The organism is Gryllotalpicola kribbensis (genome assembly GCF_039538245.1).
GTDB classification, from domain to species: domain Bacteria; phylum Actinomycetota; class Actinomycetes; order Actinomycetales; family Microbacteriaceae; genus Gryllotalpicola; species Gryllotalpicola kribbensis.
Map to the genome: position 1 here is coordinate 279801 of NZ_BAABBX010000015.1, position 111123 is coordinate 390923.

Consider the following 111123-nt stretch of genomic DNA (forward strand, 5'->3'; position numbering starts at 1 on the left):
GGAATCGACGCGGCGGTGCGCACCTCGATGACACCGTCGCCTGCGCCGTCGTACAGGAAGAGCGGTTGCCGGAAGTCGAGCTCGGAGACGCGCGTCACGGCAGCTCGAAGGACTTGTCGTACAGAATGCTCAGGCCTTTGCCGCCGCCGTTCTCGTACTGGCCGGGGAAGATGTACTCGGAGGAGCCGCCCGGGCCGCCCTCGAGCGGCAGGGCGTGGCGGCTCAGCACCATCTTGCTCGGGTCGTCGACGCGTACGACGACCATGCGATCGGCCGAGTTGCCCGGCGGCAGTCCGAAGGCCGCACGCGGGTTCTCGAGCATGAACGGTGCGTCTCGCGTGAACGAGGCGCCGCTGATCGTCGAGCCGCCCGGCTGACTGCTGTAGAGGCGGTAGAGGATGTCCCCCTCGTTCAGCTCCGGCACGTCCTGAGCGTACAGTCGCATGACCTCGTCGAACTCGGACGGCTTCATCGCCGCGAGCTGCTCAGGGGTGACGTCGAGGACGTTCGTGCCGGGGCTCTTGGGCGCGTCGCGCGAGATCTGATTGATCTTCGCCGCGGCCTGCTCGTACTTGTTCGCGTTCTCGGCGACGGTGGTCGCGGTCTCGGTGACGGCGACGCCTTCCTTGCCTGCGGTGGCGAGCACGCGCAGCGCGCCGCCGATGCCGATGCACGCGAGCGCCGCGCCGATGATGCTGACGATCGCCGTCGTCCAGCTGCGGTCGCCGGTCGCGGCGAGCACGGTGTTCCCGATCGCGTTGACGACGGCCGCGACCGCGGTGACGACGAGCAGCGCCGCCGCGAGCACCTGCCCGACGACCGGAATCCAGGCGACGCAGAGCGCGAGCACGCCCGCGATGCTCGCCACGATCCCGGCGATGTCCGTGATCTTCTCGAGCAGGTCTTTGCCCCAGTTGTCCCACCAGGAATCCTTGAGCCCGTCATGGCTCGTGATCTCGTGGATCTGCGAGATCGCGCGCTCAGCCGCGGCGTCGCGCGTCGCGACGGCCTCGTCGATCTGGCTGCGCGCGCCGCTCAGGGTCGCGTTCGCATCGTCGGCGTCGTCACCTGCGCGCTTCGCGAGATTCGTGTACTGCAGGGCAGAGGCCGGGTCGGTCTCGTTCTGTGCGAGGTGCAGGTAGTACTGCTGGTTCGAGTTCGCCGAGTCGGATGCCTGGCGCGCCGAGCTCGCCCGATACAGCGCCGCCGCCGAGTCGTCCTGCGCGTTGCGCAGCACGGGCGCGTACGCCGTCAGAGCTTGACCGGCGGCCCGATAGCGCGCCTCGGCCTTGCCGATGTTCGAGGCGACCTCGCCGGTCTTCTCGAGAAGCTTGTCGACCGCCTGCGAGATCTGGCCGTCGAGTTCGATCCCGTCGAGCTTCCGCTTCGCCCCGACAATCGCCTCGGCCACGGCGAGGTAGTCGGCGCCGCCCGCAGCGACCACGTCGGGGTCGCCCGGAACCGGATCGCCGTCGTAGCCGATCTCGCGCCACTGCGCGGCCGCGGGCCTCACTGCCCGCTCACCGCATCGCCGAGTGCCTGGTCGGTCTGGCCGAAGCCCTCGCCGATCTCGGTCGCGAACTTCGCGAGCGTCTGGATGTCGCCCGTCATGGCCTTCCGCTTGTCGTCCCACTGGTGGGCGAAATCGCGCACGGCGTCGGCGAGGCCGCTGTGCCCGACGGCGTCGGCGATGCGGTCGCTGTTCGTGTTCGCGTCGGCGAACTCGGTCGCGACGCGCCCGAGCTCGCTCCCCAGCTCGGCATACATCCCGACATCGACGCGCAGGTCAGGCATCGGCTCCCCCTTGTGTTCCCCTGTGCACAGAGATTATCGGGCACTCGCGGAGCGAACGATGGGGAGCGCTCCCCACACGAGACTCAGTAGAGCAGGAACTGCTTCGAGGTCTTCGACTCGATGCCGTCGACAGAGACCTTGAGGTGGTAGGACGCGCCGCCCGCCGGAACCGCCGGGCGCTTGCCGCCGCAGGTCGACTTCGACGAGCGGGTGCGATCCCACGCGATCGGCTGCGTGGTCAGGGTCTTGCCCGGCTCGAGCTTGATGTCGGTGTGCACGGGGTTCGTCTGGCAGTCGGTCGACGTCCAGTACGGCTCGGAGCCGCTCGTGATCGTGAAGACCATGGTGGCCGTGCCCGCGTCGATCGTGCACATCGCCTGCCCCGTGTTCGTCAGCGAGAGCGAGAGCAGCGGCTGGGCGGTGGCGGCGTAGCGCGAGGCATCCGTGATCGCCTCGACATCGACGTTCGCGGGTGCGCACGGCTGCCCGGCGGTCGGCTTGGGCGTCGCGGTCGCGACGGGCTTGGCGCTCGACTTGGGGCCGGGGAGCGCGCTCTGCGAGCCCGACGGCGCCGGTGTCCCGTTCGCCACGGTGCCCGCGGCGCCGCCGTCGCCGGCCGTCGCGGGACCCCCGGAGCCCGGGCGGAAGATGAGCAGCAGAACGCCCGCGATGATCGCGAGCAGGATCAGGAGCACCATGAGGCGTCGACGCCGGTAGACGGCGGCTGATCTGCGGCCGACGGGGTGGTGGGGCGTCGACATGTGCGCAGGCTATCCCGACCGTGCTACTGTCCCTGGCATGCACACGCGCCTCGCCCAGAACTGGTGGCTCGCCTCTTAGGCGAGCCGACGCGTGACCACACGACGACCGCCTCTCGGGGCGGTCGTTTCGCGTAGCGGGGCGAAGGTCCCGACCGGCGGCAGACCACGAGGACTGCCATGGACCACCCCCTGCTCTCACGCATCGCCGCGTCAGACGGCGAACTCCCCTTCGCGCTGCTGCGCCGCCACGGCGGCCCCGACGTCGAGGTGCTCACCGGCGAGGTCGTCGACGTCGACCGGCTCGCCGACATCCCCCTCGACGGGCGCGCGGTGCTCTCGGCCGTGCCGTTCCGGCAGGTGCGCGAGCGCGGGTTCGCCGCGCACGACGACGGCGCGCCGCTGCGCAGCCTGATCGTCAGCGAGAGCGAGCGGATGCCCCTGCTCGACGTGCTCGCCGCGCTGCCCGCCGTGCCCGCGCCCGCGGAGGCGCAGGGGTTCGACGTGCCCGATGAGGAGTACGCGCGCATCGTGCGCCGCGTGATCGACGACGAGATCGGGCGGGGCGAGGGCGCCAACTTCGTCGTCAAGCGATCGTTCGTGGGGCATACGGATGCCCCGGCCGTACCCGCCCTGCTGTCGTGGTTCCGCGCCCTGCTCACCGACGAGTCGGGTGCGTACTGGACGTTCGCCGTGCACCTGCCCGGCGGCCGCGCGCTGTCGATGGTCGGGGCGACCCCCGAGCGCCACCTCTCGGTGCGCGACGGCGTCGCGATGATGAACCCGATCAGCGGCACCTACCGGCACCCCGCGGGCGGCCCCACCCGCGCCGGCGTGCTCGACTTCCTCGCCGACGTGAAGGAGAGCGAGGAGCTCTTCATGGTCGTCGATGAGGAGATGAAGATGATGAGCGCGGTATGCCCCGCGGGCGGCCGCATCCTCGGGCCCTATCTGAAGCAGATGTCGCGCCTCACCCACACCGAGTACCTGCTCGAGGGCCGCACCTCGCTCGACGTTCGCGAGGCACTGCGGCGCACGATGTTCGCGCCGACCGTCACGGGCTCGCCGCTGCAGAACGCCTGCACCGTGATCGCACGACACGAGCCGAAGGGGCGCGGCTACTACGCGGGCGTGCTCGCGCTCTTCGAGCCGAGCGCCGCGCTGGTCGACTCGGCGCAGCCTGCCGCGCTGGTCGACTCGGCGCAGCCGCGCGCCGCGCTGGTCGACTCGGCGCAGCCTGCCGCGCTGGTCGACTCGGCGCAGCCGAATGGAGACCGGCACAGCTACGCCCTCGACGCGCCGATCCTGATCCGCACCGCATACCTCGGCGAGGGCGGCCGCATCGAGGTTCCGGCCGGGGCGACGCTCGTGCGGCACTCGACCCCGGAGGGCGAAGTCGCCGAGACGGCCGCGAAGGCGTCAGGGGTGCTCGCGGCGCTCGGGCTGCTTCCGCCTGCGGGCCCCGGCCTCCATTCGGCTGCGCCGAGTCGGCCCGCGGGGCAGGCAGCGCCGAGTCGACCCGCGGGGCAGGCAGCGCCGCGTCGACCCGCGGGGCAGGAAGGGCCCGCGGATCTCGCGTCGCTCCCCGGCGTCGCCGAAGCGCTCGCTGCGCGCAATGAGCGGCTCGCGTCGTTCTGGGTGCGACCGCAGGGGGCGGATGCCGCGGCGTCGCCGCTTGCGGGGAAATCCGCACTCGTCATCGACAACGAGGACCAGTTCACGACCATGCTCGCCCATCAGCTGCGCCACCTCGGCCTCGAGGTGCGGCTCGCGCACTGGGCCGCGGTCGAGCGCGTCGATGAGGACGATCTCGTCGTGTTCGGCCCAGGGCCGGGCGACCCGCGCGACCTCTCCGAACGCAGGATCGCCCGGCTGCGCGCGCTGATGCTCGAGCGCGTGCGGGCCGCGGCCCCGCTGCTCGCGGTCTGCCTCAGCCACCAGGTGCTCGCGGGGCTCGCGGGCTACGACCTCGCCCCGCTGCCCGCACCGCGCCAGGGCGTGCGCCTCGACGTCGACGTCTTCGGCGAGCCCGCCGCCATCGGCTTCTACAACACCTTCGGCGCCCGGGCGGCGGCCACCGCCTCGCACGCAGAGGTCAGGCTCGAGGCATCCGTCGACCCTGACGGCATTGTGACGGCGCTGCGCGGGCCGGGCATCGCCTCGATCCAGGGCCATCTCGAATCCGTGCTGTCGGGCGACGGCTTCGCGACCCTGCGCCGGCTGACCGAGCACGCGCTGGCCTCCCGCAGCGACCTGTTCCCGTTCCGGACGGATGCGCCTGCGGCTGCGGGCACCGACGTCCGGAACGGGAACAGCTTGCCGGGGAGCCGGGTGCCGGGGAACCGGGTGCCGGCGCCTAGAGGTGCTTGATCATGCGGGTGTTGCCGAGGGTGTTCTGCTTGACGCGGGCGAGGTCGAGGAACTCCGCGACGCCGTCATCGGTCGAGCGCAGCAGCTCGGCGAACACCGCCGGGTCGACCGTCTCTGAGCCCATGTCGGCGAAGCCGTGGCGGCCGAAGAACTCCGTCTCGAAGGTGAGGCAGAACAGGCGCGAGAGACCGAGATCACGGGCGTCCGCCTCGAGGCGATCGAGGATCGCGTGCCCCACGCCGCGCCCCCGCCACTCGGACGCCGCGGCGAGCGTGCGCACCTCGCCGAGGTCCTCCCACATGACGTGCAGCGCGCCCACGCCGATCAGATGGCCGTTATCGTCTTCGGCGACGCGGAACTCCTGCACGGCTTCGAACAGCGTCACGAGCTCTTTGCCGAGCAGGATGCGCTGGTCGACCAGCGGTGAGATGAGGTCGCGGATGCCCCGCACGTCGCTCGTGCGCGCGCGGCGCACGCTGAATCCAGTCACGCCTCAACCGTAGCGGCGCGCCGCGGCAGGCTTCCCCGTCGCGGCGCGCAGCGCCGAGGCTCAGTGCGCCTCTTCGGTCTCGCGCGAGCCGGTCAGGTAGAGCGCGCCCCAGCCGGTGATGATGCCGACGACCACGCCGATGACGATGAAGGTGACGCTCTCGCCGTGGAAGAACGAGGCGACCAGTGAGGGGGTCCAGACGCCCGCGGGCAGAACCTTGGTGACCAGTGCGGCGATCAGGGTGCCGACGACGGCGGTGCCGACGCTGGTGCCGAGCTCCTGACCGGTGTCGCTGAGCGCGGTGCCGATCGACGTGCGGTTCTCGGGCATCGCGGCCACGAGCGCCACGCCGCAGACGGTCATGATGCTGCGCAGACCGAGGGTGAGCGTCACCATGAAGATCGCGACCGCGAGGTAGCCGTGCGAGACGCCCCAGGCGAGGCCGAACAGCGAGCCGGCGAGCAGGGCCGCCGAGATGAGGGTCGTGACCCGGTGCCCGAACCGCTTCACGAGCCACTCGGTGAGCGGCGCCGCGGCGACCATCGTCGCGATCATGGGCAGGTTGGCGAGGCCGGCGCGCACGGGGCTCCACCCGTAGGCGTACTGGAAGTGCAGGATGAGGGCGAACATGACGGCCGCCATCGCGACCGCGGCGCCGATCTCGGCGATGAACGCGCCGCGGATCGTGCCGTTGACGAACAGGCGCAGGTCGAGCATCGGCGACGGCGTGCGCAGCTCGTGCCAGACGAATGCGGCGAGCGCCGCCAGCGCGCCGATCACGGAAGCGATCGTGGCGGCCGACAGCCAGCCGTACTGCACACCGCTCGTCCCGACGAAGCAGGCGAGGCCGATCGTCACGATGCTGAGGATCGCGCCGGGCAGGTCGAGCTTGTCGGTGGTCAGGTCCTCGCGGCGGTCTGCGGCGACACCGATGCGCACGCCGACCACGGCGATGAGGGCGATCGGGGCGTTCACCACGAGCAGCCACTGCCAGCTGAGGTGCGCGAGCGCCGTGCCGCCGAGCACCGGGCCGAGGATGAATCCGCCCATTCCGACGACGATCATGAGGGTCATCGCGCGCATCCGCTCGGCCTCGCCTTCGAACAGGCGGAAGACGAGCGAGTTGGTGATGGGCGCCATGGCGGCCGCGGCGACGCCGAGCGCGGCCCGCAGCGCGATCAGCTCGCCCGTGGAGTGCACCCAGATCACCAGCAGGCTGAGCAGGCCGAAGACGGCGAGCCCGATCAGCAGCACGCGTCGGCGCCCGAACCGGTCGGCGATCGAGCCGGCGGTCAGCAGCAGGCCGCCGAAGGTGAGCGAGTAGGCGCCGGTGACCCACTGCAGAGCGGTGGTGCTGCCGCCGAGATCACGCCCGATGGTCGGCAGCGCGATGCTCAGCAGCGTGTTGTCGACCATCTCGACGAAGAAGGCGAGGCAGAGTGCCGCGAGCGGAATCCAGGCCGCGCGCAGGGAGGGGTAGCTCCGGGTGGGTGCGATGGTCGTGGTGGTCATGGCAACCAGTGGACCAGGCCCGACTTTCACGGGACTGTCGTGCCGCTTTCACGCCGCTCACGCGGCGTGCCGCCCGCGGTCGCCCACCCGCGGTCGCGCTGCTCGGATCCGCCCGACGCTGCCCGGATCCGAGCAGCGCGAAGCGGATCCGAGCAGCGCAATGGGTGCGTGCACGACGAAGGGCCCCTCCTGCCGAAGCAGGAAGGGCCCGTCGAACCGGACAGCTAGTCCGAGGTGATCGCGAGGTCAGGGGTGACACCGCCGGCGACGTGCGAGCCGCCGCCTGCGATGCTGCCGACCTTCTCACCGCGCGGCGCGATGCCGAAGGTGAAATCGCCCGACTCGAAGTCGACCAGCACGTGGTCGCCCGCGTTGAGCTCGCCCGCGAGGATCTTCTCGGAGAGCCGGTCCTCGACCTCGCGCTGCACGGCGCGGCGCAGCGGCCGGGCGCCGAGCGACGGGTCGAAGCCGATCTCAATGAGGCGGTCCTTCGCGGCATCCGTGATCTCGACGGTCAGGTCGCGATCGAGCATGCGCGTGCCGAGGCGCTTGATGAACAGGTCGACGATCTGGCGCAGCTCGGGCTTGGTCAGCTGCGGGAACACGATGATGTCGTCGACACGGTTCAGGAACTCGGGCTTGAAGTTCTTCTTCAGCTCCTCCATCACCTTGCCGCGCATACGGTCGTACTCGCTGGACTGGCCGGTGTCGCCCTCGGCCTGGAAGCCGACGGGACCGCCCGAGATCGCTGCGGTGCCGAGGTTGGTCGTCATGATGATGACCGTGTTCTTGAAGTCGACCACACGGCCCTGGCCGTCGGTCAGGCGGCCCTCTTCAAGGATCTGCAGCAGCGAGTTGAAGATGTCGGGGTGCGCCTTCTCGATCTCGTCGAAGAGCACGACCGAGAACGGCTTGCGGCGCACCTTCTCGGTGAGCTGGCCGCCCTCTTCGAAGCCGACGAACCCGGGAGGGGCGCCGAACAGCCGCGAGACGGTGTGCTTCTCGCCGTACTCGGACATGTCGAGCGAGATCATCGCCGACTCGTCGTCGAAGAGGAACTCGGCGAGCGCCTTGGCGAGCTCGGTCTTACCGACGCCCGTGGGGCCGGCGAAGATGAACGAGCCCGACGGGCGGTGCGGGTCCTTGAGGCCGGCGCGCGTGCGGCGGATCGTCTTGGCAAGGGCCGAGATGGCCTCTTCCTGGCCGATGACGCGCTCGTGCAGCGCCTTCTCCATGAAGACAAGGCGCGAGGACTCCTCTTCCGTGAGCTTGAAGACGGGGATGCCCGTCGCCTGCGCGAGCACCTCGGCGATCAGGCCCTCGTCGACCTCTGCGGTCGTCTTGACGTCGCCCGACTTCCACTGCTTCTCGAGGCGCAGCCGCTCGCCGAGGAGGTTCTTCTCCTCGTCGCGCAGCGAGGCGGCCTTCTCGAAGTCCTGGTCCTCGATGGCGGCTTCCTTCTTCTCACGAACGCCGGCGATCTTCTCGTCGAACTCGCGCAGCTCAGGCGGAGCCGACAGGATCGACAGGCGCAGGCGGGCGCCGGCCTCGTCGATCAGGTCGATCGCCTTGTCGGGAAGGAAGCGGTCACTGATGTAGCGGTCGCTCAGGTTCGCCGCGGCGACGATCGCGCCATCGGTGATGGACACCTTGTGGTGCGCCTCGTAGCGGTCACGCAGCCCCTTCAGGATGTTGATCGCGTGGGGCAGCGACGGCTCGGCGACCTGGATCGGCTGGAAGCGGCGCTCGAGCGCGGCATCCTTCTCGAAGTGCTTGCGGTACTCGTCGAGCGTGGTCGCGCCGATCGTCTGCAGCTCGCCGCGGGCGAGCAGCGGCTTGAGGATCGACGCTGCGTCGATCGCGCCCTCTGCGGCACCCGCGCCGACGAGCGTGTGGATCTCGTCGATGAAGGTGATGATGTCGCCGCGGGTGCGGATCTCCTTCGTGACCTTCTTCAGGCGCTCTTCGAAGTCACCGCGGTAGCGGGAACCGGCGATGAGCGACCCGAGGTCGAGCGTGTAGAGCTGCTTGTCCTTCAGCGTCTCGGGAACGTCGCCGCGCACGATCGCCTGGGCGAGACCCTCGACGACGGCGGTCTTGCCGACGCCGGGCTCGCCGATCAGCACGGGGTTGTTCTTCGAGCGGCGCGACAGGATCTGCATCACGCGCTCGATCTCCTTCTCGCGCCCGATCACCGGGTCGAGCTTGCCCTCGCGCGCGGCCTGCGTCAGGTTGCGGCCGAACTGGTCGAGGATCTGCGAGCCGGCCTGCGCCTGCTGCTGCTCGTTCGCACCGCCGACCTGCACCTGCTCCTTGCCCTGATAGCCGGACAGGAGCTGGATGACCTGCTGGCGCACCCGGTTCAGGTCTGCCCCGAGCTTCACGAGGACCTGGGCTGCGACACCCTCGCCCTCGCGGATCAGGCCGAGCAGGATGTGCTCGGTGCCGATGTAGTTATGGCCGAGCTGCAGCGCCTCGCGCAGAGACAGCTCAAGCACCTTCTTCGCACGCGGGGTGAAGGGGATGTGGCCGGTCGGCTGCTGCTGACCCTGGCCGATGATGTCCTGCACCTGCTCGCGCACCGCGTCAAGGGAGATACCAAGGGACTCGAGGGCCTTGGCGGCGACGCCCTCGCCCTCGTGGATCAGCCCGAGCAGGATGTGCTCGGTGCCGATGTAGTTGTGGTTGAGCATCTTGGCCTCTTCTTGAGCCAAGACGACGACCCGGCGGGCCCGGTCCGTGAACCTCTCGAACATTAGTCACCTCTCGTCACGACTGGGCTGGCAGCCGCGTTACATCGAGAGTAACCAGGGGGTCAGGGGATGCATGCCCCTGTTCGCCCCAGGCGTGATCGGGTCTCCATTCGGCTTCGCCGAGTCGACCAGCGGGAGCTACTTCTTCTTCTTGATCGGCGCGAGGTAGAAGTGCGTCTGCTGGGCCGTGAACTGGATCGTCACCTCGCGGTCGAGGTTCGGCGGGGTCTGGAAGACGGTCGTGAACGGCATGTAGCCGTCGGGGCAGTCGCCCGCCGCCTTCTTCAGCTTCATGGTGATCTGATCGGGCGCCGTGACCTTGTAGCCGGTCGCGTACGGCGGGCAGTCGGCCGAGCCGTACAGGGTGACGGCGAACTCGTCGCCCGCCTTGTCCATCCACACCGCCCAGGGCGCGCCGCCGGCGCTCGACGCCGGCGCGGTGACGCCTTTCGGCTCGCCCTTGTAGTGCTCGACCGGGTCGGGCGAGACGGATGCCTGCTGCGCGCAGCCCGCGAGCAGAAGACCCGCCGCGGCGAGCGCGGCGAATCCCTTCATCAAGCGGGGGCGGGGGCTGCGCATGCGCAACATCGTAGAGGGGCGCAGGTGTCCGAACGCCGTAGGCTCGCACGCGTGAGCAACCTCGAGCTCGACCCGACCGAGTTGCTCGGCGACTGCCGTGCGGCCGGGGAATCCGCAGCGCCCATGGTGGTGCTCCAGCCGCGTGAGGTGCCGCTCGGCGGCCCGCGCGCGATGACCGTGCACCGCACGCTGCCGCAGCGCCGCCGCTCGACGATCGGCGCCTGGTGCTTCCTCGACCACTACGGCCCCGACGATGTGTCGGCCACCGGGGGCATGTCGGTGCCGCCGCACCCGCACATCGGCCTTCAGACCGTGTCGTGGCTGTTCCGCGGCGAGATCCGGCACCGCGACTCGGTCGGGTCGGACGCCCTCGTGCGGCCCGGCGAGCTGAACCTCATGACGGCCGGCCATGGCATCTCGCACACGGAGTACTCGACGCCCCAGACGGCCGTGCTGCACGGCGTGCAGCTGTGGCTGATGCTGCCGGATGCCGCGCGCGACCGCGCCCCGTCGTTCGAGCACACCGAGCCCGAGCCGTTCGAGCTGAGCACGGATGCCGGCGCAGCGGTGCGCACCCACGTGTTCATCGGCGCGCTGCGCGACCACCCGGAGCACGCCGCCCAGGCCGGCGTGCACTCGCCTCTTCTCGGCGCGCAGCTCGAGCTGCCGTGCGGCGCGGAGCTCGATCTGGGCCTCGACCCCGCCTTCGAGCACGGAGTCCTGGTCGACCAGGGGCGCGTCGAACTCGACGGGGCTCCGCTCGCGGAGCGCGAGCTCGGCTATCTCGAGCCGGGCCGCACCCGGGTCCGCATCTATGCGACCGCCGCGACGCGCCTGCTGCTGCTCGGCGGTGAACCGCTCGGCGAGCCGATCGTGATGTGGTGGAACTTCGTGGGTCGCAGCCACGACGACATCGTGCGCGCCCGCGAGGACTGGCAGCAGCAGGCCATCGACGGGCCGCGGTCGCCAGGCGGCCGGTTCGGCTTCGTGCCCGAGTCGCGCGGGGAGGGGCCGCTGCCGGCTCCCGTGCTGCCGACCGTGCGCCTCACGCCGCGAAGACAGTAGGCCGTTGCCGTGCTCACGGGTCGGCCGCCCTCCCCGGGCCGCAGGAGCCTCCCGCTAGCCTGGTGCGCATGCGCAGAGTCCTCGTCACCGGTGGCGCCGGCTTCATCGGCTCGAACTTCGTCCACTACCTGATCGAGAACACCGACGACCACGTCACCGTTCTGGACAAGCTGACCTACGCCGGGAACCTCGCGAGCCTCGCGGGTCTGCCCGAGAGCCGGTTCCGCTTCGTCAAGGGCGACATCGCCGATGCCTCCGTCGTGGATCCGCTGGTCGAGGCATCCGATGTCGTCGTCCACTACGCGGCCGAGAGCCACAACGACAACTCGCTGCACGACCCGCGCCCGTTCGTCGACACGAACCTGGTCGGCACGTTCACGCTGCTCGAGGCGGTGCGCAAGCACGGGGTGCGCTACCACCACATCTCGACCGACGAGGTCTACGGCGATCTCGAGCTCGACGACCCGCAGCGCTTCACCGAGCAGACGCCCTACAACCCGAGCTCGCCCTACTCGTCGACCAAGGCCGGCAGCGACCTGCTCGTGCGCGCCTGGGTGCGCAGCTTCGGCGTGCAGGCGACCATCTCGAACTGCTCGAACAACTACGGGCCCTATCAGCACGTCGAGAAGTTCATTCCGCGCCAGATCACCAATGTGCTCACCGGCGAGCGGCCCAAGCTCTACGGCGCGGGCCTCAACGTGCGCGACTGGATCCACGCGAACGACCACTCGAGCGCCGTGCTGACCATCGTCGAGAAGGGCGTGATCGGCGAGACCTATCTCATCGGCGCCGACGGCGAGAAGGACAACAAGTCGGTGGTCGAGCTGATCCTGAAGCTCACCGGGCAGCCGACGGATGCCTACGACCACGTCGTCGACCGCGCAGGGCACGACCTGCGCTACGCGATCGACTCGACCAAGCTGCGCACCGAGCTCGGGTGGCGGCCCGAGTTCCAGGACTTCGAGGCGGGGCTCGCCGCGACCATCGACTGGTACCGGGCCAATGAGGCGTGGTGGATGCCGCAGAAGGCCGCGACCGAGGCGAAGTACGTCGCACAGGGCCAGTGACGCCGGGCGGCGCCTGTCACGCGACGGTAACTCGCCCTTGATCGACCCTAGATAGACTCCCCAGCGATGCCCCCGAAGCCGCTCGCGCTGCACGAGACCCCGATTCCCGGCCTGCTCGTGCTCGATCTGCCGGTGCTCGGCGACAACCGCGGCTGGTTCAAAGAGAACTGGCAGCGCGAGAAGATGCTCGCCGTCGGCCTGCCCGATTTCGGGCCCGTGCAGAACAACGTCTCGTTCAACGACGAGGTGGGCGTCACCCGCGGCATCCACGCGGAGCCGTGGGACAAGTTCGTCTCGGTCGTGCACGGGCGGGTGTTCGCTGCGTGGGTCGACCTGCGCGAGGGGCCGAGCTTCGGCTCGGTCTTCACGATCGAGATCGACCCGTCGGTCGCCGTGTTCGTCCCGCGAGGCGTCGGCAACTCGTATCAGACGCTCGAGCCCGGCACCGTCTACTCGTACCTCGTGAACGACCACTGGTCGCCGGATGCCGGCGCGAAGTACACCTTCGTCAACCTCGCCGACGAGACGGTCGCGATCGACTGGCCGATCCCGCTCGATGAGGCCGTGCTGAGCGACAAGGACAAGGCGCACCCGCGCCTCGCGGAGGTGCGGCCGATGCCGCCGCGCAAGACCCTCGTGCTCGGCGCGAACGGGCAGCTGGGGCGGGCGCTGCGCGAGGTCTACCCGGGCGCCGAGTTCGCCGACCGCGCCGCGCTCGACCTCGCCTCCCCCGGCGTCGAGACGGCCAGGCCGTGGCGCGACTACGGCCTCATCGTGAACGCCGCGGCATACACGCGCGTCGACGAGGCCGAGACGGATGCCGGGCGCCGCGCCGCCTGGGCGGCGAACGCCACCGGCGTCGCGGCGCTCGCCCGCGTCGCCACGGCGAACGGCATCACGCTCGTGCACGTGTCGACCGATTACGTCTTCGACGGCACTGCCGACGGCCACCCCGAAGACGAGCCGTTCAGCCCCCTCGGCGTCTACGGCCAGAGCAAGGCGGCGGGCGACGCGATCGTCGCCACCGTGCCGCGCCACTACGTCGTGCGCACCAGCTGGGTGATCGGCGACGGGCCCAACTTCGTGCGCACCATGAAGGGCCTCGCCGGGCGCGGCGTCGACCCCGCCGTCGTCGACGACCAGGTCGGGCGGCTCAGCTTCACGAGCGACCTTGCGGCCGGCATCCGGCACCTCGTCGACTCGGGGGCCGCCTACGGCACCTACAACCTGACCGGTTCGGGGGCGCCGCTAAGCTGGGCCGCGGTCGCCCGGCGCGTGTTCGCGGCCGTCGGCGCCGAGCCGGCGCGCGTGCGAGCGGTCACGACCGACGAGTACTTCTCCGGCAAATCGGCGGCTCCGCGACCGCTCAACAGCGTGCTGCCCCTCGACAAGATCGAGGCGACCGGCTTCACCCCGCGCGACCATCTCGTCGCCCTCGACGACTACCTGTCCCACGACTGACACCGCCCCACGACTGAAAGAGAGAAGCATCGTGCGCATCACGGTCATCGGCTGCGGCTACCTCGGCGCCGTCCACGCCGCCTGCATGGCGGAACTCGGCCACGAAGTGCTCGGCATCGACGTCGACCAGGCCAAGATCGAGGCGCTGTCGGCCGGTCGCGCGCCGTTCTTCGAGCCCGGTCTGCCTGAGCTGCTGGCTTCCGCGAGCGCGACGGGGCGGCTCAAGTTCACGACCGACTTCTCTCAGGCGGCCGGCTACGACGCGCATTTCATCGCCGTCGGCACGCCGCAGAAGAAGGGCGAGTACGCGGCCGACATGACCTATGTCGACGCCGCGGCGACCTCGCTCGCGCAGTACCTCAAGCCCGGCGACCTCGTGATCGGCAAGTCGACCGTCCCGGTCGGTACCGCCCGCCGCCTGGCCGAGATCGTGAAGGCCGCGCAGCCCGAGGCCGAGCTCGCCTGGAACCCCGAGTTCCTGCGCGAGGGCTTCGCCGTCGAAGACACGCTGCGCCCCGACCGCCTCGTCTACGGCGTGCCCGACGGCGAGGCAGGCGAGAAGGCCAAGGCGGTGCTCGACGAGATCTACGCCGTCGCCCTCGGCAACGACACCCCGCTCGTCGTGACCGGCTACGAGACCGCCGAGCTGGTCAAGGTCTCGGCCAACGCGTTCCTCGCCACCAAGATCTCGTTCATCAACGCGATCGCCGAGGTCGCCGATGTGACGGGCGCCGATGTCACCAAGATCGCCGACGCGATCGGCTACGACGCGCGCATCGGCCGCCGGTTCCTGAACGCGGGCCTCGGCTTCGGTGGCGGATGCCTGCCGAAGGACATCCGCGCCTTCCAGGCGCGCGCGGGCGAGCTCGGCGCCGACCAGGCGCTGACCTTCCTCAAGGAGGTCGACGCCATCAACATCCGCCGCCGCGTCCGCGCCGTCGACCTCACGCGCGAGCTGCTCGACGGCTCGCTGCGCGGCAAGAAGGTCGCGGTGCTCGGCCTCGCGTTCAAGCCGGACTCCGACGACATCCGCGACTCGCCGGCGCTCGACGTCGCCGCGCAGCTGCGCGCACAGGGTGCGCGCGTCGTCGCGTTCGACCCCGAGGCCGTGCCCAACGCGCAGCGCCAGCACCCCGAGCTCGACTTCGCCTCGTCGGCGGAAGAGGCTGCGGCCGACGCCGACGCCGTGGTCGTGCTGACCGAGTGGAAGCAGTTCCGCGAGCTCGACCCGGTCGCCTTCGGCGAGAGCGTCGGCGCGAAGAACATCCTCGACGGCCGCAACTGCCTCGACCCCGAGAAGTGGCGCGCCGCGGGCTGGCACTACCGGGCGCTCGGCCGGCCGTAGGGAGGGACGCGATGCGCGGAGTCATCCTCGCCGGCGGCTCGGGTTCGCGCCTGTGGCCGATCACCAAGGGCATCTCGAAGCAGCTGATGCCGATCTACGACAAGCCGATGATCTACTACCCGCTGTCGACGCTCATGATGGCGGGCATCAACGAGATCCTGATCATCACGACGCCCGAGTACAACTCGCAGTTCCGCGCCCTGCTCGGCGACGGCTCGCAGCTCGGCATCCGCATCGAGTACGCCGTGCAGCCCTCACCCGACGGCCTGGCGCAGGCCTTCATCATCGGCGAGGAGTTCATCGGCGACGAATCCGTCGCGCTCGTTCTCGGCGACAACATCTTCCACGGGGCCGGCCTTGGCACGGCGTTGCGCCAGCACACCGAGATCGACGGCGGCCTGATCTTCGCCTACGAGGTGAGCGACCCGCGCCGCTACGGCGTCGTCGAGTTCGACTCCGAGTTCCGCGCGCTGTCGATCGAAGAGAAGCCGACCGAGCCGAAGTCGAACTACGTCGTGCCCGGTCTCTATTTCTACGACAACGACGTCATCGAGATCGCGAAGTCGATCGAGCCGAGCCCGCGCGGCGAGCTCGAGATCTCGACCGTCAACGAGCGCTACCTCGCGGCGGGCAAGCTGCAGGTGCAGGTGCTGCGCCGCGGCACCGCATGGCTCGACACCGGCACCTTCGAGTCGATGATGCAGGCATCCGAGTACGTGAAGGTGATCGAGGATCGCCAGGGATTCAAGGTCGGATGCATCGAGGAGATCGCCTGGCGCGCCGGGTGGATCGACCTCGACCAGCTCGAGGAGCTGGCGCAGCCGCTGCGCAAGAGCGGCTACGGGCAGTACATCCAGCGCCTCGTCGACACGGCGCGGCGGTAGACGGGGGTACGGTCGCAGCATGCCGGAGACGCCGCACCTCGCCGTTCTGATCGACGCCGACAACGTGGCGCCCCGGCACATCGGCGCGCTGCTCGCCGAGGTGAGCAAGTACGGCGACGCCTCGGTGCGCCGCATGTACGGCGACTGGACCGGCCAGCAGCTCAAGGGCTGGAAGGACGCCGTCAACGAGCACGCCATCCAGCCCGTGCAGCAGTTCGCCTACACCGCGGGCAAGAACGCGACAGACAGTGCGCTCATCATCGACGCGATGGACCTGCTCTACACGGGGCGGTTCGACGGGTTCTGCCTCGTCTCGTCGGACAGCGACTTCACGCGGCTCGCCTCGCGGCTGCGCGAGTCCGGTGCGACGGTCTACGGCTTCGGCGAGCGCAAGACGCCGCAGGCCTTCGTGAACGCCTGCAACCGCTTCGTCTACCTCGACGTGGTCGAGTCTGCGGTGGCTGCGGCGGCGGCCGACTCGGCGAGCGATGCCGACGGCGCGGCCAAGACCGGCGGCCGGTCGAAGCACGGGGCGGCGCCTTCGGCACCCAAGCCCGCGGCGCAGAACGCGCTGCGGGGCGACGCGCGGCTGATGACCCTGTTGCGCACGGGCATCCGCGATGCATCCGATGACGAGGGCTGGGCCAATCTCGGGGCCGTGGGAAATCTCATTCGCAACCAGGCGCCCGACTTCGACTCGCGCAACTGGGGCTTCGCGAAGCTCGCCGACCTCGTGGCCGCGATCGGCCTGTTCACGGTCGAGCGGGTCGCGTCGCCGAACGGCGGCTCGGTCATCCACATCAAAGACGAGCGCCCGTAGCCCCGGGCCTCCTCTCTCCTCGGTGCCTCCTCTCTCCTCGGTGCCTCCTCTCTTACCCGAGCTCCGGTTCCCCCGAAGTGTGAGTTCGGGTCCCCTACGCCGCGCTCAAGCCGCCCAAACTCACACTTCGGGGGAAAGGAGGCGAGGGGGGAGAGAGGAGGAGATGCCGAGGAACTACAGCTAGTTGTACTGACCTGGATCGTTGTTGACGTAGGAGAGGCCTCCGGGGTCGAGTTGGAGCTGTCTAGTTCCCCGGCTCGAACCCACGGAGGTCTCTCGTGTCTCACGCTAATGCCCGGCTGACTCCGGCCGGCCGCCTGATCATGGTCCAGCGCATTCAGTCCGGCCGCCCGGCCGCGCATGTGGCTGCGGAGATGGGCATCTCGCGCCAGACCGCCTCGCGGTGGTGGCGCCGCTTCCAGCAGCAGGGGCTGTTGGGCTTGCAGGACCGTTCCAGCGTCGCGCACAGCCGCCCGCACCGCACCGGCCCGTGTCAGGAGACGCGGGTGCGGATCATGCGTGAGCTGACCCGTCGGGGTCCGGTGTTCATCGGCCGCAAGCTCGGCATGCACGCCTCGACCATCGGCCGGGTCCTGAACCGGCACGGCACCGCGCTGCTGCGCGAACTGGACCCGGTCACGGGCAAGCCGATCCGCGCGCGGCGCTCGTCGGCCAGGCGCTATGAGCACGAGCGGCCGGGGTCGCTGATCCACATCGACGTGAAGAAGCTCGGTCGCATCCCTCACGGCGGCGGCTGGCGGGCACACGGCCGCAGCGAGAAGGTGCGCGGCCGCGGCATCGGCTACGACTACATCCACGCCGCGATCGACGACCACTCCCGTGTGGCCTACGCCGAGATCCACCCCGACGAGCGGGGCGAGACCTGCGCCGGATTCGCCCGCCGCGCGATCGCCTTCTACGCGAAGCTGGGCGTGAGGGTTCAGCGGGTGATCACCGACAACGCCTTCGCGTACCGGCACTCCAACGCATTCAAGAGCGCGCTGGCAGACAACGGCATCACCCAGAAGTTCATCAAGCCGCACTGCCCGTGGACAAACGGCAAAGTCGAGCGCCTCAACCGCACCCTGGCCACCGAATGGGCCTACAGCCGCCCCTTCGCCTCCAACGAGGACCGCGCCGCAGCCTTGCCCGCCTGGCTGGACTACTACAACCTAGACAGAGCCCACCTCGGCATCGGAGGAAAAACACCCATCGACCGCGTCAACAACGGTCGAGGTCAGTACAGCTAGCGCGGGATCCGCAGCCCCGTGAAGTGTGCCGCGAAGGCCAACACGTCGGCCGCCTCGGCAGCGACCATCGCGAGCGGCTTGCCCGCGCCGTGGCCGGCCTGCGTCTCGATGCGCGTCACGATCGGGGCATCCGTGATCGCCGCCTGCTGCGCCGCCTGCAGAGTGGCGGTGAACTTGTGGCTGTGCGCCGGCACCACGCGATCATCGTGGTCGCCCGTCAGCACGAGCGTCGGCGGGTAGGCGACCGGGCGCACGTTGTGCAGCGGCGAATAGGCGAGCTCGACCTCGAAGTCGTGCGGGTCTTCAGGGTCGCCGTAGTCGCTCGTCCACGCGGCACCGGCCGTGAACTTGTGGAAGCGCAGGATGTCGAGCACGCCGACCCCGGGGATCGCGGCGGCCGCCAGATCGGGCCGCTGCGTCATGACCGCGCCGATCAGCAGCCCGCCGTTGCTGCGGCCGTGGATCGCGAGCTGCTCGTGCGTCGTCACCCCCGTCTCGACGAGGTGGTCGCCGACGGCGATGAAGTCGTCGAAGACGTTCTGCTTGCGGTCCTTCTTCCCCGCCTCGGCCCACGCCTTCCCGAACTCGCCACCGCCGCGCAGGTTCGCGGCGACGAGCACGCCACCGGCCGCCAGCCAGCCGGCGAACAGGGCGCGGTAGTCCGCCTCGATCGGGATGTCGAAGCCGCCGTACCCCCACAGGAGAGTCGGGCTCGGGGCATCCGGGGCGTTCTCGGGCGTGATCAGGAAGTACGGCACCTGCGTGCCGTCCGCGCTGGTGGCTCGCGCACGCTCGATGCGCACGTCGGGGAACGCGAGCTGCTCGCCGCTCGCGGGTGCGGGCACGAGCGCATCGAGCGGCTGGAGCGCGCCCGCCCCTGCGCTGCCGCGGTAGGCGCGGGTCGGTGCGGTCGGGGTCGAGAGGCCGACGAACCACTCGTCGGAATCCTGGTCGCTCCACCAGCCGACGATGGAGCCGCCCGGCAGCTCGACCCGACCGAGCTCGGCGCCGTCGAGCGCATAGCGCGTCAGCACGGGCTGCACGTCGACGAGTCGCCCGACGATGAGCTCGCCCCCGGCGGCCGCGGCGAATTGCAGGGCGTCGGATGCCTCGGGCACGACCTCCTCGAGGGCGAGTGCTCCCGTCCGCTCGAACTCGGCGAGGTCGAATGCGACGACGCGGCCGTTGTCGGCGCCGTTGTCGGTCTGGATCACGACGCGGTCGCCATCGTTGCGTACGTAGAAGTACTGCGCGTCGGGCTCGTCGAAGACGCGCAGCGGCTCGCCGACGACGCTGCGCCCGTCGGCGCCGGCCGTGATGCGAGCGAACCACAGGCGGTTCTCGCGGTCGGTTCCGCTGCCGAGCGCGATGACGGCGAGCCTCTGGTCGCTGCTCACCTGCGCCCAGACGAAGGCCTGCTTGTACTCGGCACGGATGTCGACGACGGTGAGGTCGTCGTGCTCGGGCGTGCCCAGGCGGTGCAGCTTGAGCAGGCCGGTCTTCACGTGACCCGCCTGATCGCCTGTCGCGCGCCCCTCGTGCGGCACCGCTTCATAGAGGAAGGACGCACCGTCGGGCAGCCAGGTCGCTGCGCCGAACTTGGTCTGGATCGGCGCCTCGACGCGCTCACCCGTTCCGAGGTCGACGGTCGTGATGTCGACCCAGTCGCTGCCACCCTCGCTGACGTTGTAGCTCAGGTGGCGACCATCGTGGCTGACGGTGAAACCGCGCAGGCTCGTGGTGCCGTCTTCCGACCACTCGTTCGGGTCGAGCACCACTCGGCCGCCGGCGAGCAGCTCGTCAAGGGTCTCGGCCACGAACACCTGGTCCTGGTTCCGCGAGCCGTCGTTGCGGGTCACGAAGTAGTGGCCGCCGTGCTTGCTCGGCGTGCCGGCCCGAGGGCGCGAAACGACGCGCGTCATCAGCTCGGCGAAATATGCCCGCTCGGGAATGTTCGCGAACACGCGCTCCGTGAAGGCGTTCTGCCGGGTCACCCAGTCGCGCGTCTCGGGAGAGTCGGGGTCTTCGAGCCACCGGTAGGGGTCGGCGATCTCGTGCCCGTGCAGGCTCTCGACGGTGTCGCTGCGGCGCGACGCCGGGTATTCCTCAGGAGTGTTGCTCGAGGCATCCGTCATGCCTTCAACCTAGCCGCGCGCTGTTGCGGCCTTATTGCAGCGCGCTCGTGAGCCGGGCGAGATTGTCGGCGATGGTGGAGCGGATGGGCTGCTTCGCCCATTCCTCGCGGGTGAGCTGGCGGCTGTTCTCACGGTAGCTCTGCTCGATCTCGCGCAGCTCGCTGACGAAGTGCCTGCCGCGCACCATGAGCGAGATCTCGCTGTTGAGCTGGAACGAGCGGATGTCCATGTTGCTGGACCCCACGACGGCGACTTCGTCGTCGATCGTGAAGTGCTTGGCGTGCAGGATCGTGGGTGCGCGATACATCCAGATCACGACACCGGCCTCGAGGAGCTGCTCGTAGTACGAGCGCTGTGCGTGATACACGAGCCACTGGTCGGCTACCTCTGACACGAAGAGCTCGACCCGCACACCGCGCTGCAGGGCGGTGAGCAGGGCGTTGAGCATCGACTCGTCTGGCACGAAATAGGGGCTCGTGATGATGATCTGCTCCTGCGCGTAATAGAGCAGCGCGAGGAAGAGGCGCAGGTTGTTCTCGTGGGGGAACCCCGGGCCGCTCGGCACGAGCTGGCAGTCGATCTGCTCGCGCGGCGGCGCGATGAAGGTCGGCTCGACGAGGCGGGCCTCGCGGGCGAGCAGCTCGTCGGTCTCGACGTACCAGTCGGTGATGAAGATGGCGTTGAGGCCCGAGACGATGGGGCCGTCGAGGCGTGCGACGAGCTCCTTCCACTGCAGGCCGCGGCGGCGGTTGCTCGCCTTGTCGTAGCCCGGGTCGATGATGTTCTGCGAGCCCATGAAGCCCACCTGGCCGTCGATGACGACGAGCTTGCGGTGGTTGCGCAGATCGGGGCGCTGGTAGCGGCCCCTGAAGATCTGGATCGGCAGCATGAGCTGCCAGCGCGCGCCCATCGCGTTCAGCCGCTTGATCGTCGAGCGATAGCCGCGCGTGCGCAGGCTGGCGATGTGGTCGAGCAGCACGCGCACCGTGACGCCGCGCTGAACGGCCCGCTCGAGGGCGTCGAAGAAGGGCGCCGTCGTCGGGTCGAGGGTGAGGATGTAGAACTCGACGTGCACATAGCGCTCGGCGGCGTCGATCGCTGCGATCATCTCGTCGAAGCTGCGCTGGTAGTCGGTGATGAGCGTCGCGGAGTTCCCGCCGACGAGGGGCATCGCACCGAGGCTTCTGTTGAGGTGCACCACCTGCTCGAGCCAGCCCGGCCAGGGGTGGTCGCGGCGCACGCGCTCCATGCCCTCGGTCTGGTCGAGGATGAACTGGTTGATCTGCTGCTGCTTCGCGCGGCGGTGCTTCGGCAGCTTGTACGAGCCGATCAGCAGGAAGACCAGAAGGCCGATATACGGCAGGAAGTTGATCGCCAGCAGCCAGGCCGTCGCGCTCGTGGGGCGGCGATTGCGCGGCACGACGATGATCGCGACGACGCGGAAGATGAAGTCGACGACGAGACCGAAGATGATGATCGCCGAGGTCCAAAATCCTGCGTTCATCAGGCTCCTCGGGCTAGATCATCGCTAGCTCGCTAGGCGGCGCGCTAGTTCTCGCTAGTTCTTCGAGGGCAAGCCTCTCTTGGCGCGCTCCTCAGCCTCAATCTTGGCGTACACCTTGCGCTCTGTGCGGTCGGCGCGCACGATCGCGGCCATCACCCACCAGAACACGAGCCCGACCAGCACTGTGGGTGCCAGCGCCCAGACGATTCCTTGCCACGCGTTCATGTTGAGAGTCACTTTATCTGCGCCTTCGTGTGGGGCGGCTGTGACGGTCTTGCGCTGGTCTTCCCCTGCACAGGGGCGCATTGCGCGGGTTGTACACATATTTGAATGTTCGGCGTTGAATGTCGGGGGCAGGTCGTAGCGTGATGTCATGACCCCGATCGCAGAACGTGTGCACGAGCTGGCCGCCGCGGCCGACTCCGCACTGCCGTGCGCGAGCGAGGTGGCGCGATTGTCGGGTCCCGACGAGCTGGCGCTTCTGGGTGAACTGTCGGCACTGCGGCGCCGGGTCGATGCGTCCATTGCACTCGTGGCCTCCGACATCGAACGGAAATCGGCCCACGAGCTGGGCGCCGACTCCCTCGCGCGCAAGGCCGGGGTCCGCTCGGGCGCCGAGCTCGTGCAGAAGGCCACCGGGTCCTCCCTCGGCGATGCGAAGAAAGCGGTGCGTGTCGGGGTGATGCTCGAGACCGCCGAGGCCGTCGCGCCCGTCGCCGCTTCCGACATCGGCTCCGAGCCGCGCTCGATCGACGTGCTCTCCGCACTCGGCGGCGACTGGTCGGCGCCCATCGCGGTGGCCACCAGGAACGGGTGGCTGAGCGCTGAGATCGGCGACCGGATCCTCGGCGGCCTCGGCAAGCCCCGCGACGACGCTTCCACCCCCGCCTACCGGGCCGCGGTGCTGCGACTGATCGCCGACTGCTGGGAGGGCGAGCTCACCCCCGAAGACGCCGCACGAACGGCGAAGGCCCTACGCGCCGTGCTCGACCGGGACTGGGCGCAGCAGAACGCGACCCGCCTGTACGAGCGGCGGTCCCTGAAGCGGTCGGTGCGCGGCGACGGCATGGTGAAGTACGACCTCCTGGTCGACCCGCTCACCGACGCCCAGATCTGGACGCCGATCTTCCGCCACCTCTCCCCGCGCCTGGGCGGCCCGAGGTTCATGACCGACGAGGAACGCGCCCGCGCCGAAGAACTCCAGCAGGACGCCCGCAGCAACGAACAACTCCTGGCCGACGCTTTCACCGCGTTCCTCATCGCCGGGGTCACCGCCTCAGGCGTCTTCGGGAAATACACCCCCACGGTCACCATCGCCGTCACCACCGGCGACCTGAAGAACGCGATCACCGCCGACCGTGCCCGCCAGACCTCGGCCCCACCCGGTGACGGGCCACCTCCGGCCGGCATCGCGTGGCTGGACGGGAAACCCGAACCCCTCACCGGGGCACAACTCATCACCGCGCTGTGCGACGGGAGCATCGCCGGCGTGCTGCTTGATGAAACAGGCCAGGCCCTCGACGCCACCAAGGCCGAACGAACCTTCTCCACCCGGCAAAGACGCGCCATGGCGATCCGCGACGGCGGGTGCCTCATGCCCGGCTGCCCCCTGCCGCCCGACGCAACCGAAGCGCATCACGTCAATCCGTGGGGCGAGAGCCCCCAGAACCACACGACCGAGACGAAAGACGGCATCAGCCTCTGCCGATTCCACCACCTCAACCTGCACAACATGGGCGGCCGCATCGAACGACGCGTGTCCACCTACTGGCTCCACTGGCCCGGAAAGGAGCCGACCCGGCTCGTGCCCAAACATGCACTCATCGCGCAACTGCGCACCGAAGGAGAACTCACATGATCACCGGCCCTGGCGAGCGTGTCAGAGGCGACGGATAGCGTGAGCATCATGCGAGTCCTGCACACCTCCGACTGGCACGTCGGGCGCACGTTCCACGGGCATTCGACCCTCGACGCGCTCGGCACGGTGCTCGACGCGCTCGTCGACGTCGTCCGCGAACGCGAGGTTGATGTGGTCGCGGTGGCGGGCGATGTGTTCGACTCGGCGACACCGTCGGCCGACGCGTTCCGCGTGCTCGGGGCGGCTCTGCGCGGCATCCGCTCGGCCGGCGCCGAGCTCGTCATCACGAGCGGCAATCACGACTCGCCCGCTCGGCTCGGCTTCCAGTCCGAGTTCGCGGCCTTCGGCGGCGTGCACATCATCACGCAGCCGGCTGCGCATGCGACCCCCGTGACGATCGCCGGGCGCGACGGGGTGTCGGTCGACTTCTACGGCATTCCCTATCTCGAGCCCGCCCTGATCAGGCACCTGTGGCCCGACGAGACGCTGCGCACTCAGGCCGATGCTCTCCGGTTCGCGATGGGGAACGTGCGAGCTGCGGCGCAGGAATCCGATCACCGCTCGGTCGTGCTGTCGCACTGCTTCGCAGCGGGCGGGGCAGCAGAGTCGAGCGACGCCGAACGCGATCTCAGCGCGGGCGGTCTCGATGTCGTTCCGCTGTCAGCGTTCGACGGGGTCGACTACGCGGCGCTCGGGCACATCCACGGCCGCGCGACGCTGGCCGATCATGTGCGCTACTCGGGCGCTCCGCTGCACTACTCCTTCAGCGAGGCGGGGAAGCCGCGCGGGGCATGGCTGGTCGAGCTTTCCGCGAGCGGGTCCGCGGTCGTCGAGTGGGTCGGTCTGCCCGTCCCCCGCGCGCTCGCGGTGCTGACCGGCACGCTCGACGAGTTGCTGGCAGACCCTGCGCTCGAGCGTCACGAAGACGAGTGGGTCAGTGCCGTGCTCACCGACAACACGCGCCCGCTCGACGCCATGCGCAAGCTGCAGCGGCGATTCCCGCACTGCGCGAATCTGGTGCACCGGCCCGCGAACGTCGCCGTCGACGAGGCCGCCGGCTACCGCGAGCGCGTCCGCAAGGACGTGCCCGACGCCGAGCTGATCGGCTCGTTCCTGAGTTTTGTGCGCAACGGCGAAGGGCCGAGTGCCGCCGAGGCCGAGCTCATCGCCGAGCTCGTCGATGAGCGCACGCGTGCGGGGGCGGCCCGATGAGGATCCATCGCGTCACTATGGCGGGGTTTGGGCCCTATCTTGCTCCGCAGACGGTCGATTTCGACGCATTCGCCGATGACGGCATCTTCCTGATCGGCGGCAAAACCGGCGCGGGGAAGTCCACCATTCTCGATGCGATCTGCTTCGCGCTCTACGGCAGTGTTCCGCGCTACGAGGGGCAGGCCACAGTCGCGACGAAGCTGCGCAGCGATCATTGCGCCCCCGATGACGTCAGCTACGTCGAGCTCGAGTTCAGCGCGGGCGGCGAGCGGTACCGACTGCGGCGCTCGCCCGAGTACGAACGCCCCAAGTCGCGCGGCGACGGCTTCACCACCCAGAAGGCCGAGGCGCAGCTCTTCCGGCGCGACGGCGACGACTGGGTCGGGCTCGAGGCGCAGCTGCGCACCGTGGGGGTGAAGGTCGCCGAGATCGTGCAACTCTCGCAGGACCAGTTCCTGCAGGTGATCCTGCTCGCGCAGAACCGCTTCCAAGAGTTCCTGCTCGCCAAGAGCGAGGAACGCCAGTCGCTCTTGCGCACCCTGTTCGGAACGCGGCGCTTCGACGATTACGACGAAGCGCTGCAAGCCCGCCGGAAGGCGCTCGAGGCCGAGGTCGGCGGCGCCCGCACCGAGATCGCGCATCTCGCGCGACAGCTCGAGGGGGTGCTGCCCGTCGAGGGGGTGCTGCCCGACGAGGCTGTCGAGACCGACATCCCGGCCGAGCCCGGTGAGGTCGTCGAGTGGATGGGCACGCGCGTCGATACCCACCGAGATCGGGTTGCGGCGGCCGACGACGTGGCGAAGCAGGCGGATGCCGCCTGGCGCGCCGCCCAGTCGGAGCACGATCGCCTTGCCGAGCTGCGCAGGCTACAGCAGCGACGGGAAGAGGCCGAGGCGCGGCGACGCGAGCTGCTCGAGAGCGCCGCAGAGCTCGACGCGCGGGCCAGCCGCGCGCTGGCCGACGCGAAGGGGCATCTCGGCGAGCTCCCCGCCCTGACCGAGGGCACCGACACCGAGCAGTTCCTGCACGCGGCCGGTGCCGGTCTCGCTGAGCTGAGCGGGTCGCTCGCAGCCGCTATCGAGGCCGAGAAGAAGACGCCCAATCTCGAGCGCGCCATCACCGCCGCGGAGGCGAGGTGCGAAGAGGCCGATGCCGCGGTCGAGGCAGCGAAGGGGCACGCCGCCGAGTGGAAGGCGCAGCTCGACGCCCTCACGCCCGAGATCGAGGCCGCTGCCGAGGCCGCTGCCGACCAGGGCGCCGCCCAGCAGCTCGCGGACTCGATCGCCCCCGTGCTCGACGCGCTCGCGGCGGCCGAGGCCGTGAAGCAGGACGTCACGCGAGCCGAGCGTCGCGAGCTCGAGAGCGGCCAGGCGCGCACCGCGGCCTCGAGCGCGCTCGACACCCTGCGCGCCCGCCGACTCGACGGCCATGCCGCCGAGCTGGCCGAGTCGCTCGCCGACGGCGACCCGTGCCCGGTGTGCGGGTCGACGCACCACCCGGCGAAGGCGAGCTGGAGCGGGGAGGCCGTGACGGAAGCGGACATCGCATCCGCAGAGACCGCGCTGGCGATCGCCGAGGCGGAAGCCGCGCAGCGCTCGCGCGAGGCCGGGGACGCCCGCGCCAAGCTGGCCGAGTTGCAGGGTGCTGCCGCGGGCCACACGACCGAGTCGGCTCAGCGGACGAAAGCGGAGGCGGTCACCCGGCTCGAGAAGGCCAAGACGGCGGCGGCGCACGCCGCTCAGCTGCGCGGTCGGCGCGACGCGGTGGCGAAGAAGCTCGAGGGCCACGACGCCGAGCTCGACAGGCTGCGCGCCGCATGCGACGCCGCCAATACGCAGCGAGCCACAGCCCGGGCCGCGCTGGCCGAGGCGAGGCGGACCATCGAGTCGGCGCTGAGCGGCTACCCGACCGTCGCCGCGCGCGCCGCGGCTGTCGGCGTCAGCGCGCGCGAGGTGCGCGAGGCGCTGCACCAGCGGCAGCGGCACGCGACCGAGATGGCCGCCGTCGAGGCGGCGCTGGGCGACGAGGCGGTCCGCAACGCGCCGCGCGAGGCGGTCGAGCTGGACGCTGCGAGGGAGGCGTTGGGGCAGGCATCCCTCGCCCGCGACGGGGCACTCAGAACGCACACGACGCTCGCCGCCCATCTCGCGACCGCGAGCGGGCTCTTGGCCGATGCGCGGGCGGCGCACGAGAAGTCCGCGGCGCTGACCGAGCGCTTCGAGGTCGTCCAGCGGCTCGCGAACACCGTGCACGGGCAGGCCCCGAACACCAAGGCCATGCGCCTCGAGAGCTTCGTGCTCGCGGCTGAGCTCGAAGAGATCGTGCAGGCCGCGAACGCGCGGCTCGCGCAGATGTCGGGCGGGCGGTATCTGCTCGAGCACTCCGACGAGCGAGCGGCGCGCGGGGCGCAGTCCGGGCTGGGGCTGGCGATCCTCGATCAGCACACGGGGGTGGCGCGCCCGACGCAGTCGCTGTCAGGCGGCGAGACGTTCCTCGCGAGCCTCGCGCTCGCGCTCGGGCTCGCCGAGGTCGTCACGGGCCGGGCCGGCGGCATCACCCTGGACACGCTGTTCATCGACGAGGGCTTCGGCTCGCTCGACTCCGAGACCCTCGAGATCGCGATGGGAACGCTCGACTCGCTGCGCGCCGGCGGCCGCACGATCGGGCTGATCAGCCATGTCGAGGCGATGAAAGAGCAGATCCCGGCGAAGCTGCAGGTCGACGTCGCCGATGGGGGCTGGAGCGTGATCACGCAGCCGTGACCGGCGGTACGAGGGCCGCCGGCGCCGTCGAGCCGCGGGCCACGAACACCGGCGCCTCGGCGATCACGTCGGTCGGTGACTCCCCGTCGAGCACCTCGAGCAGCATCCGGCCGGCGAGCATGCCCCGCGTGTGGACATCGTGGCTCATCGCCGAGATCGGCGGGGTCGTCAGTCGGCAGAACTGCGAGTCGTCCCACGCCAGGATCGACAGCGCGTTCGGCACAACAACGCCGAGCCCCTGCGCGGCCTCAAGGCCTGCGATCGCCATCACATCGTTGTCGTAGATGATCGCGGTCGGCGGCGCGGGTGCTGCGAGCAGTCGCCGTGTGGCATCCGCCCCGCTCTCGCCCGAGTAGTCGCCCACTTCGAGGGACGCGGCGACGCCCAGCGACGCCGCCGCGTCGAGATAGCCGCGCGTGCGGTCCTGCGTGTGCATGAACGCCGTCGGGCCTGTGACACGGGCGATGCGGCTGTGCCCGAGTGACGCGAGCCGGCTGACCGCGTCGACCATCGGCGCATAGCCGTCATTGCGCACGGCGACGAGCCCGCTGCCCGGCTCCGGTTCGCCGAGGATGATGCCCGGCAGGCCGAGCGACACGATGAGCGCGGGCCGCGGGTCTGCGGGCACCAAGTCGACGAGTACGACCGCCCCCACCGCACCGTTGGCCGCCCACCGCCGGTAGCTCTCGAGCTCGCGCGGCATACCGTCGACGACCTGCATCAGCACCTGCAGCCCGCGGGTCGCGAGGACCTCTTCGAGCCCGCCGATCAGCTCGCCGTAGAACGGCTCGGCCGCCAGCTGCCGCGGCGACCGGCGCAGCACGATACCGACCGCCCGCGCGGTAGAGCTGTTCGTCATCATGTCGATCGTGCGGCTAGTTCTCCCCGCGCGCAAGCAACCCGTTCGCGGTGCGCAGCACGAGCGGCGTCGTGAACGCTGCGGGGTCGACGTTCGCGCTCGAGGCGATCTCGAAGCGCGCCGACTCGCCCGCGAGCAAGGTGACCAGACCGCGGTCGACGCGGGCCGCCGCGTCGACGCGGTCGACCTGCAGGAACACATCGCGCACGTACGAGCGCGCGGCCACGGTCACCGCGTACCCGCCCTCGGTGCGCTCTGCCCGCACGTCCAGAGCTTCAGCGTCGGCGGCGAGCGCTTGGCCGACCACCTCCGCGGCATTCCAGATCGCGGGCGCGAAGCCGGATGCCTCGTCTGCGGTGCGCGCGACGATGATCTCCGCAGCCGGGTCGCCGACCGCCGCGACGCCGGCGGACAGCTCGTAGCTCGCCGTCCCCCGCGCCGGAACGCTGATCGTGACCCGCTCGGCCGCGAGCTCGGCGCCGGCGAAGTCCTGACGCGCGACGAGGAACTCGCCGGACCAGCTGTCGCCTGTGTCGTTCACGAGCACCAGCGCGAGCACGTCCTTCGCCGGCGCGTAACCCTCGAAGGCATCGGCCAGAGCCTGCGCCGACGAGCGCGGCTGGATCGTGGCGAAGCGCGGGGCATACACATCGCGCAGCGCATACCAGAGCGGCTTGCGGTGCTCGTCGAAGTCGACGGCCGCCCAGGACACCACCGGCCAGTTGTCATTCAGCTGCCACAGGACCGTGCCCGTGTTGTGCGGGGTGAGCGACCGGAAGTGCGCGACGCCGAACGCGATCGCGTGAGCCTGGTTGAGCTGCGTGGTCCAGTGCCAGTCGTCGATGGATGCCGGCTCGGGCAGGTGCCCCCGCGCTCCGCGGTCGAGCTTCTCGTTCCCCCGCTCGGCCTTCTGGTGCACCAGCATCTCGTGGCCGAACGGGTCGAGCGGCTCGTCGTGCACGACCCGCGCCAGGGTCGACCATGCAGGCGGCCCCTGGAAGCCGAACTCCGACACGAAGCGGGGCGTGTAGTCGCGATACACCGAGTAGTCGCGGCGGTTCCAGACATCCCAGATGTGCATGGTGCCGTGGCGCTCGTCGTTGGGGTGCAGGTACTCGCCGAAGCTGTAGGGCGACGCAGGCGAGTAGAACCGCGTCGGGTCGAGCTCGGCGAGCAGCCGCGGGAACAGCTCGCGGTAGTAGCCCTCGCCCCAGGTGCGTTCGCCGAGCGCCGCCGCCCACCCCCAGTCGACGTAGCCCCAGATGTTCTCGTTGTTGCCGTTCCAGATGATGAGCGAGGGATGCCCGGAGAGGCGGGTGATCTGCTCGCGCGCCTCGGCCTCGACCTCGGCGGCGAGGTGCTCCTCTTCCGCATAGGCGGCGCAGGCGAACAGGAAGTCCTGCCAGACGAGAAGGCCGAGCTCGTCGGCCCGGTCGTAGAACGCGTCGGACTCGTAGATGCCGCCGCCCCAGATGCGGATCAGGTTGATGTTGGCGTCGACCGCATCCGCGAGTCGGCGCGCATACCGGTCGGCGTCGACCTCGGTGAGGAAGGCGTGGTCGGGAATCCAGTTCACGCCACGCACCAGCACGAGCTCGTCGTTGACGTAGACCTCGAACGGGCGGCCAGCGTCGTCGGGCGCGGTGTTCACGCGGACATTCCGGAACCCGACGCGGCCCACCCACTGCGCCTCGCCCGCCGAGACCGTCACGTCGTAGAGGGGCTGCTCCCCGTGGCCGATCGGCCACCACCGCTGCACGTCGGGCACCCGCGCCTCGACGACCGCGCCCGCAGCATCCCTCGTCACGTACTCGACCGCCGTCGCACCGTGACCCGCGCCTGCGACCTTCACCGTGACGGCGAGCCCGGAATCGTCGCGCGAGCCGCGCCCGTCCCACTCGAGCGCGACATGCGCCGTCAGCACACCCGCGCCCGAGTCGTCGACCGCGACGAGCGGGCGCACCGCGTCGATGCGCACGCCCGACCACGAGTCAATGCCGATCGGCTGCCAGATGCCGACGCCGGCGACGTCGATGCCCCAGTCCCAGCCGAAATGCGAGGCGGTCTTGCGCAGCTGGTTGAACTCGTGATGGTTCACCCGCGGCAGCGCGCCGAACCTCTCGGCACGGGTGCTCGCCTCGGGCACGGGCGCGGCGAAGTCGATCACGAGCTCGTTCGCGCCCTCGCGCAGCAGCTCGGCGACCGGCCAGCGGTAGGAGCGGTGCTGGTTCTCCGTGCGCGCGACGACCTCGCCGTTGAGGCGCACGGTCGCGACCGTGTCGAGCCCGTAGGCCACCAGGTCATGCCGCGTCGACCCGTCGTCGTGCCACTCGAAGCTCGTCGAGTAGCGCCACGAGGTGTCGCCGATCCACTGCTGCGCCGCCTCGCTGTCGCCGTCGAACGGGTCGGCGATGAGACCCGCGCGCAGCAGGTCGGTGTGGATCACGCCGGGCACCGCGGCGGGCAGCGAGCCGGCCGGGAATCCGGCGGGCAGCGGCCCGTCGAGTGGCGCTGCGACCCAGTCTGCGGCGATCGGCGTGAAGGTTGCGGGTGTATACGTCATGGTCGGCTTTCGTCGTGGTGCCGGCTCGGGCTCAGGCGCCCGCGCCCGAGATCTGCTTGAGGCGCAGCTCGGGGTTGGGGGCCGCGGCTGCGAGCCTCTTCGTGTATTCGTGCTGAGGGGCGAGGATCACGTCGTCCGACGGCCCGCGCTCGACGATCTCGCCCTTGTACATCACGAGGATCTCGTCGCTGAAATGCCGGGCGGTCGCCAGGTCGTGAGTGATGTAGAGCACGCCCAGATTGTCCTCGCGCTGCAGTTGCGCCAAGAGGTTCAGCACCCCGAGGCGGATCGACACGTCGAGCATCGAGACCGGCTCGTCGGCGATCAGCATGGTCGGCTGGGGCGCGAGGGCGCGCGCGATGGCGACACGCTGTCGCTGGCCGCCGGAAAGCTCGTGCGGGTGCTTCGCCGCGACCTCGTCGGCCGGGGTGAGCCGCACCCGCTCGAGCAGCCGGCGCACCTGCGCGTCGATCTCCGCCTTGGTCTTCGCCCGGCCGTGGATCTTGAGCGGCCGCGCGAGGTGGTGCGCGATCGAGTGATACGGGTTGAGCGACGCGAACGGGTCCTGGAAGACCATCTGCACGTGGTTGCGGTAGTCCCGCAGGCCCGCGCCGTGCCGCTTGATCGGATGCCCGTCCAGCAGGATCTCGCCCGAGGTCGGCGCCTCGAGCTGCAGCAGCAGCTTCGCGATCGTCGACTTCCCCGAGCCCGACTGCCCCACGAGCGCGACGGTCTTGCCCGACTCGATCGTGAAGCTCACGTCGTTCACGGCGAGAAGCTTGCTTGAGCGGCCGCGCTCACCGCGAATCCGATACTCCTTGGTGACATTCCGGAACTCGAGCGTGCTCATGCGGGGGCTCCTTCGTTCGCCGCGTCCTCGTCGGCGTCGGCTTGCTTCGTCTCTTCGAGCCGGTCGTCGGCGACACCCGTGCGGATGAAGTCGCCGCGCTCACCGGTGAGTGAGGGGAAGGACGCGAGCAGCCGTTTGGTGTAGTCGTTTCGGGGGTTGGTGTAGAGCTCGTATGCGTCGTTCAGCTCGACGATCTCGCCCGCCTTCATGACGGCGATGCGGTCGCTGATCTCGAGCAGCAGCGGCAGGTCGTGGGTGATGAAGATGACCGCGAAGCCCAGCTCGGCGCGCAGCCGGGTGATCTCGTCGAGGATCTCGCGCTGCACGACGACGTCCAGTGCGGTCGTCGGCTCGTCCATGATCATCACCTGCGGGTCGAGCGCCATCGCCATGGCGATCATGACGCGCTGCCGCATGCCGCCCGACAGCTCGTGCGGGAACGACTTGAGGCGCGAGCGGTCGACGCCCACGCGCTCGAGCAGGTCCCCGCACTTCTGCACCCGCTCGGCCCGGGACAGCTCCGGGCGGTGCGTGGTGAACACGTCCTCGAGCTGCGCCTGGATCGAGATCACCGGGTTCAGCGAGTTCATCGCCCCCTGGAAGACCATCGAGATCTTGTCCCAGCGGAACTGCCGCAGCTCATCGCCCGACAGCGTCGACAGGTCGGCGGACCAGCCCTCTCGCGAGTGGAAGGTCGCGCTGCCGCTTGTGATGAGGGCAGGGGGCTTGAGCAGTCGCGTGATGCCGTAGGCCAGCGTGGACTTGCCGCAGCCGGATTCCCCGGCGAGGCCCAGGATCTCGCCCCGGCCGAGCGTCAGGCTGACGTTCTTGACCGCGTGAGTCGTGACCTGGCCCGCATAGTCGACGCTGAAGTCGTCGATCGTGATGACGGGGTCAGCGAGGTGCCGCGGAGTCGTGGCCTCCGCCTCCGGCGTAGCCGTGCTCATTTCAGGTTCTCCGCTTCCAGCTGCTTGATCTGCGCGGGGCTGAGTCCCCACTTCTTGCGCTGCGAACGCGTCGAGTTGCGCAGCTTGGGGTTGATGATCTCGTCGATCGAGAAGTTGATCAGCGACAGTGCGCAGCCGAACAGGGCGATCACGAGCCCCGGCGGGATGAACCACCACCAGGCGCCCTGCGTCAGGGCGAGCGCCTGATTCGCCTGGAACAGGATCGTGCCGAGCGTGAAGGTGCCGCTTGCGCCGAGGCCGAGGAACGACAGGCCCGCCTCGCCGAGGATCGCGAAGATGATCGCGAACACGAACTGGCTCGCCATCACGGGGATCAGGTTCGGCAGGATCTCGACGACGAGGATGCGCCAGGTCCGCTCGCCCGACACGCGCGACGCCGAGACGTAGTCCCGGTTGCGCAGCGAGAGCGTCACGGCGCGCAGCACGCGGGCCGAGCCCGCCCAGCTCGTGATCGCGAGCACGACGGCGACGAGGAAGAGGCCGCGGCTGTTCTGCGGCACGTAGTTGCCGATGACGATCACGAGCGGGAGGCCGGGGATGACCAGCACGACGTTCGTGAACAGCGCGAAGCCCTCGTCGACGGCACCGCCGATGTACGCGCCGAGGACACCGAACAGCGCCGAGAGCACGGTGGCCATGACGCCCACGGAGAAGCCAATGATGAGAGAGCCGCGGGTGCCCCAGGCGATCTGAGACCACACGTCCTGACCGGTCTGGGTGGTGCCGAGCAGGTGGCCGCGCGTTCCGGGGTGAGCGAACGCCAGGGTGCTGATCGCGTCAGGGTCGCCGACCACGAGTGGGCCGACGATCGCCCAGAGCACGATGACGGCTCCGATCACGAGGCCCACGATCAGCTTGGGTGACATGGTCGGCAGCAGCGCGGCGAGGCTGCTCCGCTTGGCCGAGGGGGCGACCGCGGGCTCGAGGTCGTCGAGGGCGACAGTGGATGCCATGAGTGACGGTCCTTCCGGTCAGCGGGCGCGGGTGCGCGGGTCGATGAGGCCGTACAGCACGTCGACCACGAGGTTCGCGGCGAGCACCGACAGTGAGATGACGAGGAACACGCCCTGCATCAGGGCGTAGTCGTTGTTGGAGACGGCGCTGAAGAGCAGCTGCCCGATGCCCGGGTAGCTGAACACCTGCTCGGTGACGATCGAGCCGGCGACGACGAAGCCGAGCGAGATCGCGAAGCCGGAGAGTGAGGGCAGCACCGCGTTCCGCGCCGCGTAGGTCATGCGCACACGGCTCGGCTTGAGGCCCTTCGCCTCGGCCGTGACGATGTAGTCCTCAGACAGCGTGGAGACCATCATGTTGCGCATGCCGAGCATCCACCCGCCGATCGACGAGAGCACGATCGTGAGGGCCGGCAGGAAGCCGTAGTAGAGCGCGCTGCCGACGAATTGGAGGCTGAACCCGGGCATCAGGCCCGAGTTGACGTCGTAGCCGCCCGCGAACGGGAACCACTGCACCACTCGGCTGAGCAACAGGAGCAGGATGAGCGCGAGCCAGAAGTACGGCACGGCCTGGAACATCGTCGTCACCGGGATCAGGTTGTCGAGCCACGAGCCGCGCTTCCAGCCGGCGAAGGTGCCGAGCCCGATACCGATGATGAAGGAGATGACGGTCGCGAGGCCGACGAGCGCGATCGTCCACGGGAGCGCCTGGCCGATGACGGTGCTCACCTTCTCGGGGTAGGCGACGAGAGAGACCCCGAGGTCGCCGTGGGCGAGATTGGCGAGATAGGCGCCGTACTGCTGCCACCACGGGCCGCTGCCGCCGCCGAGCGCGACCTCGATCGCGTGGCGCGTCTGCGGCGTCACGGTCTGGCCGGCCGCGCCCATCTTGGAGATGATGACGTCGACCGGATTCCCCGGCATCAGTCGAGGAATGACGAAGTTGATCGTGATGGCCGCCCAGATCGCGACGACGTAGAACCCCACTTTTTGCAGGTAGAACCGCATGCTTCTCTGCCTTTCGGTGCCGGGGTGGGACGGCCTGCGACGACCGCCCCACCCCGCGTTCCCGATCTCGGGTTACTTGCCGACCGGCCGGATCGTCTTCAGGACGATGCCGACGCCCCAGTTGCCGCCCCACGGAAGCGGGAAGGCGTACTGGTTGTCCTGGCTCGGCCAACCCGTGGCGTGCGAGTTGTTGTACTCGGCGAGCGCCGAGTTGACGTAGACGGGCACGTACGGCATGTCCTTGACGATCGCGTCCTGGATCGTCTTGTACGCCGCCTGCTCCTTGCCCTCGTCGTTGGTGCTCGCGAGCGACGAGATCGCGGCGTCGACCGCGGGGTTCGAGTAGCGCGAGACGTTGGTGGTCGCGGAGCCGCCGACCTTCGCCGTCGCCGCGGTGCTCAGGTACTGGTTGTACTGGAAGTACGGGTTCGACGACGGCCCCATGTTGATCGAGTTGACCGACAGCTGGTACTTGCCGGAGACCTCGGCCTGAGTCCAGGCGTTCTGCGCCACCTGGTTCACGGCGAGCTTGATGCCGGCCTTCTTGAACTGGCCCTGCAGCAGCGTGCAGATCGTGTCGTAGTCGGTCCAGCCGGACACCACGTTGACGCTGAGGTCGAGCTCCTTGCCGTCCTTCTCGTAGTAGCCCTTCGAGCCGAGGGTCCAGCCGGCGGCCTCGAGCAGGCTCTTCGCCTTTGCGACGTCAGCCGACTGCGGCGTCTTCAGGTAGTCGGGGCTCGTGATCTGGTCCTTGTTGACCGTGTTGAGGATCAGCGAGGGCGACGCCGGCGCGCTGAAACCGGCCGCGGCCTGGTTGCTCAGCTGGGTCCGGTCCATCGCGTAGTACAGCGCCTGGCGCACGGCCGGGTCGGTCTGGGGACCGGTGCAGCCGAGGTCGGGGTTCGAGCACGTGAAGAGCGCGGTCGTCGCCTGCGGGCTGTTCGAGTACGACAGGTTCTTGTGCTGGCTCATGATGCTCTTCAGCGTCGGCAGGAACGAGCCCATGTAGTCGACCTGGCCCTGCTGCAGGGCCGAGGTCGCGGCATCCGCGTTCGACAGGGAGATGTAGCGCACCTGGCTCACCTTGGGCGCGCTGTCGCCCGTGCCCCAGTAGTTCGGGTTCTTCACGAGCAGGAAGCTCTGCGGCGTGAAGCTCTTGAGCATGTACGGCCCGGTGCCCACGGGGTTCGTGTTGGTCGTCTTGGTCGGGTCCGAGATGTTCTTCCAGATGCGCTCGGGGACGATCGGCTCGTTGCCGAGGATCTGCGGCTCGAGCGTGAAGGCCGTCTTGGGGAAGTCGATGACGACGGTGCTGTCGTCGGTCTTCTTGGCGACCCACTTCTGGCCGGAGGTGTTGAGGGCCGGATTGTTCGATACGAGGTTCAGCGTGTAGACGACGTCATCGGCCGTCTCGGGCTTCCCGTCGGACCACTTGACGCCCTGGCGCACCTTCACGGTGAGCTCGGTGCCGTCGTCGTTCCACGTGAACGACGTGCCGAGCAGCGGCACCGGATTCCCCGCCTTCGCCTTGTTGTAGTAGAAGAGCGGCTCGTAGATGACGCCGTTGGTGGGCTGCAGGCCGGAGCCCGTGGGGCTCAGCGGGTTGAAGTTCTCGGTGAAGTTGCCGACCTGGCCCGAGAACACCGTGACGGTGCTGCCGGCGCCGGACGTGGACGTGCTGCTGCTCGAGCCGGAGCAGCCCGAGAGCGCAAGAGCGGCGGATGCCGCGAGCGCGGCGGCGCCGAGAAGGAGCCGCTTCCTGGTGGTTGTCATCGTTGACCCTTCAGTGGAGATGGAGGCAGGTGGTGCTTCCAGCACTCGCCGCGAGGATCAGCGTCGACCTCGCCGTCGCGGTGCGTTCCCACTTTTTTAGATGACTTTATAAAGCGCGTCAAGTTACTAGGATCGGAGTGCGCGTCACAATGAGGTAACGCACCGAATTGCTGGAGAGGAGACCGCATGGCTCGCGGCCGCGTCTCCCTGTCGACGGGAACCAGCAAGGGGCTCGTCCTCGACCTGATCCGCACGCTCGGCCCGATCAGCCGCACCGACCTCGCCGCCGAGACCGGGCTGACCGCAGCGACGATGTCGACCGTCGTGCGCCAGCTGCTCGATGAGGGCCTCATCCACGAAGCGGGTCTCGGTCGCCCCAATGGCGGTCGGCCGGTCGTGTTGCTCGAGGTCGACACGTCGGCGCGCTACGCCGTCGGGGTGCAGCTCGGCGGGGAATCCATCACCTACGTCGTCGTGAACCTGCGCGGGGCGGTGGTCGGCCGCCTGCGCGCCCCCGGCGTCGGCGCCAGCGAGCCGGGCGCGATGATCACGGCGCTCGTCGAGCAGATCCACCTCATCCTGCTCGGGCTCGGCATCGACGAGCAGCTCGTCGTCGGCATCGGCGTCGTCGCACCTGGGCCCGTCGACGTCGCACGCGGAATGGTCTTCGGACCCGCGCACATGGAGGCGTGGCAGAACGTGCCACTGCGCGACCTCATCGCCGAGGCCACCGGGCTGCCCGTCGTGTTCGACAACGACGCGACCGCCGCGGCGCTCGGCGACTTCTGGGGGGGAGCGACCGAGGGCGCACGGGCGCACGCGACCGTCTACATGGGGCTCGGCCTCGGCGCCGGCGTACTCATCGACGGCACCGTGTTCCGGGGCGCGAGCTCGAACACCGCCGAGCTCGGGCACATCACAGTCGGCGCGGATGCGTCGGGCCGCCGCCTCATCGCCGAAGACGTCGCCGATCCGACCGCGGTCGTGCGCGCGGCGCGGGAGCACCCCGATGAGGTCGCCCGCCTCGCGCTCTCCGGCGACGACTTCGCCCAGTTCACCGCCCTCGCGAAGGCCTCGACGAGGGGCGACGAGTTCGCGACCGGCCTGCTCGAGGCATCCGCGCGTCATCTCGCCACCGCCGTGACGTCGCTCGCGAACCTGTTCGACCTCGACTCGATCACGCTCGCGGGGCCCGCGTTCGCGATCGCCGGATCGATCTACCTGCGCGTGATCGACTCTCAGGTCAACGCGGAGTTCTTCGCGCGCTCGCGGCACGGCATCCGGGTGCGCCTGTCGCCGCAGATGCAGGATGCCGCGGCTGTCGGCGCCGCGACGCTGGTGCTGCAATCCGAGCTCGCGCCCCGCACGATGGGCCTCGCCGGGCCCTCCGACTAGGCCCGACCGCGCAGACCTCGCAGGCCGGCACGCAGCTCGCCGACGAGGATCTCAGGCTGCTCGAGGGCGGCGAAGTTCCCGAGGCGCGCGCGACCCAGCTCTAAAGCCCCAGCCGGAATCCCCCGTCGCTCGACATCACCTCGCCGACCACCCAGCGGCCCTCCGGCCCGACGAGCCACGCGATCAGCCGAGCGACGTCGTCGGGTGCCCCGAAGCGCTTCAGCGGCATCGCCGCCCGCAGCTCGCCGAGCACCTCGGGGCGGTCGGTGGTCTCGGGGTCGAGGTACCCCGTGTTGGTCGGCCCCGGGTTCACCGTGTTGAGCAGCACGCCGCGCCCGAGCAGCTCTGCCGCCGCCGTCTGCGTCGCGCCGGCGAGCGCCGCCTTCGAGGCGGCATACGCCATCTCGGCACGCATCGGCCCGAACAGCTGGCCGCTCGTGAACCAGATCACGCGAGCCGTGTTCTCCTCCGTGCCGTCCCACGCGAACAGCTCGGCGAAGCGCTTCGTGAGCAGGAACGACGCGCGCGCGTTCACCGCCCAGTGCGCGTCGAGCTGCTCCGCCGTCGCCTTGAGCAGGGAGCCGTCGTCGCCCGACCGCGCGTGATTGCAGACGAGGATGTCGAGCCGGCCGGTCACGGCGGCGGCCTGCTCGATGAGCGGTGCCGCCGCTGAGGCATCCGCGAGATCTGCATGGAAGTCCGCCACGTGCGCACCGTCGATGAGCGCCGATCGGATGCCTGCCCGCACCGCCTCGACATCCGCACCGCCCCACGGCTGCTCCGCGTCGTGCGGGGCGTAGTGATGCACCATGACACTCGCCCCCGCCTGCGCGAGCCGCAGCGCGACGGCATAGCCGATGCCTTTGGGCCGCGAGACCCCGGTGACAAGCGCCGTGCGCCCAGCGAGCGGATAGTTCATGGGTCCATGCTGGTACTCGGCTAGAGAGGAACACCACCACGCCGCCGATTCCCGTCTTCCTGACCACGTTCTCGTTCGACCCCGTCGCCGCTCTCGCGATCGCGATCGGCGCGGCGCTGTACACGTGGGGGCTCGTCGTGCTCGCGCACCGCCGCGAGCGCTGGCCCGCGTGGCGCGCCTGGTGCTTCTACCTGCTCGGGCTCGGATCGTACGCGTGGATCCAGTTCGGGTTCCTCGGCACCTGGTCGCACGACCTGCGCTGGGCGTTCACGACGCGCATCGCCCTGCTGATCTTCCTCGTGCCGATGATGGTCGCGCTCGGCATGCCGATCACGCTGATGCGGCGCACCTTTCGGCCCGGTGCCCGCGCCGCCCTCGAGGCGGCGCTGCGCTCATGGCCCGTTCGGCTCATGGGCAACGCGATCTTCGCGCCGCTCGTGCCGCTCGTCGGCTTCCTGTTCTTCCTGACGCCGCTCGCCGGGCCGCTGCGTCTCGACCCGGGGTGGGCGGCCGCGATCACCCTACTCGTGCCGTTCATCGGGCTGCTCATCACGCTGCCGATCACCGAGGACACCGAGCACCGCTCGAGCACCTTCATCATCTACGAGTTCCTGCTGGCGATCGTCGAGCTGCTGCTCGACTCGATCCCCGGCATCCTGCTGCGCCTCAACGGCAACGTGCTCGACGGGGTCGCGGCCGCGACGCACACGGTCGCAGGCGCCGCGCTGCCGCACTGGTTCCCGAACCCGCTGCACGACCAGCATCTCTCGGGCGACTTCCTGTGGTTCCTCGCCGAGGTGGCCGACCTGCCGGTGATCATCGCGCTGTTCACGCGCTGGTCGCGGGTCGACCGCCGCGACGCGAAGCAGGTCGACGAGCTCTCTGATGAGGAGTACGAGGCTGCGGTGCGCGCGCACCTCGGGCAGCGCGGCTAGCCGTTCGCCCCCTCGGAGCGCACCTCGCCGAGCGCGAGTAGTTCCCGTTCCGGACAGCCGCGCCCGCGGCACCGGGCGCGCACGTCCGGAACGGGAACTAGTTGCCGCGGGGCGGCCGCCCTACTTCACCAGCGGGAACAGGATCGTCTCTCGGATGCCGAGACCGGTCAGCGCCATCAGCAGGCGGTCGACCCCCATGCCCATGCCGCCCGACGGCGGCATCCCGAACTCGAGCGCACGCAGGAAGTCCTCGTCGACCCGCATCGCCTCGTCGTCGCCCGCCGCGGCCAGCGCCGCCTGCGCGACGAAGCGCTCGCGCTGGATCACGGGGTCGACGAGCTCGGAATAGCCGGTCGCGAGCTCGAAACCGCGCACGTACAGGTCCCACTTCTCGACGACGCCGGGAATCGAGCGGTGCTGGCGGGTCAGTGGCGAGGTGTCGAGGGGGAAGTCCATCACGAACGTCGGGCGGGTGAGGCCGCCCTTCACGAAGTGCTCCCACAGCTCTTCGATGTACTTGCCGTGGATCGGGTGAGCGATCGAGAGCCCTTCGCGCGCTGCAAGAGCCTCGAGCTCGGCCAGAGGCGTCTCGGGGGTGAACGCCGTGCCCGCCGCCTCGTTCAGCGAGTCGTACATCGAGATGCGGTCCCACTCGCCGCCGAGGTCGAACTCGGTGCCGTCGGCCCAGGTCACCACGTGCGAGCCGTTGGTGGCCAGCGCGGCGTCCTGAATGAGCTGCTGGGTGAGGTCGGCGATCGAGTTGTAGTCGCCGTATGCCTGGTAGGCCTCGATCATCTCGAACTCGGGCGAGTGCGTGGAGTCCGCGCCCTCATTGCGGAAGTTGCGCGCGATCTCGTAGACGCGATCGATGCCGCCAACGACCGCGCGCTTGAGGTAGAGCTCGGGCGCGATCGAGAGGTAGAGATCGGTGTCGAACGCGTTCGAGTGCGTGACGAAGGGGCGAGCGGATGCCCCGCCGTGCATGGTCTGCAGCTTCGGGGTGCTGACTTCCAGGAATCCGTTCTTCGCGAACGTGGCGCGCACCGACGCAGTCGCCTTCGCACGCGTCACGACGGTGCGGCGCGCCTGCTCGCGCTGGATCAGGTCGAGGTAGCGCGAGCGCACGCGCGTCTCCTCAGACAGCTCCTTGTACATGTTCGGCAGCGGCAGGATCGCCTTCGCCGCGATCTGCCACTCGTCGACCATGATCGACAGCTCGCCGCGGCGCGACGAGATGACCTCGCCGTGCACGAACACGTGGTCGCCGAGGTCGACGAGCTCCTTCCAGCGCTGCAGGCTCTCTTCGCCGACCGACGCGAGCGACACCATCGCCTGCAGACGCGAGCCGTCGCCCGACTGCAGCACCGCGAAGCACAGCTTGCCGGTGTTGCGCTGATTCACGACGCGGCCCGCGAGGCCGACGACCTGACCGGAGGTCTCGTCGGCGGCGAGCGAGCCCCACTGCGCGCGCACCTCGGGAATGGTCGTCGTGACGGGCAGGCTCACCGGGTACGCGCCGCCGCCAAGGTCGGGGCTCTCGGCCTGCAGCCGCTCGCGCTTGGCCAGGCGCACGGCCTTCTGCTCGTTGATCTCCTCGGGCGTCGGCTCGGGGGTCTCGTCGATCGGCTGGTCGCGGTCGGCCATGGCGGTTCCTGTCAGAAGTGGAGGGGTGCGTTGTCGATCAGGCGCGTGGCGCCCACGCGAGCGGCGACCAGAATGAGACCGTCGCCCGTCGCGTCGTCCTCCAGCGGCAAGAACGTCGCCGGATCGACGATGACCAGGTAGTCAAGCCTAACGTCCGGCTGCTGGTCGAAACGTGCGAGGCCGGCCGCGCGGGCTGCCGCGACGCTCTCGCCGCGATCGGATGCCTCGCGGGCGGCACGCAGCGCAGCGGAGAGCGTGAGCGCCAGCACTCGCTCGCTCTCCGACAGGTAGCGGTTCCGGCTCGAGAGGGCGAGACCGTCGAGCTCGCGCACGATCGGCACCGCCTCGATGCGCACCGGCAGGTTCAGGTCGGCGACCATCTGCTTCACGAGGAACGCCTGCTGGGCGTCCTTCTGCCCGAACAGCGCGACGTCGGGCTGCGCGATGTTCAGCAGCTTGCTGACCACGGTCAGCATGCCGTCGAAGTGCCCGGGGCGCGAAGCGCCCTCGTAGCGCTCGGCGACGGGGCCGGCGTGCACGGTCGTCTGCGAGGCGCCGCCCGGGTACATCTCGGCGACCGTCGGCGCGAACACCGCATCGGCGCTGCCGGCGAGCGCCGCGAGGTCCGCATCGAGGGTGCGGGGGTAGCGCTCGAAGTCCTCGCTCGGCCCGAACTGCAGCGGGTTGACGAAGATCGAGACGATCACGACGTCGGCGAGCTCGCGGCCGCGCGCGACGAGCGCCAGGTGCCCGTCGTGCAGGGCGCCCATGGTCGGCACGAGCGCGATGCGCTTCCCGGCCGCGCGGGCGGAGCGCACCAGCTCGCGAGTCGCCGCGATCGTCTCGAGCACGGTCGGCGTCTCGGTGGTGGTCATTCGTTCCCTTCGATCTCGGAGAGGTCCAGCGGCGGCGCCATCCCCGCCTTCCGCAGCGCTTCGTCGACCGTCGAGCGCACCAGCGAACTGAGGTATGCACCGGGCTGCTCGAAGCCGAGCTCGGCCAGCATCCCGGTCGCCTGCTCGACGATGCGCCTGCTGAAGCTCGCGGCCGTCGCGATCGCCTCGCCGTATGCCGCGCGGTCTTCTTCTGCGACGAGCACCGGCTCGCCGCCCATCTCGACGACGAGAGCCTGCCCGATCGGCTGCACGGGCGCCGGCGCCGTCACGGCGAAGTACGTCTCGGCCATCCGCGCCAGGTCGAGGCGCGTGCCGGTGAAGGCCATCGCCGGGTGGATCGCGAGCGGAATCGCCCCCGAGGCGAGCGCGGGGCGCAGCACCCCGACGCCGAGCCCCGGTGCCGTGTGCACGACGAGCTGGCCGGGCTGCCAGGCGCCGACGGCGGCAAGGCCCTCGACGAGGCCGGGCAGCTGGTCGTCCGGCACCGCGAGCAGCACGAGCTCGCTGCGCTCGAGCAGCTCGGGCGTCTCGAGCAGGGGCACCCCCGGCAGCATGTCCTGCGCGCGCTCGCGGCTGGCCGCGCTGACGGCGTTCACGCCGACGATCGCGTGCCCCGCACCGGCGAGCGCGGCCCCGAGCACCGGGCCGACGCGGCCCGCGCCGACGATGCCGACGCCGAGCCTTCCTGAGCGGCTCTGGCTGCCGGATGCCTGCACGTGCTTCGCCCCTAACTCCTCGCGTCGCGACTCGCCAACATTACGGCACTGCGCGCCAACTGCTCGAACAGCTCGGCCCCCGCCGCGGTGCCGATCACCGACAGCCGCGGGCGGATGCGCACGTCGACGACGTGCACTGCGAGGCCGACGAGACCCAGCATCCGCCTCACCGGTCCCTGCCTGATGCCCACGCTCTGCACGCGCGCCAGCGGCACGAACGCGAGGGTGCGCGAGATGAAGCCGGCGCGCAGCGCGAGCGTGTCGCCGACGTATGCGTAGCCGACGCGCCGCCACGACAGCGGGTGCAGCCAGGCGGCCGCGCGCGGCGCCTGCGAGAACAGCCGCGCGGTGCGGCGATAGCGCGCGGTCGCGTCGACGAGGGCGAGCAGATCGGCGCGATCGGATGCCGGCAGCAGCAGCGGCAGCACGCGGCCGACGTCCTCGAGCGAGCCCACGGGGAGCACCGTCGAGGCGTTCTCGGCCTGCCCGCGCTGCCGAGCCCGCCCGGCGCGCGCGATGCGGATCGCCCACCAGCCGAACGGCCGCCACAGCAGCGGCTGCACGATCTCGACGGCGTGGATGCGCCCCGTCGGGATGGTCTCGCTGCTCGTCGAGAGCAGCCCGTAGCCCACCCGCACCCCGTCGGCGCTGCCCGAGATCGTGTAGCGCGCGAGCCGGCCGAAGCGGCGCGAGTAGCCCGTGAACATGCCGAAGACCGAGGGGATGACCGCCACCAGCAGGAAGTAGTTGCCGCGCAAGACCTCGACCACGAGCCACACCACGATCGCGATCAGCACGATCGTGAAGGGGCTCAGGATGAGCGATCCGATGAGCCGGCCGGGGTGCACCTTGACGACGGAGGCGGGGGCGAAGTCGGGGTGCAGATCGGCCGGCGACAGGATGAACTCGCCCACGAACTGCGCCGCCACACCCGCCCCCGCCGGTCGACTCGCCGCCCCCGCCGGTCGACTCGCCGCCCCCGCCGGTCGACTCGCCGCCCCCGCTGGTCGACTCGGCGAAGCCGAATGGAGACCAGCCCCCGCCGCCGCCCGTTTGCTCCCCGCGAGCCCCAGGATCTCGCGCCTGAGCTCCTCCGCCGCACTCGACCCCAGATACTGCAGGCTGAGGTTCGCGTCATGCCCGGCGACGACGATCTCGAGCCGGGCCGCGCCGAACACCCGCGCGAAGAGCGTGCGGTGCACGTTCACGCCCTGAATGCGGTCCAGCCGCGCCTGGCGGTTCTGACGGTTCACGACGCCGGAGCGCAGCTCGACGGCATCCGCCGTGACTCTGAACTCGGTCATCCGCCAGGTGACCCGGTACCAGACGATGATCAGCGCGACGAGCAGCAGGACGCCGAGTGCGGCCCAGAGCGTCCAGCCGTGCCGGACGATCGCGTCGACGGGGTCCCCGTCGCGCGTGCGGTCGGGCACGCGGGCGATCCAGTCGACGAGCCGCTCGCGCAGGTTGGCGAACACGATCGCGACGATCGCGACGAAGACCGCACCGCCGCGCAGCAGCGGGGTGGCGGGGTGCATGCGGTGCCACTGGCCGTCCGCGAGCGGGTTCACGGGTGCCGACTCACAATCCCGCGCGCCGCGTCTCGGCGAGCGCGATGAGCCGGTCACGCAGCTCGTCTGCCGCCTCGGCGGGAAGGCCGGGGATCGCGACGTTGCTCGACGCGCTCGCGGTGACGAAGCGCAGATCGGAGAGGCCGAGGGCGCGGCTGATCGGCCCGCGGGTCACGTCGATGAGCTGCATGCGGCCGTACGGCACCGCGACGAAGCGCAGCCACGCGATGCCGCGCCGCACGACGAGATCGTCGTCGCGCATGCGGTAGCCGATCGCGCGCGCACGCCGCGGGGCGAAGAACAGCTGCAGGGCGAAGCCGACCGCCCAGGCGGCGGCCAGAAGCCAGCCCCACCATGCCCAGTCCACCGCGAACCAGACGAACGCGATGATCGCTCCCGTGACGGCGGCCGCCACGAGCGAGCCGACGATCACGATCCACACGTACCTCGGCGAGACGCGTTGCCAGTCCCCGTCGATCTCGAGCCGCTGTGCCACGGGATCATCGTATTGCTCAGAGCTTTTCACCAATGATCTGCCCCATTCGGTGTAGCTCAGGCCCAAGCATCCGCTCGGGCCCCGCCATAGTGTGGATCACATGACGATCGCTTCCGCTTCGCTCACCCGTCCCGTGCTCGCCGATGCGCTCGTGCGCCGCGGTGCGCTCGCCAACGCGCTGCTCGTCGTCGGGGGCGCCGCCTTCACGGCGCTGCTCGCGCAGGTGCAGATCCCGCTGTGGCCCGTCCCGATCACCGGCCAGACCCTTGCCGTCGTGCTCGTCGGCGCGACCCTCGGCACGTGGCGCGGCGCCGCGTCGATGGCCCTCTATCTCGTCGCGGGCGTCGCCGGTGCCCCGATCTTCACCGGCTGGTCGCACGGCCTCGGGGCCGGCGTGCTTCCGAGCTTCGGCTTCGTGATCGGGTTCATTCCGGCCGCCGCCCTCGTCGGCTGGCTCTCCGAGCGCCGCTGGGACCGCCGCCCGCTGCTCTCGATCGCCGGCTTCGGCCTGGCATCCCTCGTGCCGTTCGTCTTCGGTGTTCCGTGGCTCGGCGCGGCGCTCGCGCATTTCGGCCTGCCGCACGACGTGGCCGCCGTGCTGAGCGCGGGCGTCACCCCGTTCATTCTGGGCGGCATCATCAAGTGGGCCATCGCCGCCGCCTCCCTGCCGCTCGCGTGGAAGGCACTGGCCGCCCTGCGCAAGTAGCCGCGGCCCGCGGCGCGCGCCTCGTCGCCTACGCGTGCGAATGCGTCGCGCCCGGCTCGGGGCCGCGGTCGGGGTCGCCCTCGGTGTCGGAGTCGTCGGGCGGCAGCGTGCAGAACCACTCGGCGAGCAGGCCGCCGGTGAGCAGCAGCGCGCCGCCGACGACGGCCGAGACCGTGAGCAGGATGCTCGAGGTGTCGGCGACCACCGTGCGGGTCAGCATGAACAGCAGCAGCCCGAGCGGCAGGCCCGTCACGAGCGCGCCCATGATCGAGCAGGCCTTGGCGAGCACCGCGGTGCGCGCCGCTCGGAACGGGTCGAGCCGCAGCGTCGTCTTGCCGCGGATCGCGCGACGGATCGGCAGCGCGAGCACCACCACGACGATCGCGATCACCGCGAGGGTCACGCTGAGCGTCACGGGCGGCACGATGAGCGCGCGGCCGGATGCCGCGAGCGCGGCGTCCGTCAGAAGACCGACCACCACGCCGATCAGGCCGATGATCACGACGGTTGTGGGGTGCGTTCGCCTCACAGCTCGACCCCCTGTGCGGGCACGGTGTCGTCCCCGACCGCGGCGAGCAGCGTCGCGACCCGGCCGGCGCCCGGAAGCTCGGCCTCCGGGTCGACGGCGAGCCACGGCGCCAGCACGAAGGCGCGCTCGGCCGCCCGCGGGTGCGGCAGGGTGAGCTCGGGGTCCGCCGACTCGAGCCCGTCGAAGTCGACGATGTCGATGTCGAGCGTGCGGTCGCCCCAGCGCTCGGCCCGCACCCGGCCGTGCTCGCCCTCGATGCGGTGCGCCTCGGCGAGCAGCTCGCGGGGCGTGAGCAGCGTGTCGACGAGCACGACGGCGTTGAGGTAGCGCGGCGCGCTCTCGTCGGCGCCGCCCGGCTTGACGGCGACGGATTCCACGACGGGGGACACCGCCCGCAGCTCGACGCCCGGCGTCGCCCCCAGCGCCGCGACCGCGTCGTGCAGCAGCTCGCCCCGGTCGCCGAGGTTGCTGCCGAGCGCGAGGACCGCGGGGCGCAGCCGCCGCGCGGTATCGAGGCGGTCGCGGTCGGGAATCCGCATCATGCGCTCACCCCCTGATCAGCCGAGCCGGCGCGCTCGAACCGCGCCGCCCACGCGCGGTCGCGCTCGACCGTGACGGCGACGTCGCCGAACGGAACCGGAATCGGCGCATCGGGCTTGTGCACCGTGGCGCGCACGCGGTCGACAGCGGGGAACGCGAGCGCGACGCGGGCCACGCGCTCGGCGACGGTCTCGATGAGGTCGACCGGGTCGGCGGCGACGGCGGCGTGCACGGCCTCGGCAAGCTCGCCGTAGTGCACGGTCGCCGCCAGCTCGTCGCCGCGCGCCGCGGGCGCGAGATCGAGCCAGACCGTCAGGTCGATGACGAAGGTCTGCCCGTTCTCGCGCTCGAAATCGAAGACGCCGTGGTTCGCCCGCACGGCGAGTCCGGTCAGGGTGATCGAATCAGCCATCAGGAGAAAGCCTTCCATTGCTCGACCACATCGAGCGCGAGGCGCGTAGAGGCGGCGTCGTGAACGCGCACGCCCCACACGCCGTCGCGCGCGGCGAGCGCGCTGATCACGGCGGTCGGCAGATCGCGGTCGGCGACCGGCGCGTCGTCGGGCAGCAGTGCGCCGAGGAAGCGCTTGCGGCTGGCGCCGATGAGCACGGGGAATCCGAGCTCCTCGAGCAGGTCGAGCCTGGCGAGGATCCGCCAGTTGTGCTCATGGTTCTTCGCGAAGCCGAGACCCGGGTCGACGACGATGCGCGAGCCGTGGATGCCCGCGTCGAGCGCCCGGTCGACCTGTGCCCTCACCTCGTCGCGCACGTCGGTCGCGGCATCCGCGTAGCTCGCGAGCGCGTTCATGTTCGCGCTGTGACCGCGCCAGTGGCTCAGGATGTAGCCGCAGCCGAGCTCGGCGGCGGTGCCCAGCATCTCGGGGTCGGCCTGGCCGCCCGAGACGTCGTTGATCCACGAGGCGCCCGCCTCGATCGCGGCGCGCGCGGTCGCGGAATTCATGGTGTCGATCGAGGTGCGGATGCCTCGGGCCGTGAGTTCCCTGATCACGGGAAGCACCCGGCCGAGCTCTTCGTCGACCGGCACGCGGGGTGCGCCCGGGCGGGTCGACTCGCCGCCCACGTCGATGAGGTCGGCGCCGTCCGCGGTGAGGGCGGCGGCGTGCTCGACCGCGGCCTCGACCGAGGTCCACTTGCCGCCGTCGCTGAACGAATCGGGCGTGACGTTGAGCACGCCCATGACGAGCGTCACTCCCCCGCCCCCGATGCGGCGGGTCCGCTCGGCAACACGTCCGCGGGTCGACTCGGCAAAACATCCGCGGGTCCGCTCGGCAACACGTCCGCGGGTCGACTCGGCGAAGCCGAATGGAGACCCCCGATCAGCGTGATGACCTCGGCGCGGCGCACGGGGTCGTCGAGCTCGCCGCGGCTCGCGACGGTCACGGTCGAGGAGTGCACCTGCCGCGCACCGCGGGTCGTGACGCACTGGTGCTGCGCATCGAGCACGACGACGACGCCGCGAGGGTCGAGGCCCTCGACGAGACTGTCGGCGATCTGCTCGGTGAGCCGTTCCTGCAGCTGGGGGCGCGCCGCGAGCACGTTGACGAGCTGCGGCAGCCGCCCGAGGCCGACGACCTTCTGCGCGGGCAGGTACGCGAGGTGGGCACGGCCGAGGAACGGCAGCAGGTGGTGCTCGCACACCGAGCGGAACTCGAGGTCGCGCACGATGACGAGCTCGGGCTCGACGTCGCCGACGGGGATCGTCTCGCGCAACGGCTCGAGCGGGTCGGCGCCGAGGCCGGCGAAGAACTCGGCATAGGCATCCGCGACCCGGGCGGGCGTCTCGCTCAGCCCGGGTCGCGCGGTGTCCTCGCCGATCGCAGCGAGCAGCTCGGTGACGGCCGCCTCGACGCGCGCACGGTCAATGCCGCTCACGCCGCTGCCTTACGCGGTCGCGGGGCGCGGGTTGATTCCGGGGCTGCGGCGGGGCCGCGAGCTGCTGTCGATTCCGCCGTCGGTCACACCCGGGTCGATGGGAGCCTTGGGGGTCGGCATCTCGATCGGGGGGATGTTCGGCAGCGGCCGGTTCGGGCTCGACACCCACTGCGGGCGCTCGGGCAGCTTCTTCACGTCGGCGAAGATCTCGGCGATCTGGTTGTGGTCGAGGGTCTCTTTCTCGAGGAGCTCGGCGGCCAGCCGGTCGAGGATCTCGCGGTTCTCGTTGAGCACCTGGTACGCCTCGTCGTGTGCCTTCTCGATGAGGGCGCGCACCTCGGCATCGACCTTCTGCGCGATGTTCTCTGAGTAGTCGCGCTGGTGGCCCATGTCGCGGCCGAGGAACATCTCGCCGGAGGACTGGCCGAGCTTCACCGAGCCGATGTCGGCGCTCATGCCGTAGTCGGTGACCATCTGGCGGGCGATGCCCGTGGCCTTCTCGATGTCGTTCGCGGCACCCGACGTGGGGTCGTGGAAGACGATCTCCTCAGCGACGCGGCCGCCCATGGCGTAGGCGAGCTGGTCGAGCAGCTCCTCGCGGGTCACCGAGTACTTGTCTTCGAGGGGCAGCACCATCGTGTAGCCCAGCGCCCGGCCGCGCGGCAGGATCGTGATCTTCGTCACCGGGTCGGTGTGGCGCATCGCGGCGGCGGCGAGGGCGTGGCCGCCCTCGTGGTACGCCGTGATGAGCTTCTCCTTGTCCTTCATGACGCGGGTGCGGCGCTGCGGGCCGGCGACGACGCGGTCGATCGCCTCGTCGAGGGCGCGGTTGTCGATCAGCTGCGCGTTCGAGCGGGCGGTGAGCAGCGCGGCCTCGTTCAGCACGTTGGCGAGGTCGGCACCGGTGAAGCCGGGCGTCTTGCGGGCAACGACCTCGAGGTCGACCGACTTCGCGAGCGGCTTGCCGCGGCCGTGCACCTCAAGGATGCGCTTGCGGCCGAGAAGGTCGGGCGCGTCCACGCCGATCTGGCGGTCGAAGCGGCCGGGGCGCAGCAGAGCGGGGTCGAGGATGTCGGGGCGGTTGGTCGCCGCGATGAGGATGACGTTCGTCTTGACGTCGAAGCCGTCCATCTCGACGAGCAGCTGGTTCAGCGTCTGTTCGCGCTCGTCGTGGCCACCGCCGAGGCCCGCGCCGCGGTGGCGGCCGACGGCGTCGATCTCGTCGACGAAGATGATCGACGGCGCGTTCTGCTTGGCCTGGTCGAACAGGTCGCGCACGCGGCTCGCGCCGACACCGACGAACATCTCGACGAAGTCGGAACCCGAGATGGAGTAGAACGGCACGCCCGCCTCGCCCGCGACGGCGCGGGCCAGCAGGGTCTTGCCGGTTCCAGGGGGGCCGTAGAGCAGGACGCCCTTGGGGATGCGGGCGCCGACGGCCTGGAACTTGGCCGGCTCCTTGAGGAAGTCCTTGATCTCCTGCAGCTCTTCGATGGCCTCGTCGGCGCCGGCGACGTCGTCGAAGGTGACCTTCGGGCTCTCCTTCGAGACGAGCTTCGCGCGGCTCTTGCCGAACTGCATGACCTTGTTTCCGCCGCCCTGCATGCCCGCGAGCATGAACCAGAACAGCGCGCCGATGGCGAGCACGGGAATCAGGAAGCCGAGCACCGAGCCCCAGATGCTGGGCTGCGGAACCTTGTCGTCGAAGCCCTTCGAGAGGTCGGCGTTGTCGACAGCCTTCACCACGTCGGCACCACGCTGGTTCACGTAATAGAACTGCACGTGGTCGCCGTTGTCGCCGTCGGGCTGGTTCAGAACGAGGTCGACGCGCTGATTGCCGTCGATGATCTGCGCCGACTGGACCTTGCCGTCGGCAAGCAGCTCAAGGCCCTTCTGCGTGGTGATCTCCTTGAAACCGGACATGGTGAAAACACTCATGCCGATCCACACGATGATGCCCGCGAGAACGATATAAGGAATCGGCCCACGGAAGAGCTTCTTGAGATTCATGGTGCTACGAGGTTACGCCCTGACATCTGGGCGGCACCTCCCTGTTCGCCGCAGGCGTTCTATGTGTCACCGCAGTGCGACTCGGCGAAGCCGAATGGAGCCAGATGAGTGCTGCGTCATGCGGTCGTCGAGGTTCCGAGTCGACCCGACGTAGTAGCTCCCGTCGGAGCATCTGAGCATATAGACGAACGGCATGCGTCCACAGTGACCGAGCACGGCGGATGCCTGGCCCGCGGCTTCCCCGATCGGTGGAGTACTGACGCCACGAACAGCCTGTGCTGTCGAAGAATCTCGGGTCTCCATTCGGCTTCGCCGAGTCGACCAGCGCGAGCCCCGAGCAGCCGATCAGGGACCTCAGCTGTAGACGTGCGGGGCGAGGATTCCGATCGAGCGCAGGTTGCGATAGCGCTCGGCGTAGTCGAGGCCGTAGCCGACGACGAACTCGTTGGGGATGTCGAAACCGAGGTACTTCGCGTCGATGTCGACCTTGGCCGCTGTCGGCTTGCGCAGCAGCGCGCAGATCTCGAGCGACGCAGGGTTGCGCGACTGCAGGTTGTGGCGCAGCCAGTCGAGGGTGAGGCCCGAGTCGATGATGTCCTCGACGATGAGCACGTTGCGGCCGGCGAGATCGATGTCGAGGTCCTTCACGATGCGCACGACACCGCTCGAGTGGGTGCTCGCGCCGTAGGACGACACCGCCATGAAGTCGATCTCGACGTCTCGGTGGAGCTCGCGGGCGAGATCGGCCATCACCATGACCGCGCCCTTGAGCACGGCGATGAGCAGCAGGTCGCGCCCCTCGTAGTCCGCCTCGATCTGGCGGGCGAGCTCACGAAGCTTGTCCTTGATCTCGGCTTCTGAGTAGAGGACTCGGGACAGGTCGGATTCGACGTCTTCCGGCAGCATGCGAAAAGCCTATTTGCTGTTCGAGGGCGCCGGATGCCTCAGCGAGTCGACCGCAGCACGAGCAGCCGCCCCTCGCGCGCGGCGGTGAAGCCGGGAAGGTCGAGCGGCTGCTGCCCGCGCCAGTCGGTCACGAGCCGCAGCACCGCCTGCACGTGCACGCGGGTGAGCGCCACCCCGAACTCGGACTGCGCGACGAACCGCACGATCCGCCCGCGCAGCGCCGGCGGGTTCGCCTCGAGCGCGCTGACCGCGATGCCGATGCCCGCCTCGACGTGCTCGACGATGTCTTCGATGACCTCGTCGATCATCTGCTGGAACGCGTCGTTGTCCTCACGCAGCTGCTCGGCGGTCCGCGCGAGAGCCTCGGCGACGCCCGGCCCGAGCTCGCTCTCGAGCACGGGCAGCACGCGCTCGCGCACGCGCACGCGCGCATAAGAGAGGTCGAGGTTGTGCGGATCGTCCCACGGGGTCAGGCGCGAGTCCGCGCAGAACGCGCGCGTCGCCGCCCGACGGATGCCGAGCAGCGGCCGCCGATACAGCCCCGCCTCGGCCGCCATTCCCTGCAGGCTGCCCGCGCCTGAACCGCGCGCGAGCCCGAGAAGCACCGTTTCGGCCTGGTCGTCGAGCGTGTGCGCGAGCAGCACCGCGGCGGCGTGATGATCGGATGCCGCAGCCTGGAGCGCCGCGTAGCGTGCCGCGCGCGCCGCCGCCTCGGGCCCCGCCGGGCTGCCCTGCTCGACCGACACCCGCGTCACGACCACGGGGTCGAGGCCGAGCCCGCGCGCCTGCTCGCCTGCGCGCGCGGCGACCTCGGCTGAGGACTCCTGCAGCCCGTGGTCGACGATGACGGCGCCGGCCCGCAGGCCCGCCCGCGGCGCCTCGAATGCGGTGGCTGCTGCGAGCGCGAGCGAGTCGGCGCCCCCGCTCAGCGCGACGAGCACCAGCGAGGCATCCGCAAGCCCCGAGAACGAGCCGCGCACCGCGCGGCGCACGTCCGCGATGGCGGGCGTGAGGCGCGGCCGGCGCGCGTCGGCGTCTGTGGGCACTGACTAAAGTTAGCGGCATGACCAACAGCTACGACGCCGTCATCGAGATTCCGCGCGGCAGCCGCAACAAGTACGAGGTCGATCACGAGACCGGCCGGGTCTACCTCGACCGCGTGCTCTTCACGAACTTCACGTACCCGACCGACTACGGCTTCTTCGAGAACACGCTCGGCGAAGACGGCGACCCGCTCGACGTGCTCGTGCTGCTCGACTACCCGCTGTTCCCGGGCGTCGGGGTCAAGGTGCGCCCGGTGGGCGTGCTGCACATGAGCGACGAGGCGGGCGGCGACGACAAGGTCATCGCCGTGCAGTACAAGGACCCGCGCTGGAGCCACATCCAGGACGTCGACGACATTCCCGAGTACACGAAGAAGGAGATCCAGCACTTCTTCGAGCACTACAAGGACCTCGAGCCGGGCAAGTGGGTCAAGGTCGACGAGTGGGGCTCGGCGGCCGATGCCGAGAAGCTCGTCGAAGAGGCCATCGAGCGCCTGAAGACGCAGGGCGACTGAGCCCGCTCACGAACCCCCGGTGGAGGAATCCCCGGGGGTTCGTCGTATGTCAGCGCCCCATCGACGGGCGCGCGACGACCGAGATCGGTGCGCCCCAGACGGGCTGCTGCTTGACGTTCTCGCCGGCCTGCGGGGCGGCGATCATCATGCCGTTACCGATATAGAGCCCCACGTGGTACAGGTCGTACGGCGCGGTTCCCCAGAAGATGAGGTCGCCGGGCTGGGCCTGGCTGCGCGGCACGAGCTGGCCGAGGGCGGCGGCCTGCCGGTACTGCATGCCCACGCCGTGCCCGCCGATGTAGACGCCCGCGCTCGAGTAGGCCATCATCGTGAGCCCCGAGCAGTCGAACGAGTTCGGGCCGGCGCCGCCGAAGACGTACGGCTTGCCGATCTGCGCGCGCGCGTATGCGATCGCCTGGTTCACGATGGCGGCATTGGGTGCGCCGCTCCCCGTCTGGGGAGCGGGGGCGGATGACCCGCCCGACGATCCGCCGGAAGAAGACCCCGAGCCGCCCGAGCTTCCGCCCGAGTTCTGGGCCGGGGCGGCGGGGGCGGCCGGCGCCGCGGGCTTCGGCTTCGCCGCGGCCGCCGCCGCAGCCGCCGCTGCGGCCTTGCGCTGCCGTTCGGCGGCCGCCTCTGCCGCCTTCTGCTGGGCGATCGCCTGCTGGCCGGCGACGTACTGCGCGGCGACCGCGGTCGACGTGTTCTGCAGCGACGCGAGCTGGGCCGTGAGCTCGGTCTGCTTCTGCTGCTGGGTGCTGACCGCGGCCTGAGCCGCGGCCGCGGCATCCTGCGCCGTCTTCAGCGCCTGCTGCGCGTCATCCGCCGCCCTCTTCTTCGCCTTCTGGGCCGCCTTCGCCTGGGCCGCGAGCGACTGCGCCGTGTTGCGGTCGGCGACGGCCTGGTCGTAGACCTTCCGCGACTGGGCCGTGAGCTGGCTCATCGTGCCGAGCTGGTAGAGCAGCTTGTCGGCGGCGCCGGCGTCGCCGCCCTCGAGCAGCAGGCCGATCGAACCGTCGGTGCCGGCCGTGCGCATCAGGTGCGAGGCGAGCAGGCCCGCGCGCACCGTCGAGGTCTCGGCCGCCTTCTGCGCGGCGTCGGCCTTCGACTGCAGCTCCGCGGCTTTCTGCGTCGCGTCCTCGAGGTCGGCCTGCGCCTGGTTGTAGGCCTCGACCGCTTCCTCAGAGCGGATGCCGGCGTCAGTCGCCTGGCTCTGCAGGTGCGCCACGAGGGAGTTGATCTTGTCGACCATCGCCTTCTGAGCGTTCACGCTCGCCTTGGCGTGCTGCACGTCGTCCCAGCTGGGGTATTCGACGGCGTCAGCCGGCGAGGGGTGCGCGACGATGCCGACGCCCGCGGTGAGCACGCCGAGCGCCGCCGCGCTGATCGTGATCGCGGGCCGGCGGAAGCTCGAGCCGTCGTGTTCGGTCATATCGCTGCTCCGTGCTGGGCCATCCAGGGCACCGGGTTGATCTGCACGCCGTTCTGGCGCACCTCGAAGTGCAGGTGGGGGCCGGTCGAGTGGCCCGTCGAGCCCACGTGCCCGATCACCTGGCCGGCGGTCACGTGCTGCCCGACCGAGACGACGATGCCGCCGTCGATGTTGTGGCCGTAGGCGGTGGAGATACCGTCGCCGTCGTCGATCAGGATGAAGTTGCCGTAGCCGCCGTTCCAGCCCGCGAAGACGACCGTGCCGGAGTGCGCCGCGTGGATCGGGGTGTTGAACGCGGCGGCGATGTCGTCGCCCTCGTGCCAGGTGGTGCAGCCGGCGCAGGGCGCGGGGCGCGCGCCGAAGGGCGAGGCGATCGGGCCGACGACCGGGACGGCCCAGCCCTGGGCGTTCGCCTGGCTGGCGGCGGCTGCGGCCGCGCGGGCGCGCGCCTCGGCCGCGGCCTTGGCGGCGGCGGCGCGGACCGCCACGCCCTTCTGATAGCTCGCGACCGTCTTGCTCGTCTTGTCTTTCAGCGCGGCGAGCATCGCGTTCAGTTCATCGCTGTGCGCCTGCTGCGTCTCGACCGCCTGCTGCGCGGCGATCTGGGCCTGCTGCGCGGCGGCGAGCGCGGCCTGCGCCTGCTGCTGCAGCCGGGTGCGCTCGTCGAGCGCCGCCTTCGCCTGGTCTGCGGCGGCACGGGCGGTGTTCTTCGCCTGCTGCGCCTGCGCCCACACGTCTGAGGTCGACTCGGTCAGCTTCGTCATGGTGCCGAGGTTGTCGAGCAGCGCCGACGGGTCGGTGCCGCTGCCCTTCGAGCTGGCGAACAGCAGCGACGAGGTCAGATCATTGCCGCCTGAGCGATAGAGCTGAGCGGCCACCCGGCCGGCCCGGGTGCTCGCGGTGTCAGCATCGGCGGTCAGCTTGTCGGACTCCGCCTTGAGGCTCTGATACTTCTGATCGGCCGCGAACAGCGCGTCCTGCGCGTCGGCGACCTTCTCACCCGCGGTCTTCGCGGCCTGCTGCGCCTGGGCGGACTTCGTCTTGAGCCCCTTCAGCAGCGTCGAGACCTGGTTCACCTTCGCCTGCGCGGCGGCCTGGTTCCCCTTCGCGTGCTGCACGTCGGCCCAGGTCGGGTACTGGTCGGCCTGGGCGGGGGCGGGCGCGTTGATCGCACCCGCGATGACGAGGGCGAGGGATGCCGCGAGCACGCCGACCACCCGCAGAAGACCGCCCCGCCTGCGTCGGGCCGGGTCGGTCACCGCTGCACCGGAAGGCGCGATCAGCCGCATCGCCATGCGTCTCCTTAGGGGGTCGGGGTGAGCATGTCGCCATTGAACGTAACCGCGGCGCAGGCATCCGCCTCGGGTAACACGCCCGAGTGTCGCGAACCGGCCGTGCCGATTTGGCCGATGCTGAACGCTCACGTATGCTTGGTCCTCGGTAGTCATGCGGTGGCAGCCGCAGACGGCCCCATCGTTTAGTGGCCTAGGACGCCGCCCTTTCACGGCGGTAGCACGGGTTCGAATCCCGTTGGGGTCACCATGATTGCCGGACAAATGAATATGGCCCTGTAGCGCAGTTGGTTAGCGTGCCGCCCTGTCACGGCGGAGGTCGCGGGTTCAAGTCCCGTCAGGGTCGCGGAGTGCAAAAGCCCTATCGAGAGGTAGGGCTTTTCTTCCAGAAGCGGCTGATTCGTTCATCGGCCGATTCGGCTCTGTAGCTCAGTTGGTAGAGCGCACGACTGAAAATCGTGAGGTCACGGGATCGACGCCCGTCGGAGCCACCAATATTTGCCCTGATCAGAGGATCTATCCGAGGCGCGTGTTCGGCGCGACGTTGGCCTCATGACGATCGCGGGCCATTTCTCGCGTCGACTCACGACCTGGATATCGCCCACGTTTTCAGGGAGCGACCTTCTGCCGCATGATCGTGAGGTCAAGAGGAATGCTGACGCTTCACTCCACGCAGGGTTCTGAGAGCAGATCTCCGCACTGAGCAAATCAGCGTCCGTGCGGAGGGAGCTACCGGCGGGAGGCGCCCATGATCCTCAAGCGGCTGCGGAGAACCAGAGCGACCGTCGGCAGTCTCTTGTTCCCGACGACGTGCGTGGAGATGCCAAGGACGACCTCGATGGTCCCGATGGGCTCCGCAATGTTCGCGCGTACACTCGCAGCACAGGGTCACCGTGGCTCTCGATGGAGGCCAGACCGATGGGCGACAAGTCCGCTCGAAAAAGCAGCAGCAAGACTCCTGCGTCGAAGACGCTGAAGGAGAAGCGGCTCGATAAGGCCGATAAGAAGGCCCGCGTGCTTCGCGCCGAGAATGTAGATGCGCTGGGGAGCGCTAAGAAGCGCTGATCGGCAGCACTGAGCCCGGCTCTCGCATCGAAGTATCTGCCTGAGCCGGGCTGTTCTCTGCCGGAAAGTGGTCGCATGATCCGCAGGCGTGCGCCGAACATGTGTCCTCGCCAAGTCCTACGCCCATTTCATGTGAGCGCACACATCCGGTCTCCATAGAGTCGGCAGTCCGCGTAGACGTCGCGCCAGCGGGTTCAGCTCGCGCAGTGGCGGCCGGTTTACGCGTTGACGCCCACAATGACGGGGGCGGTTCATGGTGGGAATCCCGCCCGCTCATGCAGCGAGCGGGATTCCTTCTGACAGGAGGCACGATGGATACACCGAAGCCAGCGCCCAAGCCAAGACCGCCGCCGCGTCCGGCAGACCCGCAGGCGCCGCCCGCGACGCAGCCTTAGAGCGGACGGATGTTCGCCGCCTGCGGGCCTTTCTGTCCGGGTTCGGTGTCGAATTCGACCTTCTGGCCTTCCTCGAGGTTGCGATATCCACTGCTGCTGATGGCGGAGAAGTGGGCGAAGACGTCGGCGGTGCCGTCGTCGGGGGCGATGAAGCCGTAGCCCTTGTCGGAGTTGAACCATTTGACGGTGCCGGTGGCCATGTCGTCGTCTTTCTTTCGTGTTTTCGGACCGCGAGTGCGATCCGGGATGTCGCGGCGGTGATGATGCCGCGAACGAGTGAGCAGGTGCCGTGGAGACGGCGCCTCTGGGCGTAGCGCCTCCTGCGCAGCGGTCAGTGTTGGGAACACTCCGAGAGGTAGGGCGTGCGCGTCGCGCAGTTCGAAGCCGCCGAGGACGGTTGTGGCGTAGCCGGCGAACTCCTGGCCGAGGGTGGCCACGTGGACGTCGTCGTCGGCTTGGCGCCAATCGAGCGTGGCGGTAGAAAGCCTGACGGAAGAGGATGCGGAGAGCAGTGAAGGGATAGGGAAGTCGTTTCGTGACCGCGACTGAACCTGCGTCGGTCCGTTATCGCGGAAAGATCAGGGGCGACTGATGCGCCGGTATTGGATGACAACGGTGCGGACGGCAAGATGCCTCAGGCGCGGGTCGCGTCAATGAATTCGGCAACGATGGAATGTCGTACTGCCGATGCAGCCTCAGTGTACGGCACGCAGACGAGAGCCGGCGCCCGACGTGTCCTCGAAGCGTCGACACACGGTCTCGACGTCTCAGTTCTTCTGTCTCCGGCACGCCGTGGCTGTGATCGTGACGTAGCCTTCGCAGATGATGCCCGCGCCTTCTCCAATGCCAGCGAGAGCGCCGCGGGTGGCGGTGGTCTACAACCCGACGAAGGTCGATGTCGGGCGACTGCGTCTTCTTCTCGGAGAAGCGGAATCCACTGCCGGGTTCGAGGCTGCTTCATGGTTCGAGACCGCCTCGAGCGACGAGGGAAGGCAGGCGGTGGCCGACGCTGAGGCGACTCGTCCCTCTTTTGTTCTCGTCGTCGGGGGTGATGGCACGGTTCGCACGGTTGCCGAGCAGTTGGCGGGCAGCGGGATCTCGCTCGCGGTTGCGGCCGCAGGGACCGGCAATCTTCTCGTGCGGGCGCTCGGCCTGCCGGTGGACGACCTGCCGGCCGCGGTGAAGTCCGCGTTCGGCGGCGGTGTACACGAGATCGACGTCGGGCATGCCACTTTGCAGCACGCGAACGGTACCGTCACGTCCCACGCGTTCCTGGTGATGGCGGGTATCGGTTTGGACGCGCGCATGGCAGCTGGAACCAATCCCCGGCTGAAGAAGCATCTGGGCTGGCTCGCCTATGCCGATCCGATTGGACGGTCCGTGATCGCCAACGCGGATCTCGCCATCCACTACCGCCTCGATGGCGGGCGGCGCCATTCCACCCGCGCGCACACCGTCATCGTCGGCAACTGCGGCACCCTCACTGGCGGCATCCTGCTCATCCCATCCTGCTCATCCCGGATGCCCGCCCGGACGACGGCATCCTGGATACCGTCATCCTTCGGCCCCGCCGAAAAGGCGCGTGGCTGCAGATCGGCATCCGTCTCGCGCTGTCCCGCTTCCTGCACCGCACCACGACGGGCAGACTGCTTCGCCAACTTGTCCGGCAGCCGTTCGCATTGCGTTACGGCCGCGCGCGCCGGATCGATGTCGCGTTCAACACCCCCCAAGAGGTCGAGCTCGATGGTGACAGCTTCGACGCGATCACCTCCGCGAGCATCACCATCAGGCCCGGAGCCCTGCAGCTCATCAGCTGAGAGCCGGCCGCACTGCGGCTCTCGAGTCCTACTCCTGTTTCATGTGAGCCCCCACAGCCGCCCGGCGTAGCGTCACGCCTGTCACCCCGAGCGCACGTCGAGATGGAGAGCCGCTCTCCCACAGCGGCGGCTGCCAGGGTGCTGTCGTCCAGCGAATGACCGCGGGCGGTCCATGGGGGCATCCCGTCCGTCCACATTTCGGGCGGGGTGCTCGACGAACGGAGACGCCCGATGAAGACCACCGCCATCCGCTCGCAGATCGCCGTCCCATTCGGGCACTCCCGCGAATTCGACATCGCAGGACGGATCGTGACGGTCACCCGTACGGAGAACGGGCTCTACCTCGTCATCGAAGATGGTCGGTCAGCGGTCGTCCATCCGCAGCCCAACGGACGTTATGTCGTCACCGGACCTCATGAGGCCGACGTTCGCTCAGAGCCCGTCGACTACGAGACGGCCATCGACATCTCTCTCGCTCGGCTCCGCTGACGACCGCGACGAGACGCTCACGGTCTGCACGACGGCCTGGTCCAGATCGGCCCCGACATGCTTGAGCGCGCGAACGACCGTGTCTAAGGCGGCGGTATGAGCTTGTTCCTCATCGCCGCTCTCGCCGAGCGCGTCGATGAGGACTTTGTTCTTGCCACGCTCGGGACCAGTGGTCTGCCGGATGACGGAGGTGTATCCGAACGTGAGACCGGCATGTTCGCGCGGGCCGAAACGGTTGATCGCTTTGCCGAAACCGGCAAGAGAACCCGCCGAGACGGTCACAAAGGAAGTGCTGCGGAAGCGGGTTGTCATCGTGCGACTCTACGGCACCGTTGCAGCAGCGGCAGGAGCAAAAACAGTCGACGCTGCGAGAGCCTCGAGAGGCTATGGTCAAACGATGAATGACGAGCCGGGCTCGGAAGGTTCTGCGCCGGATCCGGATGAGGCCAGGCTCAAGCGGGCCTTGCGAGATGTGGACCTGCATCCGCAGCGAATGTTGCACCCTGCCGGCATCCGTGACGAGGCGCTCGGAGAGGCGCTGGACACTCTGCAGGAACTCGCGCACAGCGACGACCCGCTCTCGCGCACCAACGCGCGGGACTCGATCCACGATCGCGGCCTCGACCTGCTCCTCATCGACGAGGGCACCCTCTAGACCGAGCTCATGGCCTGTGAGCGAGCACATGTTGTGCGCGTAGCTTCCGAAGATGATGCAGACAACCCGGCCGCCGACATCGTCGCAGCCAGCCGCCCCGGAGGCATTGGGCCTCAGCCACATTCTCACCAGCCTCCTTCCCCCCACCGTCCATACGAGCGATGGGCCCGAGCGCTATATCGTCTCAGCCGTGTTCAACCGCCGGCCTTCAGCCGGGGAGATCACGGGAATCAACGGAGCAGCCGCGCGCTCCTGGCTTGACAGGGCACAGTTCCCGGAGATCAGCCTCAAGGTCAGCGACCGCAGACTGGAGATCGCAAACACCAGCCTGGAACAGCTCGCGAGCGGTCTGGCAGCTACCATCGCGGGCCTCCTCGCCCACCTCAGCGCCGAAGACGCCACGCAGGCTCATTCGGCCGCCGGCGATCTCGCAGACCACGAGCAGTCAGAACAGCGCCGACTGGCGGCAATCAACGCACTGATCGCGGAGATCCCGCTCTCGGCCTCCGTTCCCTCGGACGAACAGCCCCAGCTCGGCCTCGCGCGGATCGCGACCGGCCTACTGCCTTCCGCGCTCGGAACCGACTCGGCTTTTCCGCGCTACACCGTGTCCGTCGAGTTCACCCGGGCGCCCACTCCGCGGGAGATCGAGATGATCACCGGGACGTCGCTGCGTCAGCAGATGAGCGTTGCGGGATACCCCGAGGCCGTCCTGACGATCCGCGATCGCCGGCTTGAGATACACGGCACAAGCCTCGAAGAGCTTCGGGCCGGGCTTGCCGATGTCATCAGCTCGGCGCTCATCGGCATCAGCAGCGAGGCCGCGACCCGGGACGTCGAAGCCGCCGCGGACGCCGCGCGGCAGGCGGAGCAAGAGAGCAATCGACAGCAGTACGTCACGACTGCAGCCGCCGCCGTCAGATTCGTCGCACCTCGGGATTGATCCCGCACGGTCAGCCGCAAAGCCCGTGACAGGTCGCGCCGCTTCCTGGCAGTTGTCCTGGCTCCGAGCCCGCTCCATCCCTCAGGCCGTAGCGTGTGGAGCGGGTCAAGGCATCAGGTCAATGGCCGCAAACAGGGGAGGCCGCCATGGCCACCGCAGGCATCACGACCGGCAACAACGACTCTTTCGCATCGACGAAGGTCGGGCCTCTTCGGCGGCCGGTGCACGACACCGCTGGGGCTGATCGGCGGCCTCGGCAGAGCACGGACTTCGCTGACTTGTCCGAGCAGATCCGCGCCGCCGGGCTGCTGCGGCGGCGGCGCGTCTACTACTGGGCCAAGTTCTGGCTGATCACGATCGCGCTGGCCGCACTGGTCATGCTGTTCATTCGCGTCGGCGACACCTGGTGGCAGATGCCGCTCGCCGCGGTCTTCGCCGTCGCGTTCACCCAAGCCGCGTTCCTCGGCCACGATGCCGCGCACCGTCAGATATTCCAGTCCGGGCAGTGGAACAACTGGGCCAGCCTCGTCGTCGGCAACCTGTTCGTCGGCATGAGCGTCGGCTGGTGGAACAACAAGCACAACCGCCACCACGCCAACCCGAACCGGATCGGCTACGACCCCGACCTCGACATCCCCGTCGTCGTCCCGAGCTCTCTCACACAGCTGCGCGAGCGCAGCCGTCTCGCCCGGTGGACACTGAACCATCAGAGCGTCGGATTCTTCCCCTTCCTGTTCTTCCAGGGCCTGATCCTGCACATCCAAAGCTTCCAGCGGGTCTTCGGACGCGGCACCGTCGCGCACCGCCCGGTGGAGATCGGGCTCATCCTGCTGCGACTCGGCGGCTTCGTCGGCCTCGCGTTCCTCGTGCTCTCACCCGGACGCGCCGGCACGTTCCTCGGCATCGAGTTCGCCGTGTTCGGCTTCTACCTCGGCGCCGTGTTCGCCATCAACCACATGGGCATGCCCCTCGTGCCCAAGAACCAGAAACTCGACTTCTTCCGCCGCCAAGTCCTCACCGGCCGCAACATCCGCGGAGGACAGCTCACCTCATTCACCATGGGCGGCCTCAACTACCAGATCGAACACCACCTCTTCCCCTCCATGGCCCGCCCCCAGCTGCGCCACGCCGCCCCACTCGTCCAGGCGTTCTGCCAGGAACGCGACGTCGCGTACACCGAGACCGGTGTACGCGAAGCCTTCCGCAGCGTCACCGACTACATCGACAACGTCGGCCTCGGACACCAAGACCCCTTCGAATGCCCCATGATCACCGCACGACAAACCACGACCCTCATCAGCTGATCTAGTCGGCACCGTGTGTGCTCGAAGGAGCCTCGCTGCCATTCGCGGAGGACGATTCGGCGCGCGTGTCCGGCCGGGACATGTTGCCCGCTGACATGCGAAACTCTGTTCAAGCCGGTTTGCTGTGGCGGGGCTCGAAAGGGGAAACCATGGGGGTGCTCGTCTATGCAGGTTCCGAGAGCTACGAGATCGAGGATCGTGCTCTGGCGCATGTGAAGATCGCGATCACTTCGAAGCTGCGACGGAACGAAAGCTTCCTGCTGAACTGGAGCGTGCCCGCCTCTGCCGGCTCCGGAAGAGTCAGCATCTGGCTCTCGCCGGCGATTCCGCTGCAATTCCGGTTCTCCGGCAGCAAGCCGCTGGAACTGAGCCGCATCTGGCTGGAAGCACTGGAGCGGTCCTCGACTGGAATCCGAGGAATGCTCCTGATGAACGAAGAAGAGGCAGCGCACTACCTTCAGGCTGCTGGAGGCGCCACCGCTCCCTGATCCACCTGAGGTGAGATCCAGCCGGCTGCTGCGCTGACAACCAACGAATGCACCTCTTGGGATGCATGTCAACCGCCCGTAACTGCCGATGCGAGGTCGGCCGCCCGGGTACCAAGGAGGAGACGCGACAGGGGATGGCATGCACACACTAACGGTGACACTTGGCCTGACGGCCTTCACGCTCAAGCCAGGCACGAGCGTGCGCAAGCTCGAGAAACGGATCGTCTCCGCACTACGCCGTGGCGCTGGAGTCATCCGCCTCCCCCTCGCAGGCGGCGGAAACGTCGACGCCATTGTGAGCCGCGGACTCATGGTCACCGTCAACCGCCAAGAGACACCGCAACCGGAGGCAGGTGCAGCGCAGGAGGCATGGGCCGCTGAAGCCGCGCTCGACCTGGACGAATGGGGAACCACCAGTTGACGCAGAGCGGTGAACTGCTATCGGCGCTTGCCTCTCGGTGACTCACATATCGGCCAATCCATGGGCCGACCGCCTGCAAAGAAACTTGGGCCATTAACGGGCCATTAGCCGTCCGAGAAGCAACTGAGACGAACTACCACCAACGAGAGAAACTCCTGATCAAGTCGTTTCCGCGCTCATCAATACAGCGTGGAACCGACGGGGGACTCACTGAAAATCGTGAGGTCACGGGATCGACGCCCGTCGGAGCCACCACCTCGGACAACCACAAGTCCGTCCTCAGTCGCGTGGCACACCGGTTCTTCGGCATTGATGTCGTTGAGGCGCGGTGGAGCCACCGCCGACGCGATGTGCGCGCTTACGCTGGATACATGCCGATCACTACGCCGCCGAGCCTCACCTTGCGCGAGGTCATCAACGCGCGGCGCAGCGAACTCGAGGCTCTGTTGGCCAAATACCACGCGAAGAATCCCAAACTCTTCGGCTCGGTCGCCCGCGGGGACGCCCACGAGGGCAGCGACATAGACATCCTTGTTGAGATGGATCCTGCTGACGGCAATCTTTTGATGAGGGCTTCCGGCCTCATGGAAGAGACGCGCCAGCTCTATGCGCGCGACGACATCGACATCTTCCCTGCCCAGCTGCTCAAGCGTCCGATCTCCGACTCGGCACTTGCCGAAGCGGTGGACTTGTGAGCCGCACTACACCCGAGCGGATCGCCGACATCCTCGATGCGATCGCAAGGTGCCAGCGCTACGCCGGTTCGCTCGGCAGCAGCGATCGGACCCTCGTCGACATGGCCGAGGACGCCATCGAGCGCAATCTGCAGGTCATCGGCGAAGCCTCGAACGCACTGCCCGCTGACGTCACCGAGGCGCATCCCGAGATTCCATGGCCCCAGATCCGCGGCTTCCGGAACATCCTCGTGCACGAGTACTTCGGTGTTGACGTCGCAACAGTCCGCGAGGTCATCGACACGCATCTGCCGCGGCTCGCCGCAGCGCTGCGGCAATACAGCGTCAAGTAGACAGGGCCTGATAACGGCGGGCGCCCCTGGTCACGAGGGCTGCCTCAGCACGTAGCCCTGTTGTCTCGAATCCCTTCCTGTCCTCCTGGTGTCAGCGCTCACCTCGGGCGGCGCCTGGGTGCATCACGCTTGCCCGGTGCAATTGAACTGCCTCCCCCGGCATTTACCTCAGGCTCCGTGCCTGGTCGGCCGACGCGATGGTCGACGACGTCGAGGTCGCGGACGGACTCGTGCGAGCGCTCGGCGCGACGCGTCTCGAGGGCAGCGGCCACGTCTACGCCGACCCGGTCGGGCATCCGTTCTGCCTCATCCCCCGCCCCGCCTGGGCGCCGCCGATCGGCTGCGGCGACAAGACATGAAGGCCACCGCGTCGCAGCGGATCGCGATAGATTCTCAGTGTTACGTTGCGCTGTGCGCTTCACGACAACAGCCGAGGATGACGCGAGGTGACGGTGCACTCCGAGCCAGAGGCGACGCGCCCTGAGTTCACGCCCGGTGCGCCGTTCGTGGCCGCTCCCGCGCCACCGGCCGGTTCGCTTCCCCGGCCTCGGCTCTGGGAACTGCTCTCTGCGCGGACCCGCCTCACCGTCGTGCGCGCCCCGACGGGGTTCGGGAAGACGGTGCTGCTGCGGCAGTGGGTGCACCGCCTGGGGCACGACTCGGAGCGGCTGGTCTGGATCGACGGAGCAGACGCGGGCGGGCGCCATCGCCTCGCACAGGGCGCGGTTGACGACACGGTTCTGGTCTGGGACCACTTCGACGAGGTCCACGACGACGAAACGGAGCCCGCACTGCTCGCGGCGCTGCGGCGGAATCCGCACCTGCGCCTGATCGTGGCAGTGCGCGACGGGCGGCGATTCCCCGACGTGCTTCGGCTCGAGCTGCCGATGTCGACGGTGTCCGCCCGAGAGCTCGCGTTCCAGGGCTCTGAAATGCGGCAGCTCTTCGGACTCCTCGGCGTGCAGCTCGGCGAGCGCGGCTTCGACGAGCTCGAGCGCGGCGCCGCCGGCTGGCCGAAGCCGGTGCACGAGCTCGCCGCGCTGCTCGCCGCCCGGCCGGCCGAAGCATCGCGGCTCGATGAGGCACTGGTCCGCGTCACACGGCGCTTCCTTCGCGACGACATCGTCCCCATGCTCGAGGCGCTCTCGGATTCGAGCTGGCTCGACTTCGTCCTGGCCAGCGCTGTTCCCGACCGTCTGACTGAGGAGCTCGCAGTCGCCATCACGGGGGACGAGCGCGCGGGCGAGCGGCTGGAGCGCCTCGTCGCCGAGACGATGCTGATCGCCTCGAGCGAAGAAGGTGAACCCGTGTACCGCTGGCGCGCGAATCACCGCGCCGCGCTGAGGCAGGAGTTCGAGAAGCGCGACCCCGCCGGCCTGCGCCGGGTGCACGAGCGCGCCTCGGCATGGCACTTCGACCGCGGCCAGGCTGCAGAGGCCCTCGCCCACGCGCACCTCGCCCAGGATTGGGTCGCCGTCGTGCGCACGGTCGAGCAGTACTGGACCCATCTCATGTACGAGAACTACGCGGAGACCCGCACGGCACTGCGCGACGCCCCGGTGTCGGTCGTCAGCAGCAGCATCGCCGCGGTGGCCATACGCGACATCTTCATGCTGCGCTGGCGCGTGGGCGACGACCTGCTTCTCGAGGCCGCCCGCGCATCGCGGCTGAGCGAGCCGCACTTGATCGACACGCTTCCGATCCCTGCCTGGGATCGGGCGATCACCGACGCCACGGCCGTCATGATCGCCCTTCGCACCCGCGGAGAGCTGCCGCTCGCGCAGCGCTTCGCCGAGAGCATCGACGCCGCTCTGAATTCGTGGCTCACGATCGCCGGCGTTCCGGGGATCGGCCTGTCCAGCGGTGCGCTGCACGCGATGCTTCACGTCGGAATCACGCGCACGTTCGCCGACGATCACGACGGCGCGGTCGAGACGCTGCGGCGCACCTATCGGTTCAGTCCGCGAGCTACCGGCGACCCGTCCGCCCCCAATGCGGCGGTCAAGACCGCGGTGGCATACTCGCTGGCCGGTGACACCCGGCAGGTCGAGGACTGGCTCGGGCGCAGCGGTGACGACGACGTCGAAGTATGGCCCGTCGGCGCGCTGCGCGCGCAGCGCGCGCTCGCCGGCGCCCTCGCGGCGATCGAGAGCGGAGAGCGAGACGAGGCCAGGCGGCTGCTCGGCCTCTTGGAGACGCGCACCCCGAACGAGTATGTCTGGGAGACGGCCTACGTCTACGCGCAGGCGCGTTTCGACCTTGTCTGGGGCGACCGGCAGCTGCGCCTGCGAGAGCTCGCTCGCGAGCGCGAACGCCTGCAGCGGTGGCTCGAGCCGGGCTCGACCCTTGGGCCGCTCGTCGATTCCGTCGAGGTCGAGCTGCAGCTCGCGCTGGGAAACGGCACTCGCGCGCATGCGCTGCTCGCGGCATCCGATCACCCCCGGCTGCTCGCGCCGCGCGCTCTGCTCGCCCTGCTGAGCGGCGGAAACGACGAGGTCGTGCGCATCGCGACGGCGGCGCTGAGCGCGCCCACGATCATCGCGCGCGATCAGACGCAACTGCAGGCGCTGAGGGCCATCGCGCAGGCTCGGCTGGGCGAGGCGCATGCCGCAGCCCGCACGCTCGCCGACGCGCTCGCGAGCGCCGCGGCATCCGGCGCCCGGCTGGGGCTCGCGGCCGCCCCGCGGGCCGAGCTGCGGCAGCTCGCGGCGGCACACGGCCTGGGCGAGCGCCTCGAGGCGGAGATCGGAGGACTCCCCGAGGTCTTCCCCGCGTCCGTCGACGTCATCTTCCTGACGGCTCGCGAGCGAGAGGTGCTCCGCCAGCTCGCCGACGGCCGCACCGTTCGCGAGATGGCCGATGCGAGCTTCCTCAGCCAGAACACGATCAAGAGCCAGCTGCGCACGCTGTACCTGAAGCTCGGCGCGAGCTCGCGCGCCAGGGCCCTCGCGCTGGCCCACGAGCACCGGCTTCTCGACAACAGCTGAGGCTGCCGCCGCTCGCAGAATTGCGGACGTCGCGGGCGGGCCCTTCGATCGGGTGGGGTTGAGGGAGCGGGCGCGCCCGCGACGGCACGCAGTGGCGCTCAGCCCGGACGACGCCTCGGTGCCTCGGCACCGGTTCGGGATCCGTCGGGCGGGATCGCTACCACCGACAACGCTATAGACCGGGTTGTCTACCCATCGCTCGCCGCCGGCCGATTTAACCCTCTATTTGACCCTGCGCCAGCCGCCGGGCTTCCCCGGTCAGCGCGAGGTCCGCCGCCTCCCTCGGGTGACGGCGCGCCAGATTCCGACGGCGACCCCCGCCAGTGCATACGGGCCCACGACGGTGAGCGCGCGCCAGATCAGCAGGCCGGCGGTCGCCGCGTCGACGGCGCTGCCGCCACCGGTGCCGAACAGGCTCAGCAGGATCGCGACGTCGACGACCCCGGCGCCTTGCAGCGGGAACATCGTGAGCGGATAGGCGAAGAAGAAGATGGTCGCGATCGCGAGCGTGCTCGCGTCCGACGGTGCGACTCCGACGAAGCGGAACGCGAGCAGCAGCAGCGCGAGCTCCGACAGCAGCATGACCGCCAGCACTCCGGCTGCGCGCGGTAGACGTCGCGGCAGGTCGCCGGCCATGTCCTGCTGGAACCGGCCGAAGGATTCCGCCCATCGGGTGGGGTCGACGCGAGCCCGGAAGCGCTGCGCGAGCCTGCCCGCCCACCCGCCGAGCCGGACGGCGGTGGGCCGGGCGCTCGCCACCATCAGCATGCCGACCACGAGCGCCGCCGCGAACACCAGGCTGACGAGGTCGACGAGCTGCAGGGGGCGGTATGCCCCGGTGATGGCGACGAGCAGGAACCCGAAGAGCGGAACGCCGAACCGGGCCACGAACATCGTCAGCGTGTTCAGCACCGAGCCGGCGAGCGCCGGACCCGTCGGCGTGCCGCCGGAGCTGAAGATCGCAACGCGCGCCGCGATCTTCCCCGGGGCGGACGCGAACGCGGCGGTCGTCAGTGCCGTGAGGTCGGTGACGACGGCGCGCCCGAGGGAGACGCCGGGGATGTAGATGGTCAGCGGCACCGCGCTGAGCAGCTGCCGCACGACGAGCGCAGCGATGAGCGCGGCGATCTCCCACCAGCGCAGCCGACCGAGCGCCGCCACGATCGACCCGAGGTTCAGGTCGTGCATCGTGCGGACCACCGCGATGACGAAAAGCGCCGCGAGCACCAGCAGCCCGATGCGCACCGCCCACCGCACCGCGCGGGGGCGGCCGCTCGCGGCTTCGCTGGTCATGGCCGCAGACTAGTGCGCCCCGCGCGGCATCGGCCCCCGCACCTCACGGAAGGTGCGCGGCTCGGCCGCTCAGCGGGGCGTGCGCCCCTGCACGTCGGCCAGCGCCGGGAACGCGGTGTGCGGCTCCGTCTGGTACCAGTAGGCGACCGAGAAGATGTCGTCGGAGCGCTCGAAGAGGCCCTTGTCCCACACGCCGATCTGCTGAACCGTGACCCGAAGCTCCCGCTCGAACCAGATCGGGTCCGGAAGGTGCCAGCGATAGACGGCGTGCATGGGCGCGGTCGACTGGATGAACGTGCCGGCGCGCGTGTCATCGCGGTCGCTGAAGAACGGGTAGCCGCAATAGGGGGCGCTGAACGTGATCGGCACCGGCTCCGGGTCGTGGCGCAGCTCGTCCTGGAACGCCCACGCTCCCCCGGCGTAGTCCTCAAGGCCCGTGCTGCACAGCGTCGGCAGCTCGGTGTCGCCGTCGAGGAAGAACTTGACCTCGCCCTCGCCCCACCAATATCGCGAGAGAGACGCGAGACCGATGTAGGTGCCGAGGTAGCGGCCGCTTCCCTCGACGCCGTCGAGGATCACGTGGTCTTCGCCGAGCCGGGTCGTCGCGTTCGAGCGGCGCCACTGCGCGTGGAAGTACGCCGTGCCCTCAGGCACGTCGTCGCCGACCGTGTAGTCGACCTGGAAGAACACGTGGTCCACATCGGCGGCGTGCTCACTGCTCAGCACGATGCGGGCGCGGCGCCGGAACGGCATCGGGATGTACGAGTTCATGCCCCCCGTGGGCGCCACAACGATGGGCTCGGACGTCACCAGAGCCCGAGTGCCGAACCCATTGCAGAAGAAGTCGCCGAGCGGTGCTTCGACCGATGGAACAGTCTCGTCGTCCCAATACATCCGCAGCACCAGATCGCGCAGCACGAACGGGCCGCCGTCGGTCCGATCGGGAACGGTGATCCAGATGTGGCGCACCACGCCCGGCCCCTCGATGTCGGCCAGCGTGAGCTCCCCGCCGGCGGGAAGGGGCAGATACGCGCTGCCTTTTCGCCCGGCACCGAGATGGGAGCTCGCGGCGGCGGCCTTACCGGGTTCCCCGGTCAGGTTCTCGGCATTGATCGAGCGGGAGCTCACGCCCGCGGGCGCGCGCAGGTCGGACAGATGGGAAAGCAAGGTTCTCCTCGAGGTCGGCGAATGGGTGGTGAGAGGCGCGCTATTTCACTGAGCCGACGGTCACGCCGCGACTCAGGGTGCGCTGGAAGATGATGAAGAAGACGAGCGTCGGCAGCAGCGACAGCAGCGAGCCCGCGTTGAGCGAGGTCACGTCGATCGAGTTCTGCCCCTGCAGGGTGGCCAAGGCGATGGGGATCGTCTGAACGGACTGGTCCGACAGCAGGATGAGCGGGATGTAGAACTCGTTCCAGGTCCAGACGAAGAAGAACACCATCAGCACCGACAGCGTCGGACGCATCACGGGGTAGACGACGGACCACAGGATGCGCCACCGCCCGGCACCGTCGAGGGCCGCGGCCTCGAGAAGCGACGGTGGCAGCGTCGACATCACGCTCGACAGCAGATACGTGCCGAACGCCGCCTGCAGAACCGTGAAGACGATGATCACGCTCCACACGGAGTTGAACAGCCCGGTCGCCTGGGCGCCGTAGAAGAGCGGGTAGATCAGAGCTTCCTGCGGAAGCATCGTCGCAAGGAGGAAGACGGCGAGCATCGCCGTTCCGCCCCGGATCCGTCCGACGCCGATCGCGTAAGCGCTCAGCAGCGACACGAGGCTGCCGAACACCGCGACGAGCCCCGCGATGACGACCGAGTTCCACAGGGCGCGCAGGAAGTCGACGCGATCGAGATAGTCCCGGAACGACTGCAGGCTCCACGACGTCGGCAGCGCGAGCGGGCCGTGAGTCGAGTAGTCCGTCCCCGTCTTGAAGGCGTTGAGCACCAGCAGGAGGAGCGGCGAGAGCATGACCAGTGCGATCAGGATCGCGAGCGCGAGAACGAGCCAGCGCAGGGGGCGCGAGCGACGCGCGCGGGCAGCGGGCATGAGTGCGGTGGATGCTGTCATGCTGCGGTTTCCTCTCTTCCATCCCGTCGCTGCAGCCAGAGCATGACGCCGGCGACGAGGAAGATGACGATGGACATGGCGGTGGCGATCGCCGACCCGTAACCGACCTTCGAGAGCTCGAAGAAGTTGCGGTACGAGTAATAGGACGGCACCACGGTCGACCCCTCCGGGCCACCGCCGGTGAGGATGAGCACGGGCGCGAACACCTTGAGCGCACCGACCGTGGCGGTGATCACCACGACGAAGACCTCTGGTCGGATCTGGGGAATGGTGATCGCCGCGAATCGCCGCCACCACCCCGCGCCGTCGAGCGCCGCGGCCTCGTGCAGCTCGGGGTCGACCCGCTGCAGGGCCGCCATGAAGATCACGACCGGGTAGCCGATCTGCAGCCAGATCAGCATCAGCACGACGGCGTAGATGGCGATATCGGGGTCGCCGAGCCAGTCCGGCGGCTGCCGGACGCCGAGCGCCTCGATGACTCCGTTGAGCAGGCCGTCCTGGGTCGCGAGAACCCAGCTCCAGATGAAACCGGCCACGGCGATCGGAAGGATCTGGGGCAGGTAATAGGTGGCCCGCAGGAAGGCGGCCGCTCTGGCGCCGAACTCCCGACCGATGTAGTCGAAGAGCATCGCCGCCAGCAGAAGCCCGATCACCGTCGGCACCACGACGATGCCGAGGATCATGAAGATCGTGTTCTTGAACGCGAGCCAGAAGAGCTCATCGCCGAAGAGATCCACATAGTTCTGCAGACCGTTCCAGCGCATCGGAGCCATCCCGCCCTTCCAGCGGAACAGGCTGATGTACACGTTCATCGCGAAGGGGATCAAGACGATCGCAAGGGTCCCCGCGATCATCGGAACGAGATACAGCCAGTAGCCCGCGCGCGCGGTGCGCCGGCTGCGCGAGCGGCGTCGCTCTCTGGCTGCAAGATGGTCGGCGACCAGCGCCGATTCCGGGGTTGTCACTGCTGCTCTACTCACTGCCTGGCCTTCCGATCCGTCCTGTCGGCTGAGGTGCGGAAGCCGCGCGCGGCGGCTTCCGCACCGTGGCGTCAGCCCTCGTCGGTCGCCTTCTTGCCGTCGTCGTAGAACTTCTGCAGCTTGGCGAGGTATTGCGCCGCCGTCTCGTTCTTGTTCGACATGGCGGCCATGTTCGACTGGATGAAGTCGAGGAAGCCGGGGACGGGGTAGTCGGGATAGAACGAGAGCGTGTCGGCCGCGACGATCTGGTCGAACCGCTGCGTGTACGCCCGCGTCACCGTGTCGGTGATCGTGGACGAGTCACCGGCGAGCGGCAGGCCGCCGAGCTCGCCGATCTTGTTCTGGACCTCGGGGCTCAGGGTCGTGTTGATCCAGTCGTACGCCAGCTCTTTGTTCGGCGCCTTCGCCGGCACACCCCACAGGTGACCCGACGACCCCATCGACATCTTCGCGCCGGGCAGCGTGAAGTAGCCCCACGAGAAGTCGTGCTGGTCCTTGACCCGGGGGAACACGCCGTTGTTCCAGATGAGCATTCCGGTCTTGCCGCTCAGGAAGTTGACGTTGGCCTGCTCATAGGTGAGCCCGGCGAGATCGGTGCCGAGATACCCCTTGTCGATCCAGTTCTGGAACTGCTCTGTGGCCTTCTTCCACGGGTCGGCCGAGAAATCGACCTTGCCCTTCAGGAACATGAAGTCGTCGATCTGCTCACGGCTCGCATAGGCCGAGACGAGCGAGTACCAGACCCACATCTGATTGAAGCCCTGGTTCGTCGAGGCGGACGAGGACACCGGCGTGATGCCGGCATCCTTGAGCTTCTGCATCGCGCTCACGAACTCCGCCATCGTCGTCGGCGCGGCCGTGATCCCCGCCTTCTCGAAGAGGTCCTTGTTGTAGTAGAAGGTCACGTACTCGCCGAAGTTCGGGATTCCGTACCAGTCGCCCGAGCCGGCCTTGCCCTGTTCGTCGTACTTGGCGAACGACTGCATGCTGCCGGTCACCTTCTTGTCCCAGCCGTACTTCTTCACCGCGTCGTTCAGCGGCTCGAGCAGCCCCTGGCTGGCCAGCTGGCCGCCGTCCGCATTGCCCTTGTTGAACTCGACGACGTCGGGCACCTTGTTGCCGCCGAGCGTCAGCTTCGCGTTCTTGCGCATCGCGTCGAAGCTCGTCGTCTGGAAGTCGACTTTGACGTCGGGATGCTTCTTCTTGAAGATCTCGAGCGCGAGCTGCCACCCCTGACCCTGCGCGGTCTTGGGGTCCTCGTACTGCAGGATCGTGAAGGTCTTGCCTGCGTCGTCGCCTGAGGCGCTGCTGCAGCCGGTCAGCGCGGCCGCGGCGACCGCCACCACGGCCGCCACGGCGGCGAGCCGTGCGCGGGTTCGTCCGCGCGGGCTTCGCGCGGTTCGGATCGTTGTCATTGCGTTGCTCCTTTGCATCGGGGGGGTGAAGAGGTGAGGATTCGGGCGCGCGGGCATGCTCGCGCCACCGCAGACGCGAAGTCGGCGGCGTGAAGAGGTGGCGGCGCGGGCGCCGCATGAGCTCAGTCGGTCGGCGGCGGTCCGATCGATTGCCGCACGATCGGGGCGCACGGCATCAGATAGCCCTCTCGTTCGGCGCCGTCGAGCGACCCGTCGAGGCGGCCGACGGCGCGGCGTATCGCCCACTCGCCCATCTCGCGGTGAGGCAGCTGCACCGTGCTGAGGCCGGGATCGAGGGCGTCGGCGACGAACTCCTGGTTGTCGAAGCCGGCGATCGAGAGCGCATGGGGGATGTCGAGGCCGAGGTGCCGAGCGACGTGGTAGAACGCCATGGCCGTCTGGTCGCTGAAGGCGAAGACGGCCGTGGGCCGGTCGGGCCGGTCGAGCAGCCGCCGGGCGGGCTCGACCGCGAAGTGCGTTGCCGCGTCCTCGGCGACGACCGTGAGCGACGGATCGCGTGGGATGCCTGCATCTTCGAGCGCCCGCTCATAGCCGCGCTCGCGAAGCTGAGAGGCGATCGGGTACGCGCGCACGTTGCAGAATCCGATGCGGGTATGCCCGGCATCGATGAGCATGCGAGTAGACGTGTATGCGCCGAGCTCCTCGTCGGGGACGACGTAGTCGACGGTCGCGTGGGCATCCGGGCTGCTCGGCCGCCCGTCGAGGACGACAACCGGCATGGTCGGCGGCACGAGCGGCAGCTCGACCACCTTGTGGAAGTTCGTCGCGACGACGAGCGCCTCGATATTCCGCTGCAGCAGGGACTGAACCGCGGGCGTCTGCACCTCGTCGTTCCCGTAGGTGTCGATCAGCATCAGCATGAAGCCGGCCTCCCACGCGGCCTGCTGCGCGCCGGCGAGCATGTGCGCCGAGAACGGGACGGTCGCCACCCGGTCTGAGACGACCCCGATGGTGCGGCTCTGCTTCGTCTTCAGCGAGCGCGCCAGCTGATTGGGCACGTAGCCGAGCTCGTCGGCGACGGCCTTGATGCGGTCTGCGACCCGCGCGTTGACGCGCCCTTCGCCACGGCCGCTGAGCACGAGGCTGACGCTCGAGACGGAGACGCCGACGTGCGCGGCGATGTCTCTCATCGTCAGCATCCTGCGCTCCTTTGCCCAACCGTCAATCGTTTGACTTCAATCGATTGACGCCACGGTAAGAGCGTCAATCGCGTTGACGCAAAAGTGCGTTATTCAGCCGTTATGAACGCGCAAAATCCCGGCGCACGGACGCGTCGATCGGCCGCGGAGAGGCGCGCCGCGCCCCGCACGACCGGCCGCGATAGGCGGCTGCGGCAAACTTGAGCCGATCTTGAGGTTCTCCCGCGGTGCCCCACCCGGGTCGCTCGGCAAGATGGGTTCTGGTCGCGCCTGCAACGCGATCAGCCCTCAACCCTGAAGAGGCGCGTGTCCAACCCGAATGGAATCACGGCCCCGGCACGGGATGTTGGTCGGAACGTCCCGGGTCGGCACCGGGCCCGTCCGCAATCGAGATCTTCGAAGCGGCCGGGCCCGGTTCTTTCGTTTCGGGGAACGCTGCGGCGTCGGAATCCGTGACGGCCGATGCGATCAGCCGGCTGCCCTGCATGAAGGCGGCGTCGACGCCCGTGGGTGTGACGACCGCATCGATCAGCGTCTCGGAGCGCAGCTCGCCGAATGCCGGGAACGAGACGGTGAGGAAGCGCGGCGGGGTGCCGTGCTCGCGCTCGTGCACGACGGCCGCCGAGTGCAGCAGCAGCATGCCCGGCAGATGGTCGACGGGGTGGTCGAAGAAGAACGGGTCGGATTCGTCGATTCCGAGGCGGGCGATCAGCCGGCCCTCGTCACGGCGCACCTGCTCGATGAGGTCGCCGTGGAACTCGCGAACGACATCGTCGAGCGCGACGGCGTTGCGCCGGATGGCCCGATAGTCGCTGTCGACCAGGACGCGCGCGCTCACCGTGCCCGAGGCGATGCCCGGCAGGCGATAGTCGACGTCGAGCACATGCGGCACTCCCTTCCGGTACTGCACGCGCGCGAAGTCGACCTCGAGGGTGCCCTCGAGCGCACCGAAGCGCGGGAACCGCAGAGACTCCGGCTCGACGCGCACCGTCATGCTCGAGACGATGAAGTGCACCGACTGCCCCATGCCGAGCCCCGCGACGCAGATGGCGAGGCCGGCCTGCCGGAACGCCTCGGCGAGCAGTGTCACCGGGACGCGACCCGGGGTCGGGTGGCACAGCCAGTGGCTGCGCGGGATCTCGACGTCGGCGCGCCACGTCTGCTCGGAGACGGCTTCGATGGCCCAGACGAGCGACTCGGACCGTGTGGAGCGATGTGCGGCACTTCGATCGATGAGAACCAAGTCACGAACCTTCAGCTGGGAAAAACCGGCTCGCAAGTGGCATCGAGCGCAGCGTGGCTGGGAAGGCGGGCTGCGCGACCATGTGACCGTTTCGGGTTCGGTCGGCGAGGTGTTTCAACAGTAATCATGAGCCGAGTCTCAGGTCACGGATTCAGCCACGATCACAACCACCCCAATCAGGGTTGCATCGGCAGTGTGGCAAGGGGCGTGGCGTCGGGCCGCAGCGGGAGTCTGACCGTGAACGTCGACCCTTTGCCCGGCTCGCTCGACACGGTGATCGTGCCGCCGTGGGCATCGACGATCGTCTTGACGATGGTGAGCCCGATGCCCACGCCCTGGATCGCGGCCTCGCGCGCCTCGCGCGTGCGGAAGAAACGGTCGAACAGGCGGATCTGATCGGTCTTGCTGATGCCGCGACCGCGGTCGGCGACCGCGATGACCACGGATTCCTCGTCCCGCTCGAGCGTGACCGTGATGACCCCGCTCTCGGGTGAGTACTTGACCGCGTTCGAGATGAGGTTGTCGACGACCTGCCTCACCCGGCCGCCGTCGACGTGGGCGAGCACGGTGCCGCTCGGCGTGTTGAGCTCGAGACGCTGACGCGACGCCGCGAGCGTGGGGCGGAACGTCGACACCGACTGGGCGAGCAGAGCCGAGACATCCGTCGGCTCGATCCGCAGCGCCAGGTCGTGCGTGCTCGTGCTCAGCAGGTCGCGGATGAGCGCGAGCATCTGCTCAGCGCTGCGCTGGATGGTGCGGAACTCCTTGCCGAAGCCGAGCGCGTCGACGTCGTAGCCGTCGTCGATGAGGTCGAGGTAGCCGACGATCGAGGTCAGCGGCGTGCGCAGCTCGTGCGAGACGGTGGCGAGGTACTCCTCGCGGATCTCAATCGCATTCGCAAGGTCGGTGACGTCGTAGGTCACGACCGCCGAGCCGAGTCGTTCGCCGCCGGGGCGCGAGATGCTGTGCGCCTCGGTCACGATCGCGCGCTGCTCGCCCTCCGGGTCGCCGATCCAGTAGATGAGCCCGCGCTGGTCGCCCTCGATCGTCTCGGAGATGATGTTCTTGTCCTGCTTGACGCGGGTGCGCCGGTCGGAGGCGTACACGTGCTTGCTGAGGCCGGTAGCCGGGTCGAAGCCGGTGAGCGCGAGGAAGTCGGACACCGTGCGGTTGTGCAGCTTCGGCTGGTTGTCGACGTCGTAGAACAGGACGCCGACGTTCACGGCGTCCGCGATCGAGCGGATGACGACTCCCAGTTCGTCCATCTCGTCGAGCAGTCGCTGCAGCTCGCTGGTCGTCTCGGCGAGGCGCTCGCGCGCGGAGAGCTCACGGTCGCGCAACCAGAGCTCGGACGCGGCACGGCCGACCTGCACGCCGAGATATGCGAGCAACGAGCGCTCGAACGCCGTCCGGCGCGACGTGGTCGCCGGGTCGGCCACGACGAGCGCGCCCGTCACGGCGTCGTCGCAGTCGACCGGGACGACGCTCACGGGGCCGGGCTGCTCGCTCTCGCCGTAGAGCCAGGCCAGCAGCTCGGGGTGCCGGTCTGGCGGCATGCTGGCGATGCGGGCGTCGCTCGTGAGAGGCGCAGTGGCCCAGCGGTCACCGCGCTCCTTGCGCCCCGGGGGCAGCAGCGGTGCGACGAGGTCACCGAGATGCGGCATCCGCCCGTCACGCGCACTCCAGGTCACGCTCGGAATCGGCTCATCGTGCTCGTCGGGGCCGGCCGGGATCACGAGCACCACCTCGCGCGCGCCGAACACCTCGCGCGGGCCGGTCGTGGCGATGCGCGCGAGCTCGTCGAGCGTCTCGGCGGAGTGCACGGCCCAGGTCAGCCGCATGGTGCTGGCGCGCAGGCTCTCGGCGCCGTCTCGCCGCGTGCGCCGCCGTGAGCTGCGCTTGCGCAGCAGCTCGACCCGCAGCGCGAGCTCGTCGGCGACACGGTCGAGAAGCACGTAGTCGCGGTCTACCCCGGCGACCGCGTCGGTCGGCACATCTGCGGTCGCCTCAACGACGAAGATCACCGGGCCGCGCTCATGGGGCTTCTCACCGAGCTCGACGACCGCGCGCTCGGGGGCGACGCCGGCCGCGCTCAGCGCAGCCCGCGCGGCGTCCGCGCAGGCGTCGGTCGCGGCGAGGACCGTGACGGGACTGGATGACTTCGCCATGCGGTGCCTCCTCTTTCGGACGACCTGAGCAACTCTTGAGGCTTCCCCGCGCCGAATCGGTGACCGCCGGTTTCAGACTGAAGTTGCTTGCGCGCGGCGGCAAGCCCCCCATCCTCGGCATATGAGTGTGGGGCGCCTCCAACCCGATTGAAGGCGCCCCTCCCCCCTATTTCCGAGAAGCCCTCAACCCGAATGCGGACTCTCGGCACACGGGACCCCTGGCGAGTCACGTCGCAGGTCGGTGCCGTGTGACGGAAACAAGGCTACCTGGCCGCAGCACGCTGTTCCACACGCTGCAGGCCCGGTATCGCCCCGCGCACACCCCGAGAACAGGGGGTTTTCGCAGCTTTTGGCCCCGAAGTCAGTCCCGCGGTGCCGCCAGGCGATAGCCGACGCCGCGCACCGTCTCGATGAGATAGGGCGAAGCCGCGTTGTCGGCGAGCTTCTTCCGGAGGTTGCCGATGTGCACCTCGACGCCGCGTCGATCCGCCTCGCCGACATAGGGATTGACGACGTAGTCGTCGCCGCGCAGGAGCCGCGCGAGGTCGTCCTTGCTGCGCACCGTGCGGCCAGAGCGCAGCAGCGCCTGCAGCAGCTCGAACTCGCTGAAGGTCAGGTCGAACTCGCGGCCGTCGCGCTTCACGGTGCGCTCGCTGGGGTCGAGCACGACGCCGTTGTGCGACAGGAGCGTGCGATTCGGCGTCGTCGCGGTCGCCTCGGCGGGGGCGCCCGCCGCCGCGGGGGTCTGGCCCGGGGCATCCCCCTCACCCGGCTGACGGTGCTCGAGAACACGCGGCCGGCGCAGCATCGCCTCGGCGCGCGCACGCAGCTCGCGCGGGCGGAACGGCTTCAGGACGTAGTCGTCGGCGCCCGAGCTGAGCCCCTGCAGCGCATCGATCTCTTCGTCTCGCGCCGTCAGCATGATGATGTAGGCCGCGCTGATCTCTCTGATGCGCTTCGCCGTCTCGAACCCGTCGATCCCCGGCATGTTGACGTCGATCGTGACGAGCACCGGGCGGCACTCGCTGACCCGCGCGACGCCGTCCACCCCGCTCGAGGCAGCGAACACCCTCAGACCGATCTGCTCGAGCACGGCCTGGATGAGCTCTCTGATGCCGTCGTCGTCCTCGATGACGACAGCGCATTCGCCGTCAGCCACTCCCATGACCGAAGCGTAGCAATGGCGCAACACCGAACCGGGCCTTGTGTCGCCTAGGCTGGGCACGATGACCCAACAGGAGCGCGCCACCGCCCGCCGGGACGAGATCGTCAGGGCCGCAGCCGCCGAGTTCGACGAGGTCGGCTATGCAGCCGCGTCCCTCTCGAGCATCGCCGCGCGCCTGAACCGCACCAAGGGTGCGATGAGCTACCACTTCTCGTCAAAGGGCGCGCTCGCCCACGAGGTCGCGCAGTACCACTTCCTGCAGTGGGACGGGGTGAACGCGGCCATCCGCGAGGACGGCTACACGGGCCTCGACGCGACGATCATCCTCTCCTTCGCCGTCGCCGCCCGCTTCCGTGACGACGTTCTGGTGCGCGCCGGAATGCGCCTGCAGCACGACGCCGGACTCCACGACGTCGAGCTTCCGCCGCCTTTCGAGTGGTGGATCAAGATGACGCGCACCATGCTCGAAGAGGCGCACCAGCTGGGGCAGATCGGGGCCGACGTCGATCTGGATGTCGCAGCCGAGGTCCTGGTGGAGGCCTTCATCGGCATTCAAGAGGTCGCCCACCGCATCACCCTCGCGCAGGACATCCACGAACGCGTCGAGCGCTACTGGCTGATGCTGCTTCCCGGCCTGGGAGTGACGAACGGCCCCGAGCTGGTCGCACGACTCAGCGCCGAGGCCGCGGCGCGCTGACCGCCGGCCCGGCCTCCACCCCGCGCTTTGGGGAGATCGGCGCTTTTGCACCCCGCCAGACGGGCGTCTAGGGTGAGACCCACAAGGGTGGGGGCGAGGAATGGAGCCGATGGACCGGCATGCACCTCCGAGCGCTGTCGTCATCGAGGACGACGAAGGCATTCGGTCGCTGATCAGCGCTGTGCTGCAGCACGCGGGCTTGCACGTCATCGAGGCGGACAACGGCCTCGACGGCGTCGCCGCGGTGTGCGCGCACGACCCCGCCATCATCACCGTCGACATCCGGATGCCTGGGATCGACGGCTTCGAGACGACTCGCCGCATCCGCCAGATCAGCGGAGCGTTCGTCGTCGTGCTGAGCGCGCACGTCGCGGATGCCGACGAGTCCGAGAGCATCCGCGCCGGCGCAGACGTCTACATGCCGAAGCCGTTCCGACCTCGCGAGCTGCGCGAGCTGATCGACACGCAGCTGCGCGAGCTGCGTCGCGCCTGACGGCACGGCGCCTTCGGGCCCTTACGGCAGCTGGCGCGTCAGCTCCTCGAGCTGGGCGAACCGGCCGTCGGCCGCGACCTCGCCGAACAGGAAGACCTCTTGGGCGGCGGTGCCGCCGTCTCGCCGCGTGACCGTGATGATGTGGCGCTCGGCGTAGTGCGAGCCCTCGGTCAGCTCACCCTTCACCTCGACGGCGATCCGCTCGATGAATCCGCGCAGCTGAGCGATCTGCTGCACGTAGGCGGCGCGATCGATCCACACGCCATCGGTGCTCTGGCGGTAGTCGTCGGTGACGTGGCGCGCGACGGCCTGCTCGACGGTCAGATCGTTGCTGCCGAGCAGATCGTGCAGGGCGGCGGCGATGGAAGGCATGCGATTCTCCTTCGGGTAGGGAGAGAGGGCGTGCTCATAACGCTAGCGTGGCGCGACGCCTTTCACGCGCGCGGCGCGAGCGGCTGCTCGATCGGCAGCACGGGCCAGCCGCGCTCGCCCGCGAGCTCGAGCATCGCCGGGTCCGAGCCGACGACGACGGGGCTCGAGACGCGCTCGAGCAGGGGCAGATCGCTCGAGTGGTCGCCGTAGCCCCAGCTCGGCGCAGCCTGGCCGAGTCCGGCGAGGTACGCGTCGACGACCGTGCGCTTGTCGTCGCCGATCATCGCCGCACTGATCACGCCCGTGTAGCGGCCGTCGGCCCCCACCTCGAGCTCGGTGCAGTACACCGCGTCGGCGGCGACCGCGGCGGCGATCGGCGCGAGCGGCGGCGGGAACGACCCCGAGACCAGCACGACGCGCGCGCCCGCTGCCTGGTGTTCGCGCAGCTTCGCCAGCACGTTCGGGCGGTAGAAGCCGGGCTGCGCCGAGGTCTCGACGTACCAGTCGCGCCCGGCCGCGAGCACCTGCTCGACGGGCTGGCCCGCCCAGATGCCGTAGTACACCCGGTTGAACTCGCTGCGCTCGAGGGTCACGACGAGCTCGGCGAGTTCCCGCAGCCGCGCAGGCGACACCATCTCGGGCACGCGCTTCAGGTAGAACAGCAGGAACGACTCGAGCGTGCGCACCGAGACCAGGGTCTCGTCGACGTCGAAGAACGCGGCACCGGGGGCAGTCACCCTCGAAGGCTACTGGTCGCCCTGCTCCTGCGCGGCCAGCTGGGCGCGCACCTGGTCCATGTCGAGAGCGCGCGCCTGCGCGATGATGTCGTCGAGCGCCGGCTTGGGCAGCGCGCCGGCCTGCTGGAAGAGGCCGATGCCGTCGCGGAAGACCATCAGGGTCGGGATGGCCTGGATGCCGAGTGCACCGGAGAGCTCGGGCTCTGCGTCGCTGTCGAGCTTGCCGTAGACGATGTCGGTGTTCTCCTCGGAGCTCTGGTCGAAGATCGGGGCGAACATCTTGCAGGGGCCGCACCAGTCGGCCCAGACGTCGACGACGACGATGCCGTCGCCGAGCACGGTCTGCTCGAAGGTGTCCTTGGTCAGTTCAACAGTGGCCATGGGTCCATCCTCCCTGGAATGTGCACACCGTGGGGCATCCGTTCAGTCGGCTGCCAGCACCGTGTGGCGCTCGGCGAGATCGACCGTGGCGTGGCGCTCGCGGCGGGCCCCGCTGGGGATGCCGCCGACGTAGATCCACCCGAGCAGGGCCTCGTCGGCGCCGAGGCCGTGCGCGGCGGCGACCTCGGGCGTGCGGGTGTGCGGGCCGCTGCGCCACATCGCACCCCAGCCGGCGTCGTCGAGCAGCAGGGTGAGCAGGTGAGCGACGCCCGCGGCGGCCACCTCCTGTTCCCACCGCTCGACCTTGTGACTCTCGCGGTAGCTCACGACGACGGCGAGCAGCAGCTCGGCGCGCAGGGGCTTGCTCCGCTGGGATGCCGCAGCGTCGGCATCCGCCCCGGCGTTCGCCGCCGCCAGCGCGAGCGCGTCGCCCAGCCGCTCGCGCGCCCGGCCGCGCAGTTCGATCACCCGCCACGGTGCGAGGCCTGCGTGATCGGCGGCGGTCGCGGCCGCCTCGAGCAGGCGCTCGACCTCGGCCGTCGTGGGCGCCTCCTCCGTCACTTTGGAGTAGGAGCGCCGCGCCAGCACGGCCTCATAGACGGATGCGCGCGCGCCGGTCATCGCTGCGCCACCTGCGCGAGAACGCGCTCGAAGACGAAGTCGTCCTCCCACCGCTCGCCCAGGCGGAAGCGCTTGACGCCGACGCCCACGAAGCCGCTCTTCGCATAGAAGCGCTGCGCCCGCACGTTCTCTTGGTTGGTGCCGAGCCAGAGGCCTGCCGCACCGCGGTTCGCCGCCGCGTCGACGGCGGCTGCCATCAGCACGGCCGCGACGCCCGACCCGTGATGCTCGGGGGCGACGTAGATCTTGCTCAGCTCGGCGGTGGGCCACGCGGTGAGCTGCGCCGCAACCTGCGGGTCGTACGGCTCGCCGAAGACGAGCATCGCGTAGCCGGCGAGGCCCGTGCCGTCGTCGGCGAGGAGCACGAGCCGGTCGGCATCCGCTGCGTACTCGGCGAACCGTGCAGCGCTCAGGTGCTGGGCGATGAAGGCGTTGATCTCGGCCTCGGGGGAGCTCGGCGGGCAGGCGAGCGGGAAGGTGCGGGCGGCCAGCTCGGCGACGCGCTCGGCGTCGGCAGCGGTGGCCTGGGAGATTTCGACGGGCACGGGGCAAGCCTAGGGAGCGGCGGGCGGATGCCGCGCTCGGCGTCTTCCCAGGGAGCAGCACGGGCACGCGCATAACATAAATACATGTTGTACACGCGAGGATTCCTCCTGGGCGGCGTGGTGGCCGCAGCGGTCACCCTCGCCGCGATCGCAGAGCTTCCGGCGAGCGCCGGCACCGCGCAGAAGCAGGCGCCGTGCGTGGCCGACCGCGATGCCCTCCACCGGCTCGCCCGCGCGGTGGACGACCACACCTTCCACCGCGACCGCCTGCGCGAGCCCGACTTCGACATGGCCGTCTCGGCGCGCGAGGCCGCTGACCTCGCCGAGGGCCGCACGCGCGAGGCCCTGCTGGTGCTCGCCGATTCGGCGGCGCGCAGCGCGCTCGAGTTCCTTGTGGACTACAACATCGCGGCCGGCGGCTGGGAGGCCGCGACCGGCATCCGGATGCCCGCGGCCACCATGCTCTCGGCATAGCGCGCCGTTTGGAGGCCGCCGCTTCCGGGTATCGCTCGGCGCACATCACCCGTCAGTGCGGGAGGAGCGAACCATGAGCGACACCTATCAGCGCAACACACCGGAGCCGGGCGACCACGTCGGCAAGCACGTCGACGCGGACCCGGTCGACGCAGAGCCGGCCGATGAGACGCTCGACGAGCGGCCGGTCGACGAGCGGCCCGTGTCGGCGAACCGCGCGGTCGGCGGCCGAGGCGGCGACTCGGTGGGCGCCCGGGTCGACGAGGGCGCCGCCCCGCGCGAGGCGGTCGTGACCCCGCGGGACGAGGTGGTCGCGCCGCGCGAAGAGGTCGTGACGCGCAGAGACGTGGTCGGCCGGGAAGCCGCCGCATTCGGCGGCATCAAGTGGGGTTCGGCGTTCTTCGGCTGGCTATCGGCGATGGGGCTCGCGGTGCTGCTCGTCGCGATCCTGAGCGCGATGGGCGCCGGCGTTGGGCTCGGAACCAACAACGGCGACGCGAACAGCGCCGCCCAGGCCGCCGGCGCCAACGCCACGACGGTCGGCGTCGTGGGCGCGATCGCCCTCGCGGTGATCCTGTTCGTCTCGTACTTCTGCGGCGGGTACGTCGCCGGGCGGATGGCGCGCTTCGCGGGCATCCGCCAGGGCTTCGCCGTCTGGATCTGGGCGGTCGTGTTCGCCGTGATCGGCGCCGTCATCGCGGCCATCGCCGGCTCGAAGTACGACGTGCTCGGGAATCTGAACAGCTTCCCCCGCATCCCCATCGACGAGGGCACACTGGCGGCCGGCGGCATCGTCACCGCGATCGTCGTGGCGGTGCTCAGCCTCGTCGGGGCGCTGCTCGGCGGCCTCGCCGGCATGCGGTACCACCGCGCGGTCGACCGCGCCGGGTTCGCCGAGGAGTGAGGCCAGCCCCCGTTCTGGGCATCCCCTCGATGCGCACGCGGCGCGATAGTTGAGAAAGCTGACGTTTTTTCAACAAGGAGAGTCATGAAGCTGCGCACCGAGGGCCTGACCTGGCAGGAGATCGACGGCGAGCTCGTCATTCTCGACCTGGCGACGTCGGCCTACCTGACCACCAATGTCGCGGGCGCCACCCTGGCGAAGCTGCTCACCGAGGAGCGCACGCAGAGCGAGCTGGCCGCGGCCCTGGTCGACGAGTACGCCATCGACCAGGGCCGCGCCGACGCCGACACGGCCGCCTTCATCGCCCAGCTGCGCGAGAAGGCGCTGCTCGAGGCCTGAGCCTCTTCAGACCGCGGCGACGGCCTCGAGATAGGCCGTGCGCGATGCCGCGTCGGGAACGTCGCGGCGCAGAATCCGCTCGTCGGCGCCGCGCGTGATGCGGCGCTCGGTCGCCCGCACGCGCCAGCTCGCCACGGCGGCATCGAGCGCGCTCGCGGCGAGGTGCTCGCGGGCGCTCGAGAACAGCGTTCCGCCCTGGTGCCGGTCGCCGGGCAGGCCGGGGAACGGGTATCTCTCGTCGCGCTCGCGGGCAAGCCGCCCCCACACGCTCGCCGCGGGGGCGAGCACCGCGGCGGGCGGCGGGTTCCGGAAGCCGAGGGTGCGGGAGACCCGGTCGAGCACGAGCGCGGAGGCGACCGTCGTGCGGGCCGCAGCGGTGCGGCGCGCGAACTCGGCCCAGTCGAAGCCGGGCTGTGCGGTCGCGTGATGGATGTCGGCGATCCACATCAGCCTGTTGGCGCCCGCCTGTGCGGCATGGAACACGAGGTGCACGACGGTGTCGACCGGGTCGAACACCGACACCGCGACCCCGCTGCCGAGCCGCGCGGGGCGCGCGCGGCCCAGCATGCTCGCCATGTCGGTGCGGAACGCGCGACGCAGCTTGGGCGGCACGGCCATGTCCCAGTGCAGGTCGATGTGCGTGCCCGCGGGGCCGAGCAGCCCGATCTCCGCCCGCATCGATCGGCTGAGCTCCGGCCAGTTCCGGTCGACCAGCGTGCACCCGGCCGCCAGCAGCTCGTCGAGCGCCGCCGCGAAGTCGCCCCGGCCGACGAAGACGTCGAGGTCGTAGTACTCGCGCATGTCCGGGCTCGGCCAGATGAGGTCGGCCGCGACCGGGCCCTTGCCCACGGCCCAGGCGATGCCCGCGTGCGCGAACACCTCGGCGATGCGGCGCAGGTCGCCGCTCGCCTGCATGTGGCGCATGAGCTGCAGCGTGCGGTGCGGCGCGAGTCGGTCGGCCCATTCGCGGGGCGCATCGGGCGCGCTGCCGACGCGGCGGGCGAGGGCGGGCGTGACGCGATGGTCGCCGCCCGCGGCGATGACGGTCTCGACCGGCACCGCGCGCACCTCGGGGCCGAGGGGCTCGCCGGAGACCCCGATGATGCTCTGCGTGAGCAGCCGCGCGAGTGCGCGGTCCCCGCTCGGCGGCGTCACGCCGGCACTCCGAGCTGGAGGCGCCGCCCCTGCCGCTCGAGCTCGAGCTCTGCGCGGATCGCCGGCGCGATGCCGGCGCTGAACGGCGGACCCCACGGCACGTGGATGAGGCTGAGCGGCACGGATGCCGCGACCGCGCTCATAAGCGCGAACTGTGCCGTGCGCACGCGCTCGTCCTGCCAGCCGAGCAGTCGCGGGAAGCGCAGCAGGAGGAAGACCGCGTCGACCGGCGAGATCCGGTCGATGCGGATCTCGTCGGAGTCGCGGGTCGGCAGCGGAATGAAGAGGGCGCGCAGCGGCAGCCGGTCGCCCGCCTGATCTGCAGGGCGCAGCACCTGGCGGTCGTCGGCCGATTGGCGGCGATCGGGGGATGCCCCGTCGAATGCGGCGGCGAGCGTGTCGGCGCCCTTGCGCAGCCGCAGCTCGGACGAGCCGCGGCGCGCCACCGGCTGCGCGTCGACCGAGTCGATGCGCAGCACGTCGTCGGCCAGCATCCGCGCACCGGCGGCGCACATCAGGGTCGCCATCGTGGACTTGCCCATGCCGGAGTTGCCCGTGAAGGCGATCGCGCCGCCGCCGACCTCGACCGCACTCGCGTGCAGCACGAGGTGCCCGCGCTGATAGAGCTGCCAGGCGAGGAAGCCCCCGAGGGTCAGCACGGACTCGATGCCGGGGGTCGCGCCCCGGTGTCGCCGGACGACCGCCTGCGTGAGGTCCTCCGAGACCTCGAACTCGCAGGCATCCACGAAGACGAGCAGGTACGTGCCGTCCGCGCGCTGCTCGCAGTAATAGAGGTCCTCGCCGCCCGGCGCGTAGTGCATCGTGATGACGCCATCGCCGGGGCCGTGCGAGGGCACCTCGTGCTGCTCGTGGGTCAGCGACACGTCGGCGGCGTGGGTCCAGAGCTCGGTGGGCGCCGCGTGCAGCGCGCGGTCGGCCTGCACGCTGAGGCCGTAGATCGTGGTGCGCCAGGTCATTTCGCGGCCTCCAGCTCGGGTGCGCGCAGAACGGTGAAGCGCTCGAGCGCCATGGGGTCGAGTGAGACGCCGTCGAGCTCGACCCACGCGTGCGCGGTCACCTCGCCGCCGTCTTTGGCCACGCCGACGCGCAGCACGGGGGCACGGTCACGCAGGATGTCGGCGAAGACCAGGGCTCTGCGCAGGCAGGTGCCGTTGAACGGCCGGTGCTGAAGCACGCGCGCCGCGAGGGCGAGCTCGCCGCGCTCGGCGGCACTCAGCGCCGGCAGCGCATCGGCCTCGCGCGGCGGCTCGAAGGCGAGCACCGCGCCGAAGCGGCGCGCGGTCGCGTCGAGGGTCTCGCGGCGCAGGGACCGCTCGATGCGCCGCGCAACGACGGCGGTGCGCGCGATGCGGCCCCAGCCGTGAGGGCCGAGGGCCGCGACGCGGCGGAGGCGGGGACGGGTGCTCATGCGGCTGCTCTCACTGGTCGGGTCGATGGAGCGGGAATCCCCCGGGCGGACGGATCCGCCCGGGGGACGGTCACCGGCTCGGCTCAGGACACCTTGTGGTCGGTGCCCCAGGTGAAGAACAGGAACTGGTCGTCGTTGCCGTCCGTCCCCTGCGCGAGCGTGGTGCCAGAGACCGAACCGACGGTACGGATGCTGGGAGCTTCGTATGCCATTGCGGGCTCCTTTCTTCGTTGAATGAGTCACCCGGCAGGAAGTCCCGGCACAGGCTTGATTCGAAGCTAACGAGGCACCCGATAGTTGACAATGTCTCAGTTATGCCCATTTCGGGGGGACGCCGCCGCCTGCGCGCCGGGGGCGCCGCTCACCTCGGAGGCGCCTTCGACAGGCAGCCCCTCGGCATGCAGCCACGCCGCGTGCAGCGCGAGCACCGACGCACCCGCGGGGTGCTCGGAGAGCCACTCGGCGCGGATCCGCTCCGGGTCGATCCACTGCGGCAGGCCGCCGCCGTCCCAGTCCCGCGCGAAGCGGCGCTCGGCGTCGCCCCACCGCACCGCGCCGAAGTGCGCCTTCGTCGAGCGGGCGAGCAGCTCGTCTGGCAGCAGGTCGGAGAAGAGATGGCGCATCACGGCCGTGCGGCCGGCGAATCCCCACCGGCCTCCCTCCGCGGCGAGCGCGCGCACGAAGCGGGGCGCGAGCAGCGGGTGCGCGATGCGCACGCCGTGGTCGTCTGCGGCCCTCTGATAGTTGCGCGCGAGCACGTCGGGAACGCGGCGCCCCAGCAGCTCGATCGTCTCGCGCCCCCAGTGCCACGGGCGGTGATCGGCCGCGCGCAGCCTCTCGACGAGCTCGCGGCGCCCGGCATCCGTGAGCCAGCCCATGCCCTGTCTCAGCTCGCGATTCAGACGCCCGCGGCCACGTGGGAACACCGAAAGCAGCGCCCAGCGCAGAAGCGCGGGGCGCGGGCGACGGCCGAGCCTCAGCAGCAGGGTGAGCGGCGTGATGCGGCGGGGGCCGAGCACTTCGTCGCCGCCTTCGCCGGTCAGGAGGGTTCCGTGGGCGACGAGCGGCAGCATCGGGTCGTCGAGCTGCAGCGCCGGCGGCCACAGCAGGCCGCGGCGGCGCAGATTCGCCGTCACCGCGTCGTCGAGGTACGTCGCGCGCTCGACGACGTCGATGACGATCGGATGCCGGATGCCGAGGTGCTCGAGCACCAGGTTCTGCCAAGAGGTCTCATCGGAGTCGGGATCGCCCGGATAGCGCCGGATCACGGGGATCGGGTCGGGCAGCCCGCGCTGACGTGCGACCGATGTGGCGACGGCCAGCACGGCGGAGGAGTCGCGGCCGCCCGAGAAGCTGACATAGACAGGCCGGTCACCGAAGCAGCGGGCGATCTCGAGCTCGAGCGCGGCACGCGCGCCGGTCGGGTGCAGGCCGGTCACCGAGAAGCCCGCGGTGTCGCCGACGACGCCGAAGGCGATCTCGTCGGGCGTCGGGCGGACGTAGTCGCGGTCAGTCATCGCTTCCCGGGGCCCCTGGCGCGGCGAACCGCGCCAGGGGCGACACGCAGGTCTCAGGAGACATGCGTGCCGTAGGTCGGTCCGTACTGCGTGATCTGACCCGTGGTGGTGTCGATGGACACCCACTGGTCGTCATGGCCGAACTGGCCCTGAGCGAGAGTCACGTCGGCGACGAGCCCGACCGTTCGGACGCGAGGTGCTTCATATGCCATGTTGCGATCCTTGTGATCCGGGAGACACCCGACGAGAAGCCCCCGCACGGGTGGTCCGACGGTAACAATGCGCAGGAAAACCTGACAATCCCTCAGCTGTGCCCAGATGAGGGGGGCCTCGAACACTAACTGAGAGATGCTCGTCAAGGGTAGCCTCCGACTGTGAGCCCGACCCCGACCGGGGCGCCCGCGCCCAAGAAGAGCGTCGGCCGCCTCTCCCGCCTCGTTCGCGAGAGCACCGCGCTCGTCTGGGAGTCGGCGCGCCGCTCGTTCGCCGCGCTGACCGCTCTGCAACTGGTCGGCGCGGGGCTGACGGCGCTGCAGGTGCTCGCGACGCAGTGGGTGCTCACAGGCATCCTCGACGTTGCTCGCACCGGGGCGGCGGACGTCGTGCTGCCCGTCGCCGTGCTCGCCCTGCTCACCGCCATCACGGCGGCGACCGGCTCGCTGCAGGGCTCGCTCTCGCGCTTCGTCGGGGAGTCCGTCACGCGCACGATGTGGCGGCGCGTGCTCGACGTCTCGACCGGCGTCGGCCTGAGGCAGTTCGAGGACTCGACGTTCTTCGACCGACTCGACCGGGTGCGCTCGAGCGCCCTGACCCGGCCGTTCCAGGTGACGAACGGCGTCATCTCGTGCATCGGCGCCCTCGCGACGAGCATCGGCCTGGTCGCCACCCTGTACTCGCTGAGCCCGCTGCTGCTGCCCCTCATCCTGATCAGCGGGATCCCCGTGATGCTCACCTCCCGCCAGGAGAGCCGGCTCGAGTACCGCTTCAACGTCGCGCAGACCCAGCGGGCGCGGCTGCGCACCTATCTGCTGCTTCTGCTGACCGGCCGCGACGAGGCCAAGGAGGTGCGCGCCTTCGGCCTGTCGCGCAACCTGCGCGCGCGGCTCGATGCGCTCTACGGGCGCTATCTGCACGAGCTCGGCGCGCACCTGCGCAGACGCGGCGGCTTCAACCTGATCGGGCAGCTGACCGCCGCTCTCGTGCTCGGCGGCACGCTGCTCGTGCTCGTCTGGCTGATCGCGGGCGGCGGCCTGAGCGTCGCGGCCGCCGGCGCCGCGCTCGTCGCGGTGCGCATGCTCGCGACGCAGGTCCAGGCGCTGTCCGGCGGCGTGCAGACGATCTTCGAATCCGGGCTCTTCCTCGACGACCTGCACGAGTTCATGACCCTCGCACCGCGCGTGCCCGAACTCGAGGTACACGGGGACCCGATCGACTTCGACGAGATCGTCGCGCGGGACGTGCGGTTCACCTACCCGGGGCGCGTCGAAGCCGCGCTCGACGGCGTCTCGGTGCGCATCGGCCGCGGCGAGGTGGTCGCCCTCGTCGGCGAGAACGGCTCGGGCAAGACGACGCTCGCCAAGGTGCTGGCCGGCCTCTTCCCCGCCGACCACGGCGCGGTCACCTGGGACGGCGTGCCCGTGACCGATCTGCCGCCGGGGGCCGTGCGCGCGAGCACGGCCGTGATCTTCCAGGACTTCGTGCGCTACGCGCTCGACGCCGAGACCAACATCGCGCTCGGCCGCCCCGACGACACCCCCGATCAGGCATCCGTGCGCGCCGCGGCGAGCGCTGCGGACATCGACGGCGCCCTCTCGGCACTGCCCGCGGGCTACGAGACGCCGCTCACCCGCGTGTTCGAGGGCGGTCACGACCTCTCGGGCGGGCAGTGGCAGCGCGTCGCCATCGCGCGCGCGTTCTATCGGGATGCCCCGCTCGTCGTTCTCGACGAGCCGTCCGCCGCCCTCGACCCGCGGGCGGAGGACGAGCTGTTCTCGTCGCTGCGCCGCACCTTGCAGGGCAGGGCCGCGCTGATCATCTCTCACCGCTTCTCGACCGTGCGCAATGCCGACCGCATCTACGTGCTCGACCACGGGCGCGTGGCCGAGCATGGCTCTCACGACGAGCTGATGACCCTCGACGGGAGCTATGCCGAACTGTTCCGTCTGCAGGCGGCGGCGTACCTGCCCGACGCCGAGCGGTGAGAGGCGCCCCGCGGACTCGGGAGTTCGCTGGGCCGAGTTAGCGACGCGCGACGCACAGGAATAGGTTTGAGGCGTGAGTGCACACTTTGACGTCGTTGTCCTCGGTGCGGGCCCCGGCGGCTATGTCGCCGCCATCCGCGCCGCTCAGCTCGGTCTCAAGACCGCCATCATCGAAGAGAAGTACTGGGGCGGCGTGTGCCTCAACGTGGGCTGCATCCCCTCGAAGGCGCTGTTGCGCAATGCGGAGCTCGCCCACATCTTCCACAACGATGCCAAGACCTTCGGCATCTCGGGCGAGGTGAGCTTCGACTACGGCGCGGCGTTCGACCGCAGCCGCAGCGTCGCCGACGGGCGCGTCAAGGGCGTCCACTTCCTGATGAAGAAGAACGGCATCACCGAGTTCGACGGCCGCGGCCGCTTCCTCGACGCGAACACCATCGAGGTGACGAAGTCCGACAGCTCGACCGAGATCGTCTCGTTCGCCAACGCCATCATCGCCACGGGCTCGACCGTGCGCCTGCTGCCCGGCGTGCAGCTCTCCGACAACGTCGTGACCTACGAGTCGCAGATCCTCACTCGCGAGCTGCCGAAGTCGATCGTGATCGTCGGCGCCGGCGCGATCGGCATGGAGTTCGCCTACGTCCTCAAGAACTACGGCGTCGACGTGACGATCATCGAGTTCCTGCCGCGCGCGCTGCCCAACGAGGACGCGGATGTCTCGAAGGAGATCCAGAAGCAGTACAAGAAGCTCGGCGTCAACATCCTGGTCGACACGAAGGTCGAGTCGGTCGTCGACAACGGCGCCGACGGCGTGACCGTGAGCTACACGGGCAACAAGGACGGCGCGCAGGGCTCGATCACAGCGGACAAGGTGCTCATGTCGATCGGCTTCGCGCCGAACGTGACCGGCTACGGCCTCGAGTCGACCGGCGTGCAGCTCACCGACCGCGGCGCCATCGCGATCGACGACCACATGCGCACCAACGTGCCGAACATCTACGCGATCGGCGACGTCACCGCCAAGCTGCAGCTCGCCCACGTGGCAGAGGCGCAGGGCGTCGTGGCCGCCGAGACCATCGGCGGCGCCGAGACCATGACCCTCGGCGACTACCGCATGATGCCCCGCGCCACGTTCTGCCAGCCGCAGGTCGCCTCGTTCGGCCTCACCGAGGAGCAGGCGAAGGCCGAGGGCTACGACGTCGTCGTCGCGCAGTTCCCCTTCACCGCCAACGGCAAGGCGCACGGCCTTGCCGACCCCACCGGCTTCGTCAAGGTGATCGCCGACAAGAAGCACCTCGAGCTGGTCGGCGCGCACATGATCGGCCCCGACGTCTCCGAGCTGCTGCCCGAGCTCACCCTGGCCCAGAAGTGGGACCTCGGCGCGAACGAGCTCGCGCGCAACGTGCACACGCACCCGACCCTGTCGGAGGCGCTGCAGGAGGCGTTCCACGGCCTCACGGGGCACATGATCAACTTCTGAATCCGGCCGAGTCGCGCTCGCGACTCGCCGCGCTCGAGCGGCCCGAAGCCCGGTGTGACCGGCGCTTCGGGCCGCTTCGCGTATAGTTGAAGAATCCTCACCCCCAGCAGTGGGGGCGGTGCCCTCGCGCATCGGTCACTAACGTCGGCATAGTCGAGTAATTCTCACTAACCCCCTTCGGAGAATGCCGAGCCCATGACCACCGACGTGCACCCCACCGCACTTCCCATCGCGAGGGCGGGTTCAACCCCCTCTCCCTCACGCGTCGAGACCAAGCGCTCCCCCGAGGCGCGCCTGACTCGCCGCTACCTCACCGGGCTGCGACTCACGGATGCCGCAGCCATCGCCCTCGCGATGGGAACCTCTTTCGCCATCGGCTACTGGCTCAGCTTCCACGGCCCCATGGGCCGCGAGCTCGCGGTGTGCGTCGCCATCGGCACCGTGTGGTACCTCGCCCTGTTCCTCGTCGGCAGCCACGGCCGCCGCACGCTGCACAGCAGCACCGCCGAGTACAAGCACGTGCTCAACACCAGCATCGGCGTGTTCGGCGTTCTCGGCGTGGTCGACATCCTGCTCGCCATCCACCTCGGCCGGGAGTTCGCCGCGGCGCTGCCCGTCGGACTGCTGCTGCTCGTCGCCGGCCGCTGGAGCTGGCGGACCTGGCTCGCCGGAATGCCCGTCGACAAGCGCTATCTGCAGCGCGCCCTCGTCGTGGGCAGCGCGCAGGACGTGCGCTACGTGCTGCGCCAGATCAGCCTCGCCGGGGCGGGCTACAACGTCGTCGGCGCCGCCGTGACCGACACCGGCGTCGACCTCGTGAGCGAGGGCACGAGCCGCGTGCCCGTCGTGTGCGAGCCGGGCACCGTGGCGCAGGCCGCGGTCGACTTCGACGCCGACGCCGTCATCGTCGCCAGCCAGCCGCACGACGAGGGCGAGTTCGTGCGCAACCTCAGCTGGAGTCTCGAGCGCAGCGGCGCCGACCTCGTGCTCGCGTCGCGCCTCGTCGATGTGGCCGGCCCGCGGGTGCACTTCAGCCCCGTGCAGGGCCTGCCGCTCATCCATGTCGAGATCCCGCGCTTCGAAGGCGGCAAGCACACCCTCAAGCGCCTCGTCGACGCGCTGCTCGCCGGGGCGGCCCTGCTCGCTCTCAGCCCCCTGCTACTCGCCGCCGCCATCGCGATTAGACTCGACGACGGCGGCCCCGTCCTCTTCCGGCAGACCCGGGTCGGCAAGGACGGCAGCACGTTCCGCATGATCAAGTTCCGGTCGATGGTGACGGATGCCGAGGCCAGACTCGCCACGCTGCGCGAGCTCGCCGACGACGGCAACGGCATGCTCTTCAAGCTGAGGGACGACCCGCGCGTCACGCGCATCGGCCGCGTGCTGCGCAGGTACTCCATCGACGAGTTGCCGCAGCTATGGAACGTGCTCGTCGGCGACATGAGCCTCGTCGGCCCACGGCCGCCGCTGCCGAGCGAGGTCGCCGAATACGCCGACCACGTGCGGCGCCGGCTGTACATCAAACCCGGACTGACCGGGATGTGGCAGATCAGCGGACGCAGCGACCTGAGCTGGGACGAGAGCGTGCGCATCGACCTCTTCTACGTCGAGAACTGGTCACTGATGGGCGATCTCGTCATCCTCTGGCGCACGGTCCGCGTGCTCCTGCGCCCGGTGGGTGCGTATTGAGCACGATGCACGCCGTGCGCACCCCTGGCATCGACCCCACCGCATCGATCGGCGACCGCTCGCGGGTGAATCGGCTCGCACGCGTCGGGGAGTTCGCGCGGGTGGGCACCGGCTGCGACATCCGAGCGGGAGCCGTGATCGGCCGCAACGTGCTCATCGGCCGCAACTGCGTCGTGCGCGAGGGCGCGCGGCTGCAGGAATCCGTTCTGGTCGAAGACGCCGTCACGATCGAGGCGGAGGCGGTCCTCGCCAGCCGGGTCGGCGACCATCTCGCGGGCGTGACGGTGCGCAGCGGCGCGGTGATCGGCGCGGGCGCGCGCTGCGTCGGGCCCGCCGTCATCGGGCGCTGGGCCGTCGTCGAGCCGGGCGCCGTGGTCGTCTCGGACGTGCCCGACTTCGCCGTGGTCGCCGGCTCGCCCGCCGCGCGCGTCGCCTGGGTCGGACGCGCCGGCGTGCGCCTCGCGGCGCTCGCCGACGGCGCGTTCGTGTGCCCGCAGACCGGCGAGCGCTATCTGGAGCGCGACGGGCGGCTCGCCCTGCAGGAAGACGCCGGCCGCGGCTGACGGCTCAGGCCGCCTCGACCCTGCTGCGGAACTCGCCCCACGAGATGCCGGCGCGATCGCGCTCGCTCACGACGGTGATGGGGGCCGGCCACGCGATCGCCAGCTCGGGGTCGTCGAAAGCCACGGTGACGTCGAAGCCCGGCGCGTAGAAGTCGTCCATCTTGTAGCAGACGTCGGTGACCGAGGTCAGTGCCTGGAACCCGTGCAGGAAGCCGCGAGGGATGTAGAGCTGACGGTGCACCTGGTCGTCGAGCACGAAGCGGCGCACCTCTCCGTAGCTCGGCGAGTCGGGCCGCGCATCGACGACGACGTCGAGCACGGCGCCGTGCGCGCAGCGCACGAGCTTCGCCTCACCCGTGCCGAGGCGGCCGTGCATGCCGCGCACGACGCCCTGATACGACCGCGACTGGTTCTCCTGGACGAAGCCGTGCGGATCGATCCCCGCAGAGCGCAGCTCGTTCACGTCCAGGGTGCGGGTGAAGTAGCCCCGCTCGTCCCGATGCGGCTCCGGCTCGAAGACGATGAGGCCGCTCACGTCGGTGGGGATGATCTTCACGGCCCTCAGGCTAGCCACGGCGGCCCCCGGCGGGCGCTCTCCCCAACGGGGGGTGTAGCGATCAAGGTGAGGATGCTTCACTAGTAATCGAATGGCGTCGGTCACCCGACCGATCGACCGCCACGCGCCACCCGACGACAGGAAGACCGTGACTTTCAGGCAACTCATCGATGTGCTGTGGGCGCGTCGCCTGCTGATCGCGGTCATGATGGTGATCGCGGCGGCGGCGGCCGTCGGCTATCTGCAGGTTCGCGTCATCAGCTACACCGCGACCGCGATCGTGCGCGAGAACCCGACGTTCAGCCAGGCCGCCCAGACGGGTGAGCTGGGTGGTGTGCAGGTCGACTTCGACTCGTCGACGGCGACGACGGAGAAGGTGCTCGGGCCCGCCGCCCGGTCCGTCGGGCTGCCGGCGACCGCGCTGCTCGGCACGATCACGGTGACGAGCACCGCGGGAGCGCAGACCACGACGCTCGACATCGCGGCGAAATCGAACGACCCCGTTGCGGCGCAGCGACAGGCGACGGCCGTCGTCAAGCAGTACGGCACGTACCTGCAGGCGCAGGTCGACGACGCCGTGAAGACACTGACCGCGCGCCAGAAGGATGCGAGCGCGCAAGCCCAGCAGTACCAGCAGCAGGCCACCGCCCACCCGAACGACGCGGTCGTCCAGGCGAGCCTGACGAGCGCCCTCAGCGACCTCGGCAGCGTGGGCGACCAGCTGCAGACGGTCAAGAACGCGGGCGCGCCGCTGCTCGTCATGACGGCAGCGCAGCCGGGCGTCTCCACCGCCCCCGGCACCCTCACCGTGGTCGCGGTCGCCCTGCTCGCCGGGCTCATCGCCGGAATCGGCGTCGCGCTCATCCGCGACCAGTTCGACACGCGGGTGCGCGACGAGCGCGAGTTCGAGCACCTGACCGGGCTGCGCTCGCTCGGCGAGCTCGTCCTCGACCGCCGCGCCGCGCGCGGCAAGGACCTGCTGCCCGCCGCCGGTGTGCGCCCGACCGCCCTTCTCGAGGGCATGCGCAGCGTGCGCACGTCGATCCAGGTGCTGCTGCCGAAGCGCTCGCCGGTCATCGTGGTGACGAGCGCGCAGCCGGGCGAGGGCAAGTCCTTCGTGTCGGCGAACCTCGCGCTGTCGCTCGCCCGGGCAGGCAAGAAGGTCATCCTCGTCGGCGGCGACATGCGCCGGCCGACCCTGCACCGCTACTTCCTCGACGCAGCCGAGGGCGACGGCCTCGCCGCCATCCTCGAGAAGTCCAGCTCACACTCCGGCGTCTCGGCGCACGAGATCGACGCAGAGCTGCACGCGACGCCGTACGCCGGCCTGCGCATCCTGCCCGCCGGGGACACCGCCCACGCCGTGGGAGACCTGCTCGCGTCATCCGATCTCGCGGCCGTGCTCGGGCACCTGCGCCAGATCGCCGACTTCGTCGTGATCGACTCGCCGCCCGCGCTGACCGTGGTCGACGCGACACTGCTCGGAAAGCACGCGGACGGCGTCGCCATCGTCGCCGGCGTTCGCAAGGTCACGCGCGACCTGCTCGCGAGCACCGTCGACACGCTCGGCCAGAACGGCGTTCCGCTGCTCGGCATCGTCGCGAACAAGTCGCGCCGCTCGGTCTCGAAGCCGAGCGAGGCCTACTACATCAAGGGCGCCGCCCGGCAGGTGGCGTGAGGCACCGGGCCATGGCCGGTGAGAGCGTGAGACCGTCGCTGCTCTTCGTCTGCACGGCGAACATGTGCAGATCGCCGCTCGCCGCGGCGCTCGCCCGGCGGGCGCTGTCGGATGCCGGGGCCGAGGTCGCGTCGGCGGGGTTCCTGCCCGGCGGCCATCAGATCCCCGCCGATACCGTCAGGGTCGCCACGGGCCTCGGCGTGCGGCTCGAGTCCCACCAGAGCACGCAGCTCACGCCGGGCATCCTCGCGCTCGCCGATCTCGTCATCACGATGACACGGCAGCAGGCGCGCGAGCTCGTCGCCGACGACGCGGAGCTGTGGCCGCGCGTGTTCACCATCAAGCAGTTCGCCCGGTGGATCACGGCGCACCGGCCACCGGCCGCGGGCCTCAGCCGCGCGTGGCTCGAGGCCGAGGCCTCCGGCAGGCACCCGGTGGAGATGCTGGGCGCGGACCCCGATGACGACGTGATCGACCCGATGGGGCATCCCCCGCGGGTGTGGAACGCGGTCGCGCACGAGCTGGTCGCGGCCGTCGACGAGATCGCCGCGGCGCTGCGGCCGCGGCTCAGCTCGCCATCCACTCCCTGATGCGCGCACCGAACCCGGCGCCGTCGAACTCGCGGGCGCGGGCGCGGCAGGCCTCGGGGTCGAGCGTCGCGGCTGCCTCGACGGCGCGGCGCAGCTCGCCGCGGTCGAACGAGCGCAGGTGGACGCCCGAGACGCCGTCCACGACGGTCTCCGACGCGCCGCCCAGGGCGCTCACGAGCACCGGTGTTCCCGTGGCCATCGCCTCGACGGGCATGATGCCGAAGTCCTCCACGGGCGCGAAGACGTAGACGAGGCTGCGGCGGTACAGCTCGCGCAGCAGCGGGGTGCTCGGCCGGCCGACGAAGTGGACGGGGCTGCTCTGCTCGGCGGCCAGCGCCTCGAGGCGCGCGCGGTCGGGGCCGTCGCCCGCGACGATGACGGGCAGCTGCGCCGCCTCGCCCGCGGCGAGCGCGACGTCGACGCGCTTGTAGGGCACCAAGCGGGACGCCCCCAGCACGAAGGTCTCGGGCAGCGTGTCGAGCAGGCGGCGCTCGTCGGCGCTGAGCTCGCCGACGGCGTCGTCGGCGAAGGCGCTCACGTCGACGGGCGGGTGGATCACGGTACTCTCACGATCCCAGCAGCGCTCGACGCGCTCGGCGACGAAGCGGCTCACCGTGGCGATCTTGTGCGCCTCCTGCGCACGCCGGCGGTCGACGGCCTTGAGCGGAACGGCGGCCATGCGCTTGAGGACCCCCGCACCGCGATCGTCGAGCTGCGGCTCCCAGATGTACCGGGCGGGCGAGTGCACGAACACGTACTTCTTCGCGTCTCGGGCGGTTCCCTGCAGCCGGGCGTGGTGTGCGAACAGGTGGCTTGAGCACAGCACCCAGTCGGCATCCTTCACCTTCACGTGCCGCCAGTCCGAGAGCATGAACGGCATCGAGAGCGCCTTGTGCCGGCGCAGGGGCCCGCGCGCAAGGCGGCTCTCCGTCACCCGGAAGCTCGCGTACCGCCCCGGCGCGTCGTTCCAGGGGCACACGATCTGCGCGTCGGGGTAGGTGACGGCGAAGCTGTCGAGCACCTTCTCGGCCCCGCCCTGCGGCTCGATCCACTCGTTCACGATGACGCCGCTCATGCCGGCACCTCCATCCGTCCCGCGGCGCGCTCCAGCACGCGCCGCATCTCCGTCGCCCGGTCGCGCCAACTGGGCAGCTCTGCGCGCACCCTGCTCGGCCGCCACGAGGCCAGCACCGCGGCGACGGCCGTGCCGAACGCCTCGCCGCCCGCCACCGTCGCCCCGGCCGCCACATCGAGATCGCGGAAGCCCGCCACGGGCGTGCTGATGATCGGGCGGCCGACGGCGAGGTACTCGTAGAGCTTCAGCGGGTCGAGGCTGTCGGTGAACTCGTCGGTCACGTGCGGCACGAGCAGCGCGTGGGCGTGCTGAAGATAGGCAGGCACCGCATCGCGCGGGCGAGAGCCGAGCAGGCGGATGCCTGGCGCCGCGGCCAGCCGCTCGGTGTTCGCCGGCGACAGCGCGTTCGGGCCGAGCAGCGCGAGGGTGCCCCCGCTCGGGCGCAGCCGCGCCGCCGTGCCGAGCACCAGGTCGACGTCGAGGCGGTCCTCGTGCAGGGTGCCGACGTAGAGCGCGACGGCGCCGCGCGGCAGGTCGTCCGGCCGGGGTCGGGGGACCCGGTAGCGGTCAGCATCCACCGCGTTGGGAATCAGCTCGACCCGGCGCTGCGCGCCCTTGCGCGCGGCGAGGGCCGGCGAGCAGACGACGACGGCCGCGCAGCGTGCGAGCAGTGCGGCGTCGGCCGCCTGCAGTCGCGCGTGCTCGCGCGGGGCGCGGTCGGCCACGGCCCAGTCGTCGGTCACGTCGTAGATCGCGCTCCAGCCGGTGCGTGCGACGAGCCCGGCCCAGCCGGGGTCGTTGACCCACAGCACCGGGTTCTGCCAGCCCAGCCTGCGGACCGTCTCGACCACCGAGCGCTCGAGCGCGGCGTCGGCCAGCGGGCCGAGCTGCCGCGGCAGCGGCTTCGTGGGCTGGAGGACGCCGAGGCGACCCCCGTAGCCCGGCACGGCGCGCAGCCCGAGGCCGCGTTGGGCGGGGCGCCCATGCAGCAGGGCGTGCAGGGGGTCGGCGGGCGGCTCGACGAACAGCACTTCCAGGGTCGGGTCGTCGGCGAGCAGCGCATCGACGAGGTATTGGTTGCGCCGCCAGACGTGGTCCCACGGCTCGAGCGAGCAGACGACGAGTTTCATCGCGACCCCACCACCGCCCAGAACAGGCGCAGCGTTCCCTCGGTCTGGCGCTCGGCGGTGAACAGCTCGCGCTGCCGCTCGCGCAGCGCGTCTCCGTAGCGCACGCGCTCGCGAGGGTCGCCGATCAGGCGCGCGAGCTGCCCCGCTGCGGCATCCGCGTCGCCCGGCGCGAACAGCGCCGCGCCCGCCACCCCGCCGACCGTTTCGAGGTGGCCGCCCGCGGCGGCCGCGACGACGGGCAGCCCGTGCGACATCGCTTCGAGCACCGCGAGGCCGAACGCCTCGATCGGGGTCGTCGCGAGCAGAGCACCCGCCGTGCGATAGAGCTCGTCCATGTCGCTGCGGTGGCCGAGGAAGTCGACCTCGCCGGCGATGCCGAGCTCGCGGGCGAGCTGCTCGAGCTGCCCCCGCTGCGAGCCGTCGCCGGCGATCACGAGCCGCCAGGCATCCCGGCCGCTGTCGCCTGCGCCCGCGCGCAGGCGCGCCCACGCCTCGAGCGCGAGGCGGGTCTGCTTCTCGGGCTCGAGCCGCTGCGCGACGAGCACCGTGCGCTCGCGCGGCGCCGTGACCGCGGCGGCATTCTGAACGCCGGATCGCACCGTCGTGCTCCGGCCGTCGATGCGCCCCGCGACGTAGTCCGAGATCGCGAGCTGCGCGGCCACCCGCCGGCGGATGCCCCCGCCGAGCACGCGCGCCGCGGCGCTGCTGCCGCGCGCCGCCGCGAAGTGCCGGGTGCTCACGACCGGCGCACGTAGCAGCCCGCCGGCCACCGCCCCGACCGCGTCGGCCGCCGTCATGTGCGTGTTGATCACGTCGGCGTGCCGCACCCCGCGCAGCGAGCGCAGCGCCTGGGCCGGCGTCGCTCCGGGCAGCCACGCGACGCCCGCGTCCTCGAGCACGGGGCGCAGGGCCGCCTCGGCGCCGCCGACGACGGTCACGCGGCATCCGCTCGCACTCAGCCAGAGCGCCGAGTTGCGGACGTAGCGCTCGACGCCCGCGAAGGCATCCGTGCACACGACGTGCACGACGTTCAGCCGCGTCATCCCATCGCCTCCTCCACACGCACGGGGCCGCGCGTGAACAGCTCGAATCGCCGCCGTGCTGCGGCGCCACGCACGCCGGGAAGAAGGGCGCCGCGCAGACCGGCGCCGACGACGTTGGCGGCGCGATAGACGTGCCAGCCGACCGGCCCGTAGTGCTTGCGCAGGTAGCGCTCCGCGCTGCCGTAGAAGTGGGACTCGCGCACCCGGGGGTCGCCGCCTGTGCCGCCGCCCTCGTGCGTCGCCTCGACGTCGGCGACCGCGATGCGCCAGCCGGCGCGGCGCGCGCGGAACTGCCAATCGGTTTCTTCCGCGTAGAGGAAGAACCGGGTGTCGAGCGGGCCGAGCTCGGCCAGCGCCTCTGCTCGCAGCAGCAGCACGGAGCCGATCGCGAAGCCCTTGCGCCGGTTGAGCGCGCCGAGGCCTGCGGCCTCGAGCCAGGCGCCCCACGGCGTGGGGAAGGGCCACCACACGCGCACCGGCGCGTCGCCGCCCGGCTCGCGCTGCGTGGCGCCGACGGCGGCGAGATCGGGTGAGGCGGCCAGTCGCGCCTGCATCACGCGGATCCCGACGGCGTCGACGTGTGCATCGGGGTTGAGGAGCAGCACGTCGGCGCCGTCGAGAGCGCGGGTCTTGAGATCGGCGATGGCCAGGTTGACCCCGCCGGCGAAGCCGAGGTTGCCGCCCGCGTCGAGGTAGCGGGCGCCGTGCTTGGCGGCGACGGCGCGCGTCTCGGGCAGCGACGAGTTGTCGACGACCGTGACCGGGAACCGGCCCCCGAGGCCGGCCAGGCACTCATCGAGCGGGGCCGGGTCACCGTAGGCGACGACGACGACCTGGGGCGTCGGCCGGGCGCTCGCCGGCGTCGGCTGCGCGCCCGGTGCCGGCCGCGCGTGCTGCAGCGCGCGCGGCGCCAGCAGCTCGTCGTACAGGTCGCGGTGCGCGCGGGCGACGCTTGCCCAGGTGAAGCCCTCGGCGCGCGCGAGCCCGCGGCGACGCAGCTCGCCCCAGCGCGCGGGCTCGAGCGCCTCGGCGAGCGCGCGCTCCCATGCGTCGACGTCGCCCGGGGTCGCGATGAGGCCCGCGTCGCCGAGCACTTCGGGGATCGCCCCCGAGTCGCTGCCGACAACGGGAACCCCGCACGCCATCGCCTCGACCGCGACGCGGCAGAACTGCTCGAGCCAGCCCGGAGTGGGCAGCGACGGCACGGCGACGACGTCGACGGCGCGGTAGCGCTGGGCGAGCTCCGGGCCCGAGGCGAAGCCGAGGAAATGTATGCGATCTGCGGCGCCGAGCTCGCGCGCAAGAGCGGCGAGCTCGGCGCGCTGCGGCCCGTCGCCGGTGAGCTCGAGACGCCAGTCCGCGTGCCGCGCGACGGCTCGCACGAGCACGGCGAGCCCCTTGCGCTCCTCCAGCCGCCCCACGTAGCCGATGGTCTTCGTGCCGTGCGGCGCCTCGCGACGCGCGGGCGAGAACAGGCTGAGGCGCAGCCCGAGCGGCAGGTAGCGGGCGATTCCGCGCAGGCCCTTGGCGCGCACGATCTCGCCGGCCTCGCCGTTGCAGACGTACACGGCGCCCGCGCCGGCGAGCGCGCGCCGCTCGAGCCAGCGGAACGGCACCGGGTAGCGCTTGCGGATGTTCTGGGCCGAATAGAGCAGGTAGGGCGCGCTGCTGCCGCGCAGCCGGCGCAGCAGCAGCACCTCGGCCGCAGCGAGCGAGTTCGGCTCCTCGTGGATGTCGATGATGTCGGGCCGCTGCCCGAGCGCTCGCCAGATCGGCCGCGGGTCGTACAGGAAGACGCTGGGGTGGCGGCCGATCGTCCGCGCCCCGGTCACGAAGCGGTCGCCCGCGGGGTCGAGCGTGAGCTCGGCGCCGCCCTCGTTCCACCGCTGCGATGAGATCAGCGACACCTCGGCGCCGAGGGCGCGCAGCTCGCGCTCGCGCTGGCGCCATTCCGAGACCACGGCATGGTGGGCGATGCGCAGCACGCGTGGCCGCCGGACGCCCGCCGTCTCGGTCGGGGCGGGCGTGCTCAGTGCGTCGAAAGCCATCTCAGTCCAATCCGTCCAGCACGTCGCGCAGCTGCGCCCATGACCACGACCAGTCCCGTTCGACGGCGCGGGCCCGCGCGCCGGCGCCCATCGTGCGGCGCAGCTCGGCGTCGTCGGCGAGGCGGGCGATCGCCGCGGCGAGCGCGGGCGCGTCCTCGCACTCGACGAGGATGCCTGCGCCGGCGAGCGCGTCGGGGATGCCGCCGGCGCGCGCGGCCACGACGGGCAGCCCGCTCGCGAGGCCCTCGCCGACGGTCAGCGCCCACGGCTCGGCCCACCGCGACGGCACCACGAGCAGGTCGGCCGAGCGCAGCAGAGCGGGCAGCGCCGTGCGGGGCTCGAACGGCAGGAAGCGCACGGGTGTCGTCACTGCGGCGGCACGCGCCCGCAGGCCGCGCTCGAACGGCGTGAGGGCGGCGCCCGCGTCGAAGCCGTGGCTGCCGACGATCAGCACCTCGAGGTCGTTCCGGTCGAGCAGCGCGACGGCGTCGAGCAGCACGTCGGCGCCCTTCTCGGGAATCATCCTGCCGACGAACAGCACGCGCAGCCGCTCGCCCGCCTCGCGCTCGCCCGGGCGGAACTGCCGGGTGTCGACGCCGTTGCCGACCACGTGCACGAGCGGGTGCATCGGGGCGGGCATCCGCTCTCTCAATTCAGCGGCGAGCGCGTCGCTCACGCTCACGACGGCGGCCGCGCTGCGCAGGGTGCGCGCCGTCTCACCGGGCGTCATCGTGCCGAAGAGGTTGTTGTGGGCGTAGAGGACGACGCGGTGGCGCGAGCCTGCGAGCAGGGGCAGCAGCGCGGGTGCGTTGTGGGCGAGCACGATCGACGGGCTCTGCGCGCGGATCGCGGCCGCCTGGGGCGCGAAGTAGCGGGCGGCGGCTGCCCGAGGCAGGCCGACGCGGCCGCGGGCCACGTCGAGCAGCCGGCCGGCGCGTGTCGGCGGCGCGACCTCGTCAAATTCGATCACGGCCGCCGAGTCGTAGCGGGGGTGCCAGGTGCCCGCCCCCAGCGCCACCGAGTGCCGGTAGCCGGGCTCGCGGCGATCCTGCGCAGCGGCGCCCGCGAGGCCGTGCACCACCGTCGGGATCGCGGAGCCCGTGCGCGGCGAGAAGTGGTCGCCGGGCGTGATGGCGTGGATGACGTGGTCGAGGCGGCTCATCGCAGCGCACCCCGATTGGGGCGAGGGGGATTCGGGCGAGAGGGGTTCGCGCGCGAGGGCAGCGGCGCGGGTGCCGGGGCCGCCAGGGCGAGCTCGGGCCTCTCCGCCGCATCCCGCACCATCGCGCCGATGCAGGCGCCGGCGACGATCCACAGCAGTGACGCCTGACCGGCCACCCAGTAGAGGTCGAACTGCGCCTGCGTGAAGCGGGCGAGCACGACCGCGGCGCCGACGGTGCCGTACATCGGGTCGATGCGCAGCAGGACCCAGCTGGACCCCGCGAACATGGCGAAGAAGCCCAGCAGGCCGACGACACCGACGCAGGTGAGCACCTCGAGCTCGGCGTTCGGCGGCTGGAAGCTCACGCCGAAGATGCTCGTGTACCACCACCGCAGGCCGACGCCGAAGATCGGCGAGCTGTGCCAGACGTCGATCGACTGCGCGTACCAGGCGAGGCGCTGGTAGGCGGAGTTGAACTGGTTGCCCGACGCGAGCTGCGAGCTGACCTGCTGCCAGACGAGGAACACGATGGGAACGCCCGCCGCCCAGATCGCCCGGCGCGCCCACCGCCCGATCGCCGGCGAGCGCAGGCTGACGATGAACACCCCGACGAGTGCGCCGACCATGCCCTGCCGCGACTGCGAGGCGGCGACGCCGATGCCCGAGCACAGCAGAACGAGGTTCGAGAACCAGCCGGGCCAGTCGAGCCACCGCGGCCGCGCATACGCGATGACGAGCGCGGCGGCGAGCATGCCGCCGATGGTGTTCTTGTGCAGATCGCCGAGATAGACGGCCTGGAACGCACCGGTCGACGCGAAGCTCTGCAGGGCGATGACACCGGCGGCGACACCGATCGCCGAGCAGGCGAGGCCGTAGAGACCGAACGCGGCCTTGGCCCGGCCCTCGCGGGCGATGACGAAGCCGACGACGAGGCTGCCGATCACGAGGAACAGCTCGTGCGCCCACTCGATGTAGTTGGCCGAGAACCGGTTGAGGATGAGCGTCGGCAGGATCACGACGAGGTATGCGAGGCCGGCCCAGATCAGCGGCTGCAGCGCGACGCCGCCGCGCCCGCGCAGCTTGATCAGGGCGGCGACGGATGCCGCAGCGAGCACGAGGTCCGCGAACGAGAGCACCCCGCCGGCGCGCATGGTGGCCAGCGTGGCGGGCATCGCCAGCACCGGGATCAGGGCGAGATCGACCGCGGCGAGGCCGATGAGCAGGATCACCGCGGCGCCGGCGAGCGACCACGGGCCGAGGCCGGCGGCCGCCAGCCCGAGCCCCCCGGCGACGGCGGCGACCGCGGTGACGCCCGCCACGGCCGGAACGCGCCGACGCGCTGCGGACAGGGCATCGCCCATGCGCACGCGGGTCGCGACGATCGACATTCCGGGGCCTCTTCGGGTTGGGGCGCGGACTCGGGGAGCATCCGCGTTGTTGAGCGATCATCAGTTTAGAAAAGTGAGGGATACTCCACGTCCCCCCAAACAGGAGGAATGAGGATGCCTCATTGCCCGGTAGATTGGCTGGCATGCCACTCGTGAGCGTGGGAGTCCCCGTTCTGAACGGGGAGAAGTACCTCGAGCAGACGCTCGAGGCGCTGGCCGCGCAGACGCTCGACGACATCGAGATCCTCATCTCGGACAACGCCTCCGTCGACCGCACCCGCGAGATCGCCGAGGCGTTCGCCGCCCGCGACGCGCGCTTCGTCGTGCTGCCGCACACGCCCCGGCTCGGGTTCGCCGACAACTGGAACCGCACGCTGGCGGCCGCCTCCGGCGAGTACTTCATGTGGAACGCCTCGGACGACCTCGCGAGACCCGATCATCTGCGCAGCTGCGTCGATGCCCTGCGCGACCGGCCGGACGCGGTCGTCGCGTTCTCTCGGGTCGAGAGGATCAACGAGACGGGAGCGACCATCGGCAGCCGGAACGACGAGCGGCTCGACTTCGACGTTCCGGCGCATGAGCGCGTGCGGACGTTCTTCACGCGCGAGGTGTTCCAGGCGGTCGGCTGGGGCGGGGTCTTCCGGACCGAGCGCCTGCGCCGCTTCGGGGGCCTGCCGCGACTCTTCGGCGGCGACTTCCCCCTCGGAATCCGCATGGCGATGTCGGGCCCCTGGGCGCCGGTGCCGAGAGTGCTGTACGCCGAGCGAGTGCACGGCGAGCAGACCACCAACATGCAGGCAGGCGACCCGATCGAGCAGGTGCGCATGTTCCAACCCGAGCGGACCGTGTCGTTCGCGTTCCCGCAATGGGAGCTCGCCCGGGCGATGTACCTAGCGGCGCTACGAGGCCCTGGGCTCGCGAGCGAGCGCTGGCGGGCGGCGCTCGCGATCCTCACCTCGTGGTCGTTGCCGCAGTGGCGCCTGTTGCCCTGGGATCTCAAACGCAACGCGGTGCGGCTCCTGCACGGTCGCTACGGCGTCGACCGCTGGTCGGATTCTGTGCGGGCATCCGAGGCATCAAGGGGTTGACCCTGGGCTCAGCCCACTCGCTCACCGAGCGCGCGCGCCGACTCGCCCATCGGCGGCCTGGGGCAGGGGAACGAACTGCCGCCGAAGGCCGCGGCGCGACAGCGCTCGACGGTCGAGGATGCGCACCAGCCAGGCATCCTGTGCACGCGTGCGCGACGTGAGGTCGCGAACACGCGCGTCGAGCTCCTCGCGATCGACCGGCTCGGCCGTCAGATCGCGATCGATACGGGCGAGCACGTCAGCGGGCTCGAAGTCGCCGATGTCGAAGTAGCAATCGGGCCGCCCGAGTTGTGCCACGAGCGACTTGTGCTTCAACCACCCGATGCCGATCATCGGGGTGCGCTGCAGGGCGCCGGCGATGAGGTTGTGGTACCGGCACGCCGCCAGCACGTCCATCCGCTGGATCTCCCGCACGAGCTCGGCTTCCGTGCGAGCGTCCGCGACACGCACAGTCACGTCAGCGCCGAGCGACTCGAGCAGCTCGTCGATGACGCTCTGGTCGGAGTCCTCGCCTCGCAACAGCACGACCTCTGCCGAGCGTTCCGTGAGCCCGCGTGCGATCTCGGCGAGCCGCGAGATGAATCGCTCTCGCTGTGCCCTATCGGGGCTGCGTCGCCCGTTGACCCCGTAGTAGTCGAACAGTCCGAGCCCGACGACGAGCGCGTCGCGGTCGGCCGACGGCTCGGAGGCCCCCGGAAATTCGTCACCGAACACGCCATCGGCAATGCTCTGCACCGGCGAGGATCGCTGCCCGGACAGGACCGCCGCCGAGGCGTCGTCTCGTGCGGTGAGCACGGACGCGCGTCGTACGGCGAACCGCGCCAATGCGGCGCCGATACCGGCACCGCGCCCGTCGGCACCGACGCTCAAGACAAGGAAGGGGCGCCGCAGCACGGCGGCCCAGAAGCTATAGGTGAACATGATCAGCGGCACCTCGCCCGGGCCTGCCCACTCCAGATCGAACACACCGCTTCCCGGGACGATGATCACGTCGCTGCGCGCCACCTGGGCCCCCGCACGCAGAAAGTCCTGGAACTTGTAGATGAGCCTGGTGCCCCAGGAGTGCGGGTGGCGGGCGACGAAGGGCCACGCCGGCACGCCATGCATTGCGGTCACCACGGCCGGCTCATGGCAGATCACGGTCGGTCTCGCGTGTTCGACGGACTGAACGATGCGCAGCGTATGGGCGAGGGATGCCTCATTGCCGTAGTTCCGCACCCCGTATTCCCCGAGCAGCGAGACCCGTATTTCTCGCTTCATGCGTCGTTCCGATCCCCGCGGACGGCTCAGCACAGCTCGATCGCCAGCTTCGCCGTGTAGAACGCCTCCGCGTAGCGCGTGGGCACCTCCGCCCCGCGCAGGCGCAGGATGCTGCGGAAGAACTCGTCGTCCCACCAGTCGCGGTCGTGCTGGCTCGGGAACGAGGCGTTGAGCAGCTCGACCTTGCGGTCCACGAGCGACGGCGGCAGCGGCACATAGACGTTCGGCCGGCCCAGGTCGCCGTCCCACTTCGGGATCTCGTAGTGGAGCACCAGCGGCCCGCGCCACACGGTCGGCGCCAGGCTGCCGAGCAGCCGGTGGTCCTGGTGCGCATCGTCGGCCCGGGGCACGAGCACGAGGTCGGGGTGCGGCTGCGCGTCGCGGAAGCGATGCAGTGCCTCCTTCACGGCGCCCCAGTGCTCGGGCAGGCGCGCGTCCGGCAGGCCCGCGAAGACAGGGCGAGCGGATGCCCCGAACGCGGCGGCCGCCGCCGCGCCTTCCGCGAGCCGGTCCTCCGTGCCCGTGAGCACCAGCGTGCGCAGGTCGACGTCGCCGCGCTCGCGCAGCGCGAGGAGTGTTCCGCCGCACCCGATCTCGATGTCATCGGGGTGCGCCCCGAGCGCGAGAACGACGAGGGGGCCGTCGGGAAGCGCGAGAGCGGTCACAGATTCAGCACCCTGGGCAGCGGCTCGACGAGAGACGGCAGCGGCTCGTTGCGACGCCAGAGCTCCCACGGCGCGTGCCCGCTCGCATGCAGCTCCTCGAGCACGGCCCGCTCCTTCAAGGTGTCCATCGCGGCCCAGAATCCCGTGTACTTGTTGGCCGTGAAGCGGCCGTCGGCGGCCGCGCGCACGACGGCGTTGCCGACGAGGTCTTCGCCGGGGTTCAGGTAGTCGAAGATGCCCTGGCGCAGAACGAAGTAGCCGCCGTTGATCCACATGTCCATGCCCGCGACGGGCTCGAGGCCGGTCATGCCGCCGTCGGGCCCGAAGCCGAGCACGTGGAACGAGTCCGTCGGCTGCACCGCGACGAGGCTGCCCACGTGGTCGGCGGGCAGCTCGGCGATGAACTCGTTCATGGGGGCATCCGTCACGACATCGCCGTAGTTGGCGAGGAAGACCTCGTCGCCCTCGAGGTACGGCCGCACGCGCCGCAGCCGCTCGCCGATCGGGGTGTTGAGGCCGGTGTCGACGAAGGTGATCCTCCAGTCAGAGAAGTCCGAGCTCAGCAACTCGACGTCTGCGCCGCCGTTCGAGAGTACGAAGTCGTTCGAGACCTCCTCTCGGTAGTCGAGGAAGTAGTTCTTGACCGCGGCCGCGCCGTAGCCGAGGCACAGAATGAACTCGGTGTGGCCGTGGCACGCGTACCAGCGCATGATGTGCCACAGGATCGGCCGCTCGCCGACCATCGTCATGGGCTTGGGGGCGGACTGGTTGTCAGCGCGGATGCGCATTCCCAGACCGCCGCAGAACAGAACGACCTTCATGGCATCGCTCCTTTTCGTGGGGGGCGTGCCGTGGCACGGCATGCCTTACGGTGTGTGGTGTGGAGCCCGAATCCCGCCCTGCGCCCGGCTGGCGCGACCGCTGGTCCGGCGACCCCGACGGGGTGGTGGTGCTCGATCTCGGCGAGCAGCCGGCGTCCGACTACTTCCCGCGCATCGACGAGCCGACGCCCGACCCCCGCTACCCGACGCGCATGGTCATGGCCGCGTCGAGCGGCCTGCTGCAGCTCGAAGAGGACGCCACCGCCGCCGAGGAGGTCATGGGCGTCGAGCCGGCGGCCCTCGTGCGTCAGGCCGAGGCGAGCGTGGCGGATGCCGCGGCCGCCGGCCTCATCGTGCCGGCTGGCCGCGTGCTGCACTACTCGAGCCCGCACGGCGGCAGCTGGCGCACCCAGCTCGCACCGTTCGGCCTCGTCGAGGTGGCAGACGGGGAAGCCGAGCTGCTCGTCGACGTGCACGGAATGATGCACGACGCCGACCAGAAGGCGGCGCTCATCGAGCGCGTGCATCACCTCGCCGCCGACGGCGTGCTGCTCATGGTGATCTTCAATGCGACCGCGATCGTGCAGGGCGGCATGTGGAACGCGCTGCGCAACGGCCACTTCGCGTATTACACGACGCCCGTGCTGGTCGAGATGGCGCGCGAGCTCGGACTGGTCGCGATCGGCGGCTGGTCGTACCCGCTCTACAACAACGGAACCACCATGCTCGCCTTCGCCCGCGCGGGCAGCCGCTGGGGCGGGCAGGCGGCGAGCGTCACCGCGCTGATCGAGGCCGAGACGGCTGCCGGCATGCTGGACCCCGTGCGCGTGAGTGCGCTCGGTTCCGCGCACGACGGCGCCGTTGCCGCCGTGCGCGAGTATCTCGACGGCGCCCGCGCCCAGGGTCTGCGCGTCGCAGGATACAGCGCCGCCTCGCGCGCCGTGGCGCTGCTGACCTCCGCCGGCGCCACCCGCGAGGACGTCGCCGTCATCGCCGACGCGTCGAGCGCCAAGCACGGCCGGGCGATGCCCGTGACGCGAATTCCCATCGTCAGCCCCGACGAGCTGCTCGAGCGGCGCCCCGACCGCGTTCTGCTCTTCGTCTCGGACCTGCTGCCCGAAGTGCGCGCGGCGCTGCCCGGCGTCGAGGAATCCGGCGCCAGGTGGGTCATCGTGGACCCCGTGCCCCGCGAGGTCGAGCCGCTCACGCATTGACGGTCGTCCACCGCATGTCGTCGCTGAGCCGCCCCTCGCGCTGCAGGCCGGCGAGCCAGGGCAGCCGCTTGAACTTCGCGCGGTAGACGTCCTCCGCAAGCCCGTACTCCGCGTACTTCTGGAACAGCTCTGCCGCGCCGCGCCGAATGGTCCAGCTCGCCTCGAACTCCGGCACGAGGCGGGCGATCTTGCTGAAGTCGACCCGGTACGAGCGCGGGTCGTTGCCCGCCTCGCCCGTGATCCTCACCTCAGAGCCGGGGACGACGTCTGCCACGATCGCGGCGATGTCGCTCACGCGCAGGTTGTTCGCGCTGAGGCCGACGTTGAACGCCTGGTTGGAGACGGATTCCGCGGGCGCGGTGAGGCACGCGAGGAAGGCTGCGGCGATGTCCTGTGCGTGAGCCAAGGGGCGCCACGGCGTGCCGTCCGACAGCACCAGCACGGTGCCCGTCAGGTAGGCAGAGGCGACGAGGTCGTTGAGCACGATGTCGCCGCGCAGCCGCGGCGAAAAGCCGAAGGCGGTGGCGTTGCGCAGGTACACCGGCTCGAAGTCGGCGTCGGCGAGGGCATCCAGATCGGCTTCGACGCGCACCTTGCTCTCGGCATACGGCGTGACGGGCGCGAGCGGGGCGTCCTCATCGACGAGCACGTCGCCGCCCGAGGTGCCGTACACGCTGCAGGTGGACGCATAC

Annotated in this window: 106 protein-coding genes, 3 tRNA genes and 1 pseudogene (2 of these 110 running past the window's edge); 42 read left to right on the forward strand and 68 right to left on the reverse strand. The window is 70.1% G+C overall.

Features of this window, described 5'->3' with window-relative positions:
• The 4 genes from ABD716_RS10785 to ABD716_RS10800 form a co-directional block, all read right to left on the reverse strand.
• On the reverse strand, nt 1–98 hold the start of the coding sequence (locus tag ABD716_RS10785) for a hypothetical protein (protein ID WP_344776680.1). It extends 589 nt beyond the left edge of the window; only the first 98 of its 687 coding nucleotides appear in the window; it begins with the start codon at nt 96–98; its stop codon lies off the left edge, out of view.
• Nucleotides 95–1513, reverse strand: coding sequence for a hypothetical protein (locus tag ABD716_RS10790; RefSeq protein ID WP_344776682.1), 1419 nt, complete (start codon nt 1511–1513; stop codon nt 95–97). The genes ABD716_RS10785 and ABD716_RS10790 overlap by 4 nt, the downstream gene beginning before the upstream one ends.
• Nucleotides 1510–1794: a hypothetical protein gene (locus ABD716_RS10795; protein ID WP_344776684.1), complete on the reverse strand. Its 285-nt coding sequence runs from the start codon at nt 1792–1794 to the stop codon at nt 1510–1512. The genes ABD716_RS10790 and ABD716_RS10795 overlap by 4 nt, the downstream gene beginning before the upstream one ends.
• A gap of 83 nt (nt 1795–1877) precedes the next feature.
• A complete protein-coding gene (locus ABD716_RS10800) occupies nt 1878–2555 on the reverse strand; it encodes a hypothetical protein (protein ID WP_344776686.1) in 678 nt (225 codons plus the stop codon).
• A 177-nt stretch (nt 2556–2732) separates the two neighbouring features.
• On the opposite strand from ABD716_RS10800, the gene ABD716_RS10805 reads away from it, so the two are divergent.
• The gene (locus tag ABD716_RS10805; RefSeq protein WP_344776688.1) at nt 2733–4922 is read left to right on the forward strand and encodes a chorismate-binding protein; all 2190 of its coding nucleotides are present in this window, start codon (nt 2733–2735) and stop codon (nt 4920–4922) included.
• On the opposite strand, the gene ABD716_RS10810 is transcribed toward ABD716_RS10805, so the two are convergent.
• The 4 genes from ABD716_RS10810 to ABD716_RS10825 form a co-directional block, all read right to left on the reverse strand.
• Nucleotides 4909–5412, reverse strand: coding sequence for an amino-acid N-acetyltransferase (locus tag ABD716_RS10810; protein WP_344776690.1), 504 nt, complete (start codon nt 5410–5412; stop codon nt 4909–4911). The two genes, ABD716_RS10805 and ABD716_RS10810, sit on opposite strands and share 14 nt — an antisense overlap.
• A gap of 60 nt (nt 5413–5472) precedes the next feature.
• Nucleotides 5473–6924, reverse strand: coding sequence for an MFS transporter (locus ABD716_RS10815; RefSeq protein ID WP_344776692.1), 1452 nt, complete (start codon nt 6922–6924; stop codon nt 5473–5475).
• Between the two features lie 224 nt (nt 6925–7148).
• Complete coding sequence (locus ABD716_RS10820) at nt 7149–9680, reverse strand: ATP-dependent Clp protease ATP-binding subunit (RefSeq protein WP_344776694.1); 2532 nt, start codon at nt 9678–9680, stop codon at nt 7149–7151.
• Nucleotides 9681–9815: 135 nt separating this feature from the next.
• Complete coding sequence (locus tag ABD716_RS10825) at nt 9816–10256, reverse strand: hypothetical protein (RefSeq protein WP_344776696.1); 441 nt, start codon at nt 10254–10256, stop codon at nt 9816–9818.
• A 51-nt stretch (nt 10257–10307) separates the two neighbouring features.
• On the opposite strand from ABD716_RS10825, the gene ABD716_RS10830 reads away from it, so the two are divergent.
• From ABD716_RS10830 to ABD716_RS10860, 7 genes are all read left to right on the forward strand, one after another.
• Entirely contained in the window at nt 10308–11321 is a 1014-nt protein-coding gene (locus tag ABD716_RS10830; protein ID WP_344776698.1) for a pirin family protein, read from the forward strand.
• 68 nt (nt 11322–11389) lie between these two features.
• The gene (rfbB, locus tag ABD716_RS10835; protein ID WP_344776700.1) at nt 11390–12388 is read left to right on the forward strand and encodes a dTDP-glucose 4,6-dehydratase; all 999 of its coding nucleotides are present in this window, start codon (nt 11390–11392) and stop codon (nt 12386–12388) included.
• A 66-nt stretch (nt 12389–12454) separates the two neighbouring features.
• A complete protein-coding gene (locus tag ABD716_RS10840; protein WP_344776702.1) occupies nt 12455–13849 on the forward strand; it encodes a sugar nucleotide-binding protein in 1395 nt (464 codons plus the stop codon).
• Between the two features lie 31 nt (nt 13850–13880).
• Complete coding sequence (locus ABD716_RS10845) at nt 13881–15194, forward strand: UDP-glucose dehydrogenase family protein (protein ID WP_344776704.1); 1314 nt, start codon at nt 13881–13883, stop codon at nt 15192–15194.
• An 11-nt stretch (nt 15195–15205) separates the two neighbouring features.
• Nucleotides 15206–16078 carry a glucose-1-phosphate thymidylyltransferase RfbA gene (gene rfbA / locus ABD716_RS10850; RefSeq protein ID WP_344776706.1) on the forward strand — a complete coding sequence of 291 codons (873 nt, stop codon included), beginning with the start codon at nt 15206–15208 and terminating at the stop codon, nt 16076–16078.
• A 19-nt stretch (nt 16079–16097) separates the two neighbouring features.
• Nucleotides 16098–16898: an NYN domain-containing protein gene (locus tag ABD716_RS10855; protein WP_344776708.1), complete on the forward strand. Its 801-nt coding sequence runs from the start codon at nt 16098–16100 to the stop codon at nt 16896–16898.
• Nucleotides 16899–17176: 278 nt separating this feature from the next.
• The gene (locus ABD716_RS10860) at nt 17177–18148 is read left to right on the forward strand and encodes an IS481 family transposase (RefSeq protein WP_344776710.1); all 972 of its coding nucleotides are present in this window, start codon (nt 17177–17179) and stop codon (nt 18146–18148) included.
• Here ABD716_RS10860 and ABD716_RS10865 read toward each other — a convergent pair.
• From ABD716_RS10865 to ABD716_RS10875, 3 genes are read right to left on the reverse strand one after another with little or no spacing between them, the layout of a single operon-like run.
• Nucleotides 18145–20283, reverse strand: a complete 2139-nt coding sequence (locus ABD716_RS10865) for a prolyl oligopeptidase family serine peptidase (protein ID WP_344776712.1) — start codon at nt 20281–20283, stop codon at nt 18145–18147. The genes ABD716_RS10860 and ABD716_RS10865 overlap by 4 nt on opposite strands.
• 31 nt (nt 20284–20314) lie before the next feature.
• On the reverse strand, nt 20315–21787 hold the full coding sequence (gene cls / locus ABD716_RS10870) for a cardiolipin synthase (RefSeq protein WP_344776714.1): 1473 nt from the start codon (nt 21785–21787) through the stop codon (nt 20315–20317).
• Between the two features lie 54 nt (nt 21788–21841).
• Entirely contained in the window at nt 21842–22162 is a 321-nt protein-coding gene (locus ABD716_RS10875) for a hypothetical protein (RefSeq protein ID WP_344776716.1), read from the reverse strand.
• On the opposite strand from ABD716_RS10875, the gene ABD716_RS10880 reads away from it, so the two are divergent.
• Genes ABD716_RS10880 through ABD716_RS10890 form a run of 3 tightly spaced genes read left to right on the forward strand, consistent with a single transcriptional unit; the run spans nt 22161 to nt 27619 of the window.
• Nucleotides 22161–23645: an HNH endonuclease signature motif containing protein gene (locus tag ABD716_RS10880; protein WP_344776718.1), complete on the forward strand. Its 1485-nt coding sequence runs from the start codon at nt 22161–22163 to the stop codon at nt 23643–23645. The genes ABD716_RS10875 and ABD716_RS10880 overlap by 2 nt on opposite strands.
• A 48-nt stretch (nt 23646–23693) precedes the next feature.
• Nucleotides 23694–24857 carry an exonuclease SbcCD subunit D gene (locus ABD716_RS10885; RefSeq protein ID WP_344776720.1) on the forward strand — a complete coding sequence of 388 codons (1164 nt, stop codon included), beginning with the start codon at nt 23694–23696 and terminating at the stop codon, nt 24855–24857.
• A 17-nt stretch (nt 24858–24874) separates the two neighbouring features.
• Complete coding sequence (locus ABD716_RS10890) at nt 24875–27619, forward strand: AAA family ATPase (protein WP_344776722.1); 2745 nt, start codon at nt 24875–24877, stop codon at nt 27617–27619.
• Here ABD716_RS10890 and ABD716_RS10895 read toward each other — a convergent pair.
• From ABD716_RS10895 to ABD716_RS10925, 7 genes are all read right to left on the reverse strand, one after another.
• Nucleotides 27606–28478 (reverse strand): LacI family DNA-binding transcriptional regulator, encoded by an 873-nt coding sequence (locus ABD716_RS10895; protein WP_344776724.1) that lies wholly within the window; start codon nt 28476–28478, stop codon nt 27606–27608. The two genes, ABD716_RS10890 and ABD716_RS10895, sit on opposite strands and share 14 nt — an antisense overlap.
• 16 nt (nt 28479–28494) lie before the next feature.
• Complete coding sequence (locus tag ABD716_RS10900) at nt 28495–31041, reverse strand: glycoside hydrolase family 2 protein (RefSeq protein WP_344776726.1); 2547 nt, start codon at nt 31039–31041, stop codon at nt 28495–28497.
• A 31-nt stretch (nt 31042–31072) separates the two neighbouring features.
• Nucleotides 31073–31891, reverse strand: coding sequence for an ABC transporter ATP-binding protein (locus ABD716_RS10905; protein WP_344776728.1), 819 nt, complete (start codon nt 31889–31891; stop codon nt 31073–31075).
• Nucleotides 31888–32838 carry an ABC transporter ATP-binding protein gene (locus ABD716_RS10910; protein ID WP_344776730.1) on the reverse strand — a complete coding sequence of 317 codons (951 nt, stop codon included), beginning with the start codon at nt 32836–32838 and terminating at the stop codon, nt 31888–31890. Before ABD716_RS10910 ends, ABD716_RS10905 begins: the two co-directional genes overlap by 4 nt.
• On the reverse strand, nt 32835–33812 hold the full coding sequence (locus ABD716_RS10915; RefSeq protein WP_344776732.1) for an ABC transporter permease: 978 nt from the start codon (nt 33810–33812) through the stop codon (nt 32835–32837). Before ABD716_RS10915 ends, ABD716_RS10910 begins: the two co-directional genes overlap by 4 nt.
• 18 nt (nt 33813–33830) lie before the next feature.
• Nucleotides 33831–34820, reverse strand: coding sequence for an ABC transporter permease (locus tag ABD716_RS10920; RefSeq protein ID WP_344776734.1), 990 nt, complete (start codon nt 34818–34820; stop codon nt 33831–33833).
• A 72-nt stretch (nt 34821–34892) separates the two neighbouring features.
• Nucleotides 34893–36593, reverse strand: coding sequence for an ABC transporter substrate-binding protein (locus tag ABD716_RS10925; protein WP_344776736.1), 1701 nt, complete (start codon nt 36591–36593; stop codon nt 34893–34895).
• A gap of 186 nt (nt 36594–36779) precedes the next feature.
• Here ABD716_RS10925 and ABD716_RS10930 point away from each other — a divergent pair, with 186 nt between their 5' ends.
• Entirely contained in the window at nt 36780–37988 is a 1209-nt protein-coding gene (locus tag ABD716_RS10930) for an ROK family transcriptional regulator (protein ID WP_344776738.1), read from the forward strand.
• A gap of 100 nt (nt 37989–38088) precedes the next feature.
• Here the strand turns inward: ABD716_RS10930 and ABD716_RS10935 are convergent, their stop codons facing one another.
• Nucleotides 38089–38907, reverse strand: coding sequence for an SDR family oxidoreductase (locus tag ABD716_RS10935; protein WP_344776740.1), 819 nt, complete (start codon nt 38905–38907; stop codon nt 38089–38091).
• 116 nt (nt 38908–39023) lie between these two features.
• Between ABD716_RS10935 and ABD716_RS10940 the strand changes: the two genes are divergently transcribed.
• Entirely contained in the window at nt 39024–39842 is an 819-nt protein-coding gene (locus ABD716_RS10940) for a cytochrome c oxidase assembly protein (RefSeq protein ID WP_344777255.1), read from the forward strand.
• Between the two features lie 120 nt (nt 39843–39962).
• Here ABD716_RS10940 and lysS read toward each other — a convergent pair whose 3' ends face one another.
• From lysS to ABD716_RS10965, 5 genes are read right to left on the reverse strand one after another with little or no spacing between them, the layout of a single operon-like run.
• On the reverse strand, nt 39963–41486 hold the full coding sequence (lysS, locus tag ABD716_RS10945) for a lysine--tRNA ligase (protein WP_344776742.1): 1524 nt from the start codon (nt 41484–41486) through the stop codon (nt 39963–39965).
• Nucleotides 41487–41497: 11 nt separating this feature from the next.
• Nucleotides 41498–42361: a pantoate--beta-alanine ligase gene (panC, locus tag ABD716_RS10950; protein ID WP_344776744.1), complete on the reverse strand. Its 864-nt coding sequence runs from the start codon at nt 42359–42361 to the stop codon at nt 41498–41500.
• Complete coding sequence (locus ABD716_RS10955; protein ID WP_344776746.1) at nt 42358–43098, reverse strand: Rossmann-like and DUF2520 domain-containing protein; 741 nt, start codon at nt 43096–43098, stop codon at nt 42358–42360. Before ABD716_RS10955 ends, panC begins: the two co-directional genes overlap by 4 nt.
• Before the next feature lie 11 nt (nt 43099–43109).
• Complete coding sequence (locus tag ABD716_RS10960; RefSeq protein ID WP_344776749.1) at nt 43110–44669, reverse strand: PH domain-containing protein; 1560 nt, start codon at nt 44667–44669, stop codon at nt 43110–43112.
• 10 nt (nt 44670–44679) lie between these two features.
• On the reverse strand, nt 44680–45165 hold the full coding sequence (locus ABD716_RS10965; RefSeq protein ID WP_344776751.1) for a PH domain-containing protein: 486 nt from the start codon (nt 45163–45165) through the stop codon (nt 44680–44682).
• A gap of 100 nt (nt 45166–45265) precedes the next feature.
• Here ABD716_RS10965 and ABD716_RS10970 point away from each other — a divergent pair, with 100 nt between their 5' ends.
• On the forward strand, nt 45266–45871 hold the full coding sequence (locus tag ABD716_RS10970; protein ID WP_344776753.1) for a biotin transporter BioY: 606 nt from the start codon (nt 45266–45268) through the stop codon (nt 45869–45871).
• A 28-nt stretch (nt 45872–45899) separates the two neighbouring features.
• On the opposite strand, the gene ABD716_RS10975 is transcribed toward ABD716_RS10970, so the two are convergent.
• The 9 genes and pseudogenes from ABD716_RS10975 to tilS form a co-directional block, all read right to left on the reverse strand.
• Complete coding sequence (locus tag ABD716_RS10975; RefSeq protein WP_344776755.1) at nt 45900–46400, reverse strand: DUF3180 family protein; 501 nt, start codon at nt 46398–46400, stop codon at nt 45900–45902.
• On the reverse strand, nt 46397–46942 hold the full coding sequence (folK, locus tag ABD716_RS10980; protein WP_344776757.1) for a 2-amino-4-hydroxy-6-hydroxymethyldihydropteridine diphosphokinase: 546 nt from the start codon (nt 46940–46942) through the stop codon (nt 46397–46399). Before folK ends, ABD716_RS10975 begins: the two co-directional genes overlap by 4 nt.
• Nucleotides 46939–47352 carry a dihydroneopterin aldolase gene (gene folB, locus ABD716_RS10985; RefSeq protein ID WP_344776759.1) on the reverse strand — a complete coding sequence of 138 codons (414 nt, stop codon included), beginning with the start codon at nt 47350–47352 and terminating at the stop codon, nt 46939–46941. Before folB ends, folK begins: the two co-directional genes overlap by 4 nt.
• A complete protein-coding gene (gene folP, locus ABD716_RS10990) occupies nt 47352–48149 on the reverse strand; it encodes a dihydropteroate synthase (RefSeq protein ID WP_344776761.1) in 798 nt (265 codons plus the stop codon). The genes folB and folP overlap by 1 nt, the downstream gene beginning before the upstream one ends.
• Nucleotides 48150–48271: 122 nt before the next feature.
• Nucleotides 48272–48832: pseudogene (gene folE, locus ABD716_RS10995) on the reverse strand (GTP cyclohydrolase I FolE); the annotation flags it as partial.
• Nucleotides 48833–48841: 9 nt separating this feature from the next.
• Nucleotides 48842–50842 carry an ATP-dependent zinc metalloprotease FtsH gene (gene ftsH, locus ABD716_RS11000; RefSeq protein WP_344776763.1) on the reverse strand — a complete coding sequence of 667 codons (2001 nt, stop codon included), beginning with the start codon at nt 50840–50842 and terminating at the stop codon, nt 48842–48844.
• Nucleotides 50843–50908: 66 nt separating this feature from the next.
• On the reverse strand, nt 50909–51145 hold the full coding sequence (locus tag ABD716_RS11005; RefSeq protein WP_344776766.1) for a GIY-YIG nuclease family protein: 237 nt from the start codon (nt 51143–51145) through the stop codon (nt 50909–50911).
• A 51-nt stretch (nt 51146–51196) separates the two neighbouring features.
• Entirely contained in the window at nt 51197–51748 is a 552-nt protein-coding gene (gene hpt, locus ABD716_RS11010; RefSeq protein WP_344776768.1) for a hypoxanthine phosphoribosyltransferase, read from the reverse strand.
• 38 nt (nt 51749–51786) lie between these two features.
• A complete protein-coding gene (tilS, locus tag ABD716_RS11015; RefSeq protein ID WP_344776770.1) occupies nt 51787–52794 on the reverse strand; it encodes a tRNA lysidine(34) synthetase TilS in 1008 nt (335 codons plus the stop codon).
• A gap of 17 nt (nt 52795–52811) precedes the next feature.
• Here tilS and ppa point away from each other — a divergent pair, with 17 nt between their 5' ends.
• Entirely contained in the window at nt 52812–53306 is a 495-nt protein-coding gene (gene ppa, locus ABD716_RS11020; protein ID WP_344776772.1) for an inorganic diphosphatase, read from the forward strand.
• A 49-nt stretch (nt 53307–53355) separates the two neighbouring features.
• Here ppa and ABD716_RS11025 read toward each other — a convergent pair whose 3' ends face one another.
• Nucleotides 53356–54738 (reverse strand): C40 family peptidase, encoded by a 1383-nt coding sequence (locus ABD716_RS11025; RefSeq protein WP_344776774.1) that lies wholly within the window; start codon nt 54736–54738, stop codon nt 53356–53358.
• On the reverse strand, nt 54735–56033 hold the full coding sequence (locus ABD716_RS11030) for a peptidoglycan DD-metalloendopeptidase family protein (protein ID WP_344776776.1): 1299 nt from the start codon (nt 56031–56033) through the stop codon (nt 54735–54737). Before ABD716_RS11030 ends, ABD716_RS11025 begins: the two co-directional genes overlap by 4 nt.
• Nucleotides 56034–56204: 171 nt before the next feature.
• Between ABD716_RS11030 and ABD716_RS11035 the strand changes: the two genes are divergently transcribed.
• The 4 genes from ABD716_RS11035 to ABD716_RS11050 all read left to right on the forward strand — a co-directional run bounded on the left by ABD716_RS11035 (nt 56205) and on the right by ABD716_RS11050 (nt 57095).
• Nucleotides 56205–56280: transfer RNA gene (locus tag ABD716_RS11035), tRNA-Glu, on the forward strand.
• A 22-nt stretch (nt 56281–56302) separates the two neighbouring features.
• A tRNA-Asp gene (locus ABD716_RS11040) sits at nt 56303–56376 on the forward strand.
• A gap of 72 nt (nt 56377–56448) precedes the next feature.
• Nucleotides 56449–56524 (forward strand) — tRNA-Phe (locus tag ABD716_RS11045).
• Nucleotides 56525–56948: 424 nt separating this feature from the next.
• The gene (locus ABD716_RS11050; protein ID WP_344776778.1) at nt 56949–57095 is read left to right on the forward strand and encodes a hypothetical protein; all 147 of its coding nucleotides are present in this window, start codon (nt 56949–56951) and stop codon (nt 57093–57095) included.
• 391 nt (nt 57096–57486) lie between these two features.
• Here the strand turns inward: ABD716_RS11050 and ABD716_RS11055 are convergent, their stop codons facing one another.
• Nucleotides 57487–57690 carry a cold-shock protein gene (locus ABD716_RS11055; protein ID WP_344777257.1) on the reverse strand — a complete coding sequence of 68 codons (204 nt, stop codon included), beginning with the start codon at nt 57688–57690 and terminating at the stop codon, nt 57487–57489.
• Nucleotides 57691–58354: 664 nt separating this feature from the next.
• On the opposite strand from ABD716_RS11055, the gene ABD716_RS11060 reads away from it, so the two are divergent.
• A complete protein-coding gene (locus ABD716_RS11060) occupies nt 58355–59377 on the forward strand; it encodes a diacylglycerol/lipid kinase family protein (protein WP_344776780.1) in 1023 nt (340 codons plus the stop codon).
• Nucleotides 59378–59739: 362 nt separating this feature from the next.
• Here the strand turns inward: ABD716_RS11060 and ABD716_RS11065 are convergent, their stop codons facing one another.
• Nucleotides 59740–60108 (reverse strand): hypothetical protein, encoded by a 369-nt coding sequence (locus ABD716_RS11065; protein ID WP_344776782.1) that lies wholly within the window; start codon nt 60106–60108, stop codon nt 59740–59742.
• Nucleotides 60109–60193: 85 nt separating this feature from the next.
• On the opposite strand from ABD716_RS11065, the gene ABD716_RS11070 reads away from it, so the two are divergent.
• The 9 genes from ABD716_RS11070 (at nt 60194) to ABD716_RS11110 (ending at nt 67621) form a co-directional block, all read left to right on the forward strand.
• Nucleotides 60194–60451, forward strand: coding sequence for a hypothetical protein (locus ABD716_RS11070; protein WP_344776784.1), 258 nt, complete (start codon nt 60194–60196; stop codon nt 60449–60451).
• Nucleotides 60452–60503: 52 nt separating this feature from the next.
• Nucleotides 60504–61394, forward strand: a complete 891-nt coding sequence (locus tag ABD716_RS11075) for a hypothetical protein (protein WP_344776786.1) — start codon at nt 60504–60506, stop codon at nt 61392–61394.
• A gap of 278 nt (nt 61395–61672) precedes the next feature.
• Nucleotides 61673–62698: a fatty acid desaturase family protein gene (locus ABD716_RS11080; RefSeq protein ID WP_344776788.1), complete on the forward strand. Its 1026-nt coding sequence runs from the start codon at nt 61673–61675 to the stop codon at nt 62696–62698.
• 149 nt (nt 62699–62847) lie between these two features.
• Complete coding sequence (locus tag ABD716_RS11085; RefSeq protein ID WP_344776790.1) at nt 62848–63186, forward strand: DUF7882 family protein; 339 nt, start codon at nt 62848–62850, stop codon at nt 63184–63186.
• Between the two features lie 139 nt (nt 63187–63325).
• Nucleotides 63326–63607: a hypothetical protein gene (locus tag ABD716_RS11090; protein ID WP_344776792.1), complete on the forward strand. Its 282-nt coding sequence runs from the start codon at nt 63326–63328 to the stop codon at nt 63605–63607.
• A 371-nt stretch (nt 63608–63978) separates the two neighbouring features.
• Nucleotides 63979–64302, forward strand: a complete 324-nt coding sequence (locus ABD716_RS11095; protein WP_344776794.1) for a nucleotidyltransferase family protein — start codon at nt 63979–63981, stop codon at nt 64300–64302.
• Entirely contained in the window at nt 64299–64634 is a 336-nt protein-coding gene (locus tag ABD716_RS11100) for a HepT-like ribonuclease domain-containing protein (RefSeq protein WP_344776796.1), read from the forward strand. Before ABD716_RS11095 ends, ABD716_RS11100 begins: the two co-directional genes overlap by 4 nt.
• 197 nt (nt 64635–64831) lie before the next feature.
• Complete coding sequence (locus ABD716_RS11105; protein ID WP_344776798.1) at nt 64832–64993, forward strand: VOC family protein; 162 nt, start codon at nt 64832–64834, stop codon at nt 64991–64993.
• 87 nt (nt 64994–65080) lie between these two features.
• Complete coding sequence (locus ABD716_RS11110) at nt 65081–67621, forward strand: winged helix-turn-helix domain-containing protein (protein WP_344776800.1); 2541 nt, start codon at nt 65081–65083, stop codon at nt 67619–67621.
• 258 nt (nt 67622–67879) lie between these two features.
• On the opposite strand, the gene ABD716_RS11115 is transcribed toward ABD716_RS11110, so the two are convergent.
• The 9 genes from ABD716_RS11115 to ABD716_RS11155 all read right to left on the reverse strand — a co-directional run bounded on the left by ABD716_RS11115 (nt 67880) and on the right by ABD716_RS11155 (nt 79116).
• Nucleotides 67880–68914 (reverse strand): lysylphosphatidylglycerol synthase domain-containing protein, encoded by a 1035-nt coding sequence (locus tag ABD716_RS11115; protein ID WP_344776802.1) that lies wholly within the window; start codon nt 68912–68914, stop codon nt 67880–67882.
• 69 nt (nt 68915–68983) lie between these two features.
• Nucleotides 68984–70081: a glycoside hydrolase family 172 protein gene (locus ABD716_RS11120; protein ID WP_344776804.1), complete on the reverse strand. Its 1098-nt coding sequence runs from the start codon at nt 70079–70081 to the stop codon at nt 68984–68986.
• Nucleotides 70082–70121: 40 nt separating this feature from the next.
• A complete protein-coding gene (locus ABD716_RS11125; protein ID WP_344776806.1) occupies nt 70122–70985 on the reverse strand; it encodes a carbohydrate ABC transporter permease in 864 nt (287 codons plus the stop codon).
• Nucleotides 70982–71839 carry a carbohydrate ABC transporter permease gene (locus ABD716_RS11130; protein ID WP_425553449.1) on the reverse strand — a complete coding sequence of 286 codons (858 nt, stop codon included), beginning with the start codon at nt 71837–71839 and terminating at the stop codon, nt 70982–70984. The genes ABD716_RS11125 and ABD716_RS11130 overlap by 4 nt, the downstream gene beginning before the upstream one ends.
• Before the next feature lie 197 nt (nt 71840–72036).
• Nucleotides 72037–73380 carry an ABC transporter substrate-binding protein gene (locus ABD716_RS11135; protein ID WP_344776810.1) on the reverse strand — a complete coding sequence of 448 codons (1344 nt, stop codon included), beginning with the start codon at nt 73378–73380 and terminating at the stop codon, nt 72037–72039.
• 122 nt (nt 73381–73502) lie between these two features.
• A complete protein-coding gene (locus tag ABD716_RS11140) occupies nt 73503–74540 on the reverse strand; it encodes a LacI family DNA-binding transcriptional regulator (RefSeq protein ID WP_344776812.1) in 1038 nt (345 codons plus the stop codon).
• A gap of 325 nt (nt 74541–74865) precedes the next feature.
• Nucleotides 74866–75783, reverse strand: a complete 918-nt coding sequence (locus ABD716_RS11145) for an AfsA-related hotdog domain-containing protein (protein ID WP_344776814.1) — start codon at nt 75781–75783, stop codon at nt 74866–74868.
• A 176-nt stretch (nt 75784–75959) separates the two neighbouring features.
• Nucleotides 75960–77951, reverse strand: a complete 1992-nt coding sequence (locus ABD716_RS11150) for a sensor histidine kinase (RefSeq protein WP_344776817.1) — start codon at nt 77949–77951, stop codon at nt 75960–75962.
• A gap of 361 nt (nt 77952–78312) precedes the next feature.
• Nucleotides 78313–79116, reverse strand: a complete 804-nt coding sequence (locus ABD716_RS11155) for a response regulator transcription factor (RefSeq protein WP_344776819.1) — start codon at nt 79114–79116, stop codon at nt 78313–78315.
• Nucleotides 79117–79177: 61 nt separating this feature from the next.
• Between ABD716_RS11155 and ABD716_RS11160 the strand changes: the two genes are divergently transcribed.
• Together ABD716_RS11160 and ABD716_RS11165 are read left to right on the forward strand one after the other, a co-directional pair.
• Nucleotides 79178–79813, forward strand: coding sequence for a ScbR family autoregulator-binding transcription factor (locus ABD716_RS11160; protein ID WP_344776821.1), 636 nt, complete (start codon nt 79178–79180; stop codon nt 79811–79813).
• A 109-nt stretch (nt 79814–79922) separates the two neighbouring features.
• Nucleotides 79923–80306, forward strand: coding sequence for a response regulator transcription factor (locus ABD716_RS11165; RefSeq protein ID WP_344776823.1), 384 nt, complete (start codon nt 79923–79925; stop codon nt 80304–80306).
• A gap of 21 nt (nt 80307–80327) precedes the next feature.
• On the opposite strand, the gene ABD716_RS11170 is transcribed toward ABD716_RS11165, so the two are convergent.
• From ABD716_RS11170 to ABD716_RS11190, 5 genes are all read right to left on the reverse strand, one after another.
• Nucleotides 80328–80678: a hypothetical protein gene (locus tag ABD716_RS11170; protein ID WP_344776825.1), complete on the reverse strand. Its 351-nt coding sequence runs from the start codon at nt 80676–80678 to the stop codon at nt 80328–80330.
• 62 nt (nt 80679–80740) lie between these two features.
• On the reverse strand, nt 80741–81415 hold the full coding sequence (locus ABD716_RS11175; RefSeq protein ID WP_344776827.1) for an HAD family hydrolase: 675 nt from the start codon (nt 81413–81415) through the stop codon (nt 80741–80743).
• A 9-nt stretch (nt 81416–81424) separates the two neighbouring features.
• A complete protein-coding gene (gene trxA / locus ABD716_RS11180) occupies nt 81425–81796 on the reverse strand; it encodes a thioredoxin (protein ID WP_344776829.1) in 372 nt (123 codons plus the stop codon).
• A gap of 42 nt (nt 81797–81838) precedes the next feature.
• Entirely contained in the window at nt 81839–82417 is a 579-nt protein-coding gene (locus tag ABD716_RS11185) for a nitroreductase family protein (protein ID WP_344776831.1), read from the reverse strand.
• A complete protein-coding gene (locus ABD716_RS11190; protein WP_344776833.1) occupies nt 82414–82962 on the reverse strand; it encodes a GNAT family N-acetyltransferase in 549 nt (182 codons plus the stop codon). Before ABD716_RS11190 ends, ABD716_RS11185 begins: the two co-directional genes overlap by 4 nt.
• 84 nt (nt 82963–83046) lie before the next feature.
• Here ABD716_RS11190 and ABD716_RS11195 point away from each other — a divergent pair, with 84 nt between their 5' ends.
• The 3 genes from ABD716_RS11195 (at nt 83047) to ABD716_RS11205 (ending at nt 84679) form a co-directional block, all read left to right on the forward strand.
• The gene (locus tag ABD716_RS11195) at nt 83047–83436 is read left to right on the forward strand and encodes a hypothetical protein (RefSeq protein WP_344776835.1); all 390 of its coding nucleotides are present in this window, start codon (nt 83047–83049) and stop codon (nt 83434–83436) included.
• A 73-nt stretch (nt 83437–83509) separates the two neighbouring features.
• Entirely contained in the window at nt 83510–84340 is an 831-nt protein-coding gene (locus ABD716_RS11200; RefSeq protein ID WP_344776837.1) for a hypothetical protein, read from the forward strand.
• A gap of 84 nt (nt 84341–84424) precedes the next feature.
• Complete coding sequence (locus ABD716_RS11205) at nt 84425–84679, forward strand: PqqD family protein (protein ID WP_344776839.1); 255 nt, start codon at nt 84425–84427, stop codon at nt 84677–84679.
• Between the two features lie 6 nt (nt 84680–84685).
• On the opposite strand, the gene ABD716_RS11210 is transcribed toward ABD716_RS11205, so the two are convergent.
• From ABD716_RS11210 to ABD716_RS11235, 6 genes are all read right to left on the reverse strand, one after another.
• Nucleotides 84686–85834: a nucleotidyltransferase family protein gene (locus tag ABD716_RS11210; RefSeq protein WP_344776841.1), complete on the reverse strand. Its 1149-nt coding sequence runs from the start codon at nt 85832–85834 to the stop codon at nt 84686–84688.
• Nucleotides 85831–86811, reverse strand: a complete 981-nt coding sequence (locus ABD716_RS11215) for a phosphoenolpyruvate carboxykinase (ATP) (RefSeq protein WP_344776843.1) — start codon at nt 86809–86811, stop codon at nt 85831–85833. Before ABD716_RS11215 ends, ABD716_RS11210 begins: the two co-directional genes overlap by 4 nt.
• A complete protein-coding gene (locus ABD716_RS11220) occupies nt 86808–87263 on the reverse strand; it encodes a lasso peptide biosynthesis B2 protein (protein ID WP_344776845.1) in 456 nt (151 codons plus the stop codon). The genes ABD716_RS11215 and ABD716_RS11220 overlap by 4 nt, the downstream gene beginning before the upstream one ends.
• A gap of 83 nt (nt 87264–87346) precedes the next feature.
• Entirely contained in the window at nt 87347–87475 is a 129-nt protein-coding gene (locus ABD716_RS11225) for a hypothetical protein (protein WP_344776847.1), read from the reverse strand.
• Between the two features lie 96 nt (nt 87476–87571).
• Entirely contained in the window at nt 87572–88780 is a 1209-nt protein-coding gene (locus tag ABD716_RS11230; protein ID WP_344776849.1) for an asparagine synthase-related protein, read from the reverse strand.
• A gap of 53 nt (nt 88781–88833) precedes the next feature.
• Nucleotides 88834–88992: a hypothetical protein gene (locus ABD716_RS11235; protein ID WP_344776851.1), complete on the reverse strand. Its 159-nt coding sequence runs from the start codon at nt 88990–88992 to the stop codon at nt 88834–88836.
• Nucleotides 88993–89154: 162 nt separating this feature from the next.
• On the opposite strand from ABD716_RS11235, the gene ABD716_RS11240 reads away from it, so the two are divergent.
• The 4 genes from ABD716_RS11240 to ABD716_RS11255 all read left to right on the forward strand — a co-directional run bounded on the left by ABD716_RS11240 (nt 89155) and on the right by ABD716_RS11255 (nt 94713).
• A complete protein-coding gene (locus tag ABD716_RS11240; protein ID WP_344776853.1) occupies nt 89155–90981 on the forward strand; it encodes an ABC transporter ATP-binding protein in 1827 nt (608 codons plus the stop codon).
• Between the two features lie 73 nt (nt 90982–91054).
• Nucleotides 91055–92461: a dihydrolipoyl dehydrogenase gene (gene lpdA, locus ABD716_RS11245; RefSeq protein ID WP_344776855.1), complete on the forward strand. Its 1407-nt coding sequence runs from the start codon at nt 91055–91057 to the stop codon at nt 92459–92461.
• Between the two features lie 195 nt (nt 92462–92656).
• Nucleotides 92657–94150, forward strand: a complete 1494-nt coding sequence (locus ABD716_RS11250) for a sugar transferase (RefSeq protein ID WP_344776857.1) — start codon at nt 92657–92659, stop codon at nt 94148–94150.
• Nucleotides 94151–94155: 5 nt separating this feature from the next.
• On the forward strand, nt 94156–94713 hold the full coding sequence (locus ABD716_RS11255) for an LbetaH domain-containing protein (RefSeq protein WP_344777259.1): 558 nt from the start codon (nt 94156–94158) through the stop codon (nt 94711–94713).
• 4 nt (nt 94714–94717) lie between these two features.
• Here ABD716_RS11255 and rfbC read toward each other — a convergent pair whose 3' ends face one another.
• Nucleotides 94718–95269: a dTDP-4-dehydrorhamnose 3,5-epimerase gene (gene rfbC, locus ABD716_RS11260; RefSeq protein ID WP_344776859.1), complete on the reverse strand. Its 552-nt coding sequence runs from the start codon at nt 95267–95269 to the stop codon at nt 94718–94720.
• A 148-nt stretch (nt 95270–95417) separates the two neighbouring features.
• Here rfbC and ABD716_RS11265 point away from each other — a divergent pair, with 148 nt between their 5' ends.
• Both ABD716_RS11265 and ABD716_RS11270 read left to right on the forward strand, forming a co-directional pair.
• Nucleotides 95418–96947 carry a polysaccharide biosynthesis tyrosine autokinase gene (locus ABD716_RS11265; RefSeq protein ID WP_344776861.1) on the forward strand — a complete coding sequence of 510 codons (1530 nt, stop codon included), beginning with the start codon at nt 95418–95420 and terminating at the stop codon, nt 96945–96947.
• Between the two features lie 11 nt (nt 96948–96958).
• Nucleotides 96959–97537, forward strand: a complete 579-nt coding sequence (locus ABD716_RS11270; protein ID WP_344776863.1) for an arsenate reductase/protein-tyrosine-phosphatase family protein — start codon at nt 96959–96961, stop codon at nt 97535–97537.
• Here ABD716_RS11270 and ABD716_RS11275 read toward each other — a convergent pair.
• Genes ABD716_RS11275 through ABD716_RS11300 form a run of 6 tightly spaced genes read right to left on the reverse strand, consistent with a single transcriptional unit; the run spans nt 97515 to nt 105383 of the window.
• The gene (locus ABD716_RS11275; RefSeq protein WP_344776865.1) at nt 97515–98612 is read right to left on the reverse strand and encodes a glycosyltransferase; all 1098 of its coding nucleotides are present in this window, start codon (nt 98610–98612) and stop codon (nt 97515–97517) included. The two genes, ABD716_RS11270 and ABD716_RS11275, sit on opposite strands and share 23 nt — an antisense overlap.
• A complete protein-coding gene (locus ABD716_RS11280; RefSeq protein ID WP_344776866.1) occupies nt 98609–99742 on the reverse strand; it encodes a glycosyltransferase in 1134 nt (377 codons plus the stop codon). Before ABD716_RS11280 ends, ABD716_RS11275 begins: the two co-directional genes overlap by 4 nt.
• A complete protein-coding gene (locus ABD716_RS11285; RefSeq protein WP_344776868.1) occupies nt 99739–100785 on the reverse strand; it encodes a glycosyltransferase family 4 protein in 1047 nt (348 codons plus the stop codon). The genes ABD716_RS11280 and ABD716_RS11285 overlap by 4 nt, the downstream gene beginning before the upstream one ends.
• Nucleotides 100782–102833 (reverse strand): glycosyltransferase, encoded by a 2052-nt coding sequence (locus ABD716_RS11290; RefSeq protein WP_344776870.1) that lies wholly within the window; start codon nt 102831–102833, stop codon nt 100782–100784. Before ABD716_RS11290 ends, ABD716_RS11285 begins: the two co-directional genes overlap by 4 nt.
• Nucleotide 102834: 1 nt before the next feature.
• Nucleotides 102835–103995, reverse strand: coding sequence for a glycosyltransferase family 4 protein (locus ABD716_RS11295; protein WP_344776872.1), 1161 nt, complete (start codon nt 103993–103995; stop codon nt 102835–102837).
• The gene (locus ABD716_RS11300) at nt 103992–105383 is read right to left on the reverse strand and encodes an O-antigen ligase family protein (RefSeq protein ID WP_344776874.1); all 1392 of its coding nucleotides are present in this window, start codon (nt 105381–105383) and stop codon (nt 103992–103994) included. Before ABD716_RS11300 ends, ABD716_RS11295 begins: the two co-directional genes overlap by 4 nt.
• A gap of 143 nt (nt 105384–105526) precedes the next feature.
• Between ABD716_RS11300 and ABD716_RS11305 the strand changes: the two genes are divergently transcribed.
• The gene (locus ABD716_RS11305; RefSeq protein WP_344776876.1) at nt 105527–106471 is read left to right on the forward strand and encodes a glycosyltransferase family 2 protein; all 945 of its coding nucleotides are present in this window, start codon (nt 105527–105529) and stop codon (nt 106469–106471) included.
• 21 nt (nt 106472–106492) lie between these two features.
• On the opposite strand, the gene ABD716_RS11310 is transcribed toward ABD716_RS11305, so the two are convergent.
• Genes ABD716_RS11310 through ABD716_RS11320 form a run of 3 tightly spaced genes read right to left on the reverse strand, consistent with a single transcriptional unit; the run spans nt 106493 to nt 109217 of the window.
• The gene (locus ABD716_RS11310) at nt 106493–107731 is read right to left on the reverse strand and encodes a polysaccharide pyruvyl transferase family protein (RefSeq protein ID WP_344776879.1); all 1239 of its coding nucleotides are present in this window, start codon (nt 107729–107731) and stop codon (nt 106493–106495) included.
• Between the two features lie 26 nt (nt 107732–107757).
• Nucleotides 107758–108396: a PIG-L deacetylase family protein gene (locus ABD716_RS11315; protein ID WP_344776881.1), complete on the reverse strand. Its 639-nt coding sequence runs from the start codon at nt 108394–108396 to the stop codon at nt 107758–107760.
• On the reverse strand, nt 108393–109217 hold the full coding sequence (locus ABD716_RS11320) for a glycosyltransferase family protein (RefSeq protein ID WP_344776883.1): 825 nt from the start codon (nt 109215–109217) through the stop codon (nt 108393–108395). Before ABD716_RS11320 ends, ABD716_RS11315 begins: the two co-directional genes overlap by 4 nt.
• A gap of 59 nt (nt 109218–109276) precedes the next feature.
• On the opposite strand from ABD716_RS11320, the gene ABD716_RS11325 reads away from it, so the two are divergent.
• Nucleotides 109277–110431: a transferase gene (locus ABD716_RS11325; protein WP_344776885.1), complete on the forward strand. Its 1155-nt coding sequence runs from the start codon at nt 109277–109279 to the stop codon at nt 110429–110431.
• Here the strand turns inward: ABD716_RS11325 and ABD716_RS11330 are convergent.
• Nucleotides 110421–111123, reverse strand: partial view of an NAD-dependent epimerase/dehydratase family protein gene (locus ABD716_RS11330; RefSeq protein WP_344776887.1) — the 3' portion only. The gene runs 332 nt beyond the window's last position; the window shows 703 of its 1035 coding nt (coding positions 333–1035); its start codon lies off the right edge, out of view — the gene reads right to left on this strand; the stop codon is at nt 110421–110423. The genes ABD716_RS11325 and ABD716_RS11330 overlap by 11 nt on opposite strands.

What these genes read in the sequence shown, in the direction of transcription:
- ABD716_RS11215 (WP_344776843.1), bottom strand. Translation starts at nt 86,811, where the DNA reads ATGACCTGGCGCACCACGATCTACGGCCTCAGCGTGCAGGCCGACCGC.
- ABD716_RS10820 (WP_344776694.1), bottom strand. Translation starts at nt 9,680, where the DNA reads ATGTTCGAGAGGTTCACGGACCGGGCCCGCCGGGTCGTCGTCTTGGCT.
- ABD716_RS11220 (WP_344776845.1), bottom strand. Translation starts at nt 87,263, where the DNA reads ATGAGCACCCGTCCCCGCCTCCGCCGCGTCGCGGCCCTCGGCCCTCAC.
- ABD716_RS11270 (WP_344776863.1), top strand. Translation starts at nt 96,959, where the DNA reads ATGGCCGGTGAGAGCGTGAGACCGTCGCTGCTCTTCGTCTGCACGGCG.
- ABD716_RS11115 (WP_344776802.1), bottom strand. Translation starts at nt 68,914, where the DNA reads ATGACCAGCGAAGCCGCGAGCGGCCGCCCCCGCGCGGTGCGGTGGGCG.
- ABD716_RS11050 (WP_344776778.1), top strand. Translation starts at nt 56,949, where the DNA reads ATGGGCGACAAGTCCGCTCGAAAAAGCAGCAGCAAGACTCCTGCGTCG.
- ABD716_RS10795 (WP_344776684.1), bottom strand. Translation starts at nt 1,794, where the DNA reads ATGCCTGACCTGCGCGTCGATGTCGGGATGTATGCCGAGCTGGGGAGC.
- ABD716_RS10915 (WP_344776732.1), bottom strand. Translation starts at nt 33,812, where the DNA reads ATGGCATCCACTGTCGCCCTCGACGACCTCGAGCCCGCGGTCGCCCCC.
- ABD716_RS10885 (WP_344776720.1), top strand. Translation starts at nt 23,694, where the DNA reads ATGCGAGTCCTGCACACCTCCGACTGGCACGTCGGGCGCACGTTCCAC.
- ABD716_RS10935 (WP_344776740.1), bottom strand. Translation starts at nt 38,907, where the DNA reads ATGAACTATCCGCTCGCTGGGCGCACGGCGCTTGTCACCGGGGTCTCG.
- ABD716_RS11160 (WP_344776821.1), top strand. Translation starts at nt 79,178, where the DNA reads ATGACCCAACAGGAGCGCGCCACCGCCCGCCGGGACGAGATCGTCAGG.
- ABD716_RS10905 (WP_344776728.1), bottom strand. Translation starts at nt 31,891, where the DNA reads ATGAGCACGCTCGAGTTCCGGAATGTCACCAAGGAGTATCGGATTCGC.
- ABD716_RS11025 (WP_344776774.1), bottom strand. Translation starts at nt 54,738, where the DNA reads ATGACCGAACACGACGGCTCGAGCTTCCGCCGGCCCGCGATCACGATC.
- ABD716_RS11310 (WP_344776879.1), bottom strand. Translation starts at nt 107,731, where the DNA reads ATGAAGCGAGAAATACGGGTCTCGCTGCTCGGGGAATACGGGGTGCGG.
- ABD716_RS11065 (WP_344776782.1), bottom strand. Translation starts at nt 60,108, where the DNA reads ATGACAACCCGCTTCCGCAGCACTTCCTTTGTGACCGTCTCGGCGGGT.
- ABD716_RS10840 (WP_344776702.1), top strand. Translation starts at nt 12,455, where the DNA reads ATGCCCCCGAAGCCGCTCGCGCTGCACGAGACCCCGATTCCCGGCCTG.
- ABD716_RS10800 (WP_344776686.1), bottom strand. Translation starts at nt 2,555, where the DNA reads ATGTCGACGCCCCACCACCCCGTCGGCCGCAGATCAGCCGCCGTCTAC.
- ABD716_RS11135 (WP_344776810.1), bottom strand. Translation starts at nt 73,380, where the DNA reads ATGACAACGATCCGAACCGCGCGAAGCCCGCGCGGACGAACCCGCGCA.
- ABD716_RS11320 (WP_344776883.1), bottom strand. Translation starts at nt 109,217, where the DNA reads ATGAAGGTCGTTCTGTTCTGCGGCGGTCTGGGAATGCGCATCCGCGCT.
- panC (WP_344776744.1), bottom strand. Translation starts at nt 42,361, where the DNA reads ATGACCACCACCGAGACGCCGACCGTGCTCGAGACGATCGCGGCGACT.
- ABD716_RS10925 (WP_344776736.1), bottom strand. Translation starts at nt 36,593, where the DNA reads ATGACAACCACCAGGAAGCGGCTCCTTCTCGGCGCCGCCGCGCTCGCG.
- ABD716_RS10970 (WP_344776753.1), top strand. Translation starts at nt 45,266, where the DNA reads ATGACGATCGCTTCCGCTTCGCTCACCCGTCCCGTGCTCGCCGATGCG.
- ABD716_RS11290 (WP_344776870.1), bottom strand. Translation starts at nt 102,833, where the DNA reads ATGGCTTTCGACGCACTGAGCACGCCCGCCCCGACCGAGACGGCGGGC.
- ABD716_RS11230 (WP_344776849.1), bottom strand. Translation starts at nt 88,780, where the DNA reads ATGACTGACCGCGACTACGTCCGCCCGACGCCCGACGAGATCGCCTTC.
- ABD716_RS11140 (WP_344776812.1), bottom strand. Translation starts at nt 74,540, where the DNA reads ATGCTGACGATGAGAGACATCGCCGCGCACGTCGGCGTCTCCGTCTCG.
- ABD716_RS11275 (WP_344776865.1), bottom strand. Translation starts at nt 98,612, where the DNA reads ATGAGCGGCGTCATCGTGAACGAGTGGATCGAGCCGCAGGGCGGGGCC.
- folB (WP_344776759.1), bottom strand. Translation starts at nt 47,352, where the DNA reads ATGGCTGATTCGATCACCCTGACCGGACTCGCCGTGCGGGCGAACCAC.
- ABD716_RS10895 (WP_344776724.1), bottom strand. Translation starts at nt 28,478, where the DNA reads ATGACGAACAGCTCTACCGCGCGGGCGGTCGGTATCGTGCTGCGCCGG.
- ABD716_RS10865 (WP_344776712.1), bottom strand. Translation starts at nt 20,283, where the DNA reads ATGACGGATGCCTCGAGCAACACTCCTGAGGAATACCCGGCGTCGCGC.
- ABD716_RS11280 (WP_344776866.1), bottom strand. Translation starts at nt 99,742, where the DNA reads ATGAAACTCGTCGTCTGCTCGCTCGAGCCGTGGGACCACGTCTGGCGG.
- ABD716_RS11195 (WP_344776835.1), top strand. Translation starts at nt 83,047, where the DNA reads ATGTTGTACACGCGAGGATTCCTCCTGGGCGGCGTGGTGGCCGCAGCG.
- ABD716_RS10815 (WP_344776692.1), bottom strand. Translation starts at nt 6,924, where the DNA reads ATGACCACCACGACCATCGCACCCACCCGGAGCTACCCCTCCCTGCGC.
- ABD716_RS11155 (WP_344776819.1), bottom strand. Translation starts at nt 79,116, where the DNA reads ATGGGAGTGGCTGACGGCGAATGCGCTGTCGTCATCGAGGACGACGAC.
- trxA (WP_344776829.1), bottom strand. Translation starts at nt 81,796, where the DNA reads ATGGCCACTGTTGAACTGACCAAGGACACCTTCGAGCAGACCGTGCTC.
- cls (WP_344776714.1), bottom strand. Translation starts at nt 21,787, where the DNA reads ATGAACGCAGGATTTTGGACCTCGGCGATCATCATCTTCGGTCTCGTC.
- ABD716_RS11030 (WP_344776776.1), bottom strand. Translation starts at nt 56,033, where the DNA reads ATGGCGATGCGGCTGATCGCGCCTTCCGGTGCAGCGGTGACCGACCCG.
- ABD716_RS11295 (WP_344776872.1), bottom strand. Translation starts at nt 103,995, where the DNA reads ATGAGCCGCCTCGACCACGTCATCCACGCCATCACGCCCGGCGACCAC.
- ppa (WP_344776772.1), top strand. Translation starts at nt 52,812, where the DNA reads ATGACCAACAGCTACGACGCCGTCATCGAGATTCCGCGCGGCAGCCGC.
- ABD716_RS11250 (WP_344776857.1), top strand. Translation starts at nt 92,657, where the DNA reads ATGACCACCGACGTGCACCCCACCGCACTTCCCATCGCGAGGGCGGGT.
- ABD716_RS10855 (WP_344776708.1), top strand. Translation starts at nt 16,098, where the DNA reads ATGCCGGAGACGCCGCACCTCGCCGTTCTGATCGACGCCGACAACGTG.
- ABD716_RS10920 (WP_344776734.1), bottom strand. Translation starts at nt 34,820, where the DNA reads ATGCGGTTCTACCTGCAAAAAGTGGGGTTCTACGTCGTCGCGATCTGG.
- hpt (WP_344776768.1), bottom strand. Translation starts at nt 51,748, where the DNA reads ATGCTGCCGGAAGACGTCGAATCCGACCTGTCCCGAGTCCTCTACTCA.
- ABD716_RS11095 (WP_344776794.1), top strand. Translation starts at nt 63,979, where the DNA reads ATGCCGATCACTACGCCGCCGAGCCTCACCTTGCGCGAGGTCATCAAC.
- ABD716_RS10910 (WP_344776730.1), bottom strand. Translation starts at nt 32,838, where the DNA reads ATGAGCACGGCTACGCCGGAGGCGGAGGCCACGACTCCGCGGCACCTC.
- ABD716_RS11090 (WP_344776792.1), top strand. Translation starts at nt 63,326, where the DNA reads ATGCACACACTAACGGTGACACTTGGCCTGACGGCCTTCACGCTCAAG.
- ABD716_RS10875 (WP_344776716.1), bottom strand. Translation starts at nt 22,162, where the DNA reads ATGACATCACGCTACGACCTGCCCCCGACATTCAACGCCGAACATTCA.
- lysS (WP_344776742.1), bottom strand. Translation starts at nt 41,486, where the DNA reads ATGGCCGACCGCGACCAGCCGATCGACGAGACCCCCGAGCCGACGCCC.
- folK (WP_344776757.1), bottom strand. Translation starts at nt 46,942, where the DNA reads ATGATGCGGATTCCCGACCGCGACCGCCTCGATACCGCGCGGCGGCTG.
- ABD716_RS11205 (WP_344776839.1), top strand. Translation starts at nt 84,425, where the DNA reads ATGAAGCTGCGCACCGAGGGCCTGACCTGGCAGGAGATCGACGGCGAG.
- ABD716_RS11225 (WP_344776847.1), bottom strand. Translation starts at nt 87,475, where the DNA reads ATGGCATACGAAGCTCCCAGCATCCGTACCGTCGGTTCGGTCTCTGGC.
- ABD716_RS11150 (WP_344776817.1), bottom strand. Translation starts at nt 77,951, where the DNA reads ATGGCGAAGTCATCCAGTCCCGTCACGGTCCTCGCCGCGACCGACGCC.
- ABD716_RS10825 (WP_344776696.1), bottom strand. Translation starts at nt 10,256, where the DNA reads ATGCGCAGCCCCCGCCCCCGCTTGATGAAGGGATTCGCCGCGCTCGCC.
- ABD716_RS11285 (WP_344776868.1), bottom strand. Translation starts at nt 100,785, where the DNA reads ATGACGCGGCTGAACGTCGTGCACGTCGTGTGCACGGATGCCTTCGCG.
- ftsH (WP_344776763.1), bottom strand. Translation starts at nt 50,842, where the DNA reads ATGAATCTCAAGAAGCTCTTCCGTGGGCCGATTCCTTATATCGTTCTC.
- ABD716_RS11105 (WP_344776798.1), top strand. Translation starts at nt 64,832, where the DNA reads ATGGTCGACGACGTCGAGGTCGCGGACGGACTCGTGCGAGCGCTCGGC.
- ABD716_RS11305 (WP_344776876.1), top strand. Translation starts at nt 105,527, where the DNA reads ATGCCACTCGTGAGCGTGGGAGTCCCCGTTCTGAACGGGGAGAAGTAC.
- ABD716_RS10880 (WP_344776718.1), top strand. Translation starts at nt 22,161, where the DNA reads ATGACCCCGATCGCAGAACGTGTGCACGAGCTGGCCGCCGCGGCCGAC.
- ABD716_RS11200 (WP_344776837.1), top strand. Translation starts at nt 83,510, where the DNA reads ATGAGCGACACCTATCAGCGCAACACACCGGAGCCGGGCGACCACGTC.
- ABD716_RS11005 (WP_344776766.1), bottom strand. Translation starts at nt 51,145, where the DNA reads ATGGAGACCCGAGATTCTTCGACAGCACAGGCTGTTCGTGGCGTCAGT.
- ABD716_RS11130 (WP_425553449.1), bottom strand. Translation starts at nt 71,839, where the DNA reads ATGATCGCGGGGACCCTTGCGATCGTCTTGATCCCCTTCGCGATGAAC.
- rfbA (WP_344776706.1), top strand. Translation starts at nt 15,206, where the DNA reads ATGCGCGGAGTCATCCTCGCCGGCGGCTCGGGTTCGCGCCTGTGGCCG.
- rfbB (WP_344776700.1), top strand. Translation starts at nt 11,390, where the DNA reads ATGCGCAGAGTCCTCGTCACCGGTGGCGCCGGCTTCATCGGCTCGAAC.
- ABD716_RS10930 (WP_344776738.1), top strand. Translation starts at nt 36,780, where the DNA reads ATGGCTCGCGGCCGCGTCTCCCTGTCGACGGGAACCAGCAAGGGGCTC.
- ABD716_RS11070 (WP_344776784.1), top strand. Translation starts at nt 60,194, where the DNA reads ATGAATGACGAGCCGGGCTCGGAAGGTTCTGCGCCGGATCCGGATGAG.
- ABD716_RS11075 (WP_344776786.1), top strand. Translation starts at nt 60,504, where the DNA reads ATGATGCAGACAACCCGGCCGCCGACATCGTCGCAGCCAGCCGCCCCG.
- ABD716_RS11255 (WP_344777259.1), top strand. Translation starts at nt 94,156, where the DNA reads ATGCACGCCGTGCGCACCCCTGGCATCGACCCCACCGCATCGATCGGC.
- ABD716_RS11165 (WP_344776823.1), top strand. Translation starts at nt 79,923, where the DNA reads ATGGACCGGCATGCACCTCCGAGCGCTGTCGTCATCGAGGACGACGAA.
- ABD716_RS11300 (WP_344776874.1), bottom strand. Translation starts at nt 105,383, where the DNA reads ATGTCGATCGTCGCGACCCGCGTGCGCATGGGCGATGCCCTGTCCGCA.
- ABD716_RS11185 (WP_344776831.1), bottom strand. Translation starts at nt 82,417, where the DNA reads ATGACCGGCGCGCGCGCATCCGTCTATGAGGCCGTGCTGGCGCGGCGC.
- ABD716_RS10890 (WP_344776722.1), top strand. Translation starts at nt 24,875, where the DNA reads ATGGCGGGGTTTGGGCCCTATCTTGCTCCGCAGACGGTCGATTTCGAC.
- ABD716_RS11085 (WP_344776790.1), top strand. Translation starts at nt 62,848, where the DNA reads ATGGGGGTGCTCGTCTATGCAGGTTCCGAGAGCTACGAGATCGAGGAT.
- ABD716_RS10805 (WP_344776688.1), top strand. Translation starts at nt 2,733, where the DNA reads ATGGACCACCCCCTGCTCTCACGCATCGCCGCGTCAGACGGCGAACTC.
- ABD716_RS11055 (WP_344777257.1), bottom strand. Translation starts at nt 57,690, where the DNA reads ATGGCCACCGGCACCGTCAAATGGTTCAACTCCGACAAGGGCTACGGC.
- ABD716_RS11125 (WP_344776806.1), bottom strand. Translation starts at nt 70,985, where the DNA reads ATGACAGCATCCACCGCACTCATGCCCGCTGCCCGCGCGCGTCGCTCG.
- ABD716_RS11235 (WP_344776851.1), bottom strand. Translation starts at nt 88,992, where the DNA reads ATGGCATATGAAGCACCTCGCGTCCGAACGGTCGGGCTCGTCGCCGAC.
- ABD716_RS10900 (WP_344776726.1), bottom strand. Translation starts at nt 31,041, where the DNA reads ATGACGTATACACCCGCAACCTTCACGCCGATCGCCGCAGACTGGGTC.
- ABD716_RS11170 (WP_344776825.1), bottom strand. Translation starts at nt 80,678, where the DNA reads ATGCCTTCCATCGCCGCCGCCCTGCACGATCTGCTCGGCAGCAACGAT.